This window comes from Nocardioides sp. NPDC054178 (assembly GCF_055585005.1).
In genome coordinates this window covers 474-113,424 of sequence record NZ_JBVJKY010000006.1, presented here as the reverse complement: position 1 = coordinate 113,424, position 112,951 = coordinate 474, and the positions used below count along the sequence as shown (strand labels likewise).

General features: G+C 70.4%; 105 protein-coding genes (1 of these 105 running past the window's edge). 54 read left to right on the top strand and 51 right to left on the bottom strand.

What is annotated here, in order from left to right; all coding sequences use genetic code 11:
• The 4 genes from ACZ6WN_RS21365 to ACZ6WN_RS21350 all read right to left on the bottom strand — a co-directional run.
• Positions 1-998: the 5' portion of an MDR family MFS transporter gene (locus ACZ6WN_RS21365; RefSeq protein WP_465867403.1), read on the bottom strand. 553 nt of this gene lie to the left of the window's left edge; the window shows 998 of its 1,551 coding nt (coding positions 1-998); the start codon lies at positions 996-998; its stop codon lies off the left edge, out of view.
• A gap of 200 nt (positions 999-1,198) precedes the next feature.
• Complete coding sequence (locus tag ACZ6WN_RS21360) at positions 1,199-2,167, bottom strand: zinc-binding dehydrogenase (protein ID WP_465867401.1); 969 nt, start codon at positions 2,165-2,167, stop codon at positions 1,199-1,201.
• A gap of 121 nt (positions 2,168-2,288) precedes the next feature.
• Positions 2,289-3,482, bottom strand: a complete 1,194-nt coding sequence (locus tag ACZ6WN_RS21355) for an NAD(P)-dependent malic enzyme (protein WP_465867400.1) — start codon at positions 3,480-3,482, stop codon at positions 2,289-2,291.
• Between the two features lie 164 nt (positions 3,483-3,646).
• Positions 3,647-4,021: a S24 family peptidase gene (locus ACZ6WN_RS21350; protein WP_465867398.1), complete on the bottom strand. Its 375-nt coding sequence runs from the start codon at positions 4,019-4,021 to the stop codon at positions 3,647-3,649.
• A gap of 54 nt (positions 4,022-4,075) precedes the next feature.
• Between ACZ6WN_RS21350 and sodN the strand changes: the two genes are divergently transcribed.
• The 3 genes from sodN (at position 4,076) to ACZ6WN_RS21335 (ending at position 5,783) form a co-directional block, all read left to right on the top strand.
• Positions 4,076-4,477 (top strand): superoxide dismutase, Ni, encoded by a 402-nt coding sequence (gene sodN, locus ACZ6WN_RS21345; RefSeq protein ID WP_160027673.1) that lies wholly within the window; start codon positions 4,076-4,078, stop codon positions 4,475-4,477.
• 126 nt (positions 4,478-4,603) lie between these two features.
• Positions 4,604-4,984 carry an anti-sigma factor gene (locus ACZ6WN_RS21340; protein WP_465867397.1) on the top strand — a complete coding sequence of 127 codons (381 nt, stop codon included), beginning with the start codon at positions 4,604-4,606 and terminating at the stop codon, positions 4,982-4,984.
• 1 nt (position 4,985) lies between these two features.
• Positions 4,986-5,783 (top strand): SigB/SigF/SigG family RNA polymerase sigma factor, encoded by a 798-nt coding sequence (locus tag ACZ6WN_RS21335; RefSeq protein WP_465867396.1) that lies wholly within the window; start codon positions 4,986-4,988, stop codon positions 5,781-5,783.
• Here ACZ6WN_RS21335 and ACZ6WN_RS21330 read toward each other — a convergent pair.
• A complete protein-coding gene (locus ACZ6WN_RS21330) occupies positions 5,780-6,157 on the bottom strand; it encodes a hypothetical protein (RefSeq protein ID WP_465867394.1) in 378 nt (125 codons plus the stop codon). The genes ACZ6WN_RS21335 and ACZ6WN_RS21330 overlap by 4 nt on opposite strands.
• A 305-nt stretch (positions 6,158-6,462) precedes the next feature.
• Here ACZ6WN_RS21330 and ACZ6WN_RS21325 point away from each other — a divergent pair, with 305 nt between their 5' ends.
• Positions 6,463-6,717, top strand: coding sequence for a WhiB family transcriptional regulator (locus ACZ6WN_RS21325; RefSeq protein WP_008362075.1), 255 nt, complete (start codon positions 6,463-6,465; stop codon positions 6,715-6,717).
• A gap of 37 nt (positions 6,718-6,754) precedes the next feature.
• Here ACZ6WN_RS21325 and ACZ6WN_RS21320 read toward each other — a convergent pair whose 3' ends face one another.
• Positions 6,755-8,245, bottom strand: coding sequence for a sensor histidine kinase (locus ACZ6WN_RS21320; RefSeq protein WP_465867392.1), 1,491 nt, complete (start codon positions 8,243-8,245; stop codon positions 6,755-6,757).
• Positions 8,246-8,328: 83 nt separating this feature from the next.
• Between ACZ6WN_RS21320 and ACZ6WN_RS21315 the strand changes: the two genes are divergently transcribed.
• Positions 8,329-9,168 (top strand): DUF2785 domain-containing protein, encoded by an 840-nt coding sequence (locus ACZ6WN_RS21315; RefSeq protein WP_465867390.1) that lies wholly within the window; start codon positions 8,329-8,331, stop codon positions 9,166-9,168.
• Between the two features lie 91 nt (positions 9,169-9,259).
• On the top strand, positions 9,260-9,334 hold the full coding sequence (locus ACZ6WN_RS21310; protein WP_369797015.1) for a 50S ribosomal protein bL37: 75 nt from the start codon (positions 9,260-9,262) through the stop codon (positions 9,332-9,334).
• Positions 9,335-9,422: 88 nt separating this feature from the next.
• On the opposite strand, the gene rsrA is transcribed toward ACZ6WN_RS21310, so the two are convergent.
• The 6 genes from rsrA to ACZ6WN_RS21280 all read right to left on the bottom strand — a co-directional run bounded on the left by rsrA (position 9,423) and on the right by ACZ6WN_RS21280 (position 15,172).
• Positions 9,423-9,686 (bottom strand): mycothiol system anti-sigma-R factor, encoded by a 264-nt coding sequence (gene rsrA, locus ACZ6WN_RS21305; protein WP_465867389.1) that lies wholly within the window; start codon positions 9,684-9,686, stop codon positions 9,423-9,425.
• Entirely contained in the window at positions 9,683-10,327 is a 645-nt protein-coding gene (locus tag ACZ6WN_RS21300) for a sigma-70 family RNA polymerase sigma factor (RefSeq protein ID WP_357341037.1), read from the bottom strand. The genes rsrA and ACZ6WN_RS21300 overlap by 4 nt, the downstream gene beginning before the upstream one ends.
• Positions 10,328-10,456: 129 nt before the next feature.
• Entirely contained in the window at positions 10,457-11,965 is a 1,509-nt protein-coding gene (arfA, locus tag ACZ6WN_RS21295) for an arabinosylfuranosidase ArfA (protein ID WP_465867388.1), read from the bottom strand.
• A gap of 73 nt (positions 11,966-12,038) precedes the next feature.
• The gene (locus ACZ6WN_RS21290) at positions 12,039-13,367 is read right to left on the bottom strand and encodes an ABC transporter substrate-binding protein (protein WP_465867386.1); all 1,329 of its coding nucleotides are present in this window, start codon (positions 13,365-13,367) and stop codon (positions 12,039-12,041) included.
• A gap of 33 nt (positions 13,368-13,400) precedes the next feature.
• Positions 13,401-14,267 carry a carbohydrate ABC transporter permease gene (locus ACZ6WN_RS21285; protein ID WP_465867384.1) on the bottom strand — a complete coding sequence of 289 codons (867 nt, stop codon included), beginning with the start codon at positions 14,265-14,267 and terminating at the stop codon, positions 13,401-13,403.
• Entirely contained in the window at positions 14,264-15,172 is a 909-nt protein-coding gene (locus ACZ6WN_RS21280) for a carbohydrate ABC transporter permease (protein WP_465867382.1), read from the bottom strand. Before ACZ6WN_RS21280 ends, ACZ6WN_RS21285 begins: the two co-directional genes overlap by 4 nt.
• A 254-nt stretch (positions 15,173-15,426) precedes the next feature.
• On the opposite strand from ACZ6WN_RS21280, the gene ACZ6WN_RS21275 reads away from it, so the two are divergent.
• On the top strand, positions 15,427-16,515 hold the full coding sequence (locus ACZ6WN_RS21275) for a LacI family DNA-binding transcriptional regulator (protein ID WP_465867380.1): 1,089 nt from the start codon (positions 15,427-15,429) through the stop codon (positions 16,513-16,515).
• Here ACZ6WN_RS21275 and ACZ6WN_RS21270 read toward each other — a convergent pair.
• The 5 genes from ACZ6WN_RS21270 to ACZ6WN_RS21250 are packed head-to-tail and all read right to left on the bottom strand — an operon-like array spanning position 16,505 to position 21,351.
• Entirely contained in the window at positions 16,505-17,374 is an 870-nt protein-coding gene (locus ACZ6WN_RS21270; protein WP_465867379.1) for a fumarylacetoacetate hydrolase family protein, read from the bottom strand. The two genes, ACZ6WN_RS21275 and ACZ6WN_RS21270, sit on opposite strands and share 11 nt — an antisense overlap.
• An 11-nt stretch (positions 17,375-17,385) precedes the next feature.
• Positions 17,386-19,167: an IlvD/Edd family dehydratase gene (locus tag ACZ6WN_RS21265; protein ID WP_465867377.1), complete on the bottom strand. Its 1,782-nt coding sequence runs from the start codon at positions 19,165-19,167 to the stop codon at positions 17,386-17,388.
• Between the two features lie 33 nt (positions 19,168-19,200).
• Entirely contained in the window at positions 19,201-19,839 is a 639-nt protein-coding gene (locus tag ACZ6WN_RS21260; RefSeq protein WP_465867375.1) for an alpha/beta hydrolase family protein, read from the bottom strand.
• A 1-nt stretch (position 19,840) separates the two neighbouring features.
• Positions 19,841-20,584: an SOS response-associated peptidase gene (locus tag ACZ6WN_RS21255; RefSeq protein ID WP_465867373.1), complete on the bottom strand. Its 744-nt coding sequence runs from the start codon at positions 20,582-20,584 to the stop codon at positions 19,841-19,843.
• A 44-nt stretch (positions 20,585-20,628) separates the two neighbouring features.
• Positions 20,629-21,351: a hypothetical protein gene (locus ACZ6WN_RS21250; protein WP_465867371.1), complete on the bottom strand. Its 723-nt coding sequence runs from the start codon at positions 21,349-21,351 to the stop codon at positions 20,629-20,631.
• A 291-nt stretch (positions 21,352-21,642) separates the two neighbouring features.
• Between ACZ6WN_RS21250 and ACZ6WN_RS21245 the strand changes: the two genes are divergently transcribed.
• The 8 genes from ACZ6WN_RS21245 to ACZ6WN_RS21210 all read left to right on the top strand — a co-directional run bounded on the left by ACZ6WN_RS21245 (position 21,643) and on the right by ACZ6WN_RS21210 (position 31,834).
• Positions 21,643-24,228, top strand: a complete 2,586-nt coding sequence (locus tag ACZ6WN_RS21245; RefSeq protein WP_465867370.1) for a sigma-70 family RNA polymerase sigma factor — start codon at positions 21,643-21,645, stop codon at positions 24,226-24,228.
• Positions 24,229-24,285: 57 nt separating this feature from the next.
• Positions 24,286-25,581: a 3-phosphoshikimate 1-carboxyvinyltransferase gene (aroA, locus tag ACZ6WN_RS21240; RefSeq protein ID WP_465867368.1), complete on the top strand. Its 1,296-nt coding sequence runs from the start codon at positions 24,286-24,288 to the stop codon at positions 25,579-25,581.
• A 4-nt stretch (positions 25,582-25,585) separates the two neighbouring features.
• Positions 25,586-26,596, top strand: coding sequence for a ribosome small subunit-dependent GTPase A (gene rsgA, locus ACZ6WN_RS21235; protein WP_465867366.1), 1,011 nt, complete (start codon positions 25,586-25,588; stop codon positions 26,594-26,596).
• 98 nt (positions 26,597-26,694) lie between these two features.
• Positions 26,695-27,567 (top strand): inositol monophosphatase family protein, encoded by an 873-nt coding sequence (locus tag ACZ6WN_RS21230; protein ID WP_465867364.1) that lies wholly within the window; start codon positions 26,695-26,697, stop codon positions 27,565-27,567.
• Between the two features lie 54 nt (positions 27,568-27,621).
• Complete coding sequence (locus ACZ6WN_RS21225; RefSeq protein WP_357341019.1) at positions 27,622-28,056, top strand: CBS domain-containing protein; 435 nt, start codon at positions 27,622-27,624, stop codon at positions 28,054-28,056.
• Positions 28,057-28,123: 67 nt separating this feature from the next.
• Positions 28,124-28,825 carry a response regulator transcription factor gene (locus tag ACZ6WN_RS21220; RefSeq protein WP_465867362.1) on the top strand — a complete coding sequence of 234 codons (702 nt, stop codon included), beginning with the start codon at positions 28,124-28,126 and terminating at the stop codon, positions 28,823-28,825.
• Positions 28,822-31,455 (top strand): DUF4153 domain-containing protein, encoded by a 2,634-nt coding sequence (locus ACZ6WN_RS21215; protein WP_465867360.1) that lies wholly within the window; start codon positions 28,822-28,824, stop codon positions 31,453-31,455. Before ACZ6WN_RS21220 ends, ACZ6WN_RS21215 begins: the two co-directional genes overlap by 4 nt.
• 4 nt (positions 31,456-31,459) lie before the next feature.
• A complete protein-coding gene (locus ACZ6WN_RS21210; RefSeq protein WP_091050909.1) occupies positions 31,460-31,834 on the top strand; it encodes an FKBP-type peptidyl-prolyl cis-trans isomerase in 375 nt (124 codons plus the stop codon).
• 68 nt (positions 31,835-31,902) lie between these two features.
• Here ACZ6WN_RS21210 and ACZ6WN_RS21205 read toward each other — a convergent pair whose 3' ends face one another.
• On the bottom strand, positions 31,903-32,145 hold the full coding sequence (locus ACZ6WN_RS21205; protein ID WP_465867358.1) for an RNA-binding S4 domain-containing protein: 243 nt from the start codon (positions 32,143-32,145) through the stop codon (positions 31,903-31,905).
• A gap of 416 nt (positions 32,146-32,561) precedes the next feature.
• Positions 32,562-33,839: a DUF445 domain-containing protein gene (locus ACZ6WN_RS21200; RefSeq protein WP_465867357.1), complete on the bottom strand. Its 1,278-nt coding sequence runs from the start codon at positions 33,837-33,839 to the stop codon at positions 32,562-32,564.
• Positions 33,840-34,089: 250 nt separating this feature from the next.
• Between ACZ6WN_RS21200 and ACZ6WN_RS21195 the strand changes: the two genes are divergently transcribed.
• The 6 genes from ACZ6WN_RS21195 (at position 34,090) to ACZ6WN_RS21170 (ending at position 40,800) form a co-directional block, all read left to right on the top strand.
• Positions 34,090-34,389 carry a hypothetical protein gene (locus ACZ6WN_RS21195; RefSeq protein ID WP_465867356.1) on the top strand — a complete coding sequence of 100 codons (300 nt, stop codon included), beginning with the start codon at positions 34,090-34,092 and terminating at the stop codon, positions 34,387-34,389.
• A 99-nt stretch (positions 34,390-34,488) separates the two neighbouring features.
• A complete protein-coding gene (locus ACZ6WN_RS21190; protein ID WP_465867354.1) occupies positions 34,489-35,337 on the top strand; it encodes a nitrilase-related carbon-nitrogen hydrolase in 849 nt (282 codons plus the stop codon).
• 10 nt (positions 35,338-35,347) lie between these two features.
• Positions 35,348-36,781: a dihydropyrimidinase gene (gene hydA, locus ACZ6WN_RS21185; protein WP_465867353.1), complete on the top strand. Its 1,434-nt coding sequence runs from the start codon at positions 35,348-35,350 to the stop codon at positions 36,779-36,781.
• Between the two features lie 4 nt (positions 36,782-36,785).
• A complete protein-coding gene (locus tag ACZ6WN_RS21180; RefSeq protein WP_465867351.1) occupies positions 36,786-37,814 on the top strand; it encodes a TIGR03842 family LLM class F420-dependent oxidoreductase in 1,029 nt (342 codons plus the stop codon).
• Between the two features lie 162 nt (positions 37,815-37,976).
• The gene (locus ACZ6WN_RS21175; RefSeq protein ID WP_465867350.1) at positions 37,977-39,278 is read left to right on the top strand and encodes an aminotransferase class III-fold pyridoxal phosphate-dependent enzyme; all 1,302 of its coding nucleotides are present in this window, start codon (positions 37,977-37,979) and stop codon (positions 39,276-39,278) included.
• A 22-nt stretch (positions 39,279-39,300) separates the two neighbouring features.
• Positions 39,301-40,800: a CoA-acylating methylmalonate-semialdehyde dehydrogenase gene (locus ACZ6WN_RS21170; RefSeq protein ID WP_465867348.1), complete on the top strand. Its 1,500-nt coding sequence runs from the start codon at positions 39,301-39,303 to the stop codon at positions 40,798-40,800.
• 15 nt (positions 40,801-40,815) lie between these two features.
• Here the strand turns inward: ACZ6WN_RS21170 and ACZ6WN_RS21165 are convergent, their stop codons facing one another.
• Both ACZ6WN_RS21165 and ACZ6WN_RS21160 read right to left on the bottom strand, forming a co-directional pair.
• On the bottom strand, positions 40,816-41,004 hold the full coding sequence (locus ACZ6WN_RS21165) for a hypothetical protein (protein WP_465867346.1): 189 nt from the start codon (positions 41,002-41,004) through the stop codon (positions 40,816-40,818).
• Between the two features lie 90 nt (positions 41,005-41,094).
• Positions 41,095-42,240, bottom strand: a complete 1,146-nt coding sequence (locus ACZ6WN_RS21160) for an endo-1,4-beta-xylanase (protein WP_465867344.1) — start codon at positions 42,238-42,240, stop codon at positions 41,095-41,097.
• A gap of 140 nt (positions 42,241-42,380) precedes the next feature.
• On the opposite strand from ACZ6WN_RS21160, the gene ACZ6WN_RS21155 reads away from it, so the two are divergent.
• Positions 42,381-43,631, top strand: a complete 1,251-nt coding sequence (locus ACZ6WN_RS21155) for an FAD-binding protein (RefSeq protein ID WP_465867343.1) — start codon at positions 42,381-42,383, stop codon at positions 43,629-43,631.
• A gap of 85 nt (positions 43,632-43,716) precedes the next feature.
• Here ACZ6WN_RS21155 and ACZ6WN_RS21150 read toward each other — a convergent pair whose 3' ends face one another.
• From ACZ6WN_RS21150 to ACZ6WN_RS21130, 5 genes are all read right to left on the bottom strand, one after another.
• Positions 43,717-44,016, bottom strand: a complete 300-nt coding sequence (locus ACZ6WN_RS21150) for a chorismate mutase (protein WP_141803040.1) — start codon at positions 44,014-44,016, stop codon at positions 43,717-43,719.
• A 43-nt stretch (positions 44,017-44,059) separates the two neighbouring features.
• A complete protein-coding gene (trxA, locus tag ACZ6WN_RS21145; protein WP_465867341.1) occupies positions 44,060-44,428 on the bottom strand; it encodes a thioredoxin in 369 nt (122 codons plus the stop codon).
• 120 nt (positions 44,429-44,548) lie between these two features.
• A complete protein-coding gene (locus tag ACZ6WN_RS21140; protein WP_350659602.1) occupies positions 44,549-44,689 on the bottom strand; it encodes a hypothetical protein in 141 nt (46 codons plus the stop codon).
• Positions 44,690-44,782: 93 nt separating this feature from the next.
• Positions 44,783-46,990, bottom strand: a complete 2,208-nt coding sequence (locus ACZ6WN_RS21135; protein ID WP_465867340.1) for a DEAD/DEAH box helicase — start codon at positions 46,988-46,990, stop codon at positions 44,783-44,785.
• A gap of 301 nt (positions 46,991-47,291) precedes the next feature.
• Positions 47,292-48,053, bottom strand: coding sequence for an alpha/beta hydrolase family protein (locus ACZ6WN_RS21130; RefSeq protein ID WP_465867338.1), 762 nt, complete (start codon positions 48,051-48,053; stop codon positions 47,292-47,294).
• Between the two features lie 112 nt (positions 48,054-48,165).
• Here ACZ6WN_RS21130 and ACZ6WN_RS21125 point away from each other — a divergent pair, with 112 nt between their 5' ends.
• Together ACZ6WN_RS21125 and ACZ6WN_RS21120 are read left to right on the top strand one after the other, a co-directional pair.
• Positions 48,166-48,804, top strand: a complete 639-nt coding sequence (locus ACZ6WN_RS21125; RefSeq protein WP_465867336.1) for a PadR family transcriptional regulator — start codon at positions 48,166-48,168, stop codon at positions 48,802-48,804.
• Between the two features lie 144 nt (positions 48,805-48,948).
• Positions 48,949-50,211: an FAD-dependent monooxygenase gene (locus ACZ6WN_RS21120; RefSeq protein WP_465867335.1), complete on the top strand. Its 1,263-nt coding sequence runs from the start codon at positions 48,949-48,951 to the stop codon at positions 50,209-50,211.
• A 55-nt stretch (positions 50,212-50,266) separates the two neighbouring features.
• Here ACZ6WN_RS21120 and ACZ6WN_RS21115 read toward each other — a convergent pair whose 3' ends face one another.
• Positions 50,267-51,649: an NAD-dependent succinate-semialdehyde dehydrogenase gene (locus ACZ6WN_RS21115; protein ID WP_465867334.1), complete on the bottom strand. Its 1,383-nt coding sequence runs from the start codon at positions 51,647-51,649 to the stop codon at positions 50,267-50,269.
• A 134-nt stretch (positions 51,650-51,783) separates the two neighbouring features.
• On the opposite strand from ACZ6WN_RS21115, the gene ACZ6WN_RS21110 reads away from it, so the two are divergent.
• Entirely contained in the window at positions 51,784-52,632 is an 849-nt protein-coding gene (locus ACZ6WN_RS21110) for an acyl-CoA thioesterase domain-containing protein (RefSeq protein ID WP_465867332.1), read from the top strand.
• Here ACZ6WN_RS21110 and ACZ6WN_RS21105 read toward each other — a convergent pair.
• The gene (locus tag ACZ6WN_RS21105) at positions 52,629-54,839 is read right to left on the bottom strand and encodes an Eco57I restriction-modification methylase domain-containing protein (protein WP_465867331.1); all 2,211 of its coding nucleotides are present in this window, start codon (positions 54,837-54,839) and stop codon (positions 52,629-52,631) included. The two genes, ACZ6WN_RS21110 and ACZ6WN_RS21105, sit on opposite strands and share 4 nt — an antisense overlap.
• 114 nt (positions 54,840-54,953) lie before the next feature.
• Between ACZ6WN_RS21105 and ACZ6WN_RS21100 the strand changes: the two genes are divergently transcribed.
• Positions 54,954-56,069: an MGDG synthase family glycosyltransferase gene (locus tag ACZ6WN_RS21100; RefSeq protein ID WP_465867330.1), complete on the top strand. Its 1,116-nt coding sequence runs from the start codon at positions 54,954-54,956 to the stop codon at positions 56,067-56,069.
• On the opposite strand, the gene ACZ6WN_RS21095 is transcribed toward ACZ6WN_RS21100, so the two are convergent.
• The 3 genes from ACZ6WN_RS21095 to ACZ6WN_RS21085 all read right to left on the bottom strand — a co-directional run bounded on the left by ACZ6WN_RS21095 (position 56,066) and on the right by ACZ6WN_RS21085 (position 59,902).
• Positions 56,066-56,977, bottom strand: a complete 912-nt coding sequence (locus tag ACZ6WN_RS21095) for an amidohydrolase family protein (protein ID WP_465867328.1) — start codon at positions 56,975-56,977, stop codon at positions 56,066-56,068. The genes ACZ6WN_RS21100 and ACZ6WN_RS21095 overlap by 4 nt on opposite strands.
• Positions 56,978-56,988: 11 nt before the next feature.
• Positions 56,989-57,861: an RNase H family protein gene (locus ACZ6WN_RS21090; protein ID WP_465867327.1), complete on the bottom strand. Its 873-nt coding sequence runs from the start codon at positions 57,859-57,861 to the stop codon at positions 56,989-56,991.
• Between the two features lie 190 nt (positions 57,862-58,051).
• A complete protein-coding gene (locus tag ACZ6WN_RS21085) occupies positions 58,052-59,902 on the bottom strand; it encodes an AMP-dependent synthetase/ligase (RefSeq protein WP_465867326.1) in 1,851 nt (616 codons plus the stop codon).
• Positions 59,903-60,082: 180 nt separating this feature from the next.
• On the opposite strand from ACZ6WN_RS21085, the gene ACZ6WN_RS21080 reads away from it, so the two are divergent.
• From ACZ6WN_RS21080 to ACZ6WN_RS21040, 9 genes are all read left to right on the top strand, one after another.
• Entirely contained in the window at positions 60,083-61,258 is a 1,176-nt protein-coding gene (locus ACZ6WN_RS21080) for a 4-hydroxybenzoate 3-monooxygenase (protein WP_465867325.1), read from the top strand.
• 191 nt (positions 61,259-61,449) lie between these two features.
• Positions 61,450-62,115, top strand: a complete 666-nt coding sequence (locus ACZ6WN_RS21075) for a DUF2470 domain-containing protein (RefSeq protein ID WP_465867324.1) — start codon at positions 61,450-61,452, stop codon at positions 62,113-62,115.
• 85 nt (positions 62,116-62,200) lie between these two features.
• The gene (locus tag ACZ6WN_RS21070; RefSeq protein ID WP_465867323.1) at positions 62,201-63,241 is read left to right on the top strand and encodes an AurF N-oxygenase family protein; all 1,041 of its coding nucleotides are present in this window, start codon (positions 62,201-62,203) and stop codon (positions 63,239-63,241) included.
• 52 nt (positions 63,242-63,293) lie between these two features.
• Positions 63,294-64,751, top strand: coding sequence for an NADP-dependent phosphogluconate dehydrogenase (gene gndA, locus ACZ6WN_RS21065; RefSeq protein WP_465867322.1), 1,458 nt, complete (start codon positions 63,294-63,296; stop codon positions 64,749-64,751).
• A 70-nt stretch (positions 64,752-64,821) separates the two neighbouring features.
• A complete protein-coding gene (locus tag ACZ6WN_RS21060) occupies positions 64,822-65,577 on the top strand; it encodes a class I SAM-dependent methyltransferase (RefSeq protein WP_465867320.1) in 756 nt (251 codons plus the stop codon).
• A gap of 97 nt (positions 65,578-65,674) precedes the next feature.
• Positions 65,675-66,124 carry a MarR family winged helix-turn-helix transcriptional regulator gene (locus tag ACZ6WN_RS21055; protein WP_465867318.1) on the top strand — a complete coding sequence of 150 codons (450 nt, stop codon included), beginning with the start codon at positions 65,675-65,677 and terminating at the stop codon, positions 66,122-66,124.
• A 28-nt stretch (positions 66,125-66,152) separates the two neighbouring features.
• Positions 66,153-68,582 (top strand): MFS transporter, encoded by a 2,430-nt coding sequence (locus tag ACZ6WN_RS21050; protein ID WP_465867317.1) that lies wholly within the window; start codon positions 66,153-66,155, stop codon positions 68,580-68,582.
• A 6-nt stretch (positions 68,583-68,588) separates the two neighbouring features.
• Positions 68,589-69,407: a YceI family protein gene (locus ACZ6WN_RS21045; RefSeq protein ID WP_465867315.1), complete on the top strand. Its 819-nt coding sequence runs from the start codon at positions 68,589-68,591 to the stop codon at positions 69,405-69,407.
• 309 nt (positions 69,408-69,716) lie between these two features.
• Positions 69,717-70,613, top strand: coding sequence for a LysR family transcriptional regulator (locus tag ACZ6WN_RS21040; protein ID WP_465867313.1), 897 nt, complete (start codon positions 69,717-69,719; stop codon positions 70,611-70,613).
• A 90-nt stretch (positions 70,614-70,703) separates the two neighbouring features.
• Here ACZ6WN_RS21040 and ACZ6WN_RS21035 read toward each other — a convergent pair whose 3' ends face one another.
• A complete protein-coding gene (locus tag ACZ6WN_RS21035) occupies positions 70,704-71,651 on the bottom strand; it encodes an AraC family transcriptional regulator (RefSeq protein WP_465867312.1) in 948 nt (315 codons plus the stop codon).
• 190 nt (positions 71,652-71,841) lie between these two features.
• On the opposite strand from ACZ6WN_RS21035, the gene ACZ6WN_RS21030 reads away from it, so the two are divergent.
• Together ACZ6WN_RS21030 and ACZ6WN_RS21025 are read left to right on the top strand one after the other, a co-directional pair.
• Positions 71,842-72,417: a flavin reductase family protein gene (locus ACZ6WN_RS21030; RefSeq protein ID WP_465867311.1), complete on the top strand. Its 576-nt coding sequence runs from the start codon at positions 71,842-71,844 to the stop codon at positions 72,415-72,417.
• Positions 72,418-72,436: 19 nt separating this feature from the next.
• On the top strand, positions 72,437-74,020 hold the full coding sequence (locus tag ACZ6WN_RS21025; RefSeq protein WP_465867310.1) for a 4-hydroxyphenylacetate 3-hydroxylase family protein: 1,584 nt from the start codon (positions 72,437-72,439) through the stop codon (positions 74,018-74,020).
• A gap of 51 nt (positions 74,021-74,071) precedes the next feature.
• On the opposite strand, the gene ACZ6WN_RS21020 is transcribed toward ACZ6WN_RS21025, so the two are convergent.
• Positions 74,072-74,407 carry a hypothetical protein gene (locus ACZ6WN_RS21020; RefSeq protein WP_465867309.1) on the bottom strand — a complete coding sequence of 112 codons (336 nt, stop codon included), beginning with the start codon at positions 74,405-74,407 and terminating at the stop codon, positions 74,072-74,074.
• A 57-nt stretch (positions 74,408-74,464) separates the two neighbouring features.
• Between ACZ6WN_RS21020 and ACZ6WN_RS21015 the strand changes: the two genes are divergently transcribed.
• Together ACZ6WN_RS21015 and ACZ6WN_RS21010 are read left to right on the top strand one after the other, a co-directional pair.
• Entirely contained in the window at positions 74,465-74,941 is a 477-nt protein-coding gene (locus tag ACZ6WN_RS21015; RefSeq protein ID WP_465867307.1) for a MarR family winged helix-turn-helix transcriptional regulator, read from the top strand.
• Between the two features lie 103 nt (positions 74,942-75,044).
• Positions 75,045-75,803, top strand: a complete 759-nt coding sequence (locus ACZ6WN_RS21010; protein WP_465867305.1) for an SDR family NAD(P)-dependent oxidoreductase — start codon at positions 75,045-75,047, stop codon at positions 75,801-75,803.
• Between the two features lie 9 nt (positions 75,804-75,812).
• On the opposite strand, the gene ACZ6WN_RS21005 is transcribed toward ACZ6WN_RS21010, so the two are convergent.
• The gene (locus ACZ6WN_RS21005) at positions 75,813-76,166 is read right to left on the bottom strand and encodes an ArsR/SmtB family transcription factor (RefSeq protein ID WP_465867303.1); all 354 of its coding nucleotides are present in this window, start codon (positions 76,164-76,166) and stop codon (positions 75,813-75,815) included.
• Positions 76,167-76,255: 89 nt separating this feature from the next.
• Here ACZ6WN_RS21005 and ACZ6WN_RS21000 point away from each other — a divergent pair, with 89 nt between their 5' ends.
• Positions 76,256-77,590 (top strand): NAD(P)-binding domain-containing protein, encoded by a 1,335-nt coding sequence (locus tag ACZ6WN_RS21000; protein WP_465867301.1) that lies wholly within the window; start codon positions 76,256-76,258, stop codon positions 77,588-77,590.
• Here the strand turns inward: ACZ6WN_RS21000 and ACZ6WN_RS20995 are convergent.
• Together ACZ6WN_RS20995 and ACZ6WN_RS20990 are read right to left on the bottom strand one after the other, a co-directional pair.
• Positions 77,577-78,026 carry an arsenate reductase ArsC gene (locus ACZ6WN_RS20995; RefSeq protein ID WP_465867300.1) on the bottom strand — a complete coding sequence of 150 codons (450 nt, stop codon included), beginning with the start codon at positions 78,024-78,026 and terminating at the stop codon, positions 77,577-77,579. The genes ACZ6WN_RS21000 and ACZ6WN_RS20995 overlap by 14 nt on opposite strands.
• Before the next feature lie 43 nt (positions 78,027-78,069).
• On the bottom strand, positions 78,070-78,741 hold the full coding sequence (locus ACZ6WN_RS20990) for an arsenate reductase/protein-tyrosine-phosphatase family protein (RefSeq protein WP_465867298.1): 672 nt from the start codon (positions 78,739-78,741) through the stop codon (positions 78,070-78,072).
• Between the two features lie 46 nt (positions 78,742-78,787).
• On the opposite strand from ACZ6WN_RS20990, the gene ACZ6WN_RS20985 reads away from it, so the two are divergent.
• From ACZ6WN_RS20985 to chrA, 4 genes are read left to right on the top strand one after another with little or no spacing between them, the layout of a single operon-like run.
• Positions 78,788-79,501, top strand: coding sequence for an aquaporin (locus ACZ6WN_RS20985; protein ID WP_465867297.1), 714 nt, complete (start codon positions 78,788-78,790; stop codon positions 79,499-79,501).
• Positions 79,502-79,550: 49 nt separating this feature from the next.
• Positions 79,551-80,066, top strand: coding sequence for a Chromate resistance protein ChrB (locus ACZ6WN_RS20980; RefSeq protein ID WP_465867295.1), 516 nt, complete (start codon positions 79,551-79,553; stop codon positions 80,064-80,066).
• Positions 80,063-80,494 (top strand): chromate resistance protein ChrB domain-containing protein, encoded by a 432-nt coding sequence (locus ACZ6WN_RS20975; RefSeq protein ID WP_465867293.1) that lies wholly within the window; start codon positions 80,063-80,065, stop codon positions 80,492-80,494. The genes ACZ6WN_RS20980 and ACZ6WN_RS20975 overlap by 4 nt, the downstream gene beginning before the upstream one ends.
• Positions 80,491-81,855, top strand: coding sequence for a chromate efflux transporter (gene chrA / locus ACZ6WN_RS20970; protein ID WP_465867291.1), 1,365 nt, complete (start codon positions 80,491-80,493; stop codon positions 81,853-81,855). Before ACZ6WN_RS20975 ends, chrA begins: the two co-directional genes overlap by 4 nt.
• Here chrA and ACZ6WN_RS20965 read toward each other — a convergent pair.
• The 7 genes from ACZ6WN_RS20965 to benA form a co-directional block, all read right to left on the bottom strand.
• Positions 81,842-82,570 (bottom strand): alpha/beta hydrolase family protein, encoded by a 729-nt coding sequence (locus ACZ6WN_RS20965; protein WP_465867289.1) that lies wholly within the window; start codon positions 82,568-82,570, stop codon positions 81,842-81,844. The genes chrA and ACZ6WN_RS20965 overlap by 14 nt on opposite strands.
• The gene (locus tag ACZ6WN_RS20960) at positions 82,567-83,772 is read right to left on the bottom strand and encodes a benzoate/H(+) symporter BenE family transporter (RefSeq protein WP_465867287.1); all 1,206 of its coding nucleotides are present in this window, start codon (positions 83,770-83,772) and stop codon (positions 82,567-82,569) included. Before ACZ6WN_RS20960 ends, ACZ6WN_RS20965 begins: the two co-directional genes overlap by 4 nt.
• On the bottom strand, positions 83,769-86,456 hold the full coding sequence (locus ACZ6WN_RS20955; RefSeq protein ID WP_465867285.1) for a helix-turn-helix transcriptional regulator: 2,688 nt from the start codon (positions 86,454-86,456) through the stop codon (positions 83,769-83,771). Before ACZ6WN_RS20955 ends, ACZ6WN_RS20960 begins: the two co-directional genes overlap by 4 nt.
• A gap of 20 nt (positions 86,457-86,476) precedes the next feature.
• Positions 86,477-87,751 (bottom strand): MFS transporter, encoded by a 1,275-nt coding sequence (locus ACZ6WN_RS20950; RefSeq protein ID WP_465867283.1) that lies wholly within the window; start codon positions 87,749-87,751, stop codon positions 86,477-86,479.
• Positions 87,752-87,821: 70 nt separating this feature from the next.
• Positions 87,822-90,542 (bottom strand): benzoate 1,2-dioxygenase electron transfer component BenC, encoded by a 2,721-nt coding sequence (gene benC, locus ACZ6WN_RS20945; protein ID WP_465867281.1) that lies wholly within the window; start codon positions 90,540-90,542, stop codon positions 87,822-87,824.
• Positions 90,543-90,550: 8 nt separating this feature from the next.
• Positions 90,551-91,075, bottom strand: coding sequence for a benzoate 1,2-dioxygenase small subunit (gene benB / locus ACZ6WN_RS20940; RefSeq protein WP_465867280.1), 525 nt, complete (start codon positions 91,073-91,075; stop codon positions 90,551-90,553).
• 2 nt (positions 91,076-91,077) lie between these two features.
• The gene (benA, locus tag ACZ6WN_RS20935; RefSeq protein WP_465867279.1) at positions 91,078-92,445 is read right to left on the bottom strand and encodes a benzoate 1,2-dioxygenase large subunit; all 1,368 of its coding nucleotides are present in this window, start codon (positions 92,443-92,445) and stop codon (positions 91,078-91,080) included.
• Between the two features lie 193 nt (positions 92,446-92,638).
• Here benA and ACZ6WN_RS20930 point away from each other — a divergent pair, with 193 nt between their 5' ends.
• The 4 genes from ACZ6WN_RS20930 to catC are packed head-to-tail and all read left to right on the top strand — an operon-like array spanning position 92,639 to position 95,848.
• Positions 92,639-93,550, top strand: coding sequence for a LysR substrate-binding domain-containing protein (locus ACZ6WN_RS20930; protein WP_465867278.1), 912 nt, complete (start codon positions 92,639-92,641; stop codon positions 93,548-93,550).
• The gene (locus ACZ6WN_RS20925; RefSeq protein WP_465867276.1) at positions 93,547-94,650 is read left to right on the top strand and encodes a mandelate racemase/muconate lactonizing enzyme family protein; all 1,104 of its coding nucleotides are present in this window, start codon (positions 93,547-93,549) and stop codon (positions 94,648-94,650) included. Before ACZ6WN_RS20930 ends, ACZ6WN_RS20925 begins: the two co-directional genes overlap by 4 nt.
• A gap of 38 nt (positions 94,651-94,688) precedes the next feature.
• On the top strand, positions 94,689-95,564 hold the full coding sequence (catA, locus tag ACZ6WN_RS20920; RefSeq protein WP_465867274.1) for a catechol 1,2-dioxygenase: 876 nt from the start codon (positions 94,689-94,691) through the stop codon (positions 95,562-95,564).
• Complete coding sequence (gene catC / locus ACZ6WN_RS20915; RefSeq protein ID WP_465867273.1) at positions 95,564-95,848, top strand: muconolactone Delta-isomerase; 285 nt, start codon at positions 95,564-95,566, stop codon at positions 95,846-95,848. The genes catA and catC overlap by 1 nt, the downstream gene beginning before the upstream one ends.
• Positions 95,849-95,855: 7 nt before the next feature.
• On the opposite strand, the gene ACZ6WN_RS20910 is transcribed toward catC, so the two are convergent.
• Positions 95,856-99,116, bottom strand: a complete 3,261-nt coding sequence (locus ACZ6WN_RS20910) for a BTAD domain-containing putative transcriptional regulator (RefSeq protein ID WP_465867272.1) — start codon at positions 99,114-99,116, stop codon at positions 95,856-95,858.
• Between the two features lie 79 nt (positions 99,117-99,195).
• On the opposite strand from ACZ6WN_RS20910, the gene ACZ6WN_RS20905 reads away from it, so the two are divergent.
• Together ACZ6WN_RS20905 and ACZ6WN_RS20900 are read left to right on the top strand one after the other, a co-directional pair.
• Entirely contained in the window at positions 99,196-99,903 is a 708-nt protein-coding gene (locus ACZ6WN_RS20905) for a dienelactone hydrolase family protein (RefSeq protein WP_465867271.1), read from the top strand.
• Between the two features lie 123 nt (positions 99,904-100,026).
• The gene (locus ACZ6WN_RS20900) at positions 100,027-101,097 is read left to right on the top strand and encodes an isopenicillin N synthase family dioxygenase (protein WP_465867269.1); all 1,071 of its coding nucleotides are present in this window, start codon (positions 100,027-100,029) and stop codon (positions 101,095-101,097) included.
• A 25-nt stretch (positions 101,098-101,122) separates the two neighbouring features.
• On the opposite strand, the gene ACZ6WN_RS20895 is transcribed toward ACZ6WN_RS20900, so the two are convergent.
• The 6 genes from ACZ6WN_RS20895 to ACZ6WN_RS20870 are packed head-to-tail and all read right to left on the bottom strand — an operon-like array spanning position 101,123 to position 108,131.
• The gene (locus tag ACZ6WN_RS20895; protein ID WP_465867267.1) at positions 101,123-102,124 is read right to left on the bottom strand and encodes an SDR family NAD(P)-dependent oxidoreductase; all 1,002 of its coding nucleotides are present in this window, start codon (positions 102,122-102,124) and stop codon (positions 101,123-101,125) included.
• Positions 102,121-103,467: a TIGR01777 family oxidoreductase gene (locus ACZ6WN_RS20890; RefSeq protein ID WP_465867265.1), complete on the bottom strand. Its 1,347-nt coding sequence runs from the start codon at positions 103,465-103,467 to the stop codon at positions 102,121-102,123. Before ACZ6WN_RS20890 ends, ACZ6WN_RS20895 begins: the two co-directional genes overlap by 4 nt.
• Positions 103,464-104,807 (bottom strand): cryptochrome/photolyase family protein, encoded by a 1,344-nt coding sequence (locus ACZ6WN_RS20885; protein ID WP_465867264.1) that lies wholly within the window; start codon positions 104,805-104,807, stop codon positions 103,464-103,466. Before ACZ6WN_RS20885 ends, ACZ6WN_RS20890 begins: the two co-directional genes overlap by 4 nt.
• Positions 104,804-106,111 (bottom strand): class I SAM-dependent methyltransferase, encoded by a 1,308-nt coding sequence (locus tag ACZ6WN_RS20880; RefSeq protein ID WP_465867262.1) that lies wholly within the window; start codon positions 106,109-106,111, stop codon positions 104,804-104,806. The genes ACZ6WN_RS20885 and ACZ6WN_RS20880 overlap by 4 nt, the downstream gene beginning before the upstream one ends.
• Positions 106,108-106,863, bottom strand: a complete 756-nt coding sequence (locus ACZ6WN_RS20875; protein WP_465867261.1) for a DUF1365 domain-containing protein — start codon at positions 106,861-106,863, stop codon at positions 106,108-106,110. The genes ACZ6WN_RS20880 and ACZ6WN_RS20875 overlap by 4 nt, the downstream gene beginning before the upstream one ends.
• Complete coding sequence (locus tag ACZ6WN_RS20870; protein ID WP_465867260.1) at positions 106,860-108,131, bottom strand: NAD(P)/FAD-dependent oxidoreductase; 1,272 nt, start codon at positions 108,129-108,131, stop codon at positions 106,860-106,862. Before ACZ6WN_RS20870 ends, ACZ6WN_RS20875 begins: the two co-directional genes overlap by 4 nt.
• 104 nt (positions 108,132-108,235) lie before the next feature.
• Here ACZ6WN_RS20870 and ACZ6WN_RS20865 point away from each other — a divergent pair, with 104 nt between their 5' ends.
• Both ACZ6WN_RS20865 and ACZ6WN_RS20860 read left to right on the top strand, forming a co-directional pair.
• Positions 108,236-108,673, top strand: coding sequence for an SRPBCC family protein (locus tag ACZ6WN_RS20865; RefSeq protein ID WP_465867258.1), 438 nt, complete (start codon positions 108,236-108,238; stop codon positions 108,671-108,673).
• A gap of 8 nt (positions 108,674-108,681) precedes the next feature.
• The gene (locus ACZ6WN_RS20860; protein WP_465867257.1) at positions 108,682-109,578 is read left to right on the top strand and encodes a MerR family transcriptional regulator; all 897 of its coding nucleotides are present in this window, start codon (positions 108,682-108,684) and stop codon (positions 109,576-109,578) included.
• A gap of 3 nt (positions 109,579-109,581) precedes the next feature.
• Here the strand turns inward: ACZ6WN_RS20860 and ACZ6WN_RS20855 are convergent, their stop codons facing one another.
• A complete protein-coding gene (locus ACZ6WN_RS20855; protein WP_465867255.1) occupies positions 109,582-110,760 on the bottom strand; it encodes a dipeptidase in 1,179 nt (392 codons plus the stop codon).
• Between the two features lie 123 nt (positions 110,761-110,883).
• Here ACZ6WN_RS20855 and ACZ6WN_RS20850 point away from each other — a divergent pair, with 123 nt between their 5' ends.
• Positions 110,884-111,936, top strand: a complete 1,053-nt coding sequence (locus ACZ6WN_RS20850; protein WP_465867253.1) for an Lrp/AsnC family transcriptional regulator — start codon at positions 110,884-110,886, stop codon at positions 111,934-111,936.
• 75 nt (positions 111,937-112,011) lie between these two features.
• Positions 112,012-112,395 (top strand): DoxX family protein, encoded by a 384-nt coding sequence (locus ACZ6WN_RS20845; protein WP_465867251.1) that lies wholly within the window; start codon positions 112,012-112,014, stop codon positions 112,393-112,395.
• The last annotated feature ends 556 nt before the right edge of the window (positions 112,396-112,951 follow it).

Here is a 112,951-nt window from a genome sequence, read left to right as displayed (position 1 = left end):
ATCCGCCCCACGGTCGGCCCGAGGAGACCCATGGCCAGACCGCCCGGCATCACCAGGAGACCGGTGTAGAGCGGAGAGAGCCCGCGCACGGTCTGCAGGTAGAGCGGCAGCAGGATCATCGAGCCCATCATCGCCAGGAAGGCGATCGACATCAGGACCAGCGACTTGGTGAAGGTGGGGTGCAGGAACGCGCGCAGGTCCAGCAGCGGCGAGCCGACCCGCTGCAGCCGGAGCTGACGGAGCACGAACCCGAGGATCAGCAGAGCCCCGACGGCCGCGATCGCCAGCGGAAGTCCGACCTCGCCCTCGGCGAACCGGCTCAGCCCGTAGACGAGCGAGCCGAACCCGAGCGCCGCGATGACCACGGAGGCCCAGTCCACGCTCGACTCCGCGGGCTCGTTGACGTTCTCCAGCCGGCGCAGCCCGGACCAGGCGACCCCGACGGCGATCGGCAGGACCAGCAGGAAGAGCAGTCGCCACGAGCCGAAGCCGAGGATCAGGCCGGACAGGGTCGGCCCGAGCGCCGGCGCGACAGAGATCGCCATGGTGACGTTGCCCATCACCCGGCCGCGGTCGCTCTCGTCGACCACCGTCATCAGCGTGGTCATCAGCAGCGGCATCATCACCGCGGTGCCGGCCGCCTGGATGACCCGGCCGGCGAGCAGGACCCCGAAGACCGGCGCGATCGCCGAGATCAGGGTGCCGGCGATGAAGACGGCCATCGCCGTCGCGTACGCGGTCCTGGTCGTCACCCGCTGGAGGAACCAGCCGGTCACCGGGATCACCGAGGCCATGGTGAGCATGAACGCGGTCGAGACCCACTGAGCGGCATGCTCGGTGACCCCGAAGCTGTTCATCAGGTTCGGGATCGCGTTGAGCATGATCGTCTCGTTGAGGATCACCACGAAGGTGGCCAGCACGAGCAGGGTGATGACGGCAGGCGTACGCCGCTTCTCACCGTCGATCGGACGGTGTGATGGTGTGACGGCAGCAGTCATGACGAGTTCCTCGGGTCGTACGCAGGGGCCCGTTGCCACCCGCTCTCATACATAGATCGAACGGGCGAGGCCGATTTCGACATCACGCCACGAGAAACTTTTCGAGCCCCCCGGCGCTGACACTCAATGGTCCCTTGCAGAACCGGGGGGAGTCGAACGATATTCCGTACGTCACATGCCCGTACGTCATACCGCCGGAGTCACAGCGTGAAGACGACCTTCCCGAAGATGTCGCCGCCGTGCATCGCCTCGAAGCCGGCCTTGGCCTCGGTCAACGGCATGGTGCGGTCGATCAGCGGACGCGCGCCGGTGGCCTCGAGCAGCGAGACCAGGCTCGCCAGCTCGTTGCGGGTGCCCATCGTCGAGCCGATCACCTTCAGCTGCAGGAAGAAGATGTTGGTCAGCAGCGCGTCGTCGAGGTTCGCCCCCGAGGTGGTGCCGCTGATGATGATCGCCCCGCCCGGACGCAGCGAGCGCACCGAGTGCTTCCACGTCGCCCGGCCGACGGTCTCGATCACCGCGTCGACCTTGACCGGCAGCCTCTCCCCCGACGGCAGCGCCTCGTGGGCACCGAGCTCGAGGGCACGCTTCTGCTTCGCCTCGTCACGCGAGGTCGCGTAGACCTTCAGGCCGGCCGCCCGCGCGAGCGTGATCGCCGCGGTGGCCACGCCACCGCCGGCGCCCTGCACCAGCACCGAGTCGCCGGCCTTGAGCCCGCCCTGGGTGAACAGCATCCGGTAGGCCGTCAGCCATGCCGTCGGCAGGCAGGCGGCCTCCTCGAACGACATCCCGGCCGGCTTCGGCACCACGTTGCGACGCGGCACGATCACCTTCTCGGCGAAGGTGCCCTGGTGACGCTCGGAGAGCAGCGAACGCTTCGGGTCGAGGGTCTCGTCGCCGGTCCAGTCGGGCGAGGAGATCACCGAGTGCACCACGACCTCGTTGCCGTCCTCGTCGAGCCCGGCCGCGTCGCAGCCCAGGATCATCGGCAGCGCCTCGGCCTTGAGCCCGACCCCCTGCAGCGACCAGAGGTCGTGGTGGTTGAGCGAGGCGGCCTTGACGGTGACCGTCGTCCACCCGTCCGGAGCGACAGGGTCGGGCCGCTCCCCCAGCACGAGGCCGGAGATCGGGTCGTCGGATGAGAACTTCTCGGCGTACGCAGCGAACATGCGCCCGACCTTACCGATCTCTGCGGTTCCTCGATCAAGGTAGGCAGATGGCGGAACGCCTCCCCAGCGGAACTCCGCTGGGGAGGCGTGCCTTCGCCTGCATAACGTCCTGGAGGACCACTCAGGCCCGAGCGACCCCGTCAGCCCGAGCAGCCTCGGCGACCGCAGCCGCGACCGCGGGGCCGACGCGCGGGTCGAACGGCTCCGGGATGACCTTCGACTCGGAGAGCTCGTCGCCGACCAGCGCAGCCAGCGCCTGCGCGGCGGCGAGCTTCATCCCCTCGGTGATCGAGGAGGCGTGCACGTCGATCGCACCCCGGAAGATGCCGGGGAAGGCGAGGACGTTGTTGATCTGGTTGGGGAAGTCCGAGCGCCCGGTGGCGACGATGCTGGCGTACTTGTGGGCCACGTCGGGGTGGATCTCGGGGTTCGGGTTGGCCATCGCGAAGACGATCCCCTGCGGGGCCATGGTCGCCACGAGCTCCTCGGGGACGGTGCCTCCGGAGACGCCGACGTAGACGTCGGCACCGGCCAGCGCGTCGGCCAGCGAGCCCGAGCGGCCGGTGACGTCCGCGGTCACCTCGGCGATCGCCTTCTTCGACGCGGTCAGGTCCGAGCGGGTGGAGGAGATGACGCCCTTGCGGTCGAGCAGGGCGAGGTCCTTGATGCCGAACTCGAGCAGGATCTTGGCGACCGCGACACCGGCGGCGCCGGCGCCCGAGATGACCACCCGGGTCGACTCCGGGTTCCGGCCGGTCAGCTTCAGCGCGTTCATCAGGGCGGCCAGCGTGACCACGGCGGTGCCGTGCTGGTCGTCGTGGAAGACCGGGATGTCGAGCGCCTCCTTGAGGCGGTCCTCGATCTCGAAGCAGCGGGGCGCGGAGATGTCCTCGAGGTTGATCCCACCGAAGCTCGGCGCCATCCGGATGACGGTCTCGACGATCTCGTCGACGTCGGTGGTGTCCAGGCAGATCGGGATCGAGTCGACGCCGCCGAACTCCTTGAACAGCACCGCCTTGCCCTCCATCACCGGCATCGCGGCGGACGGGCCGATGTCACCGAGACCGAGCACCGCGGTGCCGTCGGTGACGACCGCGACGGTGTTGGGCACCCAGGTGTAGGTGTGGGCCAGCTCCGGGTTCTCGGCGATCGCGGTGCAGACCCGGGCGACGCCGGGGGTGTAGGCCATCGACAGCGATGCCTTGTCGGAGACCGATGCGGTCGCCGCGATCGCCATCTTGCCGCCGCGGTGAAGCTCGAACACCGGGTCGCCGTCATAGGCGGTGGTCTCGGTGGACAAAATGGACTCGGTCATTGGGGGGCCTCCAGAAAACTACGGACTCGGACGTCGGGCGGTCGAACGCGAGCCGAGGGGTGGAGCCGCGCAAGGCGCCATCTACAGGGATGTGATGCCCGGATGGCAGTTTCCCACAGGCTACCCGAGGAAGCGGTTGATGTTTCCTACAGGTGACGAACCCCTCATCTGGAGGCCTCATCCAGAGACTCACCCAGGATCCGCGGTCGTGGCCAGAGCCGCGCCACGACCACACCGATCATGTCGGCGTCCGCGACAGGCCCACGATGACGGGAGTCGATCACTCCCGGAGCGGCCGGATTGTCCGAGAGCAGCCACCATCCGGAGCGACCGGATGCGGTCGTACGCCGCTCCACCGCCCGCTTCACCACGACCGCCCCGTCGGCGAGCCGGGCGACCACCACGCACCCGGGCACCGGGGTACGTCCGTAGGAGACCCACAACCGGTCTCCGGCCCGCAGCGTCGGCTCCATCGAGACCCCGACGACCTTCGCCATCCCCCAGCTGTGTCGGGGTGCCCTGGCCGCGATGTCTTCCATGCGGAGTAGTGTCGCAATCCGTAGGACACATGAACACTCTTTGAGAGGACCCGCATGTTCGCGCGACTTTTCGCTCCCACCATCGAGGTCTCGGCCCACTGCGACCTGCCCTGCGGCGTCTACGACCCCGCCCAGGCCCGCATCGAGGCCGAGTCCGTCAAGGCCGTCATCGCCAAGGCCCTGGACAGCGACGACCCCGACTTCCGCACCCGCGCGGTGATCATCAAGGAGCAGCGCTCCGAGCTGGTCAAGCACCACCTCTGGGTGCTGTGGACCGACTACTTCAAGCCCCCGCACTTCGAGGCCTACCCCCAGCTCCACACCCTCGTCAACGAGGCCACCAAGCTCGCCGGCGCCTCCGGCACCAAGGGCACCCTCGACCTCGAGGTCGCCGACAAGCTCCTGGCCAAGATCGACGAGATCGCCGAGATCTTCTGGGCCACCAAGAAGGCCTGAGTCTCCGGATCCAGCCGTACGCCACAGCCGCTCCGTTCCCGGAGCGGCTGTGGTGCGTTAACGGCGCGCCGAGACCCGTCTCGTTGCATAATCATCGAGACTCCCACAGAAGGACTGACAACCCAGATGCCCCAGGTCGAGCTGCGCCTTCCCGCAGAAGGCGCTTACGTCTCCGTGCTGCGTACGACGACGGCCGCGCTCGCCGCGCGCCTCGACTTCACGCTCGAGGACATCGAGGACCTGCGGATGGCCGTCAGCGAGGCGGCGGCGATCTGCCTGGAGTGCGCCGCGGAGGCCGCGACTCTCGACGTCGTCTTCGACCTCGGCGAGGACACCATCGGGGTCACCGTGACCACGACCTGCGACGCCGAGGCGGAGATCGACGAGGAGAGCTTCGCCTGGCAGGTGCTCACCACGCTGGCCCGGGAGGTCACCGCCGTCCCCGAAGGTGACCGGCTCAGGATCTCGCTGGTCGCCGGAGCGACCCCGCTTGGAGCCGCGCGCTGACATGGCGCAGGAGACGATCCGGTCGTCGAGGTCCAGGAGCACCGCCGAGGTGGAGGACGCCCGCGCCCGCTCCCGTGAGCTCTTCACGACCCTCGCCGGGCCGGACCTGAGCGACGCCGAGCGCATCACCACCCGCGAGGAGCTGGTCCACCTCAACATGGCGCTGGTCGAGTACTGCGCCTCCCAGTTCTACGGTCGCGGCGAGCCGCACGAGGACCTCGTCCAGGTCGGCGTCGTCGGCCTCCTCAACGCCGTGGACCGCTACGACCTCTCCCGCGACGTGGAGTTCTCGACGTACGCCGTGCCAACGATCCTCGGCGAGATCAAGCGCTACTTCCGCGACAGCCGGTGGGCCGTCAGCGTCCCGCGTCGCCTCCGCGACCTGCAGCAGAACCTCCGCGACGCCACCGCCGAGCTCTCCCAGGAGCTCGGCCGCTCCCCCACGGCCCGCGACCTGGCCACCCGGCTCGGGGTCAGCCTCGAGACCGTCGTGGAGGGCCTGGAGTCCAGCAATGCGTACGCAGCGCTGTCCCTCGACTCCGAGAGCGACGACACCGCGCCGATGCTCGACTCGCTGACCGCCCACGACCTGCGCCTGGACGACGTCGAGGTGCGGGAGTCGATCAAGCCCGTGCTCGACAGCCTCTCCGCCCACGAGAAGCAGGTGCTGATGCTGAAGTTCTTCCGCAACAAGACCCAGACCGAGATCGCCGCCGAGCTCGGGGTCTCCCAGATGCAGGTCTCCCGGCTGCTCAACCGCTCGCTCGCCCAGCTCCGCAAGGCGCTGGAGGAGGACTAGGGCTGGCGTTCCTCGAGCGCGGCGATGCTCGGCGGCGCGAAGATGCCGACGAGGGCGACGATCGCGACCAGGGCCAGCGCCCCGGCGATCGCCAGGTCGTCACGCAGGTTCCAGCCCAGGCCGAGCACGATCAGCTGGACGAGCACCAGCGGCGCGCGCGCCCACGACTCCAGTCGCCAGAGCATGGCGGCGCACCAGCCGATGCCGGCAGCGCAGAGCAGGAAGAACAGGCCGCCAGCGATCGCGGTCGTCAGCGAGGCGGCGTCGGGGATGCGGACGAACTCCATCGCTCCCCAGAACAGCATCGCCGCGGTCTCGACGCCTGCGGCGAAGACGGTCAGCAAGAGAGTCCAGGGGCGGTGCGGCGCGGTCACCTCAGCAGCCTAGGCCATCCCCGTACACTGGTGCTCACGGGCGGGAAAGCGGCGAGAGCATACACCACCGGTTCTGCGGGTAACTCACCGCGTTACCGAATTGTCTAGCCCCAGGAAGACTGAGTGTTACGGTCCGGTGACGAACCAGACACTGGTTAGGGGTTGTTTCGGAGTCCATTTCTTGGAACTCTAGAGACCAGCACGCACGTGAAGACATTCACACATCCCCGCCACGTGCCGACTCGCAGGGTCTCGAACCACCAGGGCCTTGCCCATCCTACGTCAGAAAGAGGGTCTACCCAGCCATGGATTGGCGCCACCGTTCGGCTTGTCTCGATGAAGACCCGGAACTGTTCTTCCCCATCGGAAACACCGGTCCGGCCATCCTCCAGATCGAGGAAGCCAAGCAGGTCTGCCGGCGTTGCGACGTCCGGGAGCAGTGTCTTCAGTGGGCTCTTGAGGCCGGTCAGGACCACGGCGTGTGGGGTGGACTGAGCGAGGACGAGCGTCGTGCGCTGAAGCGCCGCAACGCCCGCTCCCGTGTCCGCACCGCCGTCTGACCAACCCCTAGAGGCCATCAACCCCTAGAAGTTCCACCTAGAGTTCCAACGGCAGCTCGACCGTAGCCCTCGCCCCATGGCCATCAGGCCGGGGCCCCAACGAGAGCCGACCACCGAGCTCGCCTTCGACGAGAGTCTTCACGATCGACAACCCCAGGTTTGTCGATGTGTCGAGACTGAACCCGTCGGGTAGTCCATGACCGTCGTCCTCGATGGTCACCCGGAGATGCCCGGCGGGTTGCTGTCGTACGGACATCATGATCTTGCCCGTCTCGGGATCACCGGGACCGTTTCCGCGGTAGCCGTGCTCGACTGCGTTCTGCAACAGCTCGGTGACGACCATCGCCATCGGCGTGGCCACCTCCGAGGGCAGCGACCCGAACGAGCCCTCACGACGCACCCGCACCGCGACGCCGACCGAGGTGACCTCCCCCACCATGGAGGCGAGCCGGTCGGCGATCTCGTCGAACTCGACGGTCTCCTCGACGGCCTGCTGGGAGAGGATCTCGTGGACCAGCGCGATGGACCCGACCCGCCGTACGGCCTCGTTCAGCGCATCCTGGGCGACCCCGGAGTCGACCCGGCGAGACTGCATCCGGAGCAGCGCGGCCACGGTTTGTAGGTTGTTCTTCACCCGATGGTGGATCTCGCGGATCGTGGCGTCCTTGGTGACGAGCTCACGATCGCGTCGGCGCAGGTCGGTGACGTCGCGCAGCAGCACCAGCGCGCCGATCGCCTCACCACGTGGCCGCAGCGGGATCGAGCGCATGATGATCGCCATCACCCCGGTGTCGATCTCGGTGTCGCGGTGCGCCCGGCCGCCGAGGACCGCGCTCAGCGTCTCCTCGTCGGGGCGCTTGCGGGGCGGCACCAGGGCGCGGGTCATCCCGGCCAGAGACTGGCCGGCGAGGTCACCGGACAGCCCCAGCCGGCGGAAGACCGAGAGCGCGTTGGGGCTGGCGTAGTCGACGACGCCGTCGGCGTCCACCCGCACGAACCCGTCTCCGACCCGAGGGGTGTCGGTGTGGTCGCTGCGCTGCCCGACCGCCGGGAAGTAGCCGTTGGCGACCATCTGGGTCAGGTCGGCGGCGGTCTGCAGGTAGGACAGCTCGAGCTTGGAGGGCGTGCGGACGCCGAGCAGGTTGGTGTTGCGGCTCAGCACCGCGATGATGCGGCCGGCGCGGCGTACAGGGATGGTCTCGACGCGAACCGGGAGGTCGTCGCGCCACTCGGGATCGCCCTCGCGAACGAGCCGGCCGGCGTCGACGGCGTCGTCGAGGGTGGCGTGGCGTCCCTTCGGCACGAACATGCCGACGATGTCGTCGACGTACGCCGTCGGGCCGGTCGTGGGACGCATCTGACCGGCCGCCCAGAAGCCGTTTCCGGACTTGTCCGGCAACCACAGCACCAGGTCGGCGAAGGAGAGGTCGGCCAGGATCTGCCAGTCGGCCATGAGCAGCTGAAGCCAGCCGACATCCTCGCTATCGAGGTCGGTGTGGCTCTGGGCAAGCTCACTCAGGGTGGGCACGCGGACAGCGTAGATGTAGACCTTGGTAGCCCATTGCGCGGGTCGGTGGTCGGCGCGTGGCCGGGTTTGGCAGGATGTTCCCCATGTCGGAGGCGTACTGGCGCGAGGTTCATTCAACCGGCCTCGCCGTACCCACCGACCGGCCGCTGGGTGATCTCACCATCGAGCTCACCCGGATGCTCGGCGACCCGGATCCGGACGTACGCAGCGGGCTGGCCGTGCCGGCCCTGTCGACCTGGATCCAGCGGGGTGTCTACGACGACCTGCTCGGCGGTCTGGGCGACGGCATGGCCGCCGGGCTCGTGGTCGGGCTCGGTGACTCCGGCAACAACGGCGTCTTCCGCCGGGCCTCCTCCGTCGAGGCCCTGGCCCAGTGCATCGCCCGCGACAACGCCCGCTCGCTGGTCCGGGCGGAGAAGGTGCTGGAGTGGGGCGACCGGATCGCCACCTGGCTGCTGCGCGAGCGAGACCTGCGCGCCTTCGTCCCCGAGCGCGGCTGGGCGCACGCGGTCGCCCGCGGCGCCGACGCGCTCGGCACCCTGGCCGCCTCCGAGCACCTCGGCAAGCCCGAGCTGACGGTCATCCTCGACGTCGTCGCGGACCGGGTGCTCGCCCGAGGCGACACCATCTACACGCACGGTGAGCCCGACCGGCTGGCTGCCGCCACGATGTCGGTGCTGCGCCGCAACCTGGTCCCGCTCAACATCATGGAGCCGTGGATCAACCGGATCGTCACCGTCGCCACGGCGACCCCGGAGACGCCCGACCGCGACCCGTTCCTGCTGACCGGCAACGCCGAGGCCTTCCTGCGGGCGCTCTACATCCAGCTCGCGCTCAGCAACGACACCCCGCAGATCCGCGGCGATCTGCTGCTGGTCGTCGTCGCCGCCCTGAAGAAGTCGAACGCCACCTACCTCACCTGAGCGCGGGCCGAGATTGGCTCTCACGCACCTGGCTTTGAGAGACTGTCTCGAGGCCCCTCGGGGTCCACGTACCCCAATGGAGGAGATCATCATGGGCAAGACCGGTCGCAAGCGCCGCGCGCGCCGCAAGAAGGGCGCGAACCACGGCAAGCGCCCCAACGCCTGACCGCCGACCCCTCACGGGTCAGAGCTGTCAAGACGCGCAAGAGCCCCAGCCGATTCGGCTGGGGCTCTCGTCGCGTCTGTGGCCGCTTTCAGGACCTGGTGCGGAGCTCCTGGATCTGGACCATGATCTTCGCGCGCAGCTCGCCGGGGGCGACCTCGGTGCACGAGCGTGCGACGACCGCCTTGACGATCCGCTGCTGGTCGTAGGTCTCCAGGCAGGGGTTGCAGCTCTGCAGGTGGCGCTTGACCTGGTCGGCGTCCGGCTCGGCCAGCTCGTTGTCGATCAGGAAGACGATCTGCTCGAGGAAGTCCGCGCAGTCGGTGGGTGACGCGTCATGTTTGTGGGCACTCATGACGCACCTCCACGAGCGCCGGTGAGGTCGTTGGTGCGAACGTAGTCGGAGAGAAGATCGCGCAGCTGGCGCCGGCCGCGGTGAAGCCGCGACATCACGGTGCCGATCGGGGTTTCCATGATCTCGGCGATCTCCTTGTAGGCGAATCCCTCGACGTCGGCGAGGTAGACGGCGAGCCGGAACTCCTCCGGCAGGCGCTGCAGCGCGTCCTTCACCTGGGAGTCGGGCAGGTGCTCGAGCGCCTCCATCTCCGCAGACTTCAGACCGGTCGAGCTGTGCGACTCGGCCCGCGCCAGCTGCCAGTCCTCGACGTCCTCGGACATCGACTGCTGCGGCTGCCGCTGCTTCTTGCGGTAGGTGTTGATGAAGGTGTTCGTGAGGATGCGGTAGAGCCAGGCCTTCAGGTTGGTGCCGGGCTTGAACTGATGGAAGGAGGAGTACGCCTTGGCGAACGTCTCCTGCACCAGATCCTCCGCATCGGACGGGTTGCGGGTCATCCGCATCGCCGCCGAGTAGAGCTGGTCGAGGAAGGGCAGCGCGTCCCGCTCGAAGCGCAGCGCGCGCTCCTCGGGCGTCTCGGTGGCCAGGTCGACGACCTCTTCGTTTTCGCTCATCACATCCCAGGGTACGCGCGTGAGCATCGGGGCGCCCAACGGCGACACGTTCTCCGTGGGGCGTTCGAGCAGGATGGTCATGTTGCGTGAACGCCACGACGGCCGCGAAACATTCCCTGTCCTCCGAGGAACCCTCGCCGGCAGCCGGCGGCTACGTCAGGACGTCTGCAGGACGAACATGCTCCACGAGGCCGGAGGCAGCTCGGCCTCGAGCGCGCTACCGACGACCTTGGCCGAGTCGAACGCCTTCGGCACCACCCGGTCCGGGTCCTCCACGTCGTTCACCGCGAACAGGTCCTCATCGCCCAGGAGCGTCGCCTCGACCAGCTCCACGCCACCGAAGGAGCGCAGGTCGGTGGCGAAGGCCATGGGCTCCGACGGGTGCCGGTTGACGACGAACACCGCCACGCGGCCGTTCTCCGGATCGTGGGTTGCCACGGCGTCGAGCACCGAGACCTCGCCGTGCTTGGCGGTCGCCATGGTCGGAGCGACCACCCGCGGTTCGAGCACCTCCCCCTGCGCGAACCTGGCGGTCAGCGCGAACGGGTGGAAGATCGACTGCCGCCAGGCCGGCCCGCCCGGCTCGCACCTGATCGAGCCGATGGTGTTGACCAGCTGGGCCTGGCAGGCCGCAGTCACCCGGTCGCTGTGCTTGAGCAGCGTGATCAGCAGAGAGCCGACGACGACGGCGTCGAGCACCGTGTAGGCGTCCTCGCTGAGCCGCGGGGCCACGCTCCACTCCTGCGGGGTGCCCTCCTGCTGGAACTTCTTCAGGTACCACACGTTCCACTCGTCGAAGGAGATGTTGATCCGCTTCGGCGAGGAGAGCTTCGCCCCGATGTGGTCAGCGGTCGCGACGACCTCACGGATGAAGAGGTCCATGTCGACCGCGGAGGCGAGGAAGCTCGCGACGTCGTCGCCCTCGAGCTCGTAGTAGGCGTGCGCCGAGACGAAGTCGACGACGTCGTAGGCGTGCTCGAGCACCGTCGCCTCCCAGGCGCCGAAGGTCGGCATCGAGCGGCCCGAGCTGCCGCAGGCGACCAGCTCGAGGTCGGCGTCGTACTGACGCATGCCGCCGGCGACCTCCTTGGCCAGACGGCCGTACTCCTCGGCCGTCTTGTGGCCCAGCTGCCAGGGGCCGTCCATCTCGTTGCCGAGACACCACATCCGGATGTCGTGCGGCTCGTCGGCACCGTGCGCGATACGACGCTCGGACAGCTCGGTCCCGCCGGGGTGGTTGGCGTACTCGAGGAGCTCGAGCGCCTCCGCCAGACCGCGCGTCCCCAGGTTCACCGCCATGATGGGCTCGATACCGGCCTTCCGCGCCCAGGTCATGAACTCGTTGAGACCGAACGCGTTGGTCTCGATGGTCCGCCACGCCGGGTCCAAACGGGTCGGCCGCTGGTCGCGCGGCCCCACTCCGTCCTCCCACCTGTAGCCGGAGACGAAGTTGCCCCCGGGGTAGCGAACGGCGCTCACCCCGAGCTCGCGTACGAGATCTAGTACGTCCCCGCGCAGGCCGTCACCGTCCGCCGCGGGGTGCCCGGGCTCGAAGATGCCGCCGTAGACACATCGCCCCATGTGCTCCACGAACGACCCGAAGATCCTCCTGTTGACGGGGGCGACGGTGAACGCCGGGTCGATCGTCAGCTTGCCGTTCTCCATGGGTTCCTCTCTCTGGTCTGGGCAGCGGCGTCCCGGGCGCCGGCGACAGGCCGGCGCCCGGGATCCTTCGCCGTTACTCGAGCTGGTTCTCCAGATCGGCCTGCGCCTGGTCCAGCGCCTCCTTGGCCGGGACACCGTCCCCGAAGATCTGGTTGTACGTGCTGGTCGTGAACACCTCGTCGACCTTGGGCAGGTTCGGGTCCGCGAAGGACTCGAAGTGGCCGATGTCGCCCTTGACCTGGTTGAGCACGTCGAAGAGGTTGGTCCGGAAGTACTTGTTGTACTTGTTCTCCGGGTTGTGGATGACCTCCTCGTCCTCCCACACCGACATGTTCACCGGGTCGAAGCCGAGCTCCTCCCACACGGCGACGTTGGCCTCCGGCGACAGCTTCGCGAAGGCGAGCCACTCCATGGCGAACTCCTTGTCCGGGGAGCTGTCGATCACTGCGGTGCCGGTGCCGCCGCCACCGATCGTGGCGACCTCACCACCCTCGACGACCGGCGCCGGTGCGATCGCGATGTCGCCGGCCAGGTCGGGCATGTAGTCGACGAACCGGGAGGTGTACCAGGCCGGGTAGACGACGGCGGCGTACTCGCCGTCGTTGATGGGGCCGTAGGCCTCCTCGATGTCCGGGCTGCCACCCGGGATGGTCGAGAGGGCGCCGGCCTTCTGCATGTCCTGCAGCATCTCGACGGCCTCCACGACCTCCGGGCTGTTGACGGTGACGTTGCCGTCCTCGTCGAACAGGTTCCCGCCGAGCTGCGCCATGATCAGCGGCTGCACGATGTTGGTGTCGGTGCTGGCGATGCCGAACGCCTTGCCGGTCGCCTTGTTGTACGCGGCTCCGGCCGCCTTGAAGTCGTCCCAGGTCTTGATGGTCGTGTAGTCGACCCCGGCCTTCTCCATCAACGGGACGTTGTAGAAGGCCACCTGAGCCCCGACGTGGGTCGGAAAGCCGAGCTGCTTCCCCTCCCGGTTGTACAGGTCCATCCGGGCCTGCACGATGTCGTCCTCATACGGCTCGGCGGCCTCGGACAGCTCCGCCAGCGGCGTACGCCCGTCCTCGGAGACGAAGTTGGAGAACTTGTTCACCTCGATGTCCACGACGTCCGGGAGCCCCTTGCCGGAGTTCACCGCCAGCTGGAGCTTGTTGTGCATCTCGTCGTAGGGGAAGACCGTGACGTCGAGCTTGATCTCCTTGTCGGGGTTCTTCTCGTTCCACTGCTCGGCCATCGCCTCGTAGTAGGTGCCGTGCAGCTCGGCGAACACCCACATGTCGATGCTGGTGCGGCCCTGCGCGTCAGGCCCACCCTCGTCCTCGGAGCCGCCGCAGGCGCTCAGCGTGAGCGTCGCGGCGAGGCCTAAGGCGAGGAGCGAGGTGATTCTCCGCGTTGTCGTCATGGTTCTCTCCATCTGTGAGGTTGTGCAAGGGGGTCACCCCTTGAGCGCCCCGGCCGTCATCCCAGCGACGAAGAACCGCTGGAACAGCAGGAAAAGCACCAGGACGGGAAGGAGCGAGAACATGGATCCGATGATGAGCAGCTCGTAGTTGTTCTCATGCGGCGTGAGCAGGGTGTTGAGCCCGATCGGCAGGGTGAACTTCGACTCCGATCGCAGCACCAGCAGCGGCCAGAGGAAGTTGTTCCAGATGATCATCCCGTTGAGGATCGCCATCGCCGCGAACGCCGGTTTCGCCACCGGCACCACGATCTTGAAGAAGATGCCGAACTCCGTGGCGCCGTCCATGCGGCCGGCCTCGAGCAGGTCCTTCGGGATGCCGAGGAAGTACTGCCGGAAGTAGAAGATCGTCACCGCGGCGGCCAGGAACGGCAGCACGATCACCGAGTAGGAGTCGTCCAGACCGACGTCGTTCACCAGCACGTACAGCGGGAGCATCATGATCTCGAACGGCACGGCCATGAGCAGCAGCACGGCGATGAACATCGCGGTCTTGCCCTTGAAGTCGTAGACCGCGAAGCCGTAGGCCACGAACGAGCTGACCAGCAGCGTCCCGGCGACCTGCACGACGGTGAGCAGGATCGAGTTGGCGAACCAGCGGAAGTACGGCCCGGAGTCGGTGAAGAGCATCACGTAGTTGTCCAGCGACAGCGAGCCGAGATCGACGTCGAAGGAGAGCCCCCGCCGGATGACGTCGTTGCCGTCCTGGAAGGTCGCCACGAACATGATCAGCAGCGGAGCGAGCACGACCAGGGTCAGCACCAGCAGGAACGCGGTCTGGACCGAGCCGTGGAGCCAGTAGGGCAGCTGGACCTTCGTACGCGTGGACCGCTCGGCGCTCATCGGGCGCTCTCCTTCCTGAAGGTCCCGCTCAGCGTGAGGAAGGTCAGGTTGATGGCCATGATGACCACGAGCAGCACGACACCGACCGCGGAGGCGAAGCCCAGGTCGTTCTGCTCGATCCCCCGCCGGTAGAGGTAGCCGATCACCGTGAGCCCCTGGTCGTTGGGCGAGGAGTTGCCGCGGTAGAGCATGAAGCTCTCCAGGAACATCGCCAGGCCGCCGTACACGCTGATGGTGGTGACGTAGACGATGGTCGGCTTCAGGTTGGGCAGGGTGATGTGGAAGAACTGCTGCAGCCGGCTGGCCCCGTCGATGGTCGCGGCCTCGTAGTACTCCTCCGGGATGGCCTGCATCCCGGCGAGGAAGTAGAGGATGTTGACGCCGGTCCAGCGCCACATCGCCAGCGCCAGCAGGGCGATCAGCCCTCCGGTGTCGATGCGGAGCCACCGGACCGGGTCGAGTCCGAACACGCCGACGATCTGGTTCATCAGCCCGGTGCCAGTCTCGGCGAACATCAGCCGGAAGATGATCCCGGCGACCACGACGGAGGTCAGCGCCGGCACGAACATCGAGGCCTTGAAGACCGCCTTGACGCGGTCGCTGCCGATCTTGGAGTTGATGAGTGCGGCCAGCACCAGCGGGATCGGGATCAGCAGCGCGATGGTCAGCACCATGTAGCGGGCACTGTTGAACATCGCCTTCCAGAAGAGCCGGTCCTCCCACAGGCGCTGGTAGTTGTCCAGGCCGATGAAGGCGGTCTGGCCGAACACCACCTCCTGGGTGCTCAGCAGGAAGGTGCGCCCGAGGGGGACCAGCCAGAAGGCGAGCAGCGTGATCAGGAACGGCGCGATGAAGAGGTAGGGCGCTGCCCTCTGCGAATACAGCAGCCGCCGGAGAACGACCATCTGAAGACTCCTCTTCGCTGAGGTATCCCACGCGCGTGGGGGCGTCAAACCACCGGTTTACGACGATGTACGCCTCTCACCAGCAGATTTACCACGTGGTAATCAGCGTATATCCTTGTCCTGCACCTCAGACCCTGTCAAGACCCGAACGTGACATTCGCCACACGGAGTGTCCGAAAGGGCGGGCGGGGCCGACGCGAAATACCGAGGTAGGCTGCCCCTGAACCGGGGGCACGAGGGAACACGAGGCGACGATGGCTGTGACGATGCGCGACGTCGCTGCCGTGGCCCGCGTCTCGCCCAAGACGGTGTCCAATGTGGTGAACGACCATCCGAACGTGCACCCGGACACGCGTGCCCGCGTGCAGCAGGCGATCGCCGAGCTGGGCTACCGGCCGAACCATTCCGCGCGCGGCCTGCGCTCCGGCCGCACCGGCGTCATCGGCCTGGCGGTGCCGGAGCTGAGGCAGGCCTACTTCGCCGAGCTGGCCGACGCGGTCATCGCGGCCGCCGCCAAGCGCGGGCTGAGCGTCATCGTCGGACAGCTCGGTGGCGACCGGGAGCACGAGATCGAGCTCCTCACCCACGGGCTCCCCCAGACCGACGGCCTGCTCTTCAGCCCCGAGCGACTCGGCACCGAGGACCGCGACCTGCTGGCGTACGTCGACTTCCCGATGGTCATGCTGGGTGAGTGGATCTTCGGCGGACCCACCGACCACGTGACGATGCACAACGTCAGCGCCGCCCGAGCGGCCGTCGATCACCTGATCTCGCTGGGGCGCCGGCGGATCGCCGTCATCGGCGCCCATCCCCACGACGAGACCCGACAGCTGGGGCCCTCCAACCTGAGGATCCAGGGCTACCGGGAAGCGCTGGCGGCCGCCGGGATCGAGCACGACCCCCGGCTCGAGCGCGTCGTCGCGCCGTGGCACCCGGAGGACGGCGCCGACGCGGCCAGGCAGCTGATCGAGTCGGGACTGGAGTTCGACGCCATCTTCACCCTGACCGACGCGCTCGGGCTGGGGGCGCTCCGGGCTCTGGGCGAAGCGGGACGCGTCGTGCCCGACGACGTGGCCGTGATCGGCTTCGACAACATCACCATCAGCCACCTGACCATGCCCTCGCTCTCCAGCATCGACCCCGGCCGCGCGGAGATCGCGGAGACGGCGGTCGGCATGCTCGTCGAGCGCATCGAGTGGGGCGCAGGGTCACCGCGGCCGGCACGGCTGCACAAGGCCGCCTTCGACGTCATCGTGCGCGAGTCCTCCGGCGGGACCACCTCCGGGACCACGGAGACCGCGACGCGGCGGCCCGCGACGACGCCTCAGACGCTCAACGGCTGAGCCATCCGAACGGCTCCTTCCCCATCTCCACCCGGTTCACGAGCCTGCCGACCTCGGCGACCTCGATCTCGACCACGTCGCCGGGCCGGAGACTGAAGTCCATGTCGGGGACGATCCCGGTGCCGGTGGTCAGCGCCGCACCGTCGGGGAAGTCGTTGGCGGCGAACAGGTGCTCGACGAGCTGCTGGATCGGACGTACGAGCTGGTCCGACGATGTCTCCGCTTCGACGACCTTGTGCTCACCCCGGCGGACCACCAGGGTGATGGCGAGGCCGGTGGGGTCGGGGACCTCCCACCCGGGCCGGATCCCGGGCCCGAGCGCTGCTGCACCGGCGTACACCTTGGCCTGGGGCAGGTAGAGCGGGTTCTCGCCCTCGATCGAGCGGGAGCTCATGTCGTTGCAGACGGTGTAGCCGATGACCTCGCCGTGGGCGTTGAGCACGACGGCGAGCTCCGGCTCGGGTACGTCGTGGCCGGAGTCGGCGCGGATGCCGACCGGCTCACCGTCGGTGACCAGGCGCCAAGCCGGCGCCTTCGGGAACAGCTCGGGTCGCTGCGCGGAGTAGACCTTGTCGTAGACCGACTGCTCGGCGCTCTCCTCCATCCGGGCGCTGCGCGAGCGGGCGTAGGTGACCCCCGCGCACCACAGCTCGGCCCGCCCGTCCAGCGGAGCGAGCAGACGTACGGACGTGACCGGGACCGGCGCCGCAGAGGCGGACTCGACGGTGGCCCGCAGCGCCTCGAGCGGCATCGCGAGGAGATCCGCCATGGATCCCACGGCGCTCACCGGCGTGATCGCGTCGTCCCTACGTACGCCGACCCGTGGGCCGCTCCCGCTGTCGTATCGGACAAGGTGCATCGGCTGCTCCCTCAGTGGTTGTCGCGGGGGGTGCCCATGGTCTGCGCCACGCGCTGATACCTCACCGCAGGCTCCAGGACCATGCCCTCGGCGAGCTGGCCGACCATGGACCGCTGGATCTCCTGCCACGGGGTCTGCGACTCCGGCACCGGGAACTCCCCGAGCGCCTCGCGCCGCTCGGCCAGCTCGTCGTCCGGGACCAGCATGTCCGCCCTTCCCGTGGTGAGGTCGATCCGCACACGATCGTCGGTACGCAGCAGCGCCAGACCTCCTCCGGCGGCGGCCTCGGGCGAGGCGTTGAGAATCGAGGGCGACCCCGAGGTGCCGGACTGGCGGCCGTCGCCGACGCACGGCAGCGAGTGCACACCACGCTCGATGAGCGCGGCGGGAGGCTGCATGTTGACGACCTCGGCCGAGCCGGGATAGCCGATCGGGCCGACACCGCGGATGAACAGGATGCATCCCTCGTCGACCTCGAGCGAGGGATCGTCGATGCGGGCGTGGTAGTCCTCGGGCCCCTCGAAGACGATCGCCCGGCCCTCGAACACGTTCGGGTGCTCGGGGTCGCAGAGGTAGCGCTCCCGGAACTCCTCCGAGATCACGCTGGTCTTCATGATCGCGCTGTCGAACAGATTTCCGCTCAGCACGATGAAGCCGGCCTGCTCCACGAGCGGGTTGTCGAAGCCGCGGATCACCTCGGCGTCCTCGCTCACCGTGTCGCGGCAGTTCTCGCCGATGGTCCGTCCGTTGACGGTGAGCGCATCCTCGTGGATCAGCCCGTGACGCATCAGCTCGTGGACGACGGCCGGCACCCCGCCGGCGCGGTGGAACTCCTCGCCGAGGAACCTGCCGGCGGGCTGCATGTCGACCACGAGCGGGATCCGGTGTCCGAGGGTCTCCCACTCCTCGATGCCGAGATCGACCCCGATGTGGCGGGCGATCGCGTTGATGTGGACCGGAGCGTTGGTGGAGCCTCCGATCGCCGAGTTCACCACGATCGCGTTCTCGAACGCGTCCCTGGTCAGGATGTCGGAGGGCTTGAGGTCCTCGTGCACCATCTCGACGATGCGCCGGCCCGTCAGGTAGGCGACCCGGCCGCGATCGCGATGCGGCGCCGGGATCGCGGCCGAGCCGGGCAGGCTCATCCCGAGGGTCTCGGCCAGGCTGTTCATCGTGGCGGCGGTGCCCATGGTGTTGCAGTGGCCGGGCGAGGGCGCGGAGGAGGCGATCAGCTCGGTGAACTCCGCCTCGTCGATCTCGCCTGCCGCGAGCAGCTCGCGGGCCTTCCAGATGATCGTGCCCGAGCCGATGCGCTCCCCCTTGAGCCAGCCGTTGAGCATCGGTCCGCCCGAGAGCACGATCGCCGGGATGTTCACCGTGGCCGCCGCCATCACGCACGCCGGCGTGGTCTTGTCGCACCCGGTCGTCAACACCACCCCGTCGAGGGGATAGCCGTAGAGGATCTCCACCAGACCGAGGTAGGCGAGGTTGCGGTCCAGCGCCGCCGTCGGCCGCTTCCCCATCTCATGGATCGGGTGCACCGGGAACTCGAACGCGATCCCACCCATCTCCCGGATCCCGTCGCGTACGCGCTGCGCCAGCCCGAGGTGGTGCCGGTTGCACGGCGAGAGGTCCGAGCCGGTCTGGGCGATGCCGATCACCGGCTTGCCCGACTGGAGCTCCTCGCGCGTCACACCCCAGTTCATGTAGCGCTCGATGTAGAGCGCCGTCATCGCGGGGTTGGACGGGTTGTCGAACCAGTCCTGGCTGCGCAGGCGAGGGGGATTTACCACGTGGTAAACCCTAGCGGCGCCAGGCACCGCCGACTAGACGATGACCTCGCGGACCAGCCACTCCAGGGTGGACTCGACCAGGATCGCGTCGGCGTCGGCCTGCGAGATCGGGCCACGCTTGCCGACGACGAGGGAATGGTCGGCGCCCGGGATCGGGGTGACCTCGATCCCCTCCGGGAACTCCTCGGGCCTGCCGAACCTGTCCCGGGTGCCCTGGAGCACCAGCGTCGGCACCCTGGACTCCAGCAGCTCGTGGGCACGGGAGATGCTCGGCTTGGCGATCGGGTGCAGCGGGAAGGCCAGGCACAGCGCCCCCGCGGCGCCGAACCCGCGTGCCGTACGGACCGCCGAGCGGGCCCCGGCGGAACGACCTCCGACCACCAGCGGTGTGCGCACCCGCATCCAGTTGGCGGCCAGGGTCAGCGCCGCGTCCAAGGACTTGGGCGGCGTGGCCACCGGCTTCCCCTTGACGCGCCAGGGCTGCTCGAAGCGGACCACGGTGATCCCCTGGGCGGGCAGCGCGTCGTTGAGCGCCATCAGGTCGTGGGTGTCGATGCCGTTGCCGGCACCGTGGGAGAGCAGCAGGGTCGCCTGTGGTCGCCGCGCCCGGCGGGTGTAGAGCCGCCCTTGCCCGTAGGGCGTGTCGATCATCTGCGTCGTGGTTCCACCCATGTCATCCCCAGGCTTCCTCGAGCGGCAGCGGCTCGACGAGCTCGCGACCGTTGTTGCGTACGTTGCTCACCAGCGTCGAGACCGGGTAGGCCTCGAGCCGGCCGGGCGCCGCCGGGGTCAGCAGATCCAGGTCGCCCGGACGGGTCGGGTCGAGCCACTGGTCCCAGCGCTCACGTTCCACCATGAGCGGCATCCGGTCGTGGATCCGCCCCAGGGAGTCCTCCGCCTCGGTGGTGATCACCGTGCAGCTCCACAGCCACCGGCCGGGGTCGTCCTCGGCCTTGGCGGGGTCGGGCCACAGCTCGTAGAGCCCGGCCATCGCCAGCACTCCCCCGTCCTTCGGGGTGATGAAGTAGGGCTGCTTGCGCGCCTTGCCCTTCGCGTCCTTGGCGTCGGTGGCGTACCACTCGAAGTAGCCGTCGGCAGGGAGCAGGCAGCGGCGCTTGGCAAACGCACGGCGGTAGGCGGGCTTCTCGCCCACCGTCTCCATCCGGGCGTTGATCATCCGGTTGCCGATCTTGACGTCCTTGGCCCAGGACGGGACCAGGCCCCAACGTACGGAACGGAGCTGGCGCTCGGTGGGCGCGTCCTCCTCTCGCGGCGGGCGCTCGAGGACGGCATAGACGTCGTTGGTCGGGGCTACGTTGTAGCTCTCGGTGAGCGGCTCCTGAAGGCGCAGCTCATCGATCTCGAACTCCTCGGCCAGCTCGTCGGGTTGGCGGCTGGACGCGTAACGACCGCACATACGTTCACCTTAGCGCCGGGCGCCGACGGTGTTCGGCGGTATTTCTAGGCTCCGCGGGCGAGCTCGTCGAGCAGGTGGCCGGCTGACGTGTCGTTCTCAGGGAGTCCCTCGATCCAGATCCGGTCGGCGCTGTGCTCGACCATCCGCTTGAGGAGTCCCAGCCGTTTGACCAGCGTCTCGTCACGTGGGGCGACCACGACCATCCGGCTGTGGCCGACCTGTCCGACCGCGGCCGCGGTCGCGAAGACCGAGCGGGCGGTCTGGCCCAGCAGCGACATCCGGCGGGCGGTGGCGATGCTGTCGGTCTTCCCGCCGGGGGCGCCCGGAAGGTGGGCGTCGGTGACGACCAGGGCGTGGCTGCGTGCCGTCGCCTCGCGGTAGAGGTCCGAGATGCGTTCGCGCAGGTGCGCGAGGGTGGCGAGACCGGTGAGCGGGTCGGCGCAGGAGATGGTGTGCAGATAGCCCAGGGTCGCCTCGCTCCAGGCGACCGACAGCGCGTGCACCTCTGCGAAGGCGGGGTCGCGATCCTCCACGGCCTGCGTGGTCATCCGGAGGTCCTCGAGGCTCTCCCCGAGGGAGACGCCCGACTCGGCGAGATCGTGGCCGGCGACCCAGCAGGCCTCGGCGACGTAGCTGCTGCGCTCGGCGAGCGCCTCGGCGACGGCCTCGAACCGCGGCGGGAGCGCCGCGCGCTGCTCGTCGGAGAGCTCTGTGATCTCAGGCGAGGTGGCTGCAGGCGCACGCCGACCTCGGGAGAACAGCCGCACAACTCACCTCTTTCCTCGTGTTTCCTGGCGTTGGTGTCGTTCCTTGTCCAAAATCGCTGGGTCATGGATACAGTGGTGCGCGCGCTGGCCGATCGCGCTGCACATGGACGTGACGTACGAAATCAGCAACCATGACGCGGTAGCGACCCACATTTTCTGGGCGTCGCGCAACTTGTTGTCAGATCCGGGGAAAGGGCGTGACGTGCGGGCTCTCGCAGTCGTTAGCACAACGCATGTCTCCCGTCGGCGCAACCCGCGTCATACCTCCGTCCTTCTAACGTCTCTGGTGCTGTGAGCGAATCGACCCCCACCTCTTTACCGACCCTCGACGCCCCTGGCGACGCCGAGCTGATCACCGCTGTCCGTGGCGGTGACCTGGATGCGTACGGGACGCTGTTCGAGCGCCATGTCGAGGCCGCCCGCCGCCTCGCCCGCCAGCTGGTCTCGCCGGGCGACGCCGACGACCTCGTCTCCGAGGCGTTCGCCAAGGTGCTCAACGTGCTGCAGCGGGGTGGGGGCCCGGACCTGGCCTTCCGCGCCTACCTGCTGACCTCGCTGCGCCGGCTCCACGTGGACAAGATCCGCGCCGCCTCGAAGCTGACCACCACCGACGACCTGACGCCGTTCGACCCGGGCGTGCCGTTCGAGGACACCGCGGTCTCGGGCTTCGACAACCAGGCCGCCGCGAAGGCGTTCCAGCAGCTTCCGGAGCGCTGGCAGCAGGTGCTGTGGCACACCGAGGTCGAAGGCCAGAAGCCGGCCGAGATCGCACCGATGCTCGGCATGTCGGCCAACTCGGTCTCCGCGCTCGCCTACCGTGCCCGCGAGGGTCTCAAGCAGGCGTTCATCTCGATGCACGCACAGGACGCCGGCGAGGAGGCCTGCGCCACCACGCGCGCCAACCTGGGTGCCTACATCCGCAACGGCCTGTCCAAGCGCGACTCGACGAAGGTCGACGACCACCTGCAGGACTGCCGTCCGTGCACCGCGATCTACCTCGAGCTCACCGAGGTCAACTCCGGGATGGGCGCTTGGCTCGCTCCGGCCCTGCTCGGCTCCGCCGGCGCGGGCTACCTCGCCGTCGGTGGTGGCGTCGCGGCCAAGGGTGGCCTGGTGCTCTTCTTCGGGCGGGTCAAGGACTGGGTGCTGGGCGACCCCGTGGGACGTACGGTCGCGGGTGGTGCCGGTGTCGCGGCTGCTGCGGCCGTCGCCGCCGGGCTCGCGCTCACCGGCGGCGACCCGGCCCCGAAGGTGCCCGCCGCTGAGGAGCCCGCCGCCGAGGCCCCGGCCGACCCGGCCGCACCTCCCGCCGCCGACCCCGCCGCCCCGCCCGCACCTCCCGCCGACAACCCCGCGGCGCCGCCGGCAGCGGCGCCTCCTGCCGACCAGCCGGCCGACCCGCCCGCCGACACCGCTCCCGCCCAGACGCAGCAGGCGCCGGTCATCACCTCGCCGCTCTCCACCATCAGCGGGCAGCCCGGCGGCAAGACCGTGATCGACCTGACCCAGGGAGCCACCGACGCCAACGGCGACCCCCTCTCGGTCAAGGAGGCCTCCGTCGCCTCCCCCGCCCACGGCACCGTCACCCTGGGCGGCGCATCTCCCTCGGGCGGTAAGGGCGGCAGCGTCAGCGGCGCGATCTTCGGGGGTCTGCGGATGGCCGGCGACCCCGTCACCACGGTGACCTACCAGGCCGACATCGGCTGGCGCGGCACCGACACCATCGAGTACGTCCTCACCGACGGGAACGGCGGCGACGTCGCCGGCACCGTCGACGTCGCCACTCCCAACGCCGACCCGAAGGCCGTCGACGACGCCGCCACCGCAACGGTGACCGGCGGCAACGGCAACGGCCAGGGCAACAACGGGAACGGCAACGGCAACCAGCCGAGCTCGGCCACGACCACCATCGACGTGCTCGCCAACGACATCGACGACAACGGCGACGCTCTCGAGCTGCTCGAGATCGTCGCGCAGCCGGCGCACGGCACCGCCGAGATCGCCGACGGCAAGGTCGTCTACACGATGAGCCCGGGCTACGACGGCGCCAGCGACACCTTCACCTATCGGATCTCGGACGGCCACGGCGGCAAGGACGTCGGTGCTGTGGAGGTGACCTTCGAGCAGGCTCCGAAGAACGACCCAAAAGTCGAGGTTAGCCACCGTCACGAGTCCGGTGCGGGCGGCATCTTCACCATCCCCGGCGTCTCCGACCTGCACGAGTATGAGGACGTGATCGTCACGGTCGAGGGTCTCCCCGAGGCTGCTGAGGGCCTCTCGACGACGCTCCGGATCACCATGAGCGGCGTGGCCTCGCCCTACTTCGGACCTGGATTCGCCTGGTCCGCCTGCGGCGCTCCCGTCACCACGATGCCGGTGAACGGCACGGTCACCTACGAGTGCACGCTCGCCGGTGACGGCGAAGCCGCCCACTTCGCCTTCGTCCCGGTCGCGGGGGCGACGTGGACCTTCGAGGCCGGCATCGAGCCCATCGGCTACGAGGACGGCGACGCCACCAACAACACCGACTCGGCCAGCGGCACCGCCGCGCCCGAGCCGACACCGACGCCGACACCCACGCCGACGCCGACGCCCACCGAGACGCCGGACGTACCGCAGGTGCCGACGCCGCCCACGACTCCCGACGTGCCGCAGGTGCCCACGCCGCCGACGACCCCGGACGTACCGCAGGTGCCGACGCCGTCCTCGGACCTTCCCAGCATCCCGGGCGATCCCAGCGGGAGCCCCTCGCTGCCCGAAGGCCCCGTCGAGCCGAGCGGCAGCGCCGACCCGAGCTCGACGCCCGAGGTCGAGCGCGGTGCCGCCACGGGCGGTCTGACCTGGAAGGGTTTCCTGAAGGCGATCGGGATCGGGTGATTTCATCCCCGGCGACCGACGGCGGCCTGTGCTCGCGAAACCTCTAAAGTTGGACCTGTGACTACGACGACCGACCGTGCCGCTGACCATGCCAACGGACCGGCCGACCCCTGGCCGGCACCGCGGGCGCACGGTCCGGTGACCGCGACGGTGTCGCTGCCCGGGAGCAAGTCGCTCACCAACCGGGCGCTGCTGCTCGCCTCGATCGCGGAGGGGCCCAGCGTCGTACGTCGTGCGCTCCGGTCCCGCGACACGCTGCTGATGGCGGCGGCGCTGACGTCGTTGGGGTCCTCGGTGGACACCTCGGGAGACGACTGGGCCGTGACGCCCGGCGCGTTCGGCGCCGATGCCGACGTCGACTGCGGGCTGGCGGGGACGGTGATGCGGTTCGTACCTCCGGTGGCCGCGCTCTCCACCGGCACGGTCGCCTTCGACGGCGACCCGCACATGCGCAACCGGCCGGTCGGCGAGGTGCTGCGGGCGCTCCGCGATCTCGGCGTGGACATCGAGGGCGACGGGCTGCCGTTCACGATCCGTGGCGCCGGTGCGGTGCCCGGCGGAACCGTGGTGGTCGACGCCTCGGCCTCGAGCCAGTTCATCAGCGCGCTGCTGCTCGCGGGGGCGCGCTACGAGCAGGGGGTGGACGTACGCCACGAGGGCAAGCCCGTTCCCTCGTTGCCCCACATCGACATGACGGTCGCGATGCTGCGCGAGCACGGCGTCGCGGTCGATGACTCCGACGCCAACCGCTGGACGGTGGCCGCGGGGTCGATCAAGGCGCTGGATCGCACCATCGAGCCGGACCTGTCCAACGCGGCCCCCTTCCTGGCGCTGGCCGCGGTCTCGGGCGGGACGGTGACGGTGCGCGACTGGCCGCAGGCGACCGACCAGCCGGGCGACCAGCTGCGCGAGGTGCTCTCGCTGATGGGCTGCGAGGTGCGGGTGAGCGACGACGGGCTGACCGTGACCGGCCCCGAGCAGCTCACCGGGATCGACCTGGACATGCACGACATCGGCGAGCTCACCCCCGCCGTCGCCGCGCTGTGCGCGCTCGCCTCGACGCCCTCCCACCTGACCGGCATCGGCCACATCCGTGGCCACGAGACCGACCGGCTCGCCGCGCTCGCGCGCGAGCTGGGAGCGCTCGGGGCCGACGTCACCGAGCATCCCGACGGGCTGACGATCCGGCCGGCGGCCCTGCACGGCGGGGTGTTCCACACCTACGCCGACCACCGGATGGCCCACGCCGGTGTGATCATCGGGGCTGCCGTCGAGGGCGTCCTGGTCGAGAACATCACCACCACCTCCAAGACCTTCACCGACTTCGCGCCCTTCTGGGCCGGTTTGTTCTGACGACATGGCGAAGGCACAGCGGCGCTACGGGACCGAGGACGTCGAGCACTACGACCGTCCCCGGCGCCGCACCCGGCCGCGGACCAAGGACCGGCCCAGCTACGACGACGCCGACCTCGGCCGCGTGATCACGGTGGACCGCGGCCGGTTCACGCTGGTCATGGACGAGGCGCCCGACATCGAGGTGTGGGCGGTCAAGGCCCGTCCGCTCGGCCGCAAGGGTGTGGTCGTGGGCGACCGGGTCAAGGTCGTCGGCGACACCTCGGGCGCGGAAGGAGCATTGGCGCGGATCGTCGAGCTCGAGCCCCGGGAGACGGTGCTGCGGCGTACCGCCGATGACGACGACCCCGTCGAGCGGGTCGTGGTCGCCAACGCCGACCAGCTGGTGATCGTCACCGCGATCGCCGACCCCGAGCCGCGCACGGGGTTCATCGACCGCGCGCTGGTGGCCGCCTACGAGGCGGGCATCGATCCGCTGCTGTGCATCACCAAGGCCGACCTGGCCGATCCGGAGTCGCTGGTCTCGACCTACCGGTCCCTGGGGGTGCCGTGGGTGGTGACGCAGCGCGGCGGCGACATGAGTGCGCTGCGGGACAGGCTCGACGGACGCACCTCGGTCCTCCTCGGCCACAGCGGCGTGGGCAAGTCGACGCTGGTCAACGCCATCGTCCCCGACGCCGGGCGCGAGGTCGGGCACGTCAACGCCGTCACCGGGCGGGGTCGGCACACCTCCACCTCGGCGTTGATGCTGCGGCTTCCGGGGGCCGGGTGGATCGTCGACACCCCGGGGATCCGTACGTTCGGGCTGGCTCACGTCGAGCCGGAACGGCTCATCGTCTCCTTCCCCGATCTGCAGGAGGCGACGACCGAGTGCCCGCGCGGCTGTTCCCACGCCGCTGACGCACCGGAGTGCGGGTTGGACATCGCGGTCGCAGACGGCCGGCTCGATCAGGAACGGGTCGCCTCGTTCCGTCGCCTGCTCGAGGCACGTTCGGTGCCGACGTACGCGCTCTGACCTGGGGGACCCCTCGATGCCCCGGCCCGTGTTTTCGTGGGGAACCGGTTACCAGGGGAGGGACCGCTTCGGGAGCGGAGCCACTAGAGTGAACCCTCGTGGCGAGCACTCCTGACTTCAACGACGACCTGCGGCTGGCGCACCTGCTGGCCGACGACGCCGACTCGCTGTCGACGTCGCGGTTCAAGGCGCTCGACCTGCACGTCATGAACAAGCCCGACCTCACCCCGGTCTCGGACGCGGACAAGGCCGTGGAGGAGTCGATCCGGCGTACGCTCTCCCGCGCGCGTACGCGGGACGCGATCACCGGCGAGGAGTCCGGGTCCTCGGGGTCCTCCAGCCGACGCTGGATCGTCGACCCGATCGACGGCACCAAGAACTTCGTGCGCGGCGTGCCGGTCTGGGCCACCCTGATCGCGCTCGCGGTCGACAACGAGGTCGTGATGTCGGTCGTCTCCGCGCCCCAGCTCGGTCGGCGCTGGTGGGCCGCGAAGGGCCAGGGCGCCCACACCGGCAAGTCGCTGATGAAGTCGACCCGCTGCCAGGTCTCGGACGTACGCCGCCTGGAGGACGCCTCGATGTCCTACTCCTCGCTGCACGGCTGGGAGGAGCGCGATCGGCTCGAGGACTTCCTGGCGCTGATGCGGAGCTGCTGGCGCACTCGTGCCTACTCCGACTTCTGGTCCTACATGCTCGTGGCCGAGGGCGCGGTCGACATCGCGGTCGAGCCGGAGCTGGAGCTCTACGACATGGCCGCGCTGGACATCATCGTGCGCGAGGCCGGCGGGTCCTTCACCTCGCTGGCCGGCGACCCGGGGCCATGGGGCGGCAACGCGCTGGCCACCAACGGTCACCTGCACGACGCGGTGCTCTCCTTCCTCGGCGGTCTGCCCGACGGCAACAACGACGCCGACTGGCCGGCCGCGCAGCCCGGATCCGTCACCGCGTTCCGCCGTCCGGGAACCGAGTAGGCGTTCCCGAACAGACCCTGGCGTGACGTACGTCACGGCCGCTACCGTTGGTGCATGAAGATCGCGGACGTACTCACTCGCAAGGCGATCGCAGAAGTCGTCACGATCGCATCAACCGCCACCGTGCGTGACCTGCTCGGGGTGCTCGCCGAGCACGGCATCGGAGCCTGTGTCGTCAGCGGCGACGGCACCGAGGTCGCCGGCATCGTCTCCGAGCGCGACGTGGTGCGGCGGCTCCACGAGAACGACGCGCTGCTCGCCGCCGAGGTCTCCTCGATCATGACCGCCGAGGTCGAGACTTGTGTCCCCGAAGCCACCATCGACGAGATCCTCGGCATCATGACCAAGCGCCGGATCCGGCACATGCCGGTCGTCTCCCCCGACGGCGGCCTGGTGGGCATCGTCAGCATCGGAGACCTGGTCAAGCACCGGATCGACCAGCTCGCCTTCGAGCGCGACCAGCTCGAGGCGTACGTCCACCAGACGTAGAGCTTCTTCACAGGACCTGCACAACTTCTGCAGCCTTTCCGGCGGCTCCGGCTTCTAGCCTGAGCATGTGCCAGAACATGTGACCGCGACACGCCGGGTCCTCGTCGTCGAGGACGAGCCGGTCATCAACCAGGCCGTCTCCGACCGGCTCGAGGCGGAGGGGTACGACGTCGTCCGGGCGTGGGACGGTCCCGGGGCGGTCTCCTGCTTCGAGCAGACCTCGCCCGACCTGGTCGTCCTCGACGTGATGCTGCCCGGCTACGACGGCCTCGAGGTGTGCCGCCGGATCCAGGCCGTACGCCCCGTCCCGGTGCTCATGCTGACCGCCCGTGTCGAGGAGGCCGACGTGCTGGTCGGCCTCGGGGTGGGGGCCGACGACTACCTCACCAAGCCGTTCCGGGCCCGCGAGCTGGTGGCCCGGGTCAACGCGCTCCTGCGGCGGGTGGAGCGGGCGGCCGAGCTGGCCGGCTCGCCGCGGCGTACGGCTGAGATCGGCGGGCTCCGGATGGACTCGGCCGCCCGGCGGGTCTGGGTCGATGGGGCCGAGGTCCGGCTGACGCCCACCGAGTTCGACCTGCTGGCCTGCCTGGCCGCCGACCCCGGCGCCGTCGTCACCCGCGAGCGGCTGCTCGCCGAGGTCTGGGGCTGGAACGACGCCTCGGGCACCCGCACCGTCGACAGCCACGTGAAGGGGTTGCGCGCCAAGATCGGGTCGGCGCGGGTGCGTACCGTGCACGGCGTCGGCTATGCCCTGGAGGCCGGCGCATGACTCCGCTGGAGCGGGTCTCCTCGATCAAGGTCAAGCTCGGGCTCCTGGTCGCCGCGAGCGCCCTGGTGGCCGCGGTCGTCGCCTCCGCCGGACGGATCACCGGGGTCTCCCCGTGGATCTCGATCCCGGTCACGATCGGGATCGCGCTCGCGGTCACCCAGCTGCTGGCGGCCGGGATGACCTCGCCGTTGCGGCAGATGACCATCGCAGCACGACGGATGGCCCGGGGCGACTACTCGGTCTCGGTGCCCGCCGTCGGCGCCGACGAGGTCGGCCAGCTGGGCCGTGCGTTCAACACGATGGCCAGCGACCTCGGCGCCGTCGACCGCCAGCGCCGCGACCTCGTCGCCAACGTCTCCCACGAGCTGCGTACGCCACTGGCGGCTCTCACCGTCGTGCTGGAGAACCTCGTGGACGGCGTCAGATCGGACCCGGCCGCGCTCCAGACCGCGCTCGGCCAGGCCGAGCGCCTGAGCAGACTGGTCGAGGACCTGCTCGACCTGGCGCGGGTCGACGCCGGCAAGGCGCCGCTGAGCACCGCCTCGGTCGAGCTCGGCCCGCTGCTGGAGGCCTGCGTCGCGGAGACGCGGTTCAACGGCCGGCCGGTCACCTACGAGCTGGACGTGCCGGCCTCTCTCGTCGTCGAGGCCGACGCCGATCGGCTCAGCCAGCTCGTCGTCAACCTGCTCGACAACGCCTCTCGACACAGTCCTCGCGGCGGCGTGGTCACTCTGCGCGCCGGCCTGGACGGCGAGCGCTACCACCTCGAGGTCCTCGACTCCGGACCCGGAGTCCCGGTCGCCGACCGCGGGCGCGTCTTCGAGCCCTTCGGCACGCTCAGCGCTTCCGGCGACGGCGGCGGGACCGGGCTCGGGCTCGCCATCGCCCGGTGGGTCACCGACCTGCACGGCGGCTCCATCGCCTTCCTCGACCCGCTCCCCGACGCCGCCGGCGCGCGGGTGCGCGTCGACCTTCCGCTGCGCCCACCCGCGCGTCCCGTCCCCGATCAGCTCGGGCCCAGTCATCTCACCCCCACCCACGAGGAGAGCCAGATGCCCACCACTCCCCCGGCGGCCGAGCCCGCCGAACCGGCCCAGCCGGTCGAACCATCCCAGCCGGTCGAGCGTCCCGACGCGGGCCCCGAGGCCGATGCGACCCCCTCGGTCCTCGACGACATCTTCGGCACCTACTGGCCCGACTCGGGTGTCCCGGGGAGGTTCGGGCTCTTCATCGGCGCCGTGGTCGCCGGCCTGCTCGGCGGACTGCTGATCCCCGACCGCAACGCCGGGCTCGGGACGGTCATCGTGATGCTCGCCGCCGGCGGGGTCGTGATGTTCGCCAACCAGAGGCGTCGCAGCTGGTTCCCGATCGTCTGCTACGTCCTGTTCGCGATGCTCTCCTCGGTCGCCGTGATCCGCGACGCCGAGTGGATCGTCGCGCTGTGCCTGCTCACTGCGGTCGCGGTGCTGCTGTGCGCCTCCACCCTGGCGAAGACGCTGCTCGGGATCGTGCTGACCGGGATCTCCTGGCCGCTGGCCGGGCTGCGCGGGATCCCGTGGCTGGGCCGCACGCTGACCAGCGTCTCCGGCAAGGGTCACGGGGCCGCGCTCGCCCGCACCACGTTGCTCTCGCTGCTCGGCCTGGTGATCTTCGGGCTCCTGTTCACCACCGCCGACGCGGTGCTGGGCAGCTGGGTCGACCAGTTCGTGCCCGACGTACGTCCCGACACCTTCGCGGCTCGGATCTTCATGACCGTCTTCGTCTTCGGGGTCGTGCTGGCCGCTGCGTACCTGGCGGTGAACCCGCCCCGGATCGACCGCAACGAGCCCACGTCGCAGCCTGTCGCCAACCGCTACGAGTGGCTGGCTCCGGTCGGGGTCGTGGTCGCCGTCTTCGCCGCTTTCCTGGCCGCGCAGGCGGCCGCGGTCTTCGGCGGCGAGGACTACCTGAGGGAGACGACCGGGCTGACGTACGCCGAATATGTCCACCAGGGCTTCGGCCAGCTGACCGTCGCGACGGCGCTGACCCTGCTGGTGATCTGGGCGGCCGCGCGCAAGGCGCCGGTGGAGACGGTGGCCGACCGGCTGTGGCTGCGGGTCGCGCTCGGGCTGCTGGCCGCCGAGGCCCTCGTCGTCGTCGGGTCGGCCCTGTATCGGATGCACCTCTACCAGGAGGCGTACGGCTTCACCCAGCTTCGCCTGCTCGTCGATGTCTTCGAGGCCTGGCTGGGTCTGCTGGTGATCGCCGGGCTGGTCGCCGCGGTGACCGGCAGGGCCATCGGCGGGGGGCTCTGGCTCGGCCGGTTCGCGCTGGTCAGCGGGGCTGTCGCGCTGCTCGGGATCGCCGCGATCAACCCGGACGCGTGGATCGCCGAGCACAACGTCTCGCGCTACGAGGAGACCGGGAAGATCGACACCGAGTTCCTCTCCGGGCTCAGCGACGATGCGGTGCCGGCCCTGAAGAAGCTTCCCGAGGACATGCGCAGCTGTGTGCTCGGACCCAACGACCGCGAGGGCGACTGGCTGGAGTGGAACCTCGGCCGCGAGCGCGCCGACGGCCTGACCCCGGTCTACGCAGCGAAGGTCGGCGCGACGGCGGTGTGCCCCAGCGAGATTCGATACGTAGACTGATTTCATGAGCCAGAAGCCTGAGATCGACTTCGTCGACCCCACCCCTCCGACCGACCTCGTCATCAAGGACATCACCGTCGGTGACGGCGAGGAGGCCACCGAGCGCGACCGCGTCTCGGTCCACTACGTCGGCGTTGCGCTGTCCACCGGTGAGGAGTTCGACGCGTCCTACAACCGCGGCGAGCCGCTCGACTTCCGCGTCGGCATCGGCCAGGTCATCCAGGGCTGGGACCAGGGCATCCTCGGGATGAAGGTCGGCGGCCGCCGCCAGCTCGTCATCCCGCCCCACCTGGGCTACGGCGACCGCGGCGCCGGCGGCGCGATCAAGCCGGGCGAGACCCTGATCTTCGTCTGCGACCTGGTCAAGGTCGAGAAGTAAGCAGTCCGTACGCAGCGAGGCGGTGACCCTTCGGGGTCACCGCCTCGCTCTCGTTCGTCCTCCGGATCTCACCAGGGCACGTCGAAGTCGGCCTCGTCGGAGACCCGGGCCGCCTGGCCGGCGTACTCCACGACGTCACCCACCCGCAGCTGCCGGCCCCGGCGCAGCTCGGTCTCACCATTGACCGTCACCTCACCGGCCGTGATCGCCGGCCGCGCCTCGGACCCGGTCTCCACCAGGTTGGCCAGCTTCATGAACTGACCGAGGCGGATGACCTCGTCGGTGATGGGTACGTCGAAGGGCTCGCTCACCCCGCCATCCTCTCCCCGTCCGCCGAGACGTCACAAATATCGGCCGAGGCGTCAGCGCGGTCGGCCGAGGCGTCACCCGCGTCGGTCGAGGCGTCACCCGCGTCGGTCGAGGCGTCTGTTCGGTCGGCCGAGGCGCGAGCGGGTTGGCCGAGACGTCATTGCGGTCGCCCGAGACGTCACTGCGGTCGCCCGAGACGTCAGCGCGGTTGGCCGAGACGTCACTGCGGTCGGCCGACCTGGCACGGGATGACGTCTCGGCCGACGTGCGTGACGTGTCGGCCGACGTGCGTGACCTCTCGACCGACCTACCTGACGCCTCGGCCGACGTACGTGACCTCTCGACCGACCGCAGCGACCTCTCGGCCGACCTACCCGACCTCTCGGCCGACGTACGTGACGCCTCGGCCGGGGGCGGGTCAGCCGACCAGGACGGCGACGGTGTGGATGATGACGCCGACGAGGCCGCCGACGATGGTGCCGTTGATGCGGATGAACTGCAGGTCGCGGCCGACGAAGAGCTCGATGCGGCGGGCGGCCTGCTTGCCGTCCCAGCGCTGGATGGTGTGGGTGATGACGGTGGTCGCCTCGCGGCCGTAGCGCTTGACGACGTAGACGGCCACGTCGGAGGCGAGCGCGTCGTACCGGCGCTGGAGGGTCTCGTCGAGGACCACCTTCTGGGCGTAGCGGACGACCTCGTCCAGGGCGCGGCGGCGGACGACGCCGTCGGGGTCGCGCAGGGAGGTGGTCAGGGCGCGGCGCAGGGCGTCCCAGATGGAGATGGCGGTGTCGATGACACCGGGGTGGTCGAGCACGCGCTCCTTGAGCCGCTCGGCACGCTCCATGGTCGCCTCGTCGTGCTGAAGGTTGTCGGCGAGGTCAGCGAGCATGGCGTCGATCGCCTTGCGGGCGCGGTGCTCGGGGTCGTCGCGGATGTCGGCGATCCAGCGGACCAGCTCGACGTGGATGCGGGCGGTCACCGGCTCACGCAGCACCTGCGGGGTCCACCACGGCGCCCGCTCGCCGAGCACCTCGGTGACGGTCTCCTCGTTCTCCTCGAGCCAGCCGTGCAGCTCGACGAGCGCCAGGTCGACCAGACCATGATGTACGCCGTCGTCCAGCGCCGCCTGCAGGGTGCCGCCGATGAGCGGGGCGATCTGCTCCTCGCGCAGGCGGGGTACGAACCCGTCCTGGATGATCTCGACGATGTGCCGGTTGCTGATCCGGGACAGGCCGTCGGCGACCACGGTGGAGACCTCGTCGACGACGCGCTTGGCGTTGGGCTCCTCGGAGAGCCACAGCGCGAGCCGCAGCGACGGCATCGCGACACCGAGCCGCTCCCGGATGGTCTCCTCCTGCAAGAAGTTGTCCTGGACGAACTCCTCCAAGCTGGCGCCGAGCTCGTCCTTCCGCTTCGGGATCAGCGCGGTGTGCGGCACCGGCAGCCCCAAGGGGTGGCGGAACAGCGCGGTGACCGCGAACCAGTCGGCCATCGCGCCGACCATGGACGCCTCGGCACCGGCGTTCACGAACCCCCAGAACCCGTCCAGCCGAAGGGTCAGGAGATAGACGATGGCGGCCACGACCAGGAGCCCGGTGGCGACGATGCGCATGCGCCGCAGTGCCTGGCGGCGTACGACATCGGCCTCGGTCTCGACCATCAGGCCGCCGATGCCGGCGCCCCCAGGAGAACTCATGGGCTCAATTGTGCCGGGTCGTCCCAGGCAAGGCGATCTGCAACACCAGGTCCCTAGTTTCTATAGGCTACTCACGGGTTGGCCCACAGGTGAGTTACAAAGCACCCAAGGGCGTCACCGATCCCTTCCCCTGCTCGTTGGAGTCGGAGAGAGTGCCTCGGGGGAGGCACACGTCCCACCGAGGAGATACATGTCGTCGCACAACGCGGACGGTGTGGGGTCGCATCTGTTCGACTCGTCGAGGAGCGCTATGTCGCTGACCACCGCCGCCAAGGTGGAGGTTCTCAGCGTCCTCGTCCGCGCCGGCCGGGAGGCCCGCGCCCCACTCACCCCGCACGACTGCAACACCGTGGTCGAGACCAGCGCCCACCTCGCCGAGATCGCGCCGACCCTCGCCGAGGGGACACCGGGCGAGCGTGCCCGCGCGACCCGGTCCGCGATGGAGCTGTTCCTCTCGGTCGACTGCCCCCAGCTCGCGCCCGAGCTCCGCGAGGAGCTCGCCAGGGCCGTCGAGCACGTGGTCGTACGTCATCCGGCCACCGCCGCCTAGCGCAAGAGACTTTCAAGCACCTCCTCCCTCCAAGCAAAAATGCCGTCGTGGCCCCATGGGCCGCGGCGGCATGCTTCTATTGACGAGGGAGGTAGTTGCATGACCATCGTCAGAGCCGCAATCAGCCAGACCACCTGGACCGGGGACAAGGCCTCGATGCTGGACAAGCACGAGGGCTTCGCGCGTGAGGCCGCCGCGCAGGGCGCCCAGGTGATGTGCTTCCAGGAGCTCTTCTACGGGCCCTACTTCGGGATCACCCAGGACAAGAAGTACTACCGCTACGCCGAGCCTGCCGATGGTCCGATCGTGCAGCGCTTCGCGAGCCTGGCCAAGGAGCTGGGCATCGTGATGGTGCTGCCGATCTACGAGGAGGCCGACACCGGGGTCTACTACAACACCGCGGTGCTGGTCGACGCCGACGGCACGATCCTCGGCAAGTACCGGAAGAACCATCTGCCCCACGTCGAGAAGTTCTGGGAGAAGTTCTACTTCCGCCCCGGCAACCTCGGCTACCCGGTCTTCGAGTCCGCGGTCGGGAAGGTGGGGATGTACATCTGCTACGACCGCCACTTCCCCGAGGGCTGGCGCGAGCTCGGGCTCAACGGGGCCCACCTGGTCTTCAACCCCAACGCCACCAAGCCCGGGCTCTCCAACCGGCTGTGGGAGATCGAGCAGCCCGCCGCCGCGGTCGCCAACGGCTACTTCGTGCTCGCGCCGAACCGGGTCGGCCTGGAGGACAACGAGTACGGCGCGGAGGCGGTCAACTTCTACGGGATGTCGCAGGTCGTCGACCCCCGCGGCAACTACGTGGGCGAGCTCGGCTCGGGCGAGAAGGAGGAGCTGCTCGTCCGCGACCTGGACATGAGCATGGTCCAGGAGATGCGCGACGACTGGCAGTTCTACCGCGACCGGCGGCCCGATTCGTACACCGCCATCCCCCGGCCCTGAGGAGGCCCGCATGACCACCACGCTCATCACGGGCGGCACGGTCGTCTCCGCGACCGGGCGCAGCCAGGCAGACGTGCTCGTCGATGGCGAGAGGATCGTCGCGCTGATCTCCCCCGGCGCCACTCCGTTCGGCACGATCCAGGCCGATCGGAGGATCGACGCGACCGGGAAGTACGTCATCCCCGGCGGCGTCGACGCCCACACCCACATGCAGCTGCCGTTCGGCGGCACCAACGCCTCCGACACCTTCGAGACCGGCACCCGGGCGGCGGCCTGGGGCGGCACCACGACGATCATCGACTTCGCGGTGCAGCGCTACGGCGAACGCGTACAGGACGGGTTGGCGCACTGGCACGAGCTGGCCGCCGGCAACTGTGCGATCGACTACGGGTTCCACCAGATCATCGGCGGGGTCGACGACGACGCGCTCAAGGCGATGGACACCCTGGTGGACGAGGGGATCACCTCCTACAAGCTGTTCATGGCCTACCCGGGCGTCTTCTACTCCGACGACGCGCAGGTTCTGCGGGCGATGCAGAAGGCGACCGACCACGGCCTGCTGACCATGATGCACGCCGAGAACGGGCCGGCGATCGACGTGCTCGCCGCGCAGCTGGCCGAATCGGGAAGGACAAGCCCCTACTACCACGGCATCGCGCGTGCCTGGCAGATGGAGGAGGAGGCCACCCACCGGGCGATCATGCTCGCCGACGTGACCGGGGCTCCGCTCTACGTGGTGCACGTCAGCGCCAAGCAGGCGGTCGCGCAGCTGGCCGCGGCCCGCGACCACGGGAAGAACGTGTTCGGCGAGACCTGCCCGCAGTATCTCTACCTCTCGCTCGAGGAGCAGCTCGGCGCGAGGTCGGAGGAGTGGGGAGACTTCGAGGGCGCCAAGTGGGTGTGCTCGACTCCCCTGCGCTCGCGCGCGGAGGGCCACCAGGACGCGATGTGGCAGGCGCTGCGCACCAACGACCTGCAGATGGTCTCCACCGACCACTGCCCCTTCTGCATGAAGGAGCAGAAGGAGCTCGGCAAGGACGACTTCCGGGCCATCCCCAACGGGATCGGTTCTATCGAGCACCGCGTCGACCTGCTCTACCAGGGCGTGGTGACCGGGCAGATCACGCTCGAGCGGTGGGTGGAGCTGATCGCGACGACACCGGCTCGGATGTTCGGGCTCTACGGCCGCAAGGGCGTCATCGCGCCGGGAGCCGACGCCGACATCGTCGTCTACGACCCCGCCGGCCACACGTCCATCGGGGTCGGGGAAGGCAAGAGCCATCACATGAACATGGACCACTCCGCCTGGGAGGGCTACGAGATCGACGGCCACGTCGACGTGGTGCTCTCCCGAGGGTCCGTCGTCGTCGCCGACGGCGAGTTCCAGGGCACCAAGGGCCACGGCAGCTACCTCAAGCGCGACCTCTCCCAATACCTGGTGTGACGTCATGGACTTCGGTGTCGTCCTCCAGACCAACCCGCCCGCCTGGCGGGTCGTCTCGCTGGCGAAGCAGGCCGAGGCGTACGGCTTCGACTACGTGTGGACGTTCGACAGCCACCTGCTGTGGATGGAGCCGTACGTCATCTACAGCCAGATCCTCGCCGAGACCCGCACGATCAAGGTCGGTCCGTTCGTCACCAACCCGGCGACCCGCGACTGGACGGTGACCGCGTCGGTCTTCGCGACCCTGAACGAGATGTACGGCAACCGCACCGTGTGCGGGATGGGTCGCGGCGACTCCGCGGTGCGGGTGCTGAACGGGAAGCCCTCGACGATCCGCGAGATGCGCGAGGCGACCCGCGTCATCCGTGAGCTCGCCAACCGCCGCCCGGTCGAGGTCAACGGCACCACGCTGCAGTTCCCGTGGGCCAAGCGCTCCGAGCTGGAGGTGTGGATCGCCGCCTACGGTCCGCTCGCGCTGAAGGCGGCCGGCGAGGTCGGTGACGGGTTCATCCTGCAGCTGGCCGACCCCGACATCACCGAGTGGATGATCGGGGCGGTCAAGAAGGCGGCTACCGACGCCGGCCGCGACCCCGAGTCGCTGACGTTCTGCGTGGCCGCACCGGCGTACGTCACCGACGGCTCGCCCGCGGCCCTGGACCATGCCCGCGAGCAGTGCCGGTGGTTCGGCGGGATGGTGGGAAACCACGTCGCCGACATCGTGGCCAAGTACGGCAGCAGCGGTGCCGTCCCACAGGCGCTCACCGACTACATCAAGGGCCGCGAGGGCTACGACTACAACGAGCACGGGCGCGCGGGCAACACCCACACCCAGTTCGTCCCCGACGAGATCGTCGACCGGTTCTGCCTCCTCGGCCCGGTCGAGGAGCAGGTCGCCAAGCTCGACCGACTCGCGAGCCTCGGCGTCGACCAGTTCGCCGTCTACCTGCAGCACGACGCGATGGACCAGACCCTGGCGGCGTACGGAGATCTGGTGATCCCGCGGGTCAACCGACCGGTGACCGCAAAGGCATGAGCACGCGATTTCGTTGATCCAGGCATGAGAATGTAACGAAAACGTAGCCCTCACCCTGATATACCGTCGTAATCAGTATCCCGGATCAGCGGCGACCCCGCCGCTCCCGGCGTAGAGTGAGCAACCAGATCCATGTCCATCCACGCACCCCAGGGGACAGCCTTGACCAGCGCCAGCGACGCCCGCGCCTACGACCTCGACCGAGCCCACGTCTTCCACTCCTGGTCCGCCCAGGGGTCGCTGAAACCGCTCGTCATCGCCGGCGGGCAGGGCTCGCGGGTGTGGGACGACTCCGGGCACACCTACCTGGACTTCTCCTCCCAGCTGGTCAACACCAACATCGGCCACCAGCACCCCCGGGTCGTGGAGGCGATCAAGAAGCAGGCCGAGACGCTGACCACGATCGCGCCGACGACGGCCAACCTGGCCCGCGGCGAGGCCGCCGAACGGATCACCGACATCGCGCCGGAGGGCTTCAACAAGGTCTTCTTCACCAACGCCGGCGCCGACGCGGTCGAGAACGCGATCCGGATGGCGCGCATCCACACCGGCCGCGACAAGGTGCTCTCGACCTACCGCTCCTACCACGGCAACACCGGTGCGGCGATCGTCGCGACGGGCGACTGGCGGCGGATCCCGAACGAGTACGCCCGCGGCCACGTCCACTTCTTCGGCCCCTACCTCTACCGCTCGGAGTTCTGGTCCACCACGCCGGAGCAGGAGGCCGAGCGCGCCCTGCACCACCTGCGCCGGGTCATCGAGTCCGAGGGACCCGCCTCGATCGCGGCGATCCTCCTCGAGACCATCCCCGGCACCGCCGGGATCATGATCCCGCCGCCGGGCTACCTCCCCGGGGTCCGGGCGCTGGCCGACGAGTTCGGGATCATGCTCATCCTCGACGAGGTGATGGCCGGCTTCGGCCGCACCGGCGAATGGCTGGCCCTGGACGCCTACGGCGTCGTCCCCGACCTGATCACCTTCGCCAAGGGGGTCAACTCCGGCTACGTACCGGCCGGCGGGGTGATCATCTCCGACCCGGTCGCGGCGACCTTCGACGACCATGTCTTCCCCGGCGGCCTCACCTACTCCGGCCACCCGCTCGCGATGGCGTCGATCGTGGCGACCATCGAGGCGATGAACGAGGAGGGCATCGTCGACAACGCCGCGACCATCGGCACCGACCACATCGCCCCCGGCCTCGCCGCGCTGGCCGAGAATCACGACGTGATCGGCGAGGTGCGCGGCACCGGCGTCTTCTGGGCCCTCGAGCTCGTCGCCGACCGCGAGACGCGGGAGCCGCTGCCGGCCGCGACGATGGGCCGGATCAAGTCCGACCTCATCGCCCGCAACCTGATCCCGTTCACCATGGAAAACCGCATCCACGTGGTGCCCCCGTGCATCGTCACCCCGGACGAGGTCGCCGAGGCGATCTCGATCTACGACGACGTGCTCGGCTCGCTCTAACAGCTCTCTAAGGACGCATGACATGACCGATCTCCCCATCCTCGACCACTGGATCGGCGGGGCAACCAACCCCGGCACCGGCACCCGTCTCGGCGACGTCTACAACCCCGCGCTCGGCACCGTCCAGAAGCGCGTACGCTTCGCCGCGGCCGCCGACGTCGACACCGCCGTCTCCGCGGCCAAGAAGGCGTTCGAAGAGTGGAGCGAGACCTCGCTCACCCGACGTACGGCCGTGCTCTTCAAGTTCCGCGAGCTGCTCAACGCCCGCAAGGGCGACCTCGCCGAGATCCTGACCGCCGAGCACGGCAAGGTGCTCTCCGACGCGGCCGGCGAGATCGCCCGCGGGCTCGAGGTCGTCGAGTTCGCCTGCGGCCTCTCTCACCTGCTCAAGGGCACGGTCTCCGAGCAGGTCTCCTCCGGCGTGGACGTGACCACGCTCAAGCAGCCGCTCGGCGTGGTGGGCATCATCAGCCCCTTCAACTTCCCGGCCATGGTTCCGATGTGGTTCTTCCCGATCGCGATCGCCGCCGGCAACGCGGTCGTGATCAAGCCCTCGGAGAAGGATCCGACCGCATCGAGCTGGATCGCGGAGCTGTGGTCCGAGGCGGGGCTGCCCGACGGGGTCTACAACGTCGTGCACGGCGACAAGGAGGCGGTCGACGCGCTCCTCGACAACCCCGACGTCGCCTCGATCTCCTTCGTCGGCTCCACCCCGATCGCTCGCTACGTCTACGAGCGCGGCACCGCCGCCGGCAAGCGGGTCCAGGCGCTCGGGGGCGCCAAGAACCACATGCTCGTGCTGCCCGACGCCGACCTCGACCTGGTCGCGGACTCCGCGGTCAACGCCGGGTTCGGATCGGCCGGCGAGCGCTGCATGGCGATCTCGGTGGTGCTCGCGGTCGACTCGGTGGCCGACTCCCTGATCGAGAAGATCACCTCCCGGATGGCCACCCTCACGACCGGCGACGGCACCCGGGGCACCGACATGGGTCCGCTGATCACCGGCGCCCACCGCGACAAGGTGGCCGGCTACGTCGACGTGGCCACCGCCGACGGAGCAGAGGTCGTGGTCGACGGCCGAGGCATCGAGGTGGACGGCGACCCGAACGGATTCTGGGTCGGCCCGACGCTCGTCGACCGGGTGCCGACCACGTCGGCCGTCTACACCGAGGAGATCTTCGGCCCGGTGCTCTCGGTCGTCCGCGTCTCCGGCTACGAGGAGGGCCTGGAGCTGATCAACTCCGGCCAGTTCGGCAACGGCACCGCGATCTTCACCAACGACGGCGGGGCCGCCCGCCGGTTCCAGCGTGAGGTCCAGGTCGGCATGGTCGGCGTGAACGTGCCGATCCCGGTGCCCGTCGCCTACCACTCCTTCGGCGGCTGGAAGGCGTCGCTGTTCGGGAACGCGAAGGCGTACGGCCCCGCGGGGCTGGACTTCTTCACCCGGGAGAAGGCAGTCACCACCCGGTGGCTCGACCCCTCGCACGGCGGGATCAACCTGGGGTTCCCGCAGAACTCCTAGGTCCTCGCCGCCGGCTCAGTAGTCGTAGTCGTCGTCGAGGCTGCCCGCGTCGAGCTTCTGCTCGGCGTAGTCGGCCTCGTCGACGTCGTCCGGCGGCGAGGTCACCGTCTCCTCGGCGTCCAGGGGCGCCTCGTCGTCGACGGTCTCCGTCACGACGTCGGTCGCCTGCTCCTCGAGGTCTGCCTCTGCTGCGTGCTCGCTCATCTACCCTCGCTCAGATCGATCCGTCTGCTCGGTCTCCAGTAGACCACCGGGGCGCCGGAGCCGCCACGACCCGATGAGGGCTCGGTGGCCTCAGCGTCGGCGTGGCGCACCCAGGGCCAGCCGGAGGTCCTGCTTCAACGTGGTGTAGGCCTCCTTGGGCTGCCGGTTCACGTCCCAGAGCAGTGCGTAGCCCTGGCCTTCGAACCAGCCCGGTACCCAGGAGTGGGCGTCATCGATGCCCCAGACCGTGAACGAGGTGCAGGCGCGTACGGCGAGACAGGCCTGGAGCATCTGCGAGAACTCGTAGGGATGGGCGAAGAGCGCCAGGTCGTCCGTCGGCACCTGGGTCTCGGCGGAGTCCACGAAGGTGCGTACGTCGGCCTCGGTGACCGCGACCTTCAGCCCCAGGTCGGCATAGCGCTGCAGGTCGGCGCGGAACCGCTGACCGGAGAAGCCGTACTGGGTGTCGAGATGGCCCTGGTTGCCGATCCCGTGGATCGGCACACCCTGGGCGATGAGCTCCTTGGCCCAGGTGTAGACCGCGGTCGACTTGGCGCTGTTCCCGTCCTCACCGGCGATGTTGTAGTCGTTGTAGAACAGCTGGGCCTTGGGGTCGGCGGCGTGGGCCCAGCGGAAGGCGTCGGCGACGATGCCGGTGCCGAGGTGCTTGATCCAGAAGTTGTCGCCGTTCATGCCGTTCGGGAGCGGGTCGGGGCTCCAGGAGTCGGCGAAGAACTCGTTGGCGACGTCCCACTGGTAGACCTTGCCGCGGAAGTGGCGGACCTCGTCGGTGATGTGCTTCTCGAGGATCGCGCGAAGCTCGTCGTTGCTGATGGCGCCGCTGTTCACGCCCTCGGTCAGCCAGGCGGGGTTCTGGTTGTGCCAGAGCAGCGTGTGGCCCCGCACCTTCTGACCGTGGGCGCGGGCGAACTCGACGACCTCGTCGGCGCCGGACCAGTCGTAGGTGCCGCGCGTCGGCTCGACGGACTCCCACTTCATCTCGTTCTCGGGAGTGATGCTGGAGAACTCGTCGGCCGCGATGTCGGCGAGCTCCTCGTCCGCGAGCACCTCGGGGTTGGCGGCGACGCCCAGATGCAGACCGATCTGGGAGGCGTAGGAGCGGAGCGAGTCGGCCGGGGGTCGGAAGCCACGTGGCTCGGCCTGGGCCATGGATGACGTGGAGGCCGCGACGGTCGCCGCCGCGGCCACGGTCACGACGAGGTGACGAAGTTTCACAGTGCCTCCAGGTGCGCAAGATGTGATCGGCATCACAGACAGGGATCAGGATGGCGAGAGGCGCGCAGCTTTGTCAATCGTTGTCGATAACGTTTTCTGAAGGTGCGCGCCGAAGCCACTCCCCGGCTACGATCCGGTGCATGCACACCGAGACTCCTGCCGGCGAAGCTCCCGGATCGACGTGGGCCCGCAGCTACGACTACACCGCGCGCGAGCTCGTGCGACCACGTTCCGTGGAGGACGTACGCAACCTCGTGCTGTGCGAGCCGAGGCTGCGCGCGCTGGGATCTCGGCACTCCTTCACCGATCTCGCGGACACCTCGGGGGTGCTGGTCTCGCTCGAGGCCCTGGAGAGCTCGCCGAGCCTGGCGGGCGACGTGGTCCGGGTGCCCGGCGGGATGCGCTACGGCGAGCTCGCGGCCTGGTTGCAGGAGCACGGGCGGGCGCTGCCGAACCTCGCCTCACTCCCCCACATCTCGGTCGCCGGCGCGGTCGCGACCGGCACTCACGGCTCTGGGATCTCGAACGGTTCGCTGGCGACCTCGGTGACGGCCATGGAGCTCGTCGACGGTCGCGGCGACCTGGTGCGTCTGGAGGCGGGCTCGCCCGACTTCTCCGGGTCCGTGGTCGGTATCGGCGCCCTGGGGATCGTGACCCATCTCGAGCTGCTGACCTCGCCGACCTACCAGGTCGCACAGACGGTCCACGAGGGCCTTACCTATGCTGACCTGCGAGAACACCTCGACGAGATCCTCGGAGCGGCCTACTCGGTGTCGATCTTCACCCGTTGGGCCGATGAGCCCGACGGGTCCGTCGCCAGGGTCTGGGCGAAGTCACGCTCGACGACGCCGGAGCTCCCCGGGACGGTGCTCGCAACCTGGCCGCGGCACGTCATCCCCGGCCTCGACCCGGCTCCGTGCACCGAGCAGCTCGGCGTGCCGGGGCCGTGGCACGAGCGGCTGCCCCACTTCCGCCTCGACTTCCAGCCGAGCGTCGGCGCGGAGCTGCAGAGCGAATACCTGGTCCCGCTCGATCGCGCCCAGCAGGCGGTCGACGCGGTCCGTTCGCTCGCCGACCGGGTCCGGCCGCTCCTGCAGGTGAGCGAGATCCGCGCCGTCGCCGCCGACGAGCTGTGGCTCTCCCCCGCCTACGGCACCGACACGCTGGCGCTGCACTTCACCTGGCAGGCCGACCCTGTCGGCGTACGCGACCTCCTGCCGGAGCTGGAGCAACGCCTCCCGGCAGGAACCCGGCCGCACTGGGGCAAGCTCTTCGCCGCCGAGAACCCCGGCGCTCAGTTCCCGCGATGGGACGACTTCAAGGACCTCGTACGCCGCTTCGACCCGGACCGCCGCTTCTGGAACCCCTGGCTTGATCGGGTGCTCGGCTGAGACTTCGGGGTAGTCCGGTAGCGAACTGTCTATTACTGGTCAGTAAATGGACAGTTCGCTACCGGACTACCCCGACCCGGCGACGTCAGTCCTCGACGAACTGACGATGGTTGCGGATCACCTCGGCGATGATCACGTTGAGGATCTTCTCGGCGAACTCGGGATCGAGGCCGGCGTCGTCGGAGAGCCGGCGCAGTCGCTCGATCTGGACCGCCTCGCGGCTGGGATCGGCCGGCGGGAAGCCCGCACGCGCCTTCAGCCGGCCGACCTGCTCGGTGCACTTGAAGCGCTCGGCGAGAAGGTGGACAAGGGCGGCGTCGAGGTTGTCGATGCTGCCACGCAGGCGAAGGAGCTCGTCGTGGGCTGCGCTGTCGGGTTCGGTCACAGCGCTATCAAACCTGATGCGAGCCGGGGAGCCACAACGAGTCTTACTCGCCGGACTCCTTCGAGGCCTGCTCGGCCAGCGCCTTGTCGATGTCGAGGTCGACGACCGCGTCGATGACCTGCTTGAGCGCGGGCGCGGGCAGCGCACCGGGCTGGGAGAAGACGAGGTTGCCCTTCTTGAAGGCCATCAGCGTCGGGATCGAGGTGATGTTGGCGGCACCCGCGAGCGCCTGCTCGGCCTCGGTGTCGACCTTCCCGAAGACGATCTCGGGGTGCTCCTCGGAGGCGGCGTCGTAGACGGGTGCGAACTGGCGGCACGGGCCGCACCAGGACGCCCAGAAGTCGACGAGGACGATCTCGTTGTCGGTGACGGTGCTCTCGAAGTTCTCTGCGCCGAGCTCGACGGTGGGCATGGGGCTCTCACTTCCGGTCTGGGTGGGTGCGCGCCGGATCGGCGGGCACGTACGTCTCAACGCACGTGCCTCACGGAGGATTCCCCGCTCGGATCCCTGGTGGGATCAGGGCTGGTCCGGTCAGGGAAGGCGCTTGGCCTTCGGCCCGATCTGCCGCTCGATGCGGCTGCGTGGCTGACCGGTCAGCTTGGCGACGATCGGCACCCGGAACACGTATCCACCGACAGCCGCTGCGATGACCAGCAAGATAATCCAGAACATGTGACCCAGCGTACGCGGCACCACCCAAGCCCCACCTCAGGATTCTCCCTGAGATGAGGCCCGGATGGAGCCCGGACGAGTCCCGGTTCGGCGTCAGGCGGCGCGGCGGCCGCGGCGGCCGGACTCGCGCTTGCGGAGGGCGTCGGTGAGCAGCGAGACCAGGGCCTCGAGCTGCACGTCGGCGGAGTCGGTGACCTCCTCGTCGGAGCCGTCCAGGGCACGAGCCGCGAGGCCGGCCTTGGAGTCGATCAGCTCGGCGATCCGGGTGTCGATGGTCTGGCTCGCGATGATGCGCCACGCGGTGACCGGCTCGGTCTGGCCGATGCGGTGGACGCGGTCGATCGCCTGGGTCTGCTCGGCGTCGGTCCAGGAGAGCTCGGCCAGGATCAGGTTGGAGGCGGCCTGCAGGTTGACGCCGACGCCGGCGGCGGTGAGCGAGCAGACGATGACCTCGACCTCGGGGTCGTTCATGAACTCGTCGATGGCCTTCTCCCGCGCCTTCGAGGTCTGGTCTCCACGGATCGTGGAGTAGCGGATGCCGCGCTCCTCGAAGAGCTTCTGCGCGGTGTCCATCACCTCGATGTGCTTGGCGAAGAAGACGACCTTGCCGACGTTGCGCGCCAGCTGAGCGGCGTAGTCGGCGGCCAGCGAGGCCTTGGCTCGACCGATGCGGCGCATCATGCCGAAGACGTTCTCGCCGGTGGAGGCGTCCTGGTCCTCGCGCTCCCAGGTGGCGACGCGACGGATCAGCTCGAGGTCGAGCTCGCCCGGCGCCGGCTTGGCGCCGGTCACCCGGGTCTCGATCGCGGTGTCGTAGCGCTGCATCATCCGCTTGGCCAGCTCGGCCTCGGCGGCCCGGATCGAGCGGCCCTCGGCGTCGTCGAGCTCGACCGGCAGATCGGCCACGCGGCGCGCCGGGATGTCGCTGGCGACGTCGATCTTGCGGCGGCGCACGATGCCCTGGTTGACCACGACGCGGCGGGCGGCGCCGTAGAAGCTGTTGTCCTGCGGGGTCAGCCCGGTCTCCTCGAGGCCTTCGAGCAGGCCGTTGAGGGGCTTGACGTCGTCGATCCAGCCGAGGAACTGCCAGATCGCCCGGAAGTCCTCGATGTCGTTGATCAGCGGGGTGCCGGTCAGCGCCATCAGCAGCGGGTTGGCCGTACGCTGCCGGATCTTCTCCGAGAGGGCCAGCACGTGCTGGGAGCGCTGGGAGGACTTGTTCTTGATGAAGTGGGCCTCGTCCACGACCATGCCCTTGAAGCCGAACTCGCCGAGCCAGCCGACGTGACGGTCGAGGATCTCGTAGTTGACCACGATGATGTCGGCGAAGCCGTCGATGTCCTCGCCGTTGCCGTGCACCACGGTCGCCTTCTTGGACGGCGTCCAGAGGTTGACCTCGCGCGCCCAGTTGGCCTTGACGACGTTGGGCACGACCACGAGCAGCGGGTAGGCGTCGGCCGCCTCGGCCGCGAGCAGGGCCTGGGCGGTCTTGCCGAGGCCGGGCTCGTCGGCCAGCAGGTAGGTGCGGTGGCCCTCGGCCGCCGAGGCGACCAGCTGCGCCTGGTGGTGCATGAGCTCGCGGGTGCCGGGCGCATCGATGTGGCCGGGACCGTAGGCGGGCGGCTCGGGCAGCGGCATGCAGGAGGGCCCGGAGTCGGCGTACTCGAAGCTTCGGAACAGGGGCCCGAGGAGCTCCCAGCCGGAGAGTCGGCGGGCGTGCACCGGCGGGCGCGCGTTGGTGAAGTCGGGCACCAGGAACGGGTTGGAGAGCTGGCGCTGGATGACGCTCGTCGGGACCACGCGCTTGTCGGGGACCACGACGGCGGGCGTCTCGTCCTCGTCCTCCTCCTCGTCCTCCGGCACGTCGACGCCACCACGGGCCATCAGCTCGTGCTTGAGGTCGACGGCGGCCTCGGAGATCTCGGCGTCCTCGGCGAGGAGCTCGAACAGCCGCGAGTCCATGGTCGCGGTCTTGGCCAGGATCGTGGCGATCCCGTCCAGACGCTTGAGCTGCTCGGCGCGGCGGCCCTCGTTGAGGGTCTCGTCCTCGAGCACGCGGTGGCGCTCGTCTCGGGCGAGGAGCGCGACGACCTGGAACTTGGTCCGTACGTCGGGCATGGCCGAGCGGCGCTGCACCGCCGACTCCACCTCGCGGACGACCTGCGCGAGCACCGGGATGATGCCCTCGTTGTCCTTGTGGACGCCCTTGCGGCGACCGTTCTGCCCGGACTTGCCGGCATTGCCGTTGCTACGTGAACGGCCGGACCGGTTGTTGCGCCGGGTAGCGGCTCCCTGAGCCAACTGAATCCTCCTTGGGGCCACGCACGGGTGAGTGGCATGTCCAAATGCCGACCCTCATCGGCCGGTCGCCCTCCCAGGGCTCACGCAGATCGATGGCAGACGACTGACGACCGCGTTCAAACAGCGGATACGCGCGATCGGCGCCTCATCGACCGGGCCAGTGACCCGTTCGGTCCCCACGACGAACGTCCACGAGCCGGGCGCTTGCAGCGAGTGTAACCCCACCCACACCGGTTAGCGGAAGTCTCGTTCCGCGTTTTCTGTCAATTGATCAAACAAGGGGGTCAGACGGCCCTGCGACTCAGTCGATCAGGTACTGATCAGCCCAGGCCGAGATGATCCGGGCGGCGCGCTGGGCCTGGCCCCTCTTCGTCAGGAGGTGGTCGGAGCCCTCCAGCGCCACGAAGGACCTGGGGTGGCGGGCGGTGTTGAAGATGTCGGAGGCGTTCTCGATGCCGACCGTGGTGTCGGTGGGGCTGTGCATGACCAGGAGCGGCTTCTTGAGCTGCATGATCTTCTGGCGCAGGTCGGCGCGGCGTACGTCGTCGACGAAGGCCTTGCGCAGGGTCAGCGACTTGCCGCCAGCCATCCACGGGGCCTCGCCGTTCTCCAGCACGCGCGAGAGCACGGCGTCGTAGTTGTGCTCCACGTGAGCCGGCTGGAAGGGTGCCCCGACGGTCGCCACGGCGTCGACCCCGACGGAATCGTGGGCCGCGGCCAGGACCGCTGCGCCGCCGAAGGAATGACCGACGAGCAGCTCGGCCGGGGTGCCGCGCTCGGCCATGAACTTGGTGGCCTCGACGGTGTCGGCGACCTTGTGGGTGAAGGAGCCGTCGCCCCAGTCGCCCTCGGAGTCGCCGAGGCCGAGGTTGTCGAAGCGGAGCATGCCGATGCCCTCGGCAGCGAGCTGCTTGCAGATCCGCGCAGCCGCGGGCGACTCCTTGCCGAGGGTGAAGCCGTGACTGAAGACTCCCCAGCCGCGCACCTCACCCTCCGGGAGATCGATCAGGCCGGCCAGCTTCGGCCCGGACGTGCTCTTGAACCACACCTTTTCTGTTGCCACGTGCCACATCGTCGCGTGCCGGGGCGCTACGTGCGAGTACCCGTGCCGAATTTCACTGGACATCGGTATACTCGTGGCCGTATATTCGCATACGAATATACGGAGGTGCGTGATGGCACGACGCAAGAGGAGCAACCTGACCGGGCTCGCGGTGCTCGGCACCGTGGTGCAACGGCCGATGCACCGCTACGAGATCGCCTCGCTCATGCGCGCCCGCGGCAAGGGCGATGACGTCGACATCAAGTGGAGCTCGCTCTACACGGTCGTAGCGAACCTCGAGAAGCACGGGCTGCTCGAGGTCGCCGGCACCGACCGCCAGGGCGCGCGCCCCGAGCGCACGATCTACCGCATCACCGAGGCGGGGCGCACGGAGCTGGTCGAATGGACCCGTGAGCTGCTCACCACCCCGGTGAGCGAGCAGTCCGGCTTCGTCGCCGGACTCTCGATGATGGCCGCACTCACTCCCGACCAGGTCGCCGACGCACTGCACGACCGGCTGATCGCGCTGGAGCAGATGGTGCGCGAGCTGCGGGCGGCGTACGAGGAGGCGGAGGTCCCGCGTCTCTTCCTGGTCGAGACGGAGTACGCGATCGCGATGCGTGAGGCCGAGGCCGCCTGGGTCCGTACGCTGCAGGCCGACCTCGCCTCGGGCACCTACCCGCTCGTCGAGGAGTGGCGCGAGTGGCACCGCTCCGGTGCGATGCCGGACGAGCTCACCGAGCTCGCGGAGCGGGGCGCCGAGCAGGACTGACCCGAGAACGACCTGGCGGCGGTGCGGCAACACCGCCACCAGGCCCACCGAAGAGAACCGGCACCGCGGCAACGGCGACACGGCTCGGATGGCACTGAGCAGACTATCCGCCCGACGCCGCGGTCCTCACCAAGGAGAAGAACCGTGGCATCCATCTCATCAGCACTCGTGATCGGCGGCGGCGTCGCCGGTCCCGTGACCGCGGCCGCACTGGCGAAGGCCGGCATCGAGGCGACCGTCTACGAGGCCTACCCCGAGCCCACCGAGGGCATCGGCGGCCTGCTCGCACTCGAGCCGAACGGCGTCGTCGCCCTCGACACCATCGGCGCCGCCGCCGGCGTGCTCGACGCCGGCACCCCGATCACCCGCTCCCGGATGGCGATCGGCAGTCGTACGTTCGACCTGGTCGCCTCCGAGCTTCGCTCGGTTACTCCCTCGCTCGGCGCGAGCGGACGAGCAAGCTCGCCGCTCGACCTCGCTCCGGTCGTCTCGCCGTCCGGACTGCCGGCACGGCAGGCGATCGAGCGCGCCGACCTCCACCGCGTCGTGCGCGAGCAGGCGGTCGCGGCCGGCGTACGTCTCGTGCACGGGCGGCGGCTCGTCTCGGTCTCCGAGGAGGACGACGGCGTCGTGGCGCACTTCGACGACGGGTCCTCGGCCCGCGGTGACGTGCTCGTCGGCGCCGACGGGGTGCGCTCGACCGTGCGTACGCTCATCGACCCGGACGCGCCCGGAGCGGGCTACACCGGGCTGCTCGGCTTCGGTGGTTACGCCGACGTCGACCTCGATCTCGAGCCGGCGACGATGACCTTCGCCTTCGGGCGGCGCGCCTACTACCTCTACTGGCGCCACGGCGACGGCCGGGTGGCGTGGGGCGCCAACCTGCCCTCGCCCTACCTCAGCCTCACCGAAGCCCGCCGGACACCGCCCGAGGAGTGGCTGCGCACGCTCCGCGAGGTGTACGCCGACGACGACCCCGGTGCGATCCTGGCCGCCTCGACGTCGGCCGAGTCGCTCCAGGTGATGGGGGCACTGCACATCATGCCGCCGGTGCCGCACTGGCACCGCGGCCGGATGGTGCTGGTGGGCGACGCGGTGCACGCACCGTCGAACAGCACCGGGCAGGGCGCCTCCCTCGCGATCGAGAGCGGCATCCAGCTGGCTCGCTGTCTGCGCGACCTGCCGTCGGTGGAGTCGGCGTTCGCTGCGTACGAGGGCCTGCGGCGTACGCGGGTGGAGAAGATCGCGGCGCGCGGGGCGAAGATCAGCCACGCGAAGGCGCCCGGACCGCTCGCTCGGCGGGTGATGCCGCTGGTGCTGCCGCTCGTCTTCCGGGCGCCGGCGGTGGCTCGGGTCACCGAGGAGGAGCAGCGCTACGCGATCGACTGGGACGCGAAGGTCGCCTGACGCGGAGTGGTCGAGCCTGTCGAGACCACCCGGTCTCGACAGGCTCCGACGACCGTCAGCGCTCGACGTAGAACAGGCGCTTGTTGAGGAACTCGTCGATCCCGAGCGGGCCGAGCTCGCGGCCGAAGCCGGAGCGCTTGGTGCCGCCGAAGGGGACGTCGGCGCCCTCGCCGGCCGGCGTGTTGACGTTGGCCATGCCGACCTCGAGCTGCTGGGCGACGGCGATCGCACGCGCCTCGTCGGTCGAGAAGACGGCGCCGCCGAGGCCGTACTCCACGGCGTTGGCCAGCTCGACGGCCTCCTCGTCGGTGCTCACCTTGTAGACGACGGCGACCGGGCCGAAGAGCTCCTCGGTGTAGGCGCGCATCTGCGGCGTGACACCGGTGAGGACGGCAGGCGCGAAGAAGGCGTCGGCGCCGTCGGAGATCTCGCCGCCGGCGTGGAGCGTGGCGCCCTTGTCGACGGCGTCCTGGATCTGCGCGCGCAGCGCCTCCGCGGCCTTGCGGGCCACCAGCGGGGAGTAGACGGTGTCGTCGCCGTCCTCGCCCTCGAGCGGCTTCATCGCGGCGGCGCGCTTGGTGAGAGCCGCGACGAAGTCGTCGTAGACGCCCTCGTTCACGATCATCCGCTTGTTGCCGTTGCAGACCTGGCCGACGTTCTCCATCCGGGTCGCCCAGGCGGTCTCGGCGGCCTCGTCGATGTCGTCGGAGTCGAGGATGATGTAGGGGTCGGAGCCACCGAGCTCGAGGACGACCTTCTTCAGGTGGCGGCCGGCGGCCTCCGCGACCGCCGTGCCGGCGCGCTCGGAGCCGGTCAGGGAGACCGCGCGGACCCGCGGGTCGGCGATCATGGTGGCGATCTGCTCGTGGGTGGCGTAGAGGTTCTGGTAGACGCCCTCGGGCAGGCCGGCGTCCTCGAAGATCTTGGCGATCGCGGCCGAGGAGCGCGGGCAGTTCTCGGCGTGCTTGAGGATGACGGTGTTGCCCGCGACCAGGTTGGGCGCGGCGAAGCGGGCCACCTGGTAGTAGGGGTAGTTCCACGGCATCACGCCGAGCACGGGGCCGAGCGGGAGGCGCTGGATGACGGCCTTGCCCTCGTGGCCCGGCAGGTCGGTCTCCTTGAGGAGCTCGGGGCCGTGGTCGGCGTAGTAGGCGGTGATCTCGCCGGAGAACTCCGCCTCGCCGGCACCCGAGGAGGCCTTCTTGCCCATCTCGGTGCGGATGATCCTGCCCAACTCCGCGGCGCGCTCGGTGAAGAGGTCCGCGGCGCGCTTCACGATCGCGGAACGCTCCTCGATCGGGGTCGAACGCCAGGCAGCGTACGCCTTCTGGGACCGCTCCAGCGCCTCCTCCACCTCGGCGTCGGTGGCGAACGGGAAGGTCTCGATCACCTCGCCGGTTGCGGGGTCGGTCACCTGGTAGGGAGGCGTGGTGCTCATCGTCATCCTCTTCGATCGGGGCTGCTTTTGGTGTGATGGTACGTGGTTTTGGAGCGCTTTTGATGACGGAACCGTTACTCTTTACCGGTTTTCGCAACTGAATCCGAAGTTAGGACACGTTCTAGAATGTCCGCATGGATCTCGCATTCTTCCGGCGTACCGATGACGGTTTCGAGCCTACGCCGATGGCCTGCAGCATGTGGGCCGACGACCAGATGCACGGAGTGGCCGCCAGCGGCCTGATCGCCCGTGGCCTCGAAGACCAGATCGAGGAGCTCGGACGCGCCGCCGAGCTGGTGCCCGCGCGCTACCACGTCGACCTGTTCCGACCGCCGCGGATGGTGCCGACGCGGATCCGCACGAGGGTCGTCCGCAACGGGCCGCGCATCGCGCTGCTCGACGCCGAGATGGTCCAGTCGTCCAAGGACGGCTCGGAACAGGTCGTGGCGCGGGCGACCTGCACCTACCTGCGCACCGGCGAGAACCCGGCCGGCGAGGTCTGGTCCGCGACCGGTCGTGCCACTCCCCCGCCGCTCGAGGTCGCGCCGCCGACCTCCGAGCCGCACGTGCCGTTCTTCGTCTCCGAGAGCCCCTGGTCCGACGACTTCGGCCGCCACCAGAACGCGGGGCGTCACATCACCTGGCAGGTCGCGGTGCCCACCGTGGCCGGCGAGCCGATGACCCCGTTCCAGACCGTCGCCTCCATCGCCGACGCCACCTCGATGGTCACCAACTGGGGCAGCAACGGCGTCGAGTGGATCAACACCGACATCTCCCTCGCTCTCGCCCGGCGACCCGCCGGCATGGAGGTCGGCCTCGCCACCATCGACCACGTCGCCCACGAGGGCATCTCCGTCGGCACCGCCGAGGTCTTCGACCGCGAGGGCACCATCGGCACCGCCACCGTCACCGCCCTCGCCAACGCCAAGCGCACCGTCGACTTCACCGCTCCCATCGAGGGTGGTCCCGCCACCTCCGTCTAGCCCGCCGAGGCGTCGGCCCCGTCGGCCCCGTCGGCCGGGGCTTGTGCCTTCTCGGCGAGGGCCAGGTTCTGGTCGACGAGAGCGGCCATGAGGGCACGCTGGCGGGTCGGGGTGAGGCCGAAGCCGGAGGGGGTGAGGTCGGGGGTGGCCAGGGACTCGTCGATGCCGTGGAGTCGGGCGGTGGCGTGGTTGACGTCGGCGATGGCCTGCCGGAGGTCGGTGGTGGCGGGGTCGTGGGTGGCGGGGTCACCGACGAGATTGAGTACGCCGGTGATGCCGATCCGGCGCTCCTCGCCGACCCGGTCCAGGGCCGCGAGGAGCGCTTCGCCCGCCGCGCGGAGCGGTCCGAGGTCCGCGGGGAACGGGTAGGTGGCACGCAGGCGCGAGGGGTTGTAGCGGTAGGCGGTGTTGAGCATGGTGCCGCCGGCGCGTACCGCCCACACGCGGTGGAGGTCGGAGGCCAGGAACGCGTACGCTGCCGGGTCCTGCGTCGGGTAGACGACCAGTCCGTTGGAGAAGACGTGGTCGGCCCCGACCAAGACGGGCCACAGGTGCTTGCTGTGCTTGCTGAACGCGATGACGTGCGAGAGCCCGGCGGCGTCGCGGTAGAGCTCGTCGACAGGACTGAGGAAGCCCCACCAGCGCTCCTTGAGCTGGGGGTACTTCACGAACTGGCGGCGGCGCTCGGCGCGTACCTTCGACCGCACCCGACGCGCGAGCGCGCGGTCCTCGGCGAGCTCCTCGAGGCCCAGCTTGCCGAGGTCGAGCACGAAGCGGGACGCGGCCGAGCCGCAGGGGGTCACCAGGTCCTCGCCGCTCAGATAGGGCCGTACGGTGCGCCCGAGCGGACCGCGTGCGAGCGCCTCCGCCTCGGAGGGGGTGAGCACGAGCGAGCGGCCCAGCACGATCGTGCCCTGGTAGCCGTGCGGCAGCGGGACCGCGAGGTCCAGCCGCGCCGGCTCCGGGAGCGAGAAGCCGTCCTCGAGCGTCCCGGTGATCGCCGGGACCGAGCGTCCGTCGAGCCACGCGCTCTCGAGCGGCCGGGTGGTGAGCCAGATCTTCGCGAACCGCACGCCCGCCGTCGGCCACGGAGCCGATCGCTCCGCCCGAGCGACCTGCCAGCCCCGGTCCAGGAGCGTGCCGAGGCCGAAGCGAGCGGTGTCTCCCTCGCTGATCGAGTCGGTCGTGATCAGCCCGATCTCGCCGCGACTGAGGGCAGCGGCCCGGAGCAGGAAGTAGATGACGTAGTCGGCCCGCCTCGTCGTGCCGGCGGCGAGCGTGTGCGCGAGGTAGTCCCGCAGTTCCTGGCCGATCGCGTCCCGCACCCGCTTCACCCCGAGGTAGGGCGGGTTGCCGACCACCGCGTCGAAGCCGCCGCGGGCCATCACCTCGGGCGCGACGAGCGCCCAGTGGATCGGCCGGACGGCGGGGACGGGCAGTCGCCGGCAGCGACCCAGCGATGCGTACGCCTCGGTCAGCCGCCTCCCCGGCCGACCGCCCAGCGGCAGCGCGACCGCGACCATGGCATCGGCGTAGGCCTTCGGGTCGCCGAGGCCGCCAGGAAGCTCCTCGGCGTCGACGAGCCCGACCAGCGAGTTGCCGCACAGGATCCGGTCGTCGAGGAAGGTCAGCGGGAGCGAGGGGTCCTCGCAGAGCAGCCAGAGGGACAGCTTGGCGATGTCGACCGCGACTGGGTCGATGTCGGCCCCGTAGAGGCAACGGGTGACGACCTCGGCAACGGGCACCTGGCACGAGGAGGCCAGATAGCGGGCGGAGGCGAGGAGGAAGACACCGGTCCCGGCGGCGATGTCGACCACGGCCGCATCGGCGGAGGCGATCGGCGCCAGGGCGTGGGCGACGACCTCGTCGGCGAGCTCGGGCGGGGTGTAGTGGGCGCCGTTGTCGCGGCGCGAGGAGACCTCGAGCAGCGCCTCGTAGACGTAACCGATCTCCTCCAGAACCAGATCGTCCGCGCCGGTCCCGTCCGGGAACAGATAGTTCGACAACAGACGATCCGATACGGGAGCGTCTGCCGCGCACGGCAGCAGCCCCGCCGCGCCCAGCGCGGCATCAGTGACCCTCATCCCCCGCGCCTCGGCGAAGTCCATCACCACCCGGCGCATCACCGCTGCGACCGCCGAAGGGCCACCGCCCAGCTCGGCAACCGCCGACCGCGCTCGAGTGCGCAGTGCCCGGGGCGTGATCACAGGATGAACCATAGAACGCCCACAGATTCGGGGAGACGAACCGACGGTGAAGAGTGATGCGCCGGGGTGTCTCCGTTCACCACGACGTCACACCGCGCGGACAGAATCCGGCGCATGTCCATCGACTCGGAGCGGCTCGGGCCCCTCCTCCACATCCGGCCCGGCACGACCCCCCGCGTGGCGATCATCTCCGCGAGCTACGGCGCGGGCCACCACTCGGCTTCCCGAGAGATCTCGCGAGCACTCAGCGAGGCCGGGTGCGATGTCGAGATCTTCGACTTCGTCGACCTGATGCCCTGGCGGCTCGGGCACGTACTGAAGGCCGGCTACAAGATGCAGCTCCAGGTCAGCCCCGACTCGTGGGGCACCACGATGAGTCTGGTCATGCCGGGACGCCCCCTCCACAAGCCGTTCAACCAGCTCCTCCGTCTCTCCACGCGCAACCTCACCGAAGCCATGCGCGGTGCCGATCTGGTCATCTCCACCCACCCGTTCTGCTCCCAGGTCATCGGCCACCTGCGCTCCAGCGGACAGCTCACCGTGCCCGCGGTCACCTACCTCACCGACGCCGCAGTCCCGGCGATGTGGATCAACCCCGGCATGGACCTCAACCTCGCCATCCACGAGGTCGCCGCACGCGAGGCGCGCATGCTCGGCGGCAACGCGGCCGTGGTCCAGCCGTTGGTCCCGCCGGGGGCGGCGTACGTCCCGGGGCGGGTCTTCCCCGACCCCCTCGCGGACCTCGCCCTGAAGGGCCCGCGGGCACTGGTCACCGGCGGCTCCCTGGGCGCCGGCGCGCTCGAGCAGACGGCCCGCGACATCCTCGAGCACAGCGACATGACCCCGGTGGTCCTGTGTGCGACCGACCCCTGTCTCAAGCGCCGCCTGGAACGGATCCCCGGCGTGGTGGCGCTGGGCTGGCGCACCGACGTACGCGCGCTGATGGCGACCAGCGACTGCGTCGTCCAGAACGCCGGCGGCTTCACCTCGCTCGAGGCCCTGGCCTCGGGCACGCCGGTGATCACCTACCGCTCGATCTCCGGCCACGGCGCCGCCAACTCGGCCAACCTGGACCGCGCCGGGCTGATCCCGTGGGCCCGCGACGAGATCGAGCTCGCCAAGCACCTGGTCGTCGCCGCCGAGTCGCCCCGGTTCAACCGGCTCGCGCTCGGGGTCCCCGACATCGTCCAGCTCCTCACCGACAGCTACGACGAGACCGCGGTGGCCTAGCTGTCCGAGGGCATCCCGAAGAGCCGCGCAGCGTTCTCGTAGAGCACCCCGCGCGCCCACTCGTCGCCGAGCCCGAGCCCCAGGACCCCGTCGACCGCCTCGAGATAGGGATAGGGGATGTTCGGGAAGTCGCTCCCGAACAGCACCCGCTCGCCCAGCGCCCTCAGCCGCGGCAGTTCCTCGGCGGGGAAGGGCGTCGACGCCTCGGTGAAGGCGGTGAAGGCCATCGTGGTGTCCAGGTGGACGCTGTCGTACTTCTCCACCAGGTCGAGGAACCGCGCGTAGTCCGGCAGCCCCATGTGGGCGACGATCAGCACCAGGTCCGGGTAGCGCCCGAGCAGCGCCTCCATACCGGCCGGCCCGGTGAACCGACCCGGAGCAGGACCGTGCCCGGAGTGGATCACCAGCGGCGTACGCGACTGCGAGAGGACTTCCCAGACCGGGTCGAGCAGCGGTGAGTTGGGGTCGTAGTCACCGACCTGGACGTGCGCCTTGAAGATCCGCGCACCCGCCTCGACGGCCTCGCGCACATAGGCGCCCGCCCCCGGCTCCGGGTAGAACGTCGCCGACTGCAGGCAGTCCGGCTTGTCGGCCGCGAACTCGGCACCCCACTGGTTCAGCCACGCCGCCATGCCCGGCTTGTGCGGATAGGTGAGCGCGGAGAAGTGACGTACGCCGAGAGCCCGCAGCACCCGGAGCCGTTCCTCCTCGGAGTGCCGATAGGCGATCGGCCACGGCCGGCCGGTCAGCGGCCCGGCCGAGTCGAAGTAGGCCCACACCTTGTCGAGCATCCGCTGGGGCAGGAAGTGCGTGTGTACGTCGAAGATGCCGTCCAGCCCCAGCGCATCGAGCCGCGCGCGGAGCTGCGCGGGCTCGTCGGGGGCGATGGTGACCGTAGGAGAATTCACGAGACGCGAATCTACCCAGCGGAAGCGGCACCCGAAGTCATGGGCGCAGCGAACGTCTCGGCGATCGCCCGTGCCCTCCCGGGCACCTCGTCGGCGGTCAGTCCCCAGGTGCCCTCGGCGAAGCGCCGGGCGAGCTTCGCGAGGGAGTCGGCGCCCTCGTTGAGCGCTTCGCCGACGTGGCCGCGCACCCACTCGAAGGAGAGCCGCTCGGACTCGCGACACAGGTCGTCGTGCATCCGGGTCAGGCCGGCGAGCTCGGCGCGGTGCTCGGTCTCATAGCCCTTCGGCATGGTCAGCTCACCGCGGAGCCAGTCCTCGATCATCGCGAGCGCGACCCGCGAGTCGGTCCGGATGGTCAGGGTGCGGCGGGGCAGCGCCCGCACCGCCTCGGCGATCGCCTGCAGCTCGGCCAGGACGACCAGCGACTGCGGGTCGCGGATCCGGGCGTTGGGCACCTGCCTGCCGAAGCCGTGCTGACCGTCGCCGGCGAGCCATCCCCAGCCGATGAACCCGCGGTGGGCCGAGCCGTCCGTCGCCACCACCAGCGGCGGCAGCGGACCGGCCCGATGGATCGCCAGCGCCTCCACCGCCTCCGCGCGGATGTCCGCGTCGTCGTCGGTGAACGGCACCACGGTGACGCCGGGATAGGCATCCGCGATCTCGTCGGTCAGCATCCAGAACCGCGAGTTGGACGGCAACGCGACCACGACCTGCACCGGCGCGAGCGACCCCAGCGAGTCGTACGCCGCGCCGACGGCCGCGATGATCGCGTCCTCGGTCCCCCGGGCGCCCAGCGATCCCGCCGCGTGCAGCCCCGGACCGGCCAGCACCCAGTCCCAGCTCTCGGCGTCGCTGCGCTCCTTGACGACGATGAAGCAACGCATCACAGACCTCCTGACCCGCCCGAACAAGTCGCTCTCGACGTTACCGGGCCGCCCCTGAGAAAGAGACCACGGCGTCAGGATCCGGACACGACTGACCGGAACGATCAGACGAGCACGGGGTCGCATTCGTGCGCCTCGACCCATCGGTGCCGCCGGCGTCCTCCGCTCGCCGACGAGGAGGCCGCTCAGCTCACTCCTGGGTGTAGAGCCCGTCGATGATGTCGGCGTACTTCTTGCTCACCACGCGCCGCTTGAGCTTCAGGGTCGGGGTGAGCTCCTCGGACTCGGCGGTCCACTCCTCGCCGAGCAGCTCGAAGGCCTTGACCTGCTCGGGCCGGGACAGCCGGGCGTTGGCGGCCTCGACGGCCTGACCCACCGCACCGCGGATCACCGGGTGCTGGGCCAGCTCGGCGAGCGAGCCGGCCTCGACGCCGAGCTTCTGCGCGACCACGGGAGCGATCTCGCCGTCGAGGGTGAGGACGGCGACGACGTAGGAGCGGCCGTCGCCGACCACCATCGCGTGGCCGACGAGCGGGCTCTCCTTGAGGAGGTTCTCGATGTTGGAGGGGGCGATGTTCTTGCCCGCTGAGTTGATGATCATCTCCTTCTTGCGGTCGACGACGCTGAGGAAGCCGTCCTCGTCGAGCGAGCCGATGTCTCCGGTGTGGAGCCAGCCCTCGGCGTCGAGGAGCGCGGCGGTGGCGTCCCCCCGGCCCACGTAGCCGGGCGTGGTGATCGGACCGCGGAACAGGATCTCGCCGTCCTCGGCGATGCGCACCTCGATCCCGGGGTGCGCGCGGCCCACCGTGCCGAGCCGGAAGCCGTCGGGCCCGTTGGCGGTCGCGGCGCCGGTGGTCTCGGTCATCCCGTAGACGTCGTAGACCTTGATCCCGAGCCCGGCGAAGAAGCGAGCCACCTCGATCGGCATGGGCGCGGCGGCGCTGGCCGCCCACTCGACCTTGTCGAGCCCGAGCAGGGCGCGCATCGTGGACAGCACGGCCGCGTCGGCCTGCTCGTACTGCGCCTGCAGCTCGGGCGAGGTGGTCTGTCCGGTCTGCTGCGACTCGACGTAGGCCAGCCCGACCGCCATCGCCTTCTCGACGGCCTCCCGCTTGGCGTCGTCGGTCTCGGCGGCGAGCAGCGCGGTGACGCCGGTGCGGATCTTCTCCCACACCCGTGGCACTCCGAAGAAGCTGGTCGGGTGGACCTCCTGGAGCGTGCCGAGCAGGAGCGACGGGTCCTGGATCAGGTAGACGTGGCCGCCGTTGAACTGCGGGATGTAGAGGCTGAGCACCCGCTCGGCGATGTGGGCGAACGGCAGGTAGGAGACCAGCACGCCGGGCTCCTCGACCCCGGAGGTCGAGAGCGAGCTGGTGGTCTCGAAGACGATGTTGCGGTGGGTGAGCACCACTCCCTTGGGCTGCCCGGTCGTGCCCGAGGTGTAGAGCATCGTGACCGTGTCGTCCGGGGTCACCGCGGCGCTGCGTGCAGCCAGCTCCTCGCCGACCTCGGCCAGCGCCGCCGCGCCCGAGGCCACGAAGTCGTCCCAGCCGATCGCTCGCGGGTCGTCCTCGACGGCCGTGTCGATGGTGACGATGCGGAGGATCTCCTCGCGCTTGCGTCCGAGCGCCCAGCGGGCCACGTGGTCGTCGGTCTCGAGCACCACGATCCGCGGGTCCGCGTGCTCGGCGACGTAGCCCACCTGGTCGGGGGCGAGGGTGTTGTAGATGCTGATCGGGACACCGCCGGCCAGCACCGCGGCCAGGTCGGCGACGATGTGCTCGATGCGGTTGGCGGCCATGATCGCGACCGACTCCCCCGGCTGGAGGCCGGCCGCGATGTAGGCGGCGGCCAGCTCGCGGGCCCGCTGGTGCAGCTCGGCCCACGTCAGCGTGCGCCAGCCCGTGCCGTCGGGGGTGTGCCGGTCGGAGAAGGCCGGCTCGGCGCCGCGTTCGGCCACCACCTCGGCGAGGACGTCGACCATGGTCTGGTCGCCGATCTGGGACTCGAGGGCGGCGCGGTCGGCGAGGACGTCGGGCATCGGGGCGCTCCTTCTGTGGTTTGTGACTCGGGTCACAATCGGGGTGCCTCGACCGTAGGGACGAGTGGGCGCGGGCACAAGAGCCCGTCCGCGCCATTTGAAGATCCCCCACCGCCGCGGATTTCACTCAGCGGAAGAATGCTCTGGCCGCAGCGGCCCGAACAGGAGTTGACTCACCTCATGGCAGAAGAACGTACGCAGGTTGTGATCGTCGGCGCCGGCCCCGCAGGGATGCTGCTGAGCCATCTCCTCGCCGCCGACGGGGTCGACTCGGTCGTGGTCGAGACCCGGTCGGAGGAGTACGTCGCCGCCCGCATCCGCGCCGGGATCCTGGAGCAGTCGAGCGTCGATCTGCTCACCGAGGTGGGTCTCGGCGACCGGCTGGCCCGCGACGCCGACAAGCACCGCGGGATCTATCTGCAGTGGCCCGAGGAGCGCCACCACCTCGACTTCGTCGACCTGATCGGCCGGGCGGTCTACGTCTACGGGCAGACCGAGGTGCAGAGGGACCTGATCGACGCCCGCAAGGCGGCGGGACAGGTCGTCCACTACGAGGTCAGCGACACCGCGCTGCACGACATCGACTCCGACCGGCCCTCGGTGACGTTCACCGACGCCGCCGGGATCCCCCAGCGGATCCGGGCGGATGTCATCGTCGGCTGTGACGGCTCCTTCGGCCCCAGCCGCGCCGCGATCCCGGCCCGGGAGAGCTGGGACCGCACCTATCCCTACAGCTGGTTCGGCATCCTCGCCGACGTCGCCCCCTCGACCGACGAGCTGATCTACGCCTGGCACCCCGACGGCTTCGCGCTGCACTCGATGCGCTCGGAGAGCGTCTCCCGGTTCTACCTCCAGGTGCCCAACGGCACCGACCCGGCGACCTGGTCCGACGACCAGATCTGGGACGCGCTCGCCGCCCGGCTCGGCCACGGCCAGAACGGCTGGAGCCTGCAACCGGGCCGGATCACCGATCGGTCGGTGCTGCCGATGCGGTCCCATGTCTCCACCCCCATGCGCCACGGCCGGCTCTTCCTCGCCGGCGACGCCGCGCACATCGTCCCGCCGACCGGCGCCAAGGGGCTCAACCTCGCGGTCGCGGACGTCGCGCTGCTGGCCCCCGCCCTCACCGCCCTGCTCAAGGGCGACCCGCGACTGGCCGACGGCTACTCCGAGACGGCGCTGCGCCGCGTCTGGCGCTGCACCCACTTCTCCTGGTGGATGACGACGATGCTGCACACCGCCGAGGACCCCTTCGACACTCAGCTCCAGCTCTCCCAGCTGCGCTGGGTGACCTCCAGCGAGCACGCCGCCGCTGGTCTCGCGGAGAACTACGCCGGTCTGCCGATCGGCTTCTGAACGCGGTGCCCAGAAGACCGGCTGCTACCGAGCCCCAGTGCCTGGTAGGGACGTCCGGAAGGCGTCGTCGAGCTCGGTGGCGATGATCGCCGCGGTGGCGGTGAGCGCGTCGACCAGCAGGCGTGCTTCCCGCCACTTGTCCCGTCGCCGGATCCATGTTTAGGTAAGCCTTACCTAAACATGGAGGTGTCATGAAGTCGAACCCCCGCATCGCCCGCAGCATCCTGTCCTGCCCCCGCGGGGGCAGCGTGGTGATCGACGGCATCCCCTACTCGATGGAGGAGCTCGAGATGCAGGGCTTCGCCGACGACGGCGGACGCCCGACCTTCCTGTGCCCGCCCGAGCAGCGGATGGCGTACGCCGGGCGTCGCGGCAGCCACGTCGTGCTGGTCCTCCAGGGCACGGTCGGCGAGGGCGAGGCGGTCCGCCTGACCGGGACGCTGCGGTGGCTGCGTACGGATGCCTGCACCTGCTGCGAGACCGAGTGGGAGGAGGTCGTCATGGACGTCTCCCACGTCATGCTGGTCCGCCGCAGCGGCGAGGCGATCCCGATCGCCCTGGACGCGTTCACCGACCGCGACCTCGACCTCAACGACGGCGTGCTCCACCGCAACCAGGACCACCTCAACAACCACCACGGCGACGAGCTGCGCGAGGCGGTCGCGACCCGCTCCTACCTCCCGGTCGACACCATCCTCGCCGCCCAGATCACCGGGCTGTGCGCCGAGGGATTCGAGTTCCAGTGGGTCGACGAGGCCGGGGCGCACAGCGCTCGCACCCTGTTCGACCGCCCGGCCCGGACGCCGGAGGACCTCGTCGCCGGCGTCCGGAAGGCCCTCGCCGCCGAGATCTGCTGAACCGGACACACGCGCCGAACCTGTTTCCTGGTACACAAATCCCATGTACCTTGGTGACGTATCAACGTCGTGCAAGGAGGCTCGGATGGTTGTGCAGACACTTCGCTCGATCGGTGGCTACGTGGGTGCCGTCGCCGGCACCCCGGTCCGGATGATCACGCCGACCAGGCCCGTGCCGCGCCGGGAGTACGACGAGACGCTGCGTACGTTGTCGGAGGCGTCGGTCGAGATGTACTTCAACGCCTTCAAGGACGTCGACTGGGACGCACCCGAGATGGCCCTGCCCGAGGACGACGAGCGCTGGATCCTGCCGACGCTCGACCTGCTCGGCGCCCATCCGTGGTACCAGTCGCTGCCCAGGGCACGGCAGATCGAGGTCGGTCGGCACCGCCTCACCGCGATGGTGAAGACCGGCTCCCAGTTCGAGCAGCTGCTCCTCCTCGGCGGCACCCAGTTCCTGATGGGCGTCGACAACGGCGACCCCGAGTTCCGCTACTTCATGCACGAGCTCACCGAGGAGACCCACCACATCCAGATGTTCCAGGAGTTCACCAACCGGGTGTGCCCCGACGTCGCGGGCGCACCCGGCTGGCTGATGCGGTCCATCCCGCTGGTGGGACACCTCGGCGGGCTCTACCCCGCCCTCTTCTTCGCGATCATCCTGGCCGGCGAGGAGCCGATCGACCACGTGCAGAAGGAGGCCATGCGCTCCGGCGGGACCCATCCGCTCCTGGACCAGATCATGGCCATCCACATCGCCGAGGAGGCGCGTCACATCGGCTTCGCGCACGCCTGGCTGGAGGAGCACGCCCCCTCGCTCAACCCGGTCTCACGCCTGGCCCTCGGCATCCTCACCCCGCTCGCGATGCGCCTGGGCTCGGACGCGATCATCATCCCCTCGCGCGCCGACCGGGAGCTCATGGGCCTGCCCGACTCGGTCGTCCGCGAGGTCTGGGGCACCGGCGCCGAAGCCGCCGCGTTCCGTCGTCACCTCTTCGCCGACGTCCGGATGCTCTTCGACAACCTCGGGCTGCGTACGCCGCTGACGCGGTGGTCCTGGCGGGTGCTCGGGGTCGACGGACGACCCGCGCGCTTCCGCGCCGAGCCACCCACCGCCGCTGCCTGAGCTGCTTGACGGACAGAGTTGAATGGCATCACCGACTCACACGAGGAGCACGATGCCGAACAACGACAATGGCCGCGCGAACATCGGCGTGGTGGGCCTGGCCGTGATGGGGTCCAACCTGGCCCGCAACCTCGCCTCGCGCGAGGGCAACACGGTGGCGGTCTACAACCGCACCTACGCCCGCACCGAGGAGCTCGTCACCGAGCATCCCGAGGCCGGCTTCCTCGCCTCCGAGACGATCGACGACTTCGTGGCGACGCTGGCCAAGCCGCGCACGGCGATCATCATGGTCCAGGCCGGGGCGGGGACGGACGCGGTGATCGAGCAGCTGGCCGAGCGGTTCGAGCCGGGCGACATCATCGTCGACGGCGGCAACGCCAACTTCAACGACACCATCCGCCGCGAGCGGGACCTGCGCGAGCGCGGCCTCAACTTCGTCGGCACCGGCATCTCCGGCGGCGAGGAGGGTGCGCTCAACGGCCCCTCGATCATGCCCGGCGGCTCGGCCGAGGCCTGGGAGACGCTCGGCCCCATCCTCAAGTCGATCGCCGCGGTGGCCGAGGGCGAGCCGTGCGTGACCCATGTCGGCACCGACGGCGCCGGCCACTTCGTGAAGATGGTCCACAACGGCATCGAGTACGCCGACATGCAGCTGATCGCCGAGGCCTACGACCTCCTCCGGCGCGTGGGCGGGCTCGCGGTCGAGCAGCTCGTGGACGTCTTCAAGGACTGGAACTCCGGCGACCTGGAGTCCTACCTGATCGAGATCACCGCGGAGGTGCTCGCCCAGACCGACGCCGAGACCGGCTCGCCGCTCGTGGACGTCATCCTCGACGAGGCCGGCTCGAAGGGCACCGGCGTCTGGACGGTGCAGAACGCGCTCGGCCTGGGCATCCCGGTCTCCGGCATCGGCGAGGCCGTCTTCGCCCGAGCGGTCTCCTCCAAGCCGGCCCAGCGCGGCGCGGTGCGGGCCTCGGTGACCAGCCGCCCGAAGGCACCAGCAGTCCCCGACACGTTCGTCGAGGACGTACGCGCGGCTCTCTACGCCTCGAAGGTGGTCGCCTACGCGCAGGGGTTCGACCTGATCGTGGCCGGCGCGAAGGAGTACGGCTGGGACATCGACCTCGGTGCGCTCGCCAAGATCTGGCGGGCCGGCTGCATCATCCGCGCCCGGTTCCTCAACCGGATCGTGGACGCCTACGCCACCAAGCCCGACCTGGAGACGCTGCTGGTCGACCCCTACTTCGCCGACGCGGTCGCGTCCGGCGAGGAGGCGTGGCGGCGCGTCGTCGGGACCGCGGCCGCCTCCGGCGTACCGGCACCGGGGATCTCCTCGGCGCTCGCCTACTTCGACTCGCTCGCCGCCGACCGGCTCCCGGCCGCGCTCATCCAGGGTCAGCGGGACTTCTTCGGCGCCCACACCTACAAGCGCGTCGACAAGGACGGCACCTTCCACACGCTGTGGTCCGACGACCGCTCGGAGATCGCGACGACGCCCTCGACGCACTAGGCCACCGGGGCACCTGGAGATACCGAACTTGGGGCTGTCGGCGTCGTCGAGGGCAGACCTAGCCTGAAGCATGGGGTTCGACGTCGCCGCGGAGAGGTATGCCCGTTTCATGGGCCGCTACGCCGAACCTCTCGCCCCTCACTTCGCCAACTTCGCCCGGGTCAGCATGGGCCAGCGGGTGCTCGACGTGGGCTGCGGGCCCGGCACGCTCACCCGTCATCTGGTGACGCTCACCGAGGCCCACCTGGTGGCCGCCGTCGACCCCTCGCCACCGTTCATCGAGGCGGTCGCGCGGCAGCTGGCCCGGGTTGACGTGCACACCGGGGTCGCCGAGGCGCTCCCCTTCGACGACAACTGGTTCGACGTCTCGCTGGCCCAGCTCGTCGTGCACTTCATGACCGACCCCGAGGCCGGGGTCAAGGAGATGGTCCGGGTCACCCGGCCCGGCGGCACCGTCGCGGCGTGCGTCTGGGACGGCGACACCGGTGCGGTCGCGCCGTTCTGGGCATGCGTGCACGAGATCGACCCCGAGGCCGAGGACGAGGCCCTCCTCGCCGGCTCCCGGCTGGGTGACCTGGAGAAGCTGTTCAAGAAGGTCGGCCTCCGCAAGGTCGAGCCCAGCGGCCTGGTCGTCCGCGTCACCCACCCCACGTTCGAGGACTGGTGGGACCCGTACACCTTCGGTGTCGGGCCGGCGGGTGACTACGTGAGCTCCCTCGACGACGCCGGTCGCGCCGCGCTCGAGGAGGTCGCCCGACGCCGGTTCGGCAACGGGCCGTTCACGGTGACCGCGACGGCGTGGGCGGCTCGCGGCACGGTCGCCTAGACCCGCCGGCGACGCCGCGATCGACCGGCGTGGCAATTTGCATCGCTCTCCTATCCTCCATAAGGTTGTAAAAGTCAACCAATCAGAGGGGGCGATGATGGCGCAGGCGACCTACCGCGAGCTGATGCACCGACTCATCGAGGTCGGGGCCGTCAAGAAGGGCCTGGCCCGCAACCTCCCGCCCGACCTGCCGGCCGGCTCGGCGGGCGTGCTGGGCCTGCTGAGCCAGCACGGCGAGATGACCATCAGCGAGCTCACCGATCTGCTCGCCGTCGACATCTCGGTGACCAGCCGCCACGTCTCGTACCTCGCCGATCAGGCCTGGCTCGAGCGCTCCCCCAACCCGGCGGACGGCCGCTCGCGTCTGCTGCGTCTCACCGACTCCGGACGCGATCTGCTCGCCGGGTTCTCCGACCACATCACCGAGCTGCTCGCCGAGCGGCTCAGCGACTGGAGCGACGAGGAGGTGCATGAGCTGATCCGGCTCATGGCCAAGCTGCACGACAGCCTCGTCTGCCCCGCGCACACCACCCACGTACGCAACTAAGACTCTGCTCAACTCAGAAGGGAAGTCCATGGCAACGACCACAGCCGAACGGACTCACGCCAGGCCACCGGAATCCTCCGGCCAGGGCCAGATGTCGCACCGCGAGATCATGGAGGCGCTCTCGGGCCTGCTGCTCGGCATGTTCGTGGCGATGATCTCCTCCACGATCGTCTCCAACGCCCTGCCCGAGATCATCGCCGACATCGGCGGCGGGCAGTCGGCCTACACCTGGGTGGTCACCGCCTCCCTGCTGACCATGACGGCCACCACCCCGCTGTGGGGCAAGATGGCCGACCTGTTCAGCAAGAAGCTGCTCATGCAGATCGCGCTGGTCCTCTTCGTGGCGGCCTCGGCCGTCGCCGGCCTCGCCCAGAACCCGGGCGAGCTGATCGCCGCCCGCGCGGTCCAGGGCATCGGCATGGGCGGTCTGACCGCCCTGGCCCAGGTCATCATGGCGGCGATGATCTCGCCGCGTGAGCGCGGCCGCTACTCGGGCTACCTCGGTGCGGTCTTCGCGGTCGCCACCGTCGGCGGCCCGCTGATCGGCGGGGTCATCACCGACGCCGACTCGCTCGGCTGGCGCTGGTGCTTCTACGTCGGCATCCCGTTCGCGATCATCGCCTTCATCGTGCTGCAGAAGACCCTGCACCTGCCCGTGATCCGGCGTGAGGGCGTCAAGGTCGACTGGGCCGGGGCGTTCTTCATGGCGGCCGGTGTCTCGCTGCTGCTCCTGTGGGTCACCTTCGCCGGCGACAAGTACGACTGGGCCTCGTGGGAGACCGCGGCCATGGTCGGCGGCTCCGTGCTGCTCCTGCTGATCTTCGTCCTCGTCGAGTCCCGGGCCAAGGAGCCGATCATCCCGCTGCGGCTCTTCGCCAACCGGACGATCACGCTCTCCTCGCTCGCCTCGCTCTTCGTCGGTGTCGCGATGTTCGCGGGCACGATCTTCTTCAGCCAGTACTTCCAGCTCGCCCGCGACAAGTCGCCGACGATGGCCGGCGTGATGACGATCCCGATGATCGCCGGACTCTTCCTCTCCTCGACCATCTCGGGCCAGGTCATCACCCGCACCGGGAAGTGGAAGGCCTGGCTGGTCGTCGGCGCCGCCCTCATCGTCGGTGGGCTGGGCCTGCTAGGCACGATCCGCTACGACACCGAGTACTGGCACGTCGCCGTCTTCATGGCGATCCTCGGCCTCGGCGTCGGCATGACGATGCAGAACCTGGTCCTCTCCACGCAGAACCAGGTCGCACCCGCCGATCTCGGCGCGGCCAGCTCCATGGTGACGTTCTTCCGCAGCCTCGGCGGCGCGATGGGTGTCTCCGCGCTCGGCGCGCTGATGGCCCACCGGGTCGTCGACTACGTCGAGGACGGCCTCGCCGACCTCGGTCCGAAGTACGCCACGCTCGCCCAGGGCACCTCGGGCGAGATCCCGGACATGGACAAGATCCCGGAGCCGCTGCGCTCGGTGCTGGAGAGTGCCTACGGGCACGGCATCGCCGACATCTTCCTGGTCGCCGCGGGAGCCGCCGTCATCGCGCTGCTGTTCGTGCTGTTCATCAAGGAGGTCCCGCTGAAGACCAAGGGCGGGCTCGCCCAGGCCGCCGAGGAGGCTGCCGAGCTGGACGGGCCGGTCGCGGTCGCCGAGGCCGTCGCCGGCGTGCCGGAGCAGCACCCCGCCGTCGCGCCGGTCGCCAACGGGATCGCGCTGCACGGCTTCGTCCGCGGCTCCGGGAGCATCCCGATCCCGCACGCCGCGGTCACGCTGATCTCGCTGTCGGGGCGCCAGCTCGGCCGCTCGGTCGCGCACGCCGACGGCTCCTACGCGGTGGACGCGCCGGGGTCGGGGACGTACGTCCTGATCGCCTCCGCCGACGGCTTCCAGCCGCAGGCCTCCACGGTGGTCGTGGGCGGTGAGCCGGTGGCGTACGACCTCCTGCTCAGCGGCACCACGGGCCTCAAGGGCATCGTGCGCGGCGGCGAGGACGGCGCGCCCGTCAAGGACGCGATGGTGATCGTGACCGACGTACGCGGCGACCTGCTCTCCACCGGCACGACCGTCGCGGACGGCACGTTCTTCATCGACGAGCTGGTCCCGGGACCGGCGACGGTCGCGGTCAACGCCGAGGGCTACCGCCCGCGCGCGGTGCCGATCGAGATCGGCGCCACCGGCCTGACCCGGATCGAGGTCGAGATGGTCACCGGTGCCCGACTGACCGGTGTCGTCAAGGCTTCGTTCGGCCCCCTTGCCGACGCCCGGGTGACGCTGGTCGACGCGGCCGGCAACGTGGCCGGGACGGCGACGACGGGTGCGGACGGGGCGTACGCCTTCGCCGATCTCGACAGCGGCGAGTACACGGTCCTGGCGACCAGCTATCCGCCGGCCGCCAGCGCGGTGAGCCTGAGCGGCCACGGCGTCGACGGCCACGAGATCGTCCTCTCCCACCCCGAGGACTGATCCGCGATGGCACTGACCGCACAGATCCGCACCCGCGACGGCTGGGCCGTGGCGCACGCGGTCGTCACCCTCACCGACACGGCCGGCGGTCAGGTGCTGCGCGCCGAGGCCGACGAGGACGGTGTCGTCACCGACGACACCGTCCTCGCCCCCGGGCCGTACGTCGCGATCATCACCGCGATCGGCTGGTCCCCCACCGCGGCGACCGCGATCGTCACGGCCTCGGGGACGGCTGCGCTCGGCACCGTCACGCTGACCCGTCAAGGAGACACCTCGCTCCCCGCCCCTGGCCCGTGGACGATCGACCCGGCCCACTCCACCGTCGGCGCCGTCGCGCAGCACCTGGGCATCTCCAGCGTGCGCGGCCGGTTCACCGACTTCGCCGGGGTCGTCGAGATCGCCCCGGACCATCTGGAGAAGTCCCGCGTCGAGGCCGTCATCCGTGCCGCCTCGATCGACACCGGCAACCGCATGCGCGACGACCACCTGCGCAGCGGTGACTTTCTCGACGTCGAGGCGTTCCCCGAGATCGCCTACCGCTCCACCTGCCTCACCCCGGCCGGCCCGGACCGCTGGACCGTCCACGGCGAGCTCTCCATGCACGGCCAGACCCGCCCCGTCGACCTAGACGTCGCCTACCTCGGCACCGGCCCTGACGCCTGGGGCGGCACCCGCGCCGCCTTCCGCGCCACCGCCCAGCTGCGCCGCGACGACTTCGCGATGAACTACAACCAGGCCATCGCCACCGGCATCGCCGCCATCGGCACCACGCTCAAGGTGGAGCTGGACATCCAGGCCGTCCAGGGCGACTCGCTCCCCACCTGAGCCGAGGCGTCACCCCGGTCGGGCGAGACGTCAACCCCGTCGGGCGAGACGTCAACCCCCGCGGGGGGGGGGGGGGGGGGGGGGCGCCCCCCCCCCCGCCGCCCCCCCGCCCCCCCCCCCCCCCCCCCGGGGGGCCCCCCCCCCCCCGGGGGGGGGCGGGGGCCCCCCCCCCCCCCCCCCCCCCGACGTAAGCGACGCCTCGCCCGACCTACCTGACGCCTCGCCCGACGTACCTGACGCCTCGGCCGACTTACCTGACGCCTCGGCGGGGTGGTCACGGGCGGACTGAGACTCTGCGAGTATGAGTGCATGGAGCTGCGCCATCTTCGCTACTTCGTCGCGGTCGCCGAGGAGCGTCACTTCGGGCGGGCGGCGCAGCGGCTCCACATGGCACAGCCGCCGCTGTCGCAGCAGATCCGCCAGCTCGAGGCCGAGCTCGGGCTGACCCTGCTCACCAGGACGACGCGACGGGTCGACCTGACCCCGGCGGGGGCGGCGTACCTGGAACGGGCGCGGGAGATCCTCGGTGCCGTGGATGCCGCGGCCCACGAGGCCGCCAGCATCGCCTCGGGGCGGCGTGGGCGGCTGCTGATCGGGTGCGTCGGGTCGGCCACCTACTCCTTGCTCCCCGAGCTCGCCCGCACCCTGCGGGCCGAGCTGCCGGAGGTGGAGTTCGGGTTCCGCGGCGAGATGCTCTCACCGGACCAGGCCGCGGCGCTCGCCGACGGCACCCTCGACCTCGGCCTGCTCCGTCCCCTCCCCACGACCCCCTCCCCCGGCCCCGGCCTCGCGATCACCCACCTGCGCCAGGAGGATCTCCTCGTGGCGATGCCGAAGGACCACCGGTTCGCCGCCCGTCGCCGCGTACGTGTCCCCGAGCTCGACGGCGAGGGCCTCGTCATCCACGCCGGCAGCGGCCGCTCGGCGATGAACGCGATGATCCAGCACCTCTTCGAGGAGGCCGGGATCAGCACCCACATCACCCACGAGGTCGCCGAGACCTCCACCCTGGTCACCTTCGTGGCCGCCGGCCTCGGGGTCGCCATCGTCCCGGAGCCGACCTCCGCCCTCGCCGTCCCCGGCGTCGTCTACGTCCCTCTCGCCGGCACCCCCGGCGTCGAGCTCGTCGCCGCCACCCGCGCCGGCGACGAGAGCCCGCTGCTCACCCGCGCGCTCGCCATCCTGGCGAACCTCAGCGCCGACTAGCCGACCAGCCGACCAGCCGAGTCGGCGCGTCATAACGAGCCGACTCGGCACGGATCTCGGTCAAGACGAGCCGACTCGGCATCCGGAGGGTCAGCGGCAGCGAAGGGTCTGCGAGGGGGTGACGCCGTACGTCTGGCGGTAGGCGGCGGCGAAGCGGCCGAGGTGGGTGAAACCCCAGCGATAGGCGACCTCGGCGACGGTGTCGCCACGGCTGGCGATGAGGTCGGCGTGTACGCGTTCGAGGCGGATCTCCTGGAGCCGCTGGGTCGGGGTGCGGCCGAGGTAGCGCTGGAAGCCCTGCTGGAGCCGGCGGATGCCGACGTCGGCCTCGCGGGCCAGGTCGGAGACGGTCCACTCCCTGGCCGGGTCGGCCTCCATGGCCTCCACGACGCGGGAGACGATGCGGGGCTGGACGGAGCCGACGGCGGGCTCCTCGGGGAAGCAGGCCGCGACGAAGGCCGCGGTCAGCGTGCCCGCCAGCCGGCGACGCACCCGCTCGTCACCGACCAGAGCCGGGTTGCGCATGGCCTCGGTGCCGAGCGAGCCCAGCAGGCCGATCCAGGCGCGAGCACCGTCGGCGCGCAGGTCGAGCTGGGCGGGCAGCCGGTCGGTGTGGAGACCGACGAGGGCGGCGACCTCCTCGACCAGGTAGTCCCGCTCGACCCGCATCCCGACGATCGAGCAGTCGGCCGACCACCGCGTCATCTTGGTCGGCCGGTCAGGAGGACACACGGTCGCCTGACCGTCGAGGGAGAGCACGTGGGCACCACCGACATTGGCCTCGAGGACGCCGCTGCGCGGGACGTTGACCGCCCAGGCCCCCGGGTGGTCGGACTCCACCGACACCTCGGCGCCCCAGCCGATGCGGGTCAGCCGGACCGGACCGAGGTCGACCGCGCGCAGCTCCGCGGGGCGGGCCGAACGGCCCCGCAAGGTCAGGGCATGCGGGAAGTAGGCCCGGGAGACCTCGCCGGAGAAGGTCTCCATGTCGCCGGACGATCCGGACGACGATGCGGTGAGTGTGCCGGTCACGCTCATCTGCCACCCCCTAGTGACGTCCTTCACAGTAACAGCGCATCCAGTCGTGGCCGAGAACGTCCTGAAACCCGGTGCGCAATCCGGATAGCCCGTTCGCCCAGCGGATCGCCGCTCTCGTGATCCGGATCTAGCGTCGTCCTCCGACGTGACCGCCGCCACACACCCTGCGGCCCCGAGAAGGAGGAGCTCCATGGACCCACGCACCCTGCGGTCGACCTTCGGCCGCTTCGCGACCGGTGTCACCGTGATCACCTGCCGGACCCCAGACGGCGCCCACCACGGCGCCACGGTCACGGCCTTCACCCCGATCTCGCTCGACCCGCCGCTGGTACAGGTCGCCCTGACGCGTACGTCCAAGGCGGCCGCCTACCTCGAGGGCTCCGCCTTCGCGGTCAATGTCCTGGCCGCCGACCAGAGCGATGTCGCCATGCACTTCGCCGGGCGCCCCGGCAGCGACCCGCTCCCCTGGCGCGAGGGCGCGACGGCCCCGCGCCTCGGCGGGACGGCCGCGACGCTGGTGTGCCGGCCGTGGCGTACCGACGACGGCGGGGACCACCTGCTGTTCCTCGGCGAGGTCGTCGAGGTGATCACCACCGACCGCAAGCCGCTGCTCTTCCACGACAGCGCGTTCCACCACATCGGCAACCCGTCCTCGGAAGTGGTCTGGCTCGGCTGCCAGGACGACCCCAGCACCGGCTGGTTCGACGCGACCGCGTCGTTCACCGCCTTCGAGGCTCCCGCCATCCCACGATCCACCCACTACTGATCCGACCAAGGAGAGAACCATGACCGACACCCTCGCCCAGGAGTCCCAGTCCGACGGCCCGCCGACCGTCAACCCGGCCGCCGGCTCGCCCGCCAACCAGCAGACCAACTTCGCCTCCCGCCCGATGACCGGGGACGAGTACATCGAGAGCCTGCGCGACGGCCGCGAGATCTACCTGCACGGCGAGCGGGTCAAGGACGTGACCACGCACCCGGCGTTCCGCAACCCGGTCCGGATGACCGCGCGCCTCTACGACGCGCTGCACACCGGCCCCCACGTCGACGAGCTCACCGTGCCGACCGACACCGGCAACGGCGGCGTCACGATGCCGTTCTTCAAGACGCCGACGTCCTCGGCCGACCTGCTCAAGGAGCGCGACGCCATCGCGCGCTGGTCCCGGATGACGTACGGCTGGATGGGCCGCTCCCCCGACTACAAGGCCAGCTTCCTCGGCACCCTGCACGCCAACAAGGAGCTGTACGCCCCGTTCCAGGACAACGCCGAGCGCTGGTATCGCGAGTCCCAGGAGAAGGTCCTCTACTGGAACCACGCGATCATCAACCCGCCGGTCGACCGCCAGCTGCCTCCCGACGAGGTCGGCGACGTCTATATGAAGGTCGAGAAGGAGACCGACGCCGGCCTGATCGTCTCCGGCGCGAAGGTCGTGGCGACCGGCAGCGCGATCACCAACTACAACTTCATCGCCCACTACGGCCTGCCGATCCGCAAGAAGCAGTTCGCGCTGATCTGCACCGTCCCGATGGATGCCCCCGGCATCAAGCTGATCTGCCGCTCCTCCTACACCGAGCAGGCGGCCAAGAACGGCGAGCCGTTCGACTACCCGCTCTCCAGCCGGATGGACGAGAACGACACCATCTTCATCTTCGACAAGGTGCTGGTGCCCTGGGAGAACGTCTTCATGTACGGCGACGTCGACCGGATCAACTCGTTCTTCCCACAGTCGGGCTTCCTGCCGCGGTTCACCTTCCAGGGCTGCACGCGCCTGGCGGTCAAGCTCGACTTCATCGCCGGCCTGCTGATGAAGGCGCTCGACGCCACCGGCTCCGGCGGCTTCCGCGGCGTCCAGACGCGCGTGGGTGAGGTCATCGGCTGGCGCAACCTGTTCTGGTCGCTGACCGAGTCGATGGCGCGGGACCCCGAGCCGTGGGTCGGCGACGCGGTCATCCCGAAGCTCGAGTACGGCCTGACGTACCGGATGTTCATGATCCATGGCTACCCGCGGGTCAAGGAGATCATCGAGCAGGACGTCGCCTCCGGACTGATCTACCTGCCCTCGGGCGCTGCCGACTTCAAGAGCCCGGAGGTGCGGCCGTACCTGGACAAGTACGTCCGTGGCTCCAACGGCATCACCGCCGTCGACCGGGTCAAGGTCATGAAGGCGCTGTGGGACTCGATCGGCTCCGAGTTCGGCGGCCGTCACGAGCTCTACGAGCGCAACTACTCCGGCAACCACGAGAACGTGAAGGCCGAGCTCCTCTTCGCCGCTCAGAACCGCGGCGGCGCGGACGCGATGAAGGGCCTGGCCGACGAGTTCCTCTCCGAGTACGACCTCGACGGCTGGACCGTGCCGGACCTGTTCTGACCCGGTCTCCCGCTGATCGGACGGCGCCCCTCTCCCCCTGGGGGCGCCGTCTCAGCGCAGCACGAGCCAGAGCCCGATCGCCGAGGGCAGGACGCCGAGGATCAGCCACGGCGTGAACGGGCTGCGCCGGTGGATGAGGAAACCTCCGGCCAGACCCAGCACGCCGAAGCCGGCCGCGATGATGCACAGCCCGACTCGCGAGCTCTGGTAGACCGGGTCGATCGCCACCGCTCCGATGATCAGCCCCACCACCAGGTGGGCGACGGTGAAGACGACGAGAACGGAGGCGACCCACTGCTTCACATGGGTGAGCGACTTGTCGTTCACGGGCCGGATCGGGTTGTCCGGATCCATCAGGTGTCGTGGTCGTCGCGGTTGCTCGTTCACGACACCATGTCTACCAGGCGAACTGTTTGTGCACAAACTATTGGTACGCTAACTGACATGCCGACGAAGAAGGACCCGCCCGCGGAGATCGAGAACCCGCTGGCGCTCGATCAACAAGTCTGCTTCGGCCTGGCCGTCGCCGCCCGCAGCGTCATCGCCCTCTATCGCCCGCTGCTCGAGCCGCTGGGCCTCACCCACCCGCAGTACCTGGTCATGCTGGCCCTGTGGGAGGAGGAGTCGCTCCGCGTCTCCGAGCTCGCCCGGAAGGTCCAGCTCGACCCCGGCACCCTCTCCCCGCTGCTCAAGCGCCTCGAGGCCCAGGACTACGTCCGGCGCGAGCGCAACAAGCTCGACGAGCGCTCGCTCGCCGTCGTGCTCACCGACCGCGGTCGCGCCCTGCGCGACGATGCCGAGAAGATCCCGCCCGCGATCGTCGAGCGCCTCGACATGAGCGTCGACGACCTCATGGACCTCCATCGCCGGCTGCTGGAGGTCATCGCCGCGGCAACCCGCGACCACCCCGGAGAGGCATAGATCACCTATACATCCGGAAGCGGATCACCCCTCGCCAGCGTTACTTGAATGTTGGATCACATGACGCCCGGACCCCGGCCCGGACATGAGCGAGGAGAGAGCAATGACGTTCGAGAACAAGGTCGCACTGGTCACCGGCGGCGGTAGCGGGCTCGGGGAGGCGATCTCGAAGGAGCTCGCCGGACTGGGCACCAAGGTCGTGGTCGCCGACATCAACCTCGAGGGTGCGACCCGGGTCGCCGACGAGATCAGGGCCGCGGGCGGCGAGGCGACTCCGCTGCAGTCCGACACCTCGAAGGTCGAGGACGCGGAGCGCTCGGTCGCCTTCGCCGTCGAGACCTACGGGAAGCTCAACTACGCGGTCAACAACGCCGGGATCGGCGAGCCTCCGGCACCGGTCGGCGAGCTGGTGCCCAGCGACTGGGACCGCGTCATCGGCATCGACCTCTCCGGCGTCGCGTACGGCCTGCGCTACCAGATCCCCGAGCTGCTCAAGACCGGCGCCGGCGAGTCCGCGATCGTGAACATGGCCTCCATCCACGGCGAGGTCGCCGCCCTCGGCAACCCGGCCTACACCGCCGCGAAGCACGGGGTCATCGGCCTCACCAAGAACGCCGCCGCCGAGTACGGCCCGGCCGGACTGCGGATCAACGCGGTCGGCCCCGGCTACATCGAGACCCCGGCCGTCCAGGCCGTCTCCGCCATCGAGGGCGCCCACGAGGCCCTGGTCGCCAAGCACCCGCTGGGCCGCCTCGGACGCCCCGAGGAGATCGCCACCGTCGTCCGCTTCCTGCTCTCCGAGGACGCCTCGTTCGTCACCGGTGCGTACTGGAAGATCGACGGCGGCTACACCACCGTCTGACGCCGGCGATCAGCTCGCGGGCGAGGCCAGCGCGCCCGCGAGCGAGTCGAGGGCACCGGGCACGATGGAGAAGTAGGCCCACCGGCCGCGCTGCTCACGAGCGACCAACCCGGCCTCGACGAGCAGCTTCATGTGGTGAGAGACCGTCGGCTGGGACAGTCCGACCGGCTCGGTGAGGTCGCAGACGCATGCCTCCTGGCCCTCGGCCGCCGCGATGATCGAGAGCAGCTTGACCCGGCTCGGGTCGCCGAGCGCCTTGAACGTCCGCGCCAGCGCCTCGGCCTGATCGTCGTCGAGAACGCCCGCGGTCACCGGCGAGCAGCACGCGCCGGCGGCGGACGGAAGCACGGGGAGAACAGTCATGACAACGAGTCTACCAAATGATATTGACGAACGTCGATACGTGACCTAAGGTCGCCGACATATCGACGTTCTTGAATCTGAGGAGCATCATGACCGACCTGCCCGTTGCTGTCATCGGCGCCGGACCCCAGGGTCTCGCTGCCGCCGCCCATCTCCTCGAGCGCGGTCTCACCCCGCTCGTGCTCGAGCACGGGAGCGAACCCGCCGCGGCCGTCGCCGAGTGGGGTCACGTACGCCTCTTCTCGGCCTGGCCCGAGCTCGTCGACAAGGCCGCCGCCCGGCTCCTCGAGCCGACCGGCTGGGCTGCGCCCGACCAGGGCTACCCCACCGGCGCGCAGTGGCGCGAGCGCTATCTCGTCCCGCTGGCCGCCCTCCTCGGCGACCACGTCCGCTACCGCACCACGGTCACCGGCGTCTCACGCAAGGGCCGTGACCGACTGGTCGACGCCGACCGCGCCGAGCAGCCGTTCGTCCTCCACGTGACCGGCGCCGACGGCGCCGAGGCGCGCCTCGAGGCACGGGCCGTCATCGACGCCTCCGGCACCTGGCGCCGGCCCAACCCGGCCGGCGCCGACGGGCTCCCGGCCCTCGGGGAGCGGGCCTCGCACGCCGCGGGCACGCTCGGCTACGCCGTTCCGGACCGCGCCCACCCCGAGGCGTACGCCGGCCGGCACACGGTCGTGATCGGCGCGGGCGACTCCGCGTTCAACGCCGTCAACGAGCTCACCGCGATCGCCCGGGACCACCCGGGAACGAGGATCACGTGGGCGATCCGCCGCGCCGTGTCGACGAACACCTTCGGCGGCGGCGAGGCCGACGAGCTCCCGGAGCGGGGCGCCCTCGGCGTACGCGCGAAGAAGGCGGTCCAGGACGGATCGGTCGAGCTGGTGACCGGGTTCCGCACCGAGCAGATCACAGGGCGGGGCGACGGTGCCACGGTCATCGCCGAGGACGGCCGCGTGATCGAGGCCGACCGGGTGGTGGTGCTGACCGGCTACCGCCCCGATCTCGGCTTCCTGAGCGAGATGCGACTCGACCTCGACCCGACCCTGGAGGCGCCGCGCAACATCGCGGTCCAGATCGACCCCAACATCCACTCCTGCGGCTCGGTCAGCGCGACCGGCGCCAAGGACCTCGCCCAGCCCGAGCCCGACCTCTATCTGGTGGGGATGAAGTCCTACGGGCGCGCGCCGACGTTCCTGGCGATGACCGGCTACGAGCAGGTACGAAGCGTGGTGGCCGAGCTCGCCGGCGACCACGACGCCGCCGCCCGGGTGGAGCTGGAGCTCCCCGACACCGGGGTCTGCGGCGGCGCCGGCGTCTTCGACGATCCGGACAGCACGACGAGCGGCGGCTGCTGCGGGCCGGCGGCTCCGAGCGAGGAGCTGTTCACGATCGGGCGGGCGCCCATCACTCTCTCGTGACCGAGCCTGCCGGGGTCACGCCGAGCTCACCGAGCAGGCCGAGCACCCGCTGCTCGATCTCGTCGCGGATGCCGCGTACGTGCTCGATGTCGCCGCCCTTCGGGTCGGTGACCTTCCAGTCCTCGTAGCGCTTGCCCGGGTAGAACGGGCAGGAGTCGCCGCAGCCCATGGTGATGACGACGTCGGCGCTGCGTACGACCTCGTCGGTCCACGGCTTGGGGTACTCGCCGGAGATGTCGATCCCGAGCTCGGCCATGACCTCGATGGCGACGGGGTTGATCGCCGCGGCCGGCGCCGAGCCGCCGGACCAGCCGATGGCCTGGTCGCCGGCGTGGTGCTGGAAGAAGCCGAGTGCCATCTGGGAGCGGCCGGCGTTCTCGATACAGAGGAAGAGGACGGCCGGCTGGTGCTCGGCCGCGGATCGATCAGCGTTCAACGAAGCTACTCCTGCGGGTGGGGGTGGTGGGGGAAGGCAGGGTTCAGGAGTCGAAGCAGGAAGCGAGGGCCCGGACCCGGCGCTCGAGCTCGAGGTAGGCGGCATCGAAGGCCTCGGGGCCTTTGTCCACGGGGTCGGGGATCGACCAGTGCAGCTCGCCGGGGACCTTCGGCGTCTCGTGGGCACGGTCGCACACGGTGATCACCAGATCCCCGGGATCGAGCACCTCGTCCATCCGGACGGGCTCGACGATCGGGAGGTCCAGGTGATGACGGGCGGCGGCGTCGACCGTGCCCGGGTTGATGCGGTCGGCCGGATGGGTGCCGGCCGATGCGGCGGGGATCGCGCTGACCTGGCGCCACAGCGCGGCGGCCAGATGGGACCGCGCCGAGTTGCCCGTGCAGACGAACAGGACACGCCTGGGCACCGCCACGGGGGACGCGGTGCCCAGGCTCTCGAGCGTGTCCTGCTCGAGGTGCAGGTACGTACGCCTCCGGTCGCCCTCGGAATGGTGACGGGACACGACGCCTGCGCTCACCAGCGCCTGGACGTGGTGGGCAAACAAGTTCGACGGGACGTTCAGCATCCCGGCGAGCTCTGTGGGGGAGGCATCACTTCTCTGGAGGCTGTCGACGATGCGCAGCCGCACCGGATCGCCGAGCGCCGCATGAACCTTGGCCCGACGTTCCAACCCGGCCTGTCTTTCAACCTCCATTGACTCAATATTGACTGAGTAATCGTGCCACGTCAACAATTCCGACGTGCACCCCTCTCTCCCCCGCCGCCTGCTGGCCGAGCTCCTCGGCACCGGCCTGCTCGTCGCCGTGGTCGTCGGCTCCGGCATCGCCGCGCAGCAGCTCTCGCCCACCGACACCGGCCTGCAGCTCCTGGAGAACTCGATGGCGACGGTGTTCGGGCTGGCCGCGCTGATCCTGATGTTCGGTCCGGTCTCGGGGGCGCACTTCAACCCGGTCGTCTCGCTCGCCGACTGGTTCCTCGGCCGCCGGTCGGGCCACGGGCTCGCGCTCGCCGAGGTCGGGGCCTACTCGGTCGCCCAGATCCTCGGCGCGGTCGGGGGTGCGGTGCTCGCCAACCTCATGTTCGACGTCGACCAGGCGATCTCGACCAAGGAGCGTGCCGGCAGCGGCCACCTCGTGGCCGAGGTCGTCGCCACGGCCGGCCTGGTCGCACTGATCTTCGCGCTGGTACGCACCGACCGCGGCGCCCTCGCAGCACCCGCGGTCGGCGGCTACATCGGTGCCGCCTACTGGTTCACCAGCTCCACCTCGTTCGCCAACCCGGCCGTCACCGTCGGCCGGATCTTCTCCGACACCTTCGCGGGCATCGCACCGGGCTCGGTCGCGCCGTTCGTCCTCGCGCAGCTCGTCGGCCTGGTCCTCGGCGTACTCCTGATCCTGGCTCTCTATCCCGAAGCCGGCGACCGAGCCGACGACGTCGTCATCGCGCAGCACTGAGCGACGGCCCCGATCTCGTCAGTCCTGTAACCGTGGTTACAGTGTTCCTATGGCACAGCCCAGCGAACCCGGCGAGTGGGCATTCCTCACCTACGCGCTCCCGCGTGACCCTTCGGCGCCCCGGCTGGCCCTATGGCGCAAGCTGAAGCGGCTCGGCGTGGTCCAGCTGGCTGACGGACTGGTCGCCCTTCCTGCGGACGCGCGGACGCGGGAGCAGCTGGAGTGGGCGGCCGACCACACGGTCGCCGCGGGCGGCCGGGCGGGCGTATGGCTGGCTCGGCCGACCACCAGAGCGCAGGAGCGCGAGCTCGCCCAGACCATGAACGCCGCCCGCGCCGAGGAGTACCAGGTCATCATCGACGACGCCGCCGGAGCGATGGACGCGGACGAGGGCGATCGCGTCAGGGCGCTGCGGCGGCTGCGCGCCGAGAACACCCGCGTCCGGCGCCGTGACTACTTCCGCCCACCCGCGCGGGAGCAGGCCCGCCAGGCGCTCGCAGCGCTGGCCGCCACGCTCCAGGACGACCCCGCCCCGGCCCTCACCGAACCGGAGGTGGCCCGATGAGATGGGCGACCCGTGCGGGTGTCCACATCGACCGGGCCGCATGCGCCTGGCTGATCCGTCGAGACGTCGACCCGGATGCGGAGTTCGTCTTCGTCAGCGATCCCGACGACGTACCGGCGGACGCGACGCCGTTCGACATGCGCGGCGTCGACCTGGGCCACCACGGCGTCGACTGCACGTTCGAGACCATCCTGCGCCGCTACGACCTCGACGACCCGGTGCTGTGGCGGATCGCGGCGATCGTCCACGAGGCGGATCTCGAGGACGAGGCGTACGACGCTCCTGAGGCACCCGGCTTCGACGTGATCCTCCGGGCGCTGTCGATGGTCCACGACGACGACGCCGTCCTCGAGCTGACGGCGCCCATCTTCGACGCCGTCCACACCTATCTACGACGGACCCTGCTCACCGGAACGGACACCCCATGACGCCCGAGAAGACCGGCACCCGCGACGTGATCCCGCTGCGGGAGGCGACACGAGCGTGGTTCGCGATCTCCCTGCAGACCTTCGGCGGACCTGCCGGCCAGATCGCGGTCATGCAACACAAGCTGGTGGACGAGAAGCGCTGGATCGGCCAGCAGCGCTTCCTGCACGCGCTGAACTACTGCATGCTGCTGCCCGGCCCCGAGGCCCAGCAGCTGGCCGTCTACGTCGGCTGGCTGCTCAACGGCACCCTCGGCGGACTCATCGCCGGCATCCTGTTCGTGCTTCCCGGCGTCGTCGCGCTCCTCGCCCTCTCGGCGCTGTACGTCGGCGCCGGATCCACCGCGCTCGTGACCGGGCTGTTCGCCGGTCTCGCTCCGGCGGTCATCGCGATCGTGATCCAGGCCGTGCAGCGGGTGGGCGGACGAGCCCTGCACCATCCGGTCCTGGTGGCGATGGCGGTCGCCTCGTTCCTGGCGCTGACGGTCTTCAAGGTGCCGTTCCCGATCGTGATCGTCCTAGCCGGCCTGCTCGGCTGGCTGGTCGGCACACGGGTCCCCGCCTTCACCCGGAGCAAGGGCCACGGAGGCGCGGAGGACGGCCCGGCGCCGCTGATCAGCGACGACGCCCTGCACCACGACGCACCCTCGAAGGTTCGCGGCCTGAAGATCCTCGTCCTCGGCCTGGTGCTCTGGTTCGCCCCGGTGGCGCTGGCGGCGATCGTGTTCAGCCGGGACAGCGTGTTCGTGGACCAGGGCCTGTTCTTCTCGGGCGCCGCCGTGGTCACCTTCGGTGGCGCGTACGCGGTGCTCTCCTACGTCGCCCACCAGGCGGTCAACGTCTTCGGCTGGCTGAAGGCCGGCGAGATGGTCCGCGGTCTCGCGCTCGCCGAGACCACCCCGGGACCGTTGATCATGGTCGTGCAGTTCGTCGCCTTCGTGGGTGCCTACCGCAACCCGGGAAACCTCGACCCGTGGGTGGCCGCCGTGATCGCGTCGCTGCTGGTGACGTGGGTGACCTTCGTCCCCTGCTTCCTGTTCATCTTCCTCGGCGCGCCCTACGTCGAGCGGCTCCGCAGCAACCACCACCTCACCGCGGCGCTCACCGGGATCACCGCGGCGGTGGTCGGCGTGATCGCCAACCTGGCGCTGTTCTTCGCGCTGCACACGCTGTTCGACCGCTCCCGCACCGTGACGTGGGGGCCGGTCGACCTCGACCTGCCGGTCCTGTCCTCGTGGGACCCGGTCGCGTTCGCGATCACCGCGGTAGCGATCGCGCTCGTCTTCTGGCGCCGGTGGAGCACCCTGCGCACCCTGGGGGTCTGCGCGCTGCTCGGGCTCGCCTCGACCCTCATCCCTCGCTGACCGCGGTGAGCAGGTGCGGCCAGGCCGACGAGGCCGGGTCGCCCCAGGCGGCGTGGTCGGCGCCGTCGACCACCTCCAGGCGTACGCCGGGGTGTGCTGCCGCGTAGCGCTCGGAGATCGCGAGCGGGACGACGGTGTCGGCGGCGCCGTGCAGGACCCGCACGGGGACCCGAGGAGCGAGGCCGACCGGGTCGGCGGCGGCGTACGCCTCCGGGACCTCGGCCGGGGTGCCGCCGAGGAACTCCTCGACCGCCCCGTGCCCGAGACCTTCCTGGCTCATCGCGGCCAGCGCGGCTGCGGGGGCCAGGGCGAGGACCCCGGTGACCACGGTGTCCGGGCGCGAGGCCGCCCAGAGCGCGAGCTGGCCGCCGGAGGAGTGTCCGACCAGGGTGATCCGGCGGGGTGCGTCGTTGTGGACGGTCCACTCCCGGCCGCTGAGCTGGATCGACTCGATCGCGGTCTCGACGTCCTCGAAGGCCTGCCGCCACTGGCCGGGTCCGTGGCGGTACTCCACCGTCGCGGTCAGATGACCGGCCTCGGCCAGCGCCCGCCCGGCCGGCCAGGTGCGCATCCGGTCGGAGTCGCGCCACATCCCACCGTGGAGCAGGAGGACGAGCGAGTCGGTCGGCTCCGCCGGCTCGAAGACGTCGGCGACCTGCCGGCCGGTGGCGCCGTAGCGCATCGTCGCGTCGGGGTAGGTGGTCTCTGTGGTCATGGCTTCTCCTTGCCGTTGCGCTCGAGCAGGATGCTGACCGCGACACCGACCACGAGCCCCCAGAAGGCCGAGCCGATGTTGAGGACGGTGATGTCGGCGACGGTCACCAGGAAGGTGACCAGCGCGCCGGTGACGTGGGGTCCGCCGAAGGCGGTCTGGAACGCGCCCTGGAGCGGCTTGAGCATCGCGAGGCCGCCCAGCACCGCGACGTACGCCTCGGGCATGGTGGTGATGACCCGCACCATGCCGGGGGCGAGGAGGCCGAACCCGATCGCGAGCACACCGCACCAGATCGCCGCGGCATAGTGCCGTCGTGGCTCGCCCGAGGCGGTGACCAGCGCGTTGGTCGGCCCGGCCAGGCAGGTGGACACGCCGCCGAACGGGGCCGCGACCAGCGAGGTCACGCCGCACCAGCCGGTCACCTGGTTCATCCGCGGGTCGTGGCCGGCCGCTCGCAGGACCGCCATGCCCTGGCCGTTCTGGACGATCAGGACGGTGATCAGCAGCGGGATCGTGAGCTCGATGAAAGCGGGCACGGTGAAGACCGGCGCGGTCCAGACGGGGTCGATCACCCAGCGGCCGGAGAGCTCGACGGCCGGTCGGCCGGCGAGGCTCACCGCGACCGCGCCGACCGCCAGCGCCACCAGCACCGGAGGGAGCCAGCGCGCCAGGCGTGGGGCCGCGCTGATCGCGACGAAGGCGGCCACCATCGGCCCGGCGACCGCCAGGTCGCGGTCGACGGCGAGGACCAGGTCGGTGCCGAAGCGGAGGAAGACACCGGCCACCATCGCCATCACGATCGGCATCGGCAGCAGGTGCATGACGCGGTCGACCTGCCGGGTCAGGGCGAGCGCGACCAGGAGCAGCGCCGCCATGACGAAGCCGCCCACCGTCTCCGGCCAGGAGGTGCCGGCCGCCATCGCCTGGCCCACGACCACGGTGCCGGGGATCGTCCAGAAGTAGACGAGCGGCTGCCGGGTCCAGCGCGAGGCGATGATCGTCAGCACCCCGTTGAGGCAGAAGACCGCGCTCACCCAGGAGGCGACCACTCCGGCGGAGAGGCCGGCACCCTGGCCGACGGCGAGGATGACCGCGACCGGCCCGGTGCAGGAGAACAGGAACCCGATGAAGCCGTTGACCAGCTCGTGACGGCCCAGGTCTCGCCGCAGCTCGGTCCGGGGCTCTCGGACGAGGGTGCTCATGGTTCCTCCGTCGGCTCGGCCGCCATCGCCGCGAGCTCGGTCCGGCTGCGGACGCCGAGCTTCGCGTAGATGCGGGTCAGGTGGTACTGCACGGTCTTGGGCGAGACGAACAGCTGCGCGGCGACCTCACGGTTGGAGAGGCCCGAGGCGACCATCTCCGCGACGGTCTCCTCCTGCGGGGTCAGATCCACCGGACCGCGCTGCCCGCGCGGGGCGCGCACTCCCCCGGCGCGCAGCTCGCGCTGGGCCGCGTCGACGTACGTCGACGCTCCGAGCCCGTCCCACAGGTCGCGCGCGGAGGAGAGCAGCGCCTCGGCGTCGCGGCGGCGGCCGGCGCGACGCAGCGCCTGGCCGTATGCGAAGGTGACCCGGGCACGGTCGTAGCGCAGCGGCAGTCCGTCGAGCAGCTCGAGCGCGCGGTCGAAGGTGTCGCGGACCCCGTCGAGATCGCCGCGGGCGCCGTGCCAGCGGCCCCGGGCGGTGGCCAGCCTGGCCTGGGCGGAGCGGTGCTGCTCCTCACGGGCGCGGGTCTCGTGCGGGCGGAGGAACTCGTCGGCCTCGTCCAGCCGGCCCTCCGCGATCAGCGCGGCGGCGTACGTCTCGGCCCAGGGCCAGATGGCCGGCTCGGCCAGCGCGCTGCCGGCGGGGGCCTGGGTGAGCGGCTCGAGGATGCGCAGGACGGCACGGAAGTCGCTGCGCGCCTCGGCGATGTGAGCGCGGGCGAGGAGTGCGGGGACGCGCATGATCTCGTAGCCCTGCGCCCCGACCTCGGCGGCACGGGCGGTGCGAGCAGCGTCCTCCCAGCTGCCGCGCAGCAGGTGGGTCTCGGTGGCGGTCCACTCCAGCAGCGGGGTGACCAGGGCGATGCCGGACTCGGCGGCGAGCGCTCGGCCGGCCGCGACCGTCTGCAGGGCGGCCTCGCCCTCGCCGGTCAGGAACTGCACGCGCGCCAGCCAGGCCAGGGCCCACATCGAGATCCGGGTCGAGCCGCCGAGGACCCGCGGGTCGGTGACCCCCTCCAGGCGGCTGCGGGCCTCGTCGGGCTCGTCGGCGAGCACATCGAGCCAGCCGCGGCCCATGGTGACCCGCTGGGTCTGGGCGCTGTGCCCGACGCGGCGCGCGGCCAGGGCGTAGGCCTCGTGGGCCTCCTCGAACCGGCCGGCCATCGCCAGCCCGAGCCCGCGGATCGCCGCCGCCTCGACCCCGGCGGCCGAGTCGCGGCCCGCCAGCGAGATCGCCCGGTCGGCCCAGGTGACCAGCTCGTCACCGCGGCACAGCGCCAGCGAGTGCAGGACGTGCCGGGTGGCGATCAGCGCGGCGGTCTCCGGCTCCCGGTCGGCGTTGACGATGTCCCAGGCGCGCTTGAGCCGCACCTCGGCCTCGGTGGCCCGACCACGCAGGATCGCCAGATAGGCGAGCACCGCGTCGCGCAGCGGCGTCTCGCGCAGGCTCTCGACGATGGGAACCAGCGCCGCGGCGCCCATGCCGTCGCCCGCCGCGACCAGGGCGTCGACCGAGCGGATCAGCCGGTCGTCGCGTCGCACCGGGTCCTCGGTGAGCCGGCTCGCGTCGCGGTAGAGGGCGGCGGCCTCCGCCCAGGCGCCCTCGTCGCCACGGCGCTGCGCCAGCCGGGCGACCTCGTCGGCGAGCTCCGGGTCGGGCAGCGGGGTCGCCGCCACGAGGTGCCGGGCCCGGCGGACCTCGTCGTCGACGATCGCGGCGGCGCGCTGGTGCGCGTCGGCGGCCCGGCGAGCGCCCATCGTCGCCAGCACGGCGACACCGACCAGCGGCGTACGCCATCGGGGGTGGTGGTCGCGGATGATCTCGACGAGCCCGGCCGCCGCCAGGGCGTCGACCGCGGAGAGCGGATCCGCCAGGCCGGCCAGGGCGGCGGCCTGCCCCAGGGACGCGTCGTCCCCGAGGACGGCGAGGGCCTCGGCCAGCGCCCGGTCCTCCGGAGCGCATCCGGCGAGCGCGAGCTGGACCTCCTCGCGGACGTGGACCGGGGCGGGCAGCTGGGTGTCGGGCCGCGCCCAACGGGTCGGCGGCAGCTCGTCGAGCAGGGCGACCGCGTCACGCGGGCTGCCCGCCGTGTGGCGGGTGAGGACCTCGGCCATCGACGGGTGCAGGACCCGTCCGCGCAGCGAGGCGAGCTCACCGACCGCGGCCGCGTCGAGGCCCTCGATGCGTACGGTCTCGGCGGCGATCTCGCCGAGGAACGAGGTGCTGCGCGTGGCCGCCAGCACCACCAGCACCGGCGCGTCGCGGTGCCGGTGGAGCGCGGAGGCGATCGCCTGCAGCGAGAGCGTGTCGGCGAGGTCGGCGTCGTCGACCAGGATCAGACCAGGCTCCTCCCCCGCCCCGGCGGCCCGCGCGACCAAGGCGTCGGCCGCGGCGGCCGGATCGGGCTGCGGGTCCTCTCGACACGCTCGATACGTCGCCTCGCCGAGCAGCTGACGGAGCACGGCACCGGGGGCGTCCTGCTCCCAGGCGCTCGCACGCGCCTTCAGCGCCGGCGTCGCGACCCGGTCGGCCAGGCCGCGCAGGAGCGCGGTCTTCCCCAGCCCCGGGTCACCGAGGACGAGGACGGCTGCGGAGCCAGAGGCGCGGGTGAGGGCCAGCCGCGAGGTGAGCTCGACGAGCTCCTCCTCGCGACCGACACACCCAGCTCTCTCGATGAGCACGGTCACACCCTAGGCCCCCTTCACGCCGGTACGCCGTCGTCGAGCGTGACGCTCACGACGGTCTCCTCCGGGGACCGCGGCACGGCCACGGTGACCACGGCACCGAGCACGGCGACGCCCGCGAAGATCTGGAAGGCGGTGGTGCCGCCGACCCCGGCGGCGACCAGTGCCCCGCCGATGATCGGTCCGACGATCCCGCCGAGCCGGCCGAACCCGGCACACCACGCCACACCCGCGCCGCGGGCCCGGGTCGGGTAGAAGTTGGCGACGAGCCCGTAGATGAGCACCTGCGTACCGATGGTGCCGACACCGGCGATCGCGACGGCCGGGAACAGGATGGCGAGCGGCAGCCCGAGGGGCAGCAGCAACAGCATCAGGCCGGCGAGCACGAAGGTCGTCGAGACCACCTTCTTGGCCCCGGTCCGGTCGGCGACGTAGGAGGCGAGGAGGCCACCGAGGATGGCGCCGCCGTTGAGCACCAGCAGGAAGGTGAGCGCGTACGCCTTGCCGTAGCCGTTGTCCTCCATGATCTTCGGCAGCCAGGTGTTCAGGCCGTAGGTCAGCAGCAGGCCGGAGAAGCTCATCAGCCCGAGCACCAGCGTCGGGAACGCGAGCGGGCGGCGGGCCAGGGCGCTGAAGCCGACCGCCTCCTGGGCGGTGCCGGTCGACGCGACCCGGCCACGGGAGTCGAGCCACAGCTGCGACTCGGGCAGCTTGGCGACGGCGAAGGGCAGCAGGAGCACCAACGGAGCGGCGCCGATCGCCATCAGGATCCGCCAGTGAGAGCCGCTCGGGTCGATGATGAGCGCCATCACGGAGGCGGTCACGCCACCGGCCGGGATGCCGCTGTAGACGATCGCGTTGAGCCGGTTCTTCCGCTCCGGCGGCGCGAACTCGGCGACCAGGGCGCCGACGGTCGCCAGGATCGCGCCCAGCCCGATGCCGGTGAGGAACCGGAGCATGCCGAAGACGGCGATCGACTGGGCGAACGCGGTCGCGGCCATCCCGAGCGAGAACCAGGTGATGCTGGCGAGCACGACCTTGCGGCGGCCGATCCGGTCGCTGACCGCGCCGGCGCTCAGCGCCCCGACGAGCACGCCGACGAGGGCGTAGCTGCCCAGCGTCCCTGCCTGGCCCGCGGAGAGCTGCCCGATCTGGGAGGGGTCTGCCATGAGGGTCGGCAGCACCGTGCCGTAGACCACGAGGTCGTAGCCGTCGAACATCAGGGCCAGCGCGGAGAGCGCGACGACCCAGGTGAGCTGGCGCCCGTTCTTGTCGTGCGTGATTTCGGACATGGGTGATCTCCATGGGTGACGCGAGCGTGCTCGCGAAGGGAGGGACGGCCCCGAGAGAGGACCTGGTGGCTCAGCCGAGGTCACCGCCGGCGACGGGCAGGACCGTGCCGGTGATGTAGGAGGCTTCCTCGGAGGCGAGGAAGCAGATCGCGGCGGCCTGCTCGTCGAGCGTGCCGTAGCGGTGCATCAGAGAGGTCTCGAGGGTCTGGTCGATATGGGCCTGGAACCACGCCTTCTCGGCATCGGTCGCAGGGGTTGGTGTGCCCCGGGAGATCCGGCGCGGCGGAGCCTCCGTACCTCCCGGGGCCGTCGCGGTGACCCGGATCCCCGACCCGGCGTACTCCAGCGCGAGGGAGGCGGTGATCGCGTTGATCCCACCCTTCGCCGCGGAGTACGGGATGCGGTGGATGCCCCGGGTCGCGGCCGAGGAGACGTTGACGATCACGCCACGGCCCCGCGCGACCATGCCCGGCAGGGCGGCTCGGCAGGCGTAGAGCGTGGTCATCAGCGAGCGGGTGATCTCGGCGTCGATCTGCTCGGCGGTGAACTCGGTGAACGGCTTGAAGTTGATCGCTCCGCCGACGTTGTTGATCAGCACGTCGATCCGGCCGTACGTCCCCAGCGCCCGTTCCACCAGCGCGGCCGCGCCCTCGTAGTGCTCGAGGTCGCACTCGACAGCACTGGCGCTCGCGCCCTGGCCGGTGAGCTCGCCGGTGACCTCGGCGACCAGCGGGGAGCGGTCGGCGAGGACGACCTTCCCGCCCTCGGCGGCCACCCGGCGGGCCACCTGGGCGCCGATGCCCTGGGCCGCGCCGGTGACGACCACGACCTGTCCGGCGAACCTTCCCGGGGTGATGAACCGCGGCCTGGTCGCGGCGGCCGACTCGGCCATCGCGCGCCGCATCGTCTCCTTGGACCGCTCGCTGTGGGCCTTGATCAGGTCGCGGGCGGCGATCCGGTCACCGCGCTCGAAGGCCTCGACGATGTCGAGGTGGTCCTGGGTGCACCGCGGGTGGCACCAGGTCGCGTTGCGCAGCACGTCCTCCATCCGGCCCCTGACGCCGAGCGCCTGGTAGGCGGCCAGCAGGTGGCCGTTGCCGGTGAGGGTGAACAGGTAGTCGTGGAAGGCCGCGTTCGACTCGGTGTAGCCGTGGGCGTCAAGGAATCGGTCGCCCTCCACGTAGGGAACGGTCGACTCGGCGAGCAGCCGGTAGCCGGCCAGCTGCCGGGAGTCGAGCCGCCCGATGGTCAGATCGAGCGCCCCCACCTCCAGCGCCGCCCGGGCCTCGAAGATCGCGTCCGAGGCCGAGATGTCCGGGTGCTCCTCACCGATCGTGTAGCCGTCCTCGGTCGTCGAGGCGTCGGCCGCGTCGAGCGAGGCGTCAGCTACGTCGGCCGAAGCGTCAGTCGCGTCGGCCGAGAGGTCATCCCTGGCCGGGAACACCTCCTGGCCACCGATCCTCCGGGCGTCACCGGTCACCGCGAGGTCGTCGTCCTCGGCCACCACAGCGCTGATTCCGTCGAACGCGACCGGCGCGACCAACTGGCCGGCGATGCGGCGTACGACATCACCGTCGTCGCGAGCCACGGCGGCCGAGTCGGCGGGCCCGAGGTCGAGCGCCGGCAGCATCTCCTGGCCGGCGAGGGCCCGGGCCTCCGGGTGGGCCTCCAGCTCGACAGGTACGGGTGACGCCTCGGCCGACGCGGGCGACGTCTCGGCCGACGGGGCCGACGCCTCGGCAGCGGCGGGGACGGCGAGGGCGAACTTCTCGTAGTAGAACCCGGTGGGCTCGAGGCCGGCACCGGCGACGTGGGTACGCACCGCCTCGACCATCGGCGGCGGGCCGCACAGGTAGATCGCGACATCCCCGTCGTGCAGGTCGTCGGCGCCGATCAGGCTCATCACGTAGCCCTTGTTGGCCGCGGTCGAGGCGGGGTCGGAGACGCAGTGGTCCCAGGTGAACCCGGGCAGCCGCGAGACCAACTCGCCGACCTCGTCGAGCTTGACCAGGTCGTCGTCGGTGCTGACGCCGTAGACCAGCCGGCCGCCGCGGTCGCAGCCGTCGACCTCGAGCTGGCGCAGCATCGAGAGCACGGGCGCGAGCCCGGTGCCGCCGGCCAGCATCAGCACCGGCCGACGCGCCTCGCGCAGGAAGAAGGAGCCGTTCGGACCGGTGAAGGTGACCTCGTCACCGACGGCGGCACGCTCGGTCAGCCAGGTCGACATGGCGCCGCCCGAGGTGAGCTTGACCAGGAAGACGAGCCGCTCCTCGTGCGGGGCGTTCGCGAAGGAGTACGACCGGGTCACCTCGGTGCCCGGCACGGCGATGTTGACGTACTGCCCCGGCAGGAAGGCCAGCTCGCCGCGGTTGGGGATGTCGATGGAGAGCTCGACCGTGGTCGGGCTCAGCCGGTCCAGGCCGACGACGGTGCCGGTGTAGCTGGCGGCGCCGGTCTTGGCGACCTCGGAGGTGGTGGCGATCTGCAGCGCGAGGTCCGAGCGCGGCTTCATCGAGCACGGCAGGGCGTACCCCTCGGCGGCCTCCGCCGCCGACAGCGCGTCCTCGATGTAGGTGCCGCCGTCGTACTCCCCCGACTCGCACAGCGCCTTGCAGGTCCCGCAGGCGCCGTCGCGGCAGTCCAGCGGGATGTTGATCCGCTGCCGGTAGGACGCGTCGGCGACGGTCTGGTCCTCACGGACGGTGATGAACCGGGTCACCCCGTCCTCGAAGGAGAGCGCGACCTGGTGGGTCGCGACCCCAGTGGTCGGCTCGGTCTCTGTTGCAGTCATCGCGCGCCTCAGACGTGGTAGATGTCGACGACGTGGTGGATGTAGTCGTTCTTCAGCACCACGGTCTTGCGGCGGATCAGCGGCTGCTCGCCGGAGAAGTCGACCGTGTAGAACGACGTGCCGTAGTAGGGGTCGACGGTCTTGTAGCGGAAGTACATGGTGTGCCAGTTGAAGCGCACGTCGACCAGGTCGCCGCGGCGCTCGATGACCTCGACGTTGCTGATGTTGTGGGACGTACGCGGCTCCGGCAGCGAAGTGGCCGAGGACCGCTCCGTACGGATCCGGAAGACGCGGTCCTCCAGACCACCCTTGTTGGGGTAGTAGATGAGCGACATCTCGGTCTGCGGGTCCTCGGTGAGGAGGTCGGCGTCGTCCCAGCAGGGCATCCAGTAGACGACGTCGTCGGCGTAGCACCCGAGCCACTTCTCGAACTCGCGGTCGTCGAGGAACCGCGCCTCGCGGTAGAGGAACTGCTCGATCATGGTGTGGGTGATGAGCTTCGACCCGGTCGCGGCGTTCTGCGTGGGCGTCATGGTCAGTTGCCCTTCTCGTTCGCGATGGCCGCGCGGATCTGCTCGGCCCACTGGGCGTGCATGACCGGGTAGAGGCCCTCGTCCTCGTTCTTCGCACCGGCGGAGATCACGCCCGGCATCTCCAGCGCCTCGGCGACCTCGTCGGGGCCGGTGTGCCAGTGCTCGGCGCCGCGGCTCATGTCGTTCCACGGCGCGGCCGAGGCCTGGTAGGTCAGGAAGCAGGAGCGGAACTCCTCCAGGTCGTCGGGCGTGGCCATGCCGGAGGCGTTGAAGAAGTCCTCGTACTGCCGGATCCGCCAGGCCCGCGACTCGGGGCTCTCGCCCTTGGGGGCGATGCAGTAGATGGTGACCTCGGTCTGGTCGACCGAGATCGGCCGGAAGTGCCGGATCTGGGTCGAGAACTGGTCCATCAGATACACGTTCGGGTAGAGCAGCAGATTGCGCGAGCCCTTGACCATGAACTCGCCCTTGGCGTCGCCGAACTTCTCCTTGAGCGTGTCCATCTGGTCCCACAGCGGCCGGTCGGCGGGGTTGGCCGCCCAGGTCCACAGGCACAGGTGCCCGTTCGGGTAGGACCAGTAGCCGCCACCCGCCTTGCCCCAGCTGCCGGCGTCGACGGTCTTGGTCGTGTTCTTCGACTCCCCGGTGTTGCGACGCGAGGTGGTGGCCGCGTAGTTCCAGTGGGTGGCGGTGACGTGGTAGCCGTCGGCGCCGTTCTCCGCCTGGACCTTCCAGTTGCCGTCGTAGGTGTAGGTGGAGGAGCCACGCAGCACCTCGAGCCCGTCGGGCGACTGGTCGACGAGCATGTCGATCACCTTCACGGTGTCGCCGAGGTGCTCCTCCAGGGGGAGCACGTCCTCGTTGAGCGAGCCGAACAGGAAGCCGCGGTAGCTGTCGAAGCGGGCCACGTGGGTGAGGTTGTGGGAGCCCTCGGTGTTGAAGCTCTCCGGGTAGCCCGCGCCGTCGGGGTCCTTGACCTTGAGCAGGGTGCCGTCGTTGCGGAACGTCCAGCCGTGGAACGGGCAGGTCAGGGTCATCCGGTTGTCGGTCTTGCGCCGGCACAGCATCGCGCCACGGTGGGCGCAGGCGTTGATCATGCAGTGCAGCTCGCCGTCCTTGTCACGGGTGATCATGACCGGCTGACGACCGATGTAGGTGGTGAAGTAGTCGCCGGGGTTCGGCACCTGGCTCTCGTGGGCGAGGTAGATCCAGTTGCCCTCGAAGATGTGCTTCATCTCCAGCTCGAAGACCTCCTCGTCGGTGAAGATCCGGCGGTTGGCGCGGTAGATCCCGGCCTCGCGGTCCTCGACCACGGCGTCCGACAGGACGTTCTCGATGTGGCCCAGGCTCTCGGTGAGCGGTGCGGTCATGGTGATGCCTCCAACGGGTGACGGTCACCACACCTTCGCAAGGAGTGGCGGCCGTCACACCAGGCGAATGCCCAGTTCCGACCTAGGCATCCATTGATCATTCGAATCAATCAATGAGCGTCAGTTTCGTCCTTGTTGTTTATCTATCCCAGGCCTAGTGTGGCGACGGTCACCACGTCTTGAGGAGCGATTCATGGAGCTACGCCACCTGCGGTACTTCGCCGCGGTCGCCGAGACCTGCCACTTCGGGCAGGCCGCGGCGCAGCTGCACATCGCCCAGCCGGCGCTCTCCCAGGCGATCCGCCAGCTCGAGTCCGAGCTCGACGTCACCCTGTTCACCCGGACCACCCGGCAGGTCTCCCTCACCCCGGCCGGCGAGTTCCTGCGCACCGAGGCCGCCCGGGTCCTGGCCGCCGTCGACGACAGCGTCCGAGGCGTACGCCGCATCGGCGCCGGCCGCCACGGCCTGGTCCGCCTGGGACTCACCGGCACCGCCTCGTTCTCGCACCTGCCGGGCATCGCCCGGGTGGTCAAGCGCGAGCTGCCCGAGGTGGCGCTCGAGATCCACGCCGACCTGCTCACTCCGGCCCAGTGCGAGCGGCTGCAGAGCGGGGCGCTCGACCTCGGCGTACTGCGGCCGCCGGCCACCGGCGAGGGGCTGACCCTGCGCACCCTCGAGGTCGAGCCCCTCGCCCTCGCCATCCCCGTCGACCACCGGCTCGCCGTCGAGCCCGTCGTGGCCCTGGCCGACGTCCGCACCGAGCCGTTCATCGCCTACAGCGCCCGCGACTCCGCGGTCAACGAGGCGGTCCTGCGCAGCTGCCGCGAGGCCGGCTTCGTGCCGCGCCGGGAGCACGAGGCGCCCAGCACCGCGGTCCTGCTGGCGCTGGTCGCCGCGGGCCTCGGCGTCGCGGTCGTCCCGGCCTCCGTGCGGGCCCTCCCGCTGGAGGGCGTGGTCTTCCGCGACCTCCTCGACGCCGGCAGCGTCGAGCTCGCCCTCGCCTACCGCACCGACGACGACAACCCCGTCGTCGACGCCGTCATCGAGATCCTCGAGGCAGCAGACCTGTTCACCGCACCCCGTCTGGAAGCTCCCCGATCATGAAGATCACCAAGATCGAGGCGATCCCGTTCGCCATCCCCTACCGCAAGCCGCTGCACTTCGCCTCCGGCGAGGTCCACACGGCCCAGCACGTGCTCGTGCGGGTGCACACCGACGACGGTGTCGTGGGTGTCGCCGAGGCACCGCCGCGTCCGTTCACCTACGGCGAGACCCAGGCGGGGATCATCGCCGTCGTCGACCAGCTCTTCGCCCCTCAGCTCGCCGGCCTCACGCTGCTCGAGCGGGAGACCGCCCGTGCGCTGATGGACCGCACCGTCGGCAACCCGACCGCGAAGGCCGCCGTCGACATGGCCATGTGGGACGCCCTCGGCAAGACCCTGGACCTGCGGGTCGTCGACCTGCTCGGGGCCTACACCGACCGGATGCGGGTCTCCCACATGCTCGGCTTCGACTCCCCGGAGGCGATGGTCGCCGAGGCGGAGCGGATGCGGGAGACGTACGGGATCTCGACGTTCAAGGTGAAGGTCGGCCGCTCCCCCATCGAGCTCGACACCGCCGTCGTCCGTGCGCTGCGCGAGCGGTTCGGCACCGAGATCGAGCTGTACGTCGACGGCAACCGTGGCTGGACCGCGGCCGAGTCCGCCCGGGCGATGAAGCAGATGGCCGACCTGGACCTGCTCTTCGCCGAGGAGCTCAACCCTGCCGACGACGTGCTCGGGCGCCGCTGGCTGGTCAGCCAGGTCGACGTGCCGTTCATCGCCGACGAGTCGGTCCCGACCGCGGCCGACGTGACCCGCGAGGTGCTCGGCGGCTCCGCCACCGCGATCAGCATCAAGACCGCGCGCACCGGCTTCACCGGGTCGCAGCAGGTGCTCCACCTGGCCGAGGGCCTCGGGCTGGAGGTCGTGATGGGCAACCAGATCGACGGCCAGCTCGGCAGCGCCTGCTCGATCGCCTTCGGTGCCGCGCACCGGCTCACCTCCCGCCGAGCCGGTGAGCTCTCCAACTTCCTCGACATGGCCGATGACCTGCTCACCGAGCCGCTCGAGATCCGCGACGGCGAGCTCGCCGTACGTCCTGGTGCCGGCCTCGGGGTCGAGATCGATGCCGACAAGCTCGATCACTACCGCACCGACAACTGAACACCAGACCCCACACCGCAACACGAGAGGACACACTCATGACCACCGACCAGACCCTCGAGTCCGCCGAGGCCGCCACCGCGGCCGCCTCCGGCGCCTCCGCCACCGAGCGGTTCGCCGCCGACAAGTCGCCCTTCGACGCCGTCAAGGACACCCCGCCCGAGCGCGTCGACCGGCTCGCCAAGCGTGTGCTCAACGCCGTCTACGACACGATCCGCGAGGAGAAGGTCAGCTACGACGAGTACAACGCACTGAAGGCGTGGCTGATCCAGGTCGGCAAGGACGGCGAGTGGCCGCTCTTCCTCGACGTCTGGGTCGAGCACGAGGTCGAGAAGGTCGCCACCGAGCACCGCGAGGGCAACAAGGGCACCATCGAGGGGCCCTACTACGTCCCCGACGCCCCCGAGCAGGGCGCGAACGGCACCATCCCGATGCGCGAGGGCGAGTCCGGCACCCCGCTGACCTGGACCGGCACGATCACCTCCACCGACGGCACCCCGCTCGACGGCGCCAAGGTCGAGCTGTGGCACGCCGACGCCGACGGCTTCTACTCGCAGTTCGCCCCGGGCATCCCGGAGTGGAACCTGCGCGGCAGCTTCACCGTCGGGGCCGACGGCGCCTTCGAGATCCACACGATCCAGCCGGCGCCCTACCAGATCCCGACCGACGGCTCCTGCGGCAAGCTCATCGCCGCCGCCGGCTGGCACGCCTGGCGTCCGGCACACCTGCACGTCAAGGTGTCGGCCCCCGGTCACGAGCTCCTCACCGCCCAGCTCTACTTCCCCGGTGACGAGCACAACGACGACGACATCGCCTCGGCCGTCAAGCCCGAGCTGGTGCTCGCCCCCGTCGCCGACGGGGACGGCTCGGTCAGCGTCGACTACGGCTTCGTGCTCGACCCGGTTCGCGGCTGATGCTCTACCACGTACGCATGGACGTCCGGATCCCGCACGACCTGGATCCGGACGTCCGCGACGACACGATCGCCCGCGAGAAGGCCTACGCCCAGGAGCTCCAGCGCGCCGGGAAATGGCCGCACCTGTGGCGGATCGCCGGGGAGTACGCCAACTTCTCGGTCTTCGACGTCGAGTCCCACGACGAGCTCCACCAGATCCTCTCCGGGCTCCCGCTGTTCCCCTACATGGACGTCCAGGTCACCCCGCTGGCCCAGCACCCCTCCAAGGTGGACCAGAGCTGAGGTTCGTCTAGAGCTGTCCGAGCACCCGGTCGGCTTCGCGACGCAACGGCGCGAAGCCGTGCTCGGCGGCCAGCTGCCGGCCCCGGCGGGCGTGGACCCGGGCGGCCGTCGTGTCGCCCTCCGCACGGAGGGCCTGGGCCAGCCCGATCCGGGCGCGGGTCTCGGTGAACGAGGCGACGTGCGTGTGGCTGAGCCGGACCGCGTACTCATAGGTCTCGGCGGCGTCGCGGTGGTTTCCGGTCGCATCGAGGGCGGCGGCATAGCTGCACGCCGTCGACGCGACGAAACGTACGTCCCCGTGGGCCCGCGCGGTCAGGTGGGCACGCTCGGCGAGCTCGAGCGCCGAGCCGTGGTCGCCCCGGACCAGGGCCAGCAGGCTGAGCTCCTCGAGCGCGTTGGCCTCGGCGAACGGGCTCCGGTTGCGGGTGGCCTGGGCCAGCGCCGACTCCAGGCGAGCGCCGGCCGAGTCGAGCATGCCGAGGGCGCGCTCGGCCGCGGCCAGGGTGGCGAGCTCGAGCGGGGTGGCGCTGCCCTGGGCCTCGCTCAGCTCGACCGCCCGGAGATGGTGGCTGCGTCCCTCCTCGAAGCGACCCTGCTCGGTGCAGGCGATGCCGAGAGCCTGATGAGCCCAGGCCCGCAACCCCTCGGTGCCCTCGACGTCGCCGAGGATCTTCAACGCGTGCGTGTAGGCCACCTCGGCCTCGCGTCCGGAGTCCGCGACCCGGTGGCGGTGGCCGTCGACGATCGCCGCGAACGCCAGTCCCTGCGTCCACCCGCTCGCGTCCAGGAGACTCCACGCCCGGTCCGACTCCGCCCAGGCCTCGTCCATCCGCCCGAGGACGCCGAGCACGTCGGCTCGCAGCGTACGCAGGAAGGCCTCGGCCCGCGCCTCGCCCTCCAGCGAGGCGGCCTCGGCCCCGACCGTCATCAGGTCGAGGTAGGTGGTCACGTCGAGGCGGGTCCGGTAGTGGATCCGCGCCTGGTCGACGAGCTTCCAGGCGTAGTGACGCCGGTGCGGGTCGGCCGCTGCCTGCTGGGCGAACGCGATCAGCAGCTGCGCCTCACGGTCGAGCCAGGTGCGGGCCTCGTCGGCCGAAGCGAAGCCCGAGGCATTCCGCTCGGACGGCTCGATCTCCAGAGCGCGCAGACGGCCCGGATAGACGGTGTCGGCGGCGCTGACCGTGGTGTCGAGCAGCCAGTCGGCGAGCCGGCGCTGTGCCTCCGGCTGCTCGGGGTCGGCCGCGGCCAGATCGCCCGCGTGGAGCCGGAGCAGATCGTGGTAGTGGTAGCGCCCGACCCCGTCGCCGGCTCCGTCGACGGCGGCGTTGTCCGAGCTGACGGTCTGCAGCATGTTGGCGTCGACCAGGTCCTCGAGCAGCCGCTGCGCGGTGTCGGGGTCGCGGTCGAGAACGGCAGACGCCGGAGCCGGGTCGAAGTCGTAGGCGGAGATCAGCGAGCACAGCCGGAAGGCACGCTGCGCCTCGGCGGGCATCGCGGCGTAGGAGATCTCGAGGCTGGCCGCCACGCTCACCTCGCCGACGGCCAGCTCGGCGAGCCGGTGGGAGCTCTCGCTCAGCCGGGCGGCGTACGTCTCGATCGACCATTCCGGGCGGCTCAGCAGCCGGGCCGCGGCGATCCTGAGCGCCAGCGGGAGACGGCCGCAGGCCAGCGCCAGCGACTCGCCCGCGCGCGGTGCCGCGGCGACGCGCTCCCGACCGACGATCGCGCCGATCAGGTCGATGGAGGCCTCCGTGCTGAGCTCGCCGAGATGGATCTGGCGGCCCAGGTCGATCGTGCCGGCGAGGGCCGGCAGCCGGTGACGGCTCGTGAGGATCGTCCGGTTCGCACCGAGTCCGGGCAGCAGCGGGACGACCTGGCCGGCGCTGTCGACGCTGTCCAGCACGATCAGCATGCGGCGGTCGGAGAGCTCGCTGCGGAGCAGGGCCGCGGCGTCGGCGTCGTCGGTCGGGATCTGCTGGCCGGAGAGGCCGAGCGAGCGCAGGAAGCGCCGCAGCACCGAGCCGGGCTCCACCGCCTCGCCCGAGACACCGTGGAGGTCGGCGTAGAGCTGGCCGTCGGGGAAGTCGCCGGCCAGCCGGGCCGCGGCGGTCAGGGCCAGCGCGCTCTTCCCGGATCCGGCCGGCCCGGTGACCAGCACGGCGGCACCGCCGTCCTCGCCGAGCCCGGCCGCCAGCGTCTCGAGCTCGGCGTCACGCCCGATCAGTGCCGGTGCCGCCGGCACCTCCCGGGGTAGGTCGCGCCGGCGGGCGCCCTCGACCAGCGTCGGTCGCCGGGTGTGCCAGCGTCCTTCCAGAGTCCCCTGGCGTACGTCCTCGAGGACCGGGCTCGGGTCCAGCCCGAGCTCCTCGGCGAGGACGGCACGGACCGTGTCGTAGGCGGCGAGCGCCTCGGCCTGCCGACCGGACGCCGCGAGCACCTTCACGTACGCCGCCCACACCGGCTCGTCCAGCGGCCGCAACCGGGCGAGCTCGCCCACGACCGGGAGGGCCTCGCTGGCCCGGCCCTCGGCAACGCCCAGCGTCGCCCATCTGAGCACGACCGCGACGTACTCGTCCTCGATCGTGCTCGACAGCCACGGCGCCTGGTCGAACCCGTCGGGACGCCCGCGCCACAGGCTGACGGCCTCGGTCAGCGGCGCCATCTCGTCGGTCCTGGTCAGCTCGCGGAAAGCGACCAGGTCGAGCTCGTCGGCCGAGGCGTCGAGGCGGAGCGCGCTGCCGTCCTGGACGACCGCGATCGGCGCGACGAGCGCACGCAGGCGCCGGAGCAGCTGGGCCAGCCGACGGCTCGAGGCCGCGGAGGTGAGCTCGGGCCACAGCAGGTCGAGCAGCTCGTCGCGCCCGACCTTCTCCCCCGGCTCCAGCGCCAGCCGCCGCAGCAGCAGCCCGACCTGATCGGGTACGTCGGCCGGCACCCCGTCACGGACCACGACGGTCGGGCCGAGGACGGCGATGCTCACCGCGGTGCCGTCGACCTGGCGGGTGGGGGTGAAGGCCTCGGTGAACCGGGCCGTCTCCTCGGCGCTCAGGTCCAGGGCGTCGGCGAGCGCGCGCAGCGACGCCGCCCTCGGACGCCTGGTCCTCCCCTGCTCGAGGTCGCGGATCGAGGCGACGCTGAGCCCCGCGGCCCGTGCCAGCGCGCCCTGGGTCAGCGAACGCGACTCACGCAGCCGGCGGAGTCCGGGACCGAACATGCCCTCCGGGAGCACCCCGGTCTCTCCGTCAGGGCCCCGAGGCTGGCGAATCACCACGAAATCCTATCGGGTCCGGCGTCGTTCGGCCCGCAGACTCCTCGGACCTGCGAAGATGTCGCACCGAGGTGATGAGATGTCGATGATCGACTATGCCGCTCCCGCGGGTCCGGCGCGTGGCTACCTCTCGGTTCCCGCCGGTGCCGGGCCCTGGCCCGGCGTGGTGGTCGTGCAGGACATCCTCGGCATGACCACGGACATCAAGCGGATCGGCGACCGGTTCGCGGCCAACGGCTACCTGACGCTGACCCCGGCGCTCTACGAGCGGGGCCCGAAGGTCGGGTGCGTCGTCAGCACGATGAGGTCGCTGGTGACCGGCAAGGGCACCGCGGTCGACGACCTGATCGCCGCTCGTGACCACCTCGCCGGGGATCCACGCTGCACCGGCAAGGTCGGCATCGTCGGCTTCTGCATGGGCGGCGGCTTCACCCTCCTGCTGGCCCCGCGCGGCATCTTCGACGCCGCCGCTCCCAACTACGGGGTGCTTCCCGGCGGTCTGTCCGCGCTGAGCTCCTCGTGTCCGATGGTCGCGAGCTACGGCGCCAAGGACGTTCTCCTGCGCGGCACCGCGGCGAAGGTCGAGGCGGCGCTCGCCGAGGGCGACGTGCCCCGCGACGTCAAGGAGTACCCGGGCGTCGGTCACAGCTTCATGAACGACTGGGGCTTCCCCGCCCCGGCCCCCGTCCTGGAACGCGTGGTCGGCTTCAACTACTCCGAGCCGGAGGCGGAGGACGCCTGGCGGCGCATCCTCGCCTTCTTCGGCGAGCATCTCGACCCGAAATAGCGCCGAAACCTCGGCGTCCTACTGTGGTGGAGCCCGAGTTCAACGGAAAGCAAGGCCTCCTGGCCGGGAAAGCGGACACCTCCGGGCACGACCATCCGTCTGCTCCGACCTAGGAGAACACCCGTGAGCGAGCATCAGCGAGTGACCCGTCCGAACACCACCTTCCACGTCCCCGCCGTCGACATCGCCGCGTACGTCCGGGCCGGGACGCCCCAGGAGAAGGCGGCCGTCGCGGCCGCCATCGACACCGCCTGCCGTGAGGTGGGCTTCATCCAGATCCTCGGCCACGGCGTCGCGCCGGCTCTGGCCGACGGGCTCGCCGCGGCGATGGACGACCTCTTCGCGCTGCCGCCGGCGGAGAAGGCCCGGTGGCGCCGCCCGGCCGCCGAGAACCGTGGTTACACCCCTCCCAAGTCCGAGACGCTCGCGCTCAGCGCCGGCGTGCAGTCCGAGACCCGGATGAAGGACTTCTTCGAGGCCTTCAACGTCGGCTCGTCGGTCTCCGACCATCCCGGTGCCGACCTCGTCGAGGCGCACTACGCCGAGAACACCTGGCCGGCGGTCCCGGGCTTCCAGGAGCGCATCGACGCCTGGCGCGCCGAGGCCGCCCGGGTCGCGCGCACCATGGTCACGATCTTCGAGGACGCGCTCGACCTGGAGCGCGGCACGATCGCGAGTCTCGCGGCCCACCCGATCGAGGTCCTGCGGATGAACAACTACGCGCTGCCGGAAGGCACCCGGGTCGAGGTCGACGAGGACATGATCGGCATGGGCGAGCACACCGACTACGGCATCGTCACGATCCTGTGGGCCGACCGGGTCAAGGGCCTCCAGGTCCTGCACGGCGGCGAGTGGCACGACGTCAGCCCGGCCGAGGGGGCGCTCCTGATCAACCTCGGCGACCTCACCACCCGGCTGACCAACGAGCAGTGGCTCTCGACCCTGCACCGGGTCAAGCCGCCGATCGTCGACGGCACCATCCAGCGGCGCCGGTCGGCTGCGTACTTCTTCGACGGGGACGCCGAGGCGATGATCGGCCCGCTGCCGGGGTTCGTCGACGACGAGCATCCCCGCCTCTACCGGGACGTCGCCGTCGACGAGCACATCGCCGCCAAGCTCGCGGGCTCCCGTGCCGGGGTGCTCAACGCCACCGCCGGCCGGGAGGCGGCCCGCGTGCTCACTGCGGGTCGCTGACCAAGGGCATCGGGTGACATCGGAGCTAGGGCCCGTCCAGGCCGGCGGCGGCCGCCGCCCAGCTCCACAGCGCCTCGGTCTCTCCGTGACCGGGGCGGGTCGATGACCGATAGCTCGTGGGGCGCTGGCGCCGGTCGTGCCAGAAGGTGCCGGACGGCGGGACCGGCTCGGTAGCGGCGAGCCAGACGGCCGTGTCCGCGCCGGCCTCGGCCGGCCGCAGCAACGGTCGGCTCAACGTACGGAAGGCGGGGAGCGATCGGGCGAGACCGGGTGTGTCCGCCCAGCCGGGGTGCATGACGAAGGTGGAGATCCGGTCCGGTGACCACCGCCGGTCGAGGATCGGGGCCAGCTCCACCTGCATGCGCTTGGACCTCGCGTACGCCACGGCGCCCTGGTAGGTGCCGTGCTCGAACTCGGGGTCGTCCACGGGAAGCGGCTGGGTGTACATCCCGCCGGAGGCGACGAAGACCTGCCGGGCGCCGCGCTCCGAGCGGCGCAGGGCCGGCAGCAGTCGCTCGGTCAGCCGGATCGGCCCGAGCACATGGGTGGCGACCGACAGCTCGTGGCCCTCCACCGACTCGGCCCGCTCGGGCGGCATGACCCCCGCGTTGTGCACGAGCACGTCGAGAGCGGCATGCCCGCCCTCACGCGCGCAGAAGTCCTCGGCGAACGCGTCGATCATGGCCGGGTCGGAGACGTCGCACCGCTCGGTGTGAAGCTCGGCGGTGCGGCCCTCGACGCGGAGCAGCCGCTCGATCCGGGCCACCGCGGGTGCGGCCCGTTCGGGCGAGCGCACCAGCACATGGACGCGCGCGCCGAGCCGGGCCAGGCCCAGCACGGTGGCCTCACCGAGACCGCTCCCGCCACCGGTGACCACCGCGGTTCGCCCTGCCAGCGCTCCCGGACGCGGGTCACCCTCGGCCCAGCGGCGGCGGCGGATCGCGTAGCCGAGACGGGAGTAGCCCAGCACGACCGTGCGGTCGAGCACCCGGTCGAGGCCCTGGTCTGGTGCGGTGGTCCGGTTCATGCGCGCACGCTCCCGAGGACATGTCGCAGCGCCTGCTCGGCCTCGACGAACCGGAAGCGGTGGTCGAGACCGAGGAGTCGTTGCGGGACCACCCGCTGGTTGGCGAAGGCCACCTCCTGCGCACCCTCCCGGCCCAGGAGCAGCCGGGGACCGAACGACGGAGTCGGCAGGATCGCCGGGCGGTGCAGCGCTCGCCCGAGGGCAGCGGCATAGGCACGCTGTCGCACCGGGGCGGGCGCGACGGCGTTCACCGGACCGTGGAGGCCGGGATCCACCAGAGCCCGGTGGTAGATGTCGACGAGATCGTCGATCGCGATCCATGACTGCCACTGCTCCCCCGACCCCATCGGGCCGCCGAGACCGGTGGCGAACAGGGGCCGCTGCAGACGTAGTGCTCCGCCACGCGGGCTCTGCACGATTCCGGTGCGCACCAGGACGACCCGCATCTCCGCGTCGACCGAGGCCAGGGCCGCCTCCTCCCAGTCGCGGACCACGTGGGCGAGGAAGTCGTCCCCGGGCGTGGAGTCCTCGGTGAGGATCTCCTCGCCGCGGTCGGCTCCGTAGATCCCGATCGCCGACGCGCAGACGAAGACACCGACCCCGGCCGACGCGCTGGCCCGGGCCAGCAGTCGGGTGGGCCCGATGCGTGAGCCGCGGATCAGCTCCTTGTGTCTGTCCGTGAACCGGCCCGCGATGCTGTGCCCGGCCAGGTGGACGACGGCGTCGACCCCGGCCAGCGAGGCCGGGTCGGGGTCGTCCGGGTCCCAGGCGCGCTCGTCGGGTGCGGTCGGACGGTGGCGCACCAGGCGGACCACGGTGTGCCCGCCGGTGGTGAGGAAGGCCGAGAGCGCGCTCCCCACCAGGCCGGAGGCGCCGGTGACCGCCACGGTGAGGCGAGGTGAGTCGGCCGCGGAGCGGTGAGCCGCCAGGTCGTCGGCGAGCTGACGCTGCCGGTAGGCGAACATCGACGCGAGCAGCCGCCTCGGCAGCGTCGTGGTGACCCTGTCGACCACGGTGGTGCCGTCACCGGCGCTCTCGAAGTCGTGTCGATGGTGCCACGAGACCGGCACCAGGAACGGGCGCGAGACCAGGCGGTCGGCGAAGCTGTGCCCGGCGGCGTACTCCTCGGGCAGGTGCCGGGCCACCCAGTGCCGGCCGGCGGGGAGGTCGAGCACCGCCGTGCCTGTGGCGAGGTCCTGGGCCTCCTCGGCGATCCGGACAGGCTGCCACGGGGGCACCAGCCGCTGGAACGCGCCGGCTCGGCCGTGCCAGCCGAAGACGACGTCGGCCGCATCCGGCACCGTGTGCCGGAACTCGTGGGTCGCCGCACGCGATGGAATCATCGGGTCGAGTCCTTCAGCTCTGCGAGCCGGGCCAGCGCCTCGCGACGCTCCTCGGCATGGTCGACGACGCGTTCAGGGTAGCCGTCGGCCAGCCCGTCGGGGTGGCGCCACGGCTCGTGGGCGGCCGCCCCCGCGAGATGACGAAGCTCAGGCACCCAGCGCCGGACGTAGTCGCCCTGCGGGTCGAACCGAAGCCCCTGGGTGATCGGGTTGAAGACCCGGAAGTACGGCGCGGCGTCGGTTCCGGTCCCGGCAGCCCACTGCCAGCCGTGGCTGTTGGAGGCCAGGTCGCCGTCGAGGAGATGGTCGAGGAAGTGCCGGGCGCCGACCGGCCACCAGATGTGCAGATCCTTGACCAGGAAGCTCGCCACGACCATCCGCACCCGGTTGTGCATCCAGCCCTCCGCGAGCAGCTGGCGCATGCCGGCATCGACGAACGGAAAGCCGGTCCTGCCCGACTTCCACGCCTCCACGAGCTCGGGATCCTCGTCGTACTGCATGCCGTGCAGCGCTCCCCGCAGGTCCTGCCAGGCCGACCGGGGCTCGTGCCAGAGCACGTCCGCGTAGAACTCGCGCCAGGCCAGCTCCGCGACGTAGCGCTCGACGTCCTCGCCGGAGGCGCCGGTCTGGTGCGTGCCCAGATCGGCGAGGAGCGTACGCGGGTGGATCTCGCCGTACTTCAGGGCCGTCGAGATCCGGCTGGTCCGATCGAGGTCGGGCCGGTCGCGGGCCGAGGCATAGCCGGCCAGGTCCTCGGCGCAGAAGTCCTCCCAGCGGTGGAGCGCCGCACGCTCACCGGCCTCCTGATCGGGATGGTCGGGCAGCGGATCCGACTCGAGCTTCGTCGTCCACTCGACTCCGGGGTCACCGGCGGGTGCCCGCCACCCGTGCTCGCGCCATGCCCGCAGGAAGGGCGTGAAGACACGGTAGGGCGACCCTGTGGCGTTCCGGACCCTCCCAGGGGTCACGGCGTAGGAGCTGCCGGTGCCGACCAGCCCGACACCGTCGGCCGCCAGCCGCTGCTCCACCTCGGCGTCGCGCCGGCGGCCGTAGGGGGTCGTCTCGGTCGAGACGTGCACCTGGCTCGCCCCGGCCTCGGCGGCGACCTGGGCCACGACCTCGACCGGGTCGCCCTGGCGGATCACCAGGGCACCGCTCATCTCCTCGCGTAGCGCGGCGAGCGAGGCCAGCAGCCGGCCCCACCTCCGACCGGACCCGGCGGCCAGCCGCGGGTCGAGCACGAACAGCGGCACCACGCGCCCGTCGGCGGCGGCAGCCTGCAGGGCGGGATGGTCGCCCAGACGCAGGTCCCGCCTGAACCACATCACCGACGTCGTCACGAGCGATCCCGTCCGTCGGCCTCCAGGCGGATCTGCGCGACGTCGATGGCTCCTGCCCGGAAGCCCGCCTCGCAGTAGGCCAGGTAAAACTCCCAGGTCCGGCGGAACTCCTCGCCGAAGGAGTCCGACCGGATCGTCGGCCACGCGGCCAGGAAGGCGGAGCGCCAGCGGCGCAGCGTCTCGGCGTAGTCGGCCCCGAACCTGTCGGTGCGGGTCACGCTCAGCCCGACCTGGGCGGCCTGCTGGGAGATCACCGTCGCGGACGGGATCAGCCCGCCCGGGAAGATGTGCTTCTGGATCCAGCCGTAGGAGTTGCGGGTCGCCAGGTAGCGCTGGTGCGGCATCAGGATCGCCTGCAGGGCGATGGCGCCGCCGGGACGGACCAGTCGGGACAGGGCGGCGAAGTAGTCGGGCCAGTAGCGCTCGCCGACCGCCTCGATCATCTCGATGCTGACCACGGCGTCGAAGGTGCCCACGACGTGCCGATAGTCCAGCACGAGCACCTCAACCCGGTCGCTGTAACCGACGGCCTCGACCCGCTCCCTGGCCAGCGCCGCCTGCTCGACCGACAACGTGACGGTGGTGACCCGGGCGCCGCGCCGAGCCGCCTCGATCGCGAGGGTCCCCCACCCCGTGCCGATCTCCAGCACCTCGTCACCGGCACCGACGCCGGCCAGGTCGAGGGCCGCGTTGACCTTGCGCAGCTGGGCCTCGTGCAGGTCTTGCTCCGCGACCGGTCGGGTGTGGTCGAAGAGGGCCGAGCTGTAGCTGAGGCTGGGGTCGAGGAACGCGGCGAACATGTCGTTCCCCAGGTCGTAGTGGGCGGAGATGTTCTCCTGGGTGTGCTCCACGGCACCGCGCTGGTCCGCGGGGATCGGCAGGTCGACGAGGCGGCGCAGCCGCAGCATCCAGCCCGGCAGCAGCCCGCCGAGACGCTCGGCGTAGGGAGTCAGCGCGTCCGCGAGATCGGTGCCCTCCGCGGTGTGCCAGTCCCCGGCTGTGTAGGCCTCGCCGAGGCCGATCTTCGGGTTCGCCGCGAGCCGGCCGTAGAAGGACTGCGGGCGCCGCAGCACGATGGCCGGCCTTCCGGTGGCAGGCGATCCTTCGGCAGGCGATCCGCCTCGCTGATCGAGCAGGCTGCCGTCGGGAAGCACCACGTCGACCGGGACCCGCCGGGTCGCCAGACGCAGCACCTGCTTGGCGATGCCTGCTCGCAGACGCCCGGTGGCTACCGGCGTATCGCGCATCGGCAGCTCGAGCGCCGCATGCTCCGCGCTCTCGAGGGTCACCGGCTCTGCACTCATGATGTGGCCTCCTTCTGGGGGGCAGGACGGGGAAAGACGGGCAACCTGCGCAGCCACAGCCGGATCCCGTGGAACCGGATGAGGGCGCTGACCCGATGGGGCATCAGCAGATGGGAGAGGCTCACCCGCAGCAGCGCGCGACGCGTCGCGGGCTCGGGTGTCCCGCGGGTGGTCGCCGTCAGCACACGGGCGCCGTCGCGGTCCAGGCCGACGGTCACGCAGACCTGGCCCGGATCGAGCTGCAGCTGGATCTCGTAGGTGCCGGACGTGTCGTTGAACGGTGAGACGTAGAAGGCCTTGCCGGTGTGGGCTCGTCCGCGTCGGTCGACGTCGAGCAGGTAGGCGTGGCGTCCGCCGTAGGTGTTGTGCACCTCGAAGACGACCGCACGTTGCGCACCGTCCTCCGACAGCACCCAGAAGACCGTGAGGGGGTCGAAGACATGACCCAGGACGCGTGCGTTGGCCAGCATCAGCACCCGGTCGGCCGGCGCGAGGTGGACGCCGCGGCCGGCGAGGAACGCACCGAGATCACCACGGATGCCGCGTCCCGAGGAGCCGCCGTCGAGATGGTCCTCGGCCCGGAACCCGGCGAGGGGCCGCAGCCAGAACGGGAGGCGAGGCAGGTCGTCGAGGTCGACGAGCCACTGGTAGCTGCGGTGGCGGAACGAGTTCCGCAGCGGCACCTGCCGGGCGTGGCTGACGTGCCCCACGACCAGCGCGGGCAGCTCGGGTGGGACCGGTGAGGAGCTCACCAGGACACCCCGAACGACTCGGCCGCCTCCACCCCGGAGCGACATCCGTCCTCGTGGAAGCCCCAGCCGAGGTGAGCGCCGGCGAAGGCGAGGCGAGGCCCGCCGGCCGTACGCAGCCGCGCGGCCGCCGCGACCGCCTCGGTCGTGAAGACCGGGTGCTCGTAGCTCATCCGTGCGGTGACCTTGGCGGGATCGACATGCTCGGTGGCGTTGAGGGTCACCACGTGCTCGTCGCGGTCCTCGAGACCCTGGAGCCGGTTCATCCAGTAGCTGACGACCACCTTGTCGGCGCCGCCGCCGCACGAGGCGAGGCGGTAGTTCCACGACGCCCGGGCACGGGGCGAGGCCGGCAGCAGGGCGTCGTCGCGGTGCAACCAGGTCTCGTTCCGCGAATACCCGATCGCCGCCAGGTCGGCCTTCTCCTCCGGGGACGCGTCGACCAGGAGCTTCAGGGCCTGGTCGGCGTGGGTCGCCACCACCACGCGGTCGAAGCGCCTGGACCCGGTCCCGGTGCGCACCTCGACCCCGTCGGCGTGCCGCTCCACGGCGGTCACCGGTTCACCGACACGGAGCTCGCCCACCCGCTCGGCGATCCTGTCCACGTAGGCGCGGGATCCACCCACGACCGTGCGCCACGTGGGCGACCCGGTCACCTGGAGCATCCCGTGGTGGTCGAGGAAGGCGAACAGGTGCCGCGCCGGGTAGGCGGCAGCGTCCTCGTCGCCGCACGACCAGACGCAGGAGACCAGCGGCACGGCGAAGTGCTGGACGAAGTAGTCGCTGAAACCGCCCTCCTCGAGGAACTGGCCCCACGTCAGGTCGCTGTCGGTCTCGAGCAGTCGGCGGGCGCGGCGGTGGAACCGCGGCACCTGCGCCAGCATGCGCAGGAAGCGCGGGTCACCGAGACGACCAGGGTCGGCCAGGATGCCGCCCAGACCCTTGCCGCCGGCGTAGGAGAGGCCGCAGTCGTCGCAGACGATGCTCATGCTCATCTCGGTCGGCCGGGTCTCGACGCCGAGCTCTGCGAAGAGCCGGAGCAGGTTCGGATAGGTGCGCTCGTTCATCACGATGAAGCCGCTGTCCACCCGGAGGACGGCTCCGGCCGCGCTCGCGACCTCGTGGGTGTGCGCATGGCCGCCGAGCCTCTGCTCGGCCTCGAAGAGCGTGACGTCGTGGCTGCGGGCGAGGAGGTACGCCGCGGTCAGCCCCGAGACTCCGCCGCCGATCACGGCGACCGTCTGCCGTGGGGTGTCGGCCGCTGGGCTCATGGGGAACTCCCTCTTCAGGCAACGGCATCGCCGCTGGCTAGTTTCTGAAATCGAACGTACAATGTTTGTACAAGGTATGTCAAAGGTTTGAAAGGGGCCCGATGATGAAGATCGATCGAACCGTGGAGACCTCCGCACCGACCTCCGAGGTATTCGACTTCCTGTCCGACTTCACGACCACCGAGGAGTGGGATCCGGGCACGGTGCGCACCGACCGCATCTCCGGCGACGGCGGGGTGGGAACGGCGTACGCGAACACCTCCCGGTTCCTCGGACGCAACACCGATCTCACCTACGTGGTGGAGGTCTTCGAGCCCGGCACCCGTCTCGTGCTCCGTGGCGAGAACAAGACGGTCGTGGCCCATGACACGATGACCTTCGTACCGACTGCCACGGGCGGCACATCCGTGCGTTACGTGGCCGAGTTCGAGCTGAAAGGCATGGCCAGGATGGTGGCCCCACTGCTGACCCCCGCGTTCACCCGCTTGGGCGACTCCGCATCCGAGCAGATGCGCGCGACCCTGGACCGACTGGGCCGGTAGCAGAGCAGATGTACACCATCAAGCACGCGGCACAGCGGGTCGGCATCACCACCGCGACGCTTCGTGCCTGGGAACGCCGATACGGCGTCATCGCTCCCCACCGGTCCGAGAGCGGCTACCGCCTCTACGGCGACCACGACGTCGCCGTGCTGCGGTCGATGAAGCAGCTCGTAGACGAGGGCTGGTCGGCCGCCCTGGCGGCGGCCGAGGCGATCCGGATCGATCGAGCTCAGCCTGACCTCGGCGTCACCGCGGAGGGGCGCGGCAACGGAGCCGGCCCCTCCCCCGGCCTCGCCGAGCAGCTGACGACCGCCGCCGCGGCACTCGACACCACCAGGCTGGCCGCGAGCCTGGACCAGGTGTTCGCCCTCGGCAGCTTCGAGACGGTGATGACCGACCACGTCCTCCCCGCCATGGAGAAGCTCGGGGACGCGTGGGCCGACGGCCGGGTCAGCGTCGCCGGGGAGCATCTGGCCTCGAACGCCGTGATGCGGCGCCTCGCCCTCGCCTACGAGGCGGCGGCCGCCCACGGCCGCGGGCCCCGCATCGCCCTCGGGACCGCACCCGACACCCGGCACGAGATCGGCCTCTTCGCCTTCGCCGTCGCCGCCCGGCGACACGGCCTGGACACCGACTACCTCGGTGCCGACCTACCGATCGACGACTGGCTCGGCGTCATCGACGATCCAGGCCTCGCCGCAGCCGTGCTCGCGATCCCCACCCCCGCCGACATCACCGCCTCCGCCGCGGTGATCACCGCGCTGCACGACCACCGACCCGATCTCGTCGTGGCCGTCGGCGGAGCACAGCAGAGCCACGCTCCCGAACCCGCCGTACGCCTGGGCGACGACATCGCTGCCGGTGCGAGGACGCTGGCGGACGCCATCTCGCAGAAGCAGCGCTGACCCCTACTCGGGCAGGGTGGCGCGGAGCACGCGCAGCGTGTTGCCGCCCATGATGGCCGCCACCTCGGTCTCGTCATAGCCCCGGTCGACGAGCTCCTGGGTGATCGCGGCGAGATCGCCGGTGTCCCAGCCGACGGTGGTGGAGCCGTCGTAGTCGCTGCCGAGGGCCGCGGTCTCGACGCCGCCGACCTCGATGACGTGGTCGATGGCGTCGACGACGGCCTCGACGGTCAGGTCGCACACCGCGGCGTCCCAGTAGCCGACCCCGACGACACCGCCGGTCGCGGCGACCCCGCGTACCTCCTCGTCGGTCAGGTTGCGGTTGACGTCGCAGGTCGCCTGTACGCCGCCATGGCTGAGCACCACCGGCTTGGTGGCCATCGCGAGCATCTCGGCGACCGCGGCGTGGCTGGCGTGCGCGATGTCGACGATGATGCCGCGGCGCTCCATCTCGGCGAACACCTGGCGTCCCAGGTCGGTCAGACCGCCCTTCTCGACCCCGTGCATGGAGCCCGCCACCTCGTTGTCGAAGAAGTGGGTGAACCCGGCCATCCGCATGCCGGCGTCGTAGAGCGTGTCCAGGTTGTCGAAGTCGCCCTCGAGGTTCTGCAGGCCCTCGACCGAGAAGAGCGCACCGGTGACCTGCTTGCCGGCCTCGCGGTCGGCGATGAGCGCGTCGAGGTCCCCGCGGGTACGGATCAGGCGCAGCTTGCCGTCGGAGTCCGCGGCCGCCTTGTCGAGCTTCTGGGCGTGGTAGAGCGAGCGGTCGAGCAGCGAGCTCCAGGTGCGGGGCGGCTGGAGCTGGGCGAAGGTCAGCAGGGTGATGTTGTCGCTGTCCCCGGTGTTGCTGTCGTAGTTCTGCCCCTTGGGCGACTTCGACACCGAGGAGAAGACCTGCAGCGCGACGTTGCCGTCCTCCAGCCGCGGCAGATCCAGATGGCCCCGGTCCGAGTGCTCCAGCACGTCGCGGTCCCACATCAGGGTGTCGCTGTGCATGTCGATGACCTGCAGCGAGTCGTGCAGCCGTCGCGTCTGGGGCGTCACCTCCGGCAGGCTGGCCGGACGGAGCTTGTTCTGGGCGTTCTCCACGATCCCCGGCGCCAGCGCGAAGAAGCCGGCGCCACCGATGAGGAGAACGGTGAGTACGGCCAGGAGCAGTCGCTTCGTCCAGCGTCGGGTCATCTTTGGGAGTCCTCTCGGGTGCGGCGCTCGGGTGAGCGGCACGAGTATGGCGACGCGTACCTCGGCGACCGGTGAATTGGACCGAATCGCCCGTCGGAAAGGGCGATCGGACAGGATGTGACCATGGCGACACTGGATGAGGACGACTTTTCGCTCATCCACGCGCTGCAGATCAGGCCGCGCGCCTCCTGGACGGATCTCGCCGCCGCCCTCGGCACCTCGCCGGCAACGCTGAGCCGTCGCTGGGAGCGGTTGCGCGCCGACGGCAGCGCCTGGGTCATGGGCCATCCGCGCGTCCGCGGCGAGTACGGGACCAACCTCGCGGTCGCGGAGATCTCCTGCGTCAGCGGGCGCGCCGGCACCCTCGCCCAGGAGCTGGCCGCGTGGCCGATGATCATCACCATCGAGGAGGCGGCCCGCGACTACGGGCTGATCGTGACCGCCGTCGGCCTCGGCCCCGGGGACATGCCCAAGCTGCTTCTCGACGACCTCTCCGCCCTGCCGGGCGTCCTCGGCGTACGCGCCCACCACGTCGCCCGGCTCCACCTCGACGCGAGCAGCTGGCGGGTCGGCGGGCTCGACCCGGAGCGGGCCCGGGCGGTCGCCCGGATCCCGGACCACATCACCTCCGGCGAGGGCAGGTCCGTCCCGGTGAACCCCTGGGCCGAGCCGTACGCCGCCCTCACCCAGGCGCTGATCCGGAACGGCCGCAGCAGCGCGGCCGACATCGCGCGCCGGACCGGCCGGCCGCTGTCGACGACCCGTCGCCAGCTCGGTCAGCTGCTCGCCTCCGACGCCCTCACCTTCCGCTGCGAGGTCGCCCAGGGCCTGACGCCGCTGCCGATCGTGGTGCAGACCTGGTGCCAGGTCCCGGTCGACGACGTGACCGCGTGCGTGAACCGTCTGCGGGCCACCCCCGGCGTACGCCAGGTCGTGGGTCTGCCCGGGCCGACCAACCTGCTGATCAGCACCTGGACCCGCTCGCCCGAGAGCGCCATGCTCCTCCACGAGCACCTCCAGCGCGATCTCGCGCCGCTCAGGGTGGCCGAGTCCGCGATCGTCCTGCGTCAGATCAAGCGACTCGGCTGGAAGCTCGACGAGCTCGGCCGTTCCACCGGCACCCTGGTCCCCTACCCGCCCAGCGCCGACGACACCCACACTCCCGAGGCCGGCTGACGCCGATCGGGTCATGTCACAGAGCGTCGCGTCGTCTCGTCTCCAGCTGTGAACCCCACAGAACAGGAGAGAACGATGAACGTCGTCCTTTGGATCATCGCCGGACTGCTGGCCCTCGTCGCCCTGGCAGGAGGCCTCACCAAGACCTTCATGCCGCTGGACAAGCTGGCCCAGCACGACGGCGCCGCCTGGACCCGCGGCGCCACCCCGGCCTTCGTCCGGACCCTCGGGATCCTCGAGATCCTGGCCGCGACCGGACTCGTCCTTCCCGCCGTGCTCGACATCGCGCCCGTCATGGTGCCCGTCACCGCCGCCTGCTGGATCGCGCTGATGATCGGCGCGATGATCACCCACGGTCGTCTCGGCCAGGCGAAGCTCGTCCTGGTCAACGTCGCCTATCTGGCCCTGGCCGTGGTCATCGTCGTCGGCCGCTTCGGCACCACGCCCTTCACGGCCTGACCAGCTCGTCGAGTCGGCGCATCCATCGCTCGCTGGTCGAGCCGGCACATCCATCCCGCTGACAAGTCCTCCCTCGCTCGCTGGTCGAGCCAGCACATCCATCCCGCTGACGAGTCCTTCTTCGCTCGCTGGTCGAGCCGCGAGCGCCAGCGAGCGTGTCGAGACCAACACAGTCGCTTCCGCGTCTGGTCCGGTCGAGCGTGGCGACCTTCTGTCGTAGACATGGTTTAGGGACTGGTTCTTGGGGACCGTGGACCGCCGACCCGATCACGAGGTCTTCTCAAGCTGGTCCGGCGTCAAGGCGATGTATCGAGCTTGTCGAGATGACGCCCTGCGGGAGCCGGCTTCGCTGGCCGCGTTGGGGGTCTGTGTCGTGGACCGGTGAGGGGGTAGTCGAGAGCTTGTCGAGAACAGCAGTGGCAGGGCGGCGTGTAACCCTGCCGAGTCGGCGCATCTTGACCGGTGTCTCGCGAAGCGAAGCGAGCGAGCCGGTCAAGATGCGCCGAGTCGGGGCGTTGTGGGGCGGCGGGGGGGGGCCGGGGGGGGGGGGGGGGTG

Bases quoted from the DNA above. Each gene is read 5' to 3' on its own strand.
- ACZ6WN_RS21360 (WP_465867401.1), bottom strand. From the start codon at position 2,167: ATGTTCGCTGCGTACGCCGAGAAGTTCTCATCCGACGACCCGATCTCC.
- ACZ6WN_RS21355 (WP_465867400.1), bottom strand. From the start codon at position 3,482: ATGACCGAGTCCATTTTGTCCACCGAGACCACCGCCTATGACGGCGAC.
- ACZ6WN_RS21350 (WP_465867398.1), bottom strand. From the start codon at position 4,021: ATGGAAGACATCGCGGCCAGGGCACCCCGACACAGCTGGGGGATGGCG.
- sodN (WP_160027673.1), top strand. From the start codon at position 4,076: ATGTTCGCGCGACTTTTCGCTCCCACCATCGAGGTCTCGGCCCACTGC.
- ACZ6WN_RS21340 (WP_465867397.1), top strand. From the start codon at position 4,604: ATGCCCCAGGTCGAGCTGCGCCTTCCCGCAGAAGGCGCTTACGTCTCC.
- ACZ6WN_RS21335 (WP_465867396.1), top strand. From the start codon at position 4,986: ATGGCGCAGGAGACGATCCGGTCGTCGAGGTCCAGGAGCACCGCCGAG.
- ACZ6WN_RS21325 (WP_008362075.1), top strand. From the start codon at position 6,463: ATGGATTGGCGCCACCGTTCGGCTTGTCTCGATGAAGACCCGGAACTG.
- ACZ6WN_RS21315 (WP_465867390.1), top strand. From the start codon at position 8,329: ATGTCGGAGGCGTACTGGCGCGAGGTTCATTCAACCGGCCTCGCCGTA.
- rsrA (WP_465867389.1), bottom strand. From the start codon at position 9,686: ATGAGTGCCCACAAACATGACGCGTCACCCACCGACTGCGCGGACTTC.
- ACZ6WN_RS21300 (WP_357341037.1), bottom strand. From the start codon at position 10,327: ATGCTCACGCGCGTACCCTGGGATGTGATGAGCGAAAACGAAGAGGTC.
- arfA (WP_465867388.1), bottom strand. From the start codon at position 11,965: ATGGAGAACGGCAAGCTGACGATCGACCCGGCGTTCACCGTCGCCCCC.
- ACZ6WN_RS21290 (WP_465867386.1), bottom strand. From the start codon at position 13,367: ATGACGACAACGCGGAGAATCACCTCGCTCCTCGCCTTAGGCCTCGCC.
- ACZ6WN_RS21285 (WP_465867384.1), bottom strand. From the start codon at position 14,267: ATGAGCGCCGAGCGGTCCACGCGTACGAAGGTCCAGCTGCCCTACTGG.
- ACZ6WN_RS21280 (WP_465867382.1), bottom strand. From the start codon at position 15,172: ATGGTCGTTCTCCGGCGGCTGCTGTATTCGCAGAGGGCAGCGCCCTAC.
- ACZ6WN_RS21275 (WP_465867380.1), top strand. From the start codon at position 15,427: ATGGCTGTGACGATGCGCGACGTCGCTGCCGTGGCCCGCGTCTCGCCC.
- ACZ6WN_RS21270 (WP_465867379.1), bottom strand. From the start codon at position 17,374: ATGCACCTTGTCCGATACGACAGCGGGAGCGGCCCACGGGTCGGCGTA.
- ACZ6WN_RS21260 (WP_465867375.1), bottom strand. From the start codon at position 19,839: ATGGGTGGAACCACGACGCAGATGATCGACACGCCCTACGGGCAAGGG.
- ACZ6WN_RS21255 (WP_465867373.1), bottom strand. From the start codon at position 20,584: ATGTGCGGTCGTTACGCGTCCAGCCGCCAACCCGACGAGCTGGCCGAG.
- rsgA (WP_465867366.1), top strand. From the start codon at position 25,586: ATGGCGAAGGCACAGCGGCGCTACGGGACCGAGGACGTCGAGCACTAC.
- ACZ6WN_RS21225 (WP_357341019.1), top strand. From the start codon at position 27,622: ATGAAGATCGCGGACGTACTCACTCGCAAGGCGATCGCAGAAGTCGTC.
- ACZ6WN_RS21215 (WP_465867360.1), top strand. From the start codon at position 28,822: ATGACTCCGCTGGAGCGGGTCTCCTCGATCAAGGTCAAGCTCGGGCTC.
- ACZ6WN_RS21210 (WP_091050909.1), top strand. From the start codon at position 31,460: ATGAGCCAGAAGCCTGAGATCGACTTCGTCGACCCCACCCCTCCGACC.
- ACZ6WN_RS21200 (WP_465867357.1), bottom strand. From the start codon at position 33,839: ATGAGTTCTCCTGGGGGCGCCGGCATCGGCGGCCTGATGGTCGAGACC.
- ACZ6WN_RS21195 (WP_465867356.1), top strand. From the start codon at position 34,090: ATGTCGCTGACCACCGCCGCCAAGGTGGAGGTTCTCAGCGTCCTCGTC.
- ACZ6WN_RS21190 (WP_465867354.1), top strand. From the start codon at position 34,489: ATGACCATCGTCAGAGCCGCAATCAGCCAGACCACCTGGACCGGGGAC.
- hydA (WP_465867353.1), top strand. From the start codon at position 35,348: ATGACCACCACGCTCATCACGGGCGGCACGGTCGTCTCCGCGACCGGG.
- ACZ6WN_RS21180 (WP_465867351.1), top strand. From the start codon at position 36,786: ATGGACTTCGGTGTCGTCCTCCAGACCAACCCGCCCGCCTGGCGGGTC.
- ACZ6WN_RS21170 (WP_465867348.1), top strand. From the start codon at position 39,301: ATGACCGATCTCCCCATCCTCGACCACTGGATCGGCGGGGCAACCAAC.
- ACZ6WN_RS21165 (WP_465867346.1), bottom strand. From the start codon at position 41,004: ATGAGCGAGCACGCAGCAGAGGCAGACCTCGAGGAGCAGGCGACCGAC.
- ACZ6WN_RS21155 (WP_465867343.1), top strand. From the start codon at position 42,381: ATGCACACCGAGACTCCTGCCGGCGAAGCTCCCGGATCGACGTGGGCC.
- trxA (WP_465867341.1), bottom strand. From the start codon at position 44,428: ATGCCCACCGTCGAGCTCGGCGCAGAGAACTTCGAGAGCACCGTCACC.
- ACZ6WN_RS21140 (WP_350659602.1), bottom strand. From the start codon at position 44,689: ATGTTCTGGATTATCTTGCTGGTCATCGCAGCGGCTGTCGGTGGATAC.
- ACZ6WN_RS21125 (WP_465867336.1), top strand. From the start codon at position 48,166: ATGGCACGACGCAAGAGGAGCAACCTGACCGGGCTCGCGGTGCTCGGC.
- ACZ6WN_RS21115 (WP_465867334.1), bottom strand. From the start codon at position 51,649: ATGAGCACCACGCCTCCCTACCAGGTGACCGACCCCGCAACCGGCGAG.
- ACZ6WN_RS21110 (WP_465867332.1), top strand. From the start codon at position 51,784: ATGGATCTCGCATTCTTCCGGCGTACCGATGACGGTTTCGAGCCTACG.
- ACZ6WN_RS21100 (WP_465867330.1), top strand. From the start codon at position 54,954: ATGTCCATCGACTCGGAGCGGCTCGGGCCCCTCCTCCACATCCGGCCC.
- ACZ6WN_RS21090 (WP_465867327.1), bottom strand. From the start codon at position 57,861: ATGCGTTGCTTCATCGTCGTCAAGGAGCGCAGCGACGCCGAGAGCTGG.
- ACZ6WN_RS21085 (WP_465867326.1), bottom strand. From the start codon at position 59,902: ATGCCCGACGTCCTCGCCGACCGCGCCGCCCTCGAGTCCCAGATCGGC.
- ACZ6WN_RS21080 (WP_465867325.1), top strand. From the start codon at position 60,083: ATGGCAGAAGAACGTACGCAGGTTGTGATCGTCGGCGCCGGCCCCGCA.
- ACZ6WN_RS21075 (WP_465867324.1), top strand. From the start codon at position 61,450: ATGAAGTCGAACCCCCGCATCGCCCGCAGCATCCTGTCCTGCCCCCGC.
- ACZ6WN_RS21070 (WP_465867323.1), top strand. From the start codon at position 62,201: ATGGTTGTGCAGACACTTCGCTCGATCGGTGGCTACGTGGGTGCCGTC.
- gndA (WP_465867322.1), top strand. From the start codon at position 63,294: ATGCCGAACAACGACAATGGCCGCGCGAACATCGGCGTGGTGGGCCTG.
- ACZ6WN_RS21060 (WP_465867320.1), top strand. From the start codon at position 64,822: ATGGGGTTCGACGTCGCCGCGGAGAGGTATGCCCGTTTCATGGGCCGC.
- ACZ6WN_RS21055 (WP_465867318.1), top strand. From the start codon at position 65,675: ATGGCGCAGGCGACCTACCGCGAGCTGATGCACCGACTCATCGAGGTC.
- ACZ6WN_RS21050 (WP_465867317.1), top strand. From the start codon at position 66,153: ATGGCAACGACCACAGCCGAACGGACTCACGCCAGGCCACCGGAATCC.
- ACZ6WN_RS21045 (WP_465867315.1), top strand. From the start codon at position 68,589: ATGGCACTGACCGCACAGATCCGCACCCGCGACGGCTGGGCCGTGGCG.
- ACZ6WN_RS21040 (WP_465867313.1), top strand. From the start codon at position 69,717: ATGGAGCTGCGCCATCTTCGCTACTTCGTCGCGGTCGCCGAGGAGCGT.
- ACZ6WN_RS21035 (WP_465867312.1), bottom strand. From the start codon at position 71,651: ATGAGCGTGACCGGCACACTCACCGCATCGTCGTCCGGATCGTCCGGC.
- ACZ6WN_RS21030 (WP_465867311.1), top strand. From the start codon at position 71,842: ATGGACCCACGCACCCTGCGGTCGACCTTCGGCCGCTTCGCGACCGGT.
- ACZ6WN_RS21025 (WP_465867310.1), top strand. From the start codon at position 72,437: ATGACCGACACCCTCGCCCAGGAGTCCCAGTCCGACGGCCCGCCGACC.
- ACZ6WN_RS21015 (WP_465867307.1), top strand. From the start codon at position 74,465: ATGCCGACGAAGAAGGACCCGCCCGCGGAGATCGAGAACCCGCTGGCG.
- ACZ6WN_RS21010 (WP_465867305.1), top strand. From the start codon at position 75,045: ATGACGTTCGAGAACAAGGTCGCACTGGTCACCGGCGGCGGTAGCGGG.
- ACZ6WN_RS21005 (WP_465867303.1), bottom strand. From the start codon at position 76,166: ATGACTGTTCTCCCCGTGCTTCCGTCCGCCGCCGGCGCGTGCTGCTCG.
- ACZ6WN_RS21000 (WP_465867301.1), top strand. From the start codon at position 76,256: ATGACCGACCTGCCCGTTGCTGTCATCGGCGCCGGACCCCAGGGTCTC.
- ACZ6WN_RS20990 (WP_465867298.1), bottom strand. From the start codon at position 78,741: ATGGAGGTTGAAAGACAGGCCGGGTTGGAACGTCGGGCCAAGGTTCAT.
- ACZ6WN_RS20980 (WP_465867295.1), top strand. From the start codon at position 79,551: ATGGCACAGCCCAGCGAACCCGGCGAGTGGGCATTCCTCACCTACGCG.
- ACZ6WN_RS20975 (WP_465867293.1), top strand. From the start codon at position 80,063: ATGAGATGGGCGACCCGTGCGGGTGTCCACATCGACCGGGCCGCATGC.
- chrA (WP_465867291.1), top strand. From the start codon at position 80,491: ATGACGCCCGAGAAGACCGGCACCCGCGACGTGATCCCGCTGCGGGAG.
- ACZ6WN_RS20965 (WP_465867289.1), bottom strand. From the start codon at position 82,570: ATGACCACAGAGACCACCTACCCCGACGCGACGATGCGCTACGGCGCC.
- ACZ6WN_RS20960 (WP_465867287.1), bottom strand. From the start codon at position 83,772: ATGAGCACCCTCGTCCGAGAGCCCCGGACCGAGCTGCGGCGAGACCTG.
- ACZ6WN_RS20950 (WP_465867283.1), bottom strand. From the start codon at position 87,751: ATGTCCGAAATCACGCACGACAAGAACGGGCGCCAGCTCACCTGGGTC.
- benC (WP_465867281.1), bottom strand. From the start codon at position 90,542: ATGACTGCAACAGAGACCGAGCCGACCACTGGGGTCGCGACCCACCAG.
- benB (WP_465867280.1), bottom strand. From the start codon at position 91,075: ATGACGCCCACGCAGAACGCCGCGACCGGGTCGAAGCTCATCACCCAC.
- benA (WP_465867279.1), bottom strand. From the start codon at position 92,445: ATGACCGCACCGCTCACCGAGAGCCTGGGCCACATCGAGAACGTCCTG.
- ACZ6WN_RS20930 (WP_465867278.1), top strand. From the start codon at position 92,639: ATGGAGCTACGCCACCTGCGGTACTTCGCCGCGGTCGCCGAGACCTGC.
- ACZ6WN_RS20925 (WP_465867276.1), top strand. From the start codon at position 93,547: ATGAAGATCACCAAGATCGAGGCGATCCCGTTCGCCATCCCCTACCGC.
- catA (WP_465867274.1), top strand. From the start codon at position 94,689: ATGACCACCGACCAGACCCTCGAGTCCGCCGAGGCCGCCACCGCGGCC.
- catC (WP_465867273.1), top strand. From the start codon at position 95,564: ATGCTCTACCACGTACGCATGGACGTCCGGATCCCGCACGACCTGGAT.
- ACZ6WN_RS20905 (WP_465867271.1), top strand. From the start codon at position 99,196: ATGTCGATGATCGACTATGCCGCTCCCGCGGGTCCGGCGCGTGGCTAC.
- ACZ6WN_RS20895 (WP_465867267.1), bottom strand. From the start codon at position 102,124: ATGAACCGGACCACCGCACCAGACCAGGGCCTCGACCGGGTGCTCGAC.
- ACZ6WN_RS20890 (WP_465867265.1), bottom strand. From the start codon at position 103,467: ATGATTCCATCGCGTGCGGCGACCCACGAGTTCCGGCACACGGTGCCG.
- ACZ6WN_RS20880 (WP_465867262.1), bottom strand. From the start codon at position 106,111: ATGAGTGCAGAGCCGGTGACCCTCGAGAGCGCGGAGCATGCGGCGCTC.
- ACZ6WN_RS20870 (WP_465867260.1), bottom strand. From the start codon at position 108,131: ATGAGCCCAGCGGCCGACACCCCACGGCAGACGGTCGCCGTGATCGGC.
- ACZ6WN_RS20865 (WP_465867258.1), top strand. From the start codon at position 108,236: ATGAAGATCGATCGAACCGTGGAGACCTCCGCACCGACCTCCGAGGTA.
- ACZ6WN_RS20860 (WP_465867257.1), top strand. From the start codon at position 108,682: ATGTACACCATCAAGCACGCGGCACAGCGGGTCGGCATCACCACCGCG.
- ACZ6WN_RS20855 (WP_465867255.1), bottom strand. From the start codon at position 110,760: ATGACCCGACGCTGGACGAAGCGACTGCTCCTGGCCGTACTCACCGTT.
- ACZ6WN_RS20850 (WP_465867253.1), top strand. From the start codon at position 110,884: ATGGCGACACTGGATGAGGACGACTTTTCGCTCATCCACGCGCTGCAG.
- ACZ6WN_RS20845 (WP_465867251.1), top strand. From the start codon at position 112,012: ATGAACGTCGTCCTTTGGATCATCGCCGGACTGCTGGCCCTCGTCGCC.